Below are 115,343 nucleotides of genomic sequence, written 5' to 3'. Positions count from 1 at the left end.
GCAACGCCGTCTACTCCCATTCCCAGCTGGATCACAAAGAACAGATTTAACACTACATTTACTGCACCGGCCGCAAACAGAAAGTACAGAGGCCGTCTGGTATCCCCCACTGCCCTTAAAAGAGCTGCGCCAAAGTTATAGATCATAAGCACCGGCATTCCAAAAAAATAGATCCGCAGATACAGTGCCGCCTGATCCAGTACATCATCCGGTGTTCCCATGAGTGTGAGCATAGGCTTTGAAGCACTTTCTCCAAGAACTACCAGGAACAGACCGCTTAATATAGCCATCATGATCGCTGTGTGTACCGTATCCTGGATATCTTTTTCTTTCTGTGCGCCATAATATCTGGCTGCTAAAACGTTAACACCCACAGAAAGCCCTACAAACACATTGATCATCAGATTGATCAAAGATGCCGTAGAGCCAACTGCTGCTAACGCTGTACTTCCCGCAAATCTTCCTACTACAATGATATCCGCTGCATTAAAAAGCAGCTGAAGGATACCTGAAAGCATAAGGGGAATTGAAAAAACAAGGATCTTGCCCAGAAGAGGGCCGTTACACATGTCTATTTCATATGATTTTTTCATTCTCTGTATGCTCCGCTCCCATCTAGCCTGCGGCCATCTATGGTACAGTTTGTCATCATCACGCCGTCTGAAGGGTTCAGATAATACAAGGCTCCCATAGAGTCCTGCCAGCCTGTCAACATATATCCATCCATGCCAAAAAGATACCACTTATCATTGATCTTTGCCCAGGATGTAAGGTACTCTCCCTGATACTGGTAGCGCCATCCTTTTACATCTTTTTCCCATTTTCCCAGATGGATATTACGGTAAGCAGCCATATCTGTTTCCGGAGCCATGGTAAAATAATATTCTTTGCGCTCATCATCCTTGGAAAATTCCACCACGTAACAGCGTTCCAGGGAGTCGTAAACATCTCCTTTTTCGCTTTCACGGCTAAATGTTTCCGGGCGGACCACCGGATAATGTTCTCCTTCTTTCAGACCATATACACGGCATTCCAGATTTTTCTCTGTTCCGCCGTCATAAGTAACCAGGTAATAGCTTAAGGTCACATCATCCAGGTTTAAGGTGTCTGAATTTTTTGTAACGGTAAATGTATCTTTTTCAGATGCCCGGTTTCCCATTATATAGGAAGTATATCCATCATAAATAGGAGTCTGCCTGTTATTGATATCCATATGCAGGGTAAGGGGAACTTCTTTTTTAAAGGCAGAGCCAGCCTGAGAAGAGAAGGCGCTTCCGACAGCCAGAACTGCTGCCAGAAGCAATGTCACGCATTTTTTCACTTAACATCCTCCTCTCATCTGTCCTACTTTAAAATAACTTTCTTAAAGTTCTTCTTTCCGCGCTTAACTACAACGCCGTCACCTGCAAACTGGTCTTTTGCAAATACTGCCTTGATATCCTTGATCTGAGTTCCGTCAACAGATACACCGCCCTGCTCTACGTTTCTTCTTGCCTCAGAACGGGATGCAGCCAGGCCGGACTTTGTAAGAACGGTTAAAATGTCAATATTGTCATCTGCGAAATCTTCTTCACTTAACTCGCAGGTTGGCATATTATCTGTATTAGCGCCGCCTGCAAATAAAGCTCTTGCGCCTTCCTGTGCCTTTGTTGCCTCTTCTTCACCATGAACTAACTTGGTCAGCTCAAATGCAAGGATTTCTTTTGCCTTATTTAACTGGCTTCCTTCCCACTTGTCCATCTCATCGATCTGCTCTAATGGCAGGAAGGTAAGCATACGCAGGCACTTAAGAACGTCAGCATCACCAACATTTCTCCAGTACTGATAGAAGTCAAATGGAGATGTCTTTTCAGGATCCAGCCATACAGCGCCGGACTGGGTCTTGCCCATCTTCTTGCCTTCGGAGTTTAATAACAGGGTAATGGTCATAGCATGAGCGTCTTTGCCCAGTTTACGACGGATCAGCTCGGTACCGCCTAACATATTGCTCCACTGGTCATCACCACCAAACTGCATGTTGCAGCCGTAGCGCTGGAACAGCTCATAGAAGTCGTAGCTCTGCATCAGCATGTAGTTGAACTCTAAGAAGCTTAAACCTTTTTCCATTCTCTGCTTGTAGCACTCTGCACGGAGCATGTTATTTACAGAGAAATGAGGTCCTACTTCTCTTAAGAATTCGATGTAGTTTAAGTTCATCAGCCACTCAGCATTGTTTACCATCAGGGCTTTTCCATCGGAGAAGTCGATAAAACGGCTCATCTGCTTCTTGAAGCAGTCACAGTTGTGCTGGATGATCTCAGGAGTCATCATCTTACGCATATCTGTACGTCCGGATGGGTCACCTACCATACCGGTTCCGCCGCCGATCAGGGCGATCGGCTTATTTCCTGCCATCTGGAGACGTTTCATCAGGCACAGTGCCATGAAATGTCCTACATGAAGGCTGTCAGCGGTTGGGTCAAAACCGATGTAGAAAACTGCCTTTCCTTCGTTTACCATTTTACGGATTTCTTCTTCATTTGTTACCTGGGCGATCAGGCCTCTGGCAACTAACTCTTCGTAGATTTGCATTTTTTTCTTTCCTTTCGTCGCATTATATCTTAATTCTAAGTATAGCAATTTTTTCTTTCATGTACAAGGAACAGGGAATAAAAAAAGCCTCGTCCCCGCTAAAGGACGAAGCTGTAAGCCCGTGTTACCACCTTAATTCACAGACAGCTCACACTGCCTGCCTTAAAAGGTACGCTCTTTCGAGGATACCCGGGTACTATAACGTGTACCATCTCCGTTGCAGCCTACTAAACTTTTATGTTATTCGGTGCAAAGCTCAGGGATGTATTCATGTTCTGCTTTCCATGCGCCTCTCATCTGCCGGCTGCTTTCTGTATGCTTTTGCAGAAAATTACTTGTTCCCATCATTGCCAAGTCATGAAATTAAGGCTATTATAGGCAGTTATATCATTTTTGTCAATGGGATTTTTTTGCGTTGCAACTTCCACAAAGTTATACTATAATGAGTCCTAAAGAAAAAGAAGTGACTGCACCGGCAGACATTTGTTTTCATAAGTTGTTACATCGGGAGGATAAAGAAGACATGAGTTTCAAACTTGTAAATGAACTTCCAAGCCCGGCAGAGATCTTAGAACAGTTCCCTCTGCCTGAGAAGCTGGCAGTTTTAAAAGCTGAAAGAGATGAAGAGATCAAAAAAGTAATTACCGGAGAAAGCAACAAATTCCTTGTTATCATCGGACCTTGTTCCGCAGATAATGAAGATGCTGTCTGCGACTATGCAAACCGTCTTGCAAAGGTTCAGGAAAAGACAAAAGACAGACTTCTCATTGTACCAAGAGTTTATACCAATAAGCCAAGAACCACAGGCGAAGGCTATATGGGTATGCTCCATCAGCCGGACCCGGAAAAAAAGCCTGATATGCTTCAGGGAATTTTAGCGATCCGTCATATGCACATGAAGGTATTCCGTGAAACCGGAATGTCTACTGCTGACGAAATGCTGTATCCGGATAACCTTCAGTATCTGTCTGATATCATGTCTTATATTGCAGTTGGCGCGCGTTCTGTAGAGAACCAGTACCACCGTCTGGTAGCCAGCGGCTGTGATGTACCGGTTGGTATGAAAAACCCTACCAGCGGCGATCTCAGCGTTATGTTAAACTCTGTTGTAGCAGCCCAGCTGCCACATGACTTTATCTTCCGCGGTGATGAAGTTTCCTGCCCTGGAAATCCATTAGCCCATACCATCCTGCGCGGTGCTGTCAATAAACATGGACAGTGCATCCCGAACTACCATTATGAGGACCTGCACCTGCTCTTTGAGCTTTACTCCAAGAGAAACTTAAAGAACCCGGCCTGCATCGTAGATACCAACCACTCCAACTCCAACAAGAAGTATGCAGAACAGGTTCGTATCGCAAAAGAAGTGCTTCACAGCCGCCGCCATTCTGATGACATCCGTCATCTGGTAAAAGGCCTGATGATCGAAAGCTACATCGAGCCAGGAAACCACAAGATCGGCGAACACTGCTACGGACAGTCCATTACTGACCCATGTCTTGGATGGGATGAGTCTGAGAAGCTGCTGTATGATATTGCTGAGATGGCTGATTAAAAATTAAGATCGGTATTAAAAAACTCCGTTCCTGATATGATAACAGGACGGAGTTTTTTGTTTGCGATCTTTTATCTGCCTGCCATGTAGGCATTTGGGGATTTATATTTTTCAGGCAGCCAGTGCTGTAATTCCAAAATACGCAAGCACTACAACGCCTAAGATAATACGATAGTATCCAAAGAACTTAAAGTCGTGTCTGCGCACATATCCCATTAAGAACTGGATGGAATATACAGATACGCCAAAAGCAATAGCCATTCCCAGAATGGTGTAAAAGATCTGAGGACCAGTTAATACATTTCCTTTTACAAAAAACTTCACTAATTTTAAAAAACTTGCTCCAAACATGACTGGAATACCTAAGAAGAAGGAAAATTCTGCTGCCACGCCTCTGGAACAGCCAAGTACCATTGCTCCTAAAATGGTAGAACCGGAACGGGAAGTTCCCGGAACCAGGGAAAGAAGCTGGAACAGACCAATAAAAAGAGCTGTTTTAGTGGAAACATGACCAACTTTGGTAATGGATGGGTTAGCTGTAATAGAGCTGTTTTCCAGAACAATGAACAGCACACCATAAATGATCAGTGTAGCTGCTACTACATATGCGTTATACAGATGAGCTTCCATCCAGTCATCAAATAAAAGGCCCAATACAGCTGCCGGGATACATGCGATCACAATCTTGATCCACAATGCCCAGGTTGCCTGCTTCTGTCTGGCTGATTTAGATGGGCTGAATGGGTTTAATTTCTGGAAATACATGACCGCAACTGCAAGGATGGCACCTAACTGGATCACTACCAGAAACATGTCTTTAAATGCGTCCGGCTGGTTTAAATGGATGATCTCGTCTACCAGGATCATATGACCTGTGCTGCTGATAGGCAGCCATTCGGTGAAACCTTCCACAATTCCCAGAACGATCACCTTTAAAATTTCTACTATACTCATTATTACTCCTTATATTTTTATCTTTATTTTTATATTTATTTTTCTATGTTTTCAATCTGCCAGTCAATCGGCTCCAAACCATGTTCCCTGAGAAAATCATTGGTCTTGCTGAAAGGACGGCTGCCGAAAAATCCTCTGTAAGCAGATAACGGGCTTGGATGAGGCGCCTCTAAGATCATATGCTTTGGATTGTTTAACATAGCCTTTTCCGCCTGGGCCGGTCTGCCCCACAGGATAAATACCATCGGACGGTCCTGTTCATTTAAGACCCGGATGGCAGCGTCTGTAAACTGCTCCCAGCCAATATCATGATGGGAATTGGCCTGATGGGCACGTACTGTAAGAACAGTGTTCAAAAGCATAACGCCCTGGTCCGCCCATTTTTTCAGATAGCCGTTATTTGGTATGTAACAGCCAAGATCATCGTGAAGTTCCTGATAAATATTCACCAGGGACGGAGGGATATCTATATCCGGCTTTACGGAAAAACTCAGTCCATGTGCCTGGCCGTCGTTGTGGTATGGATCCTGGCCAAGGATCACGACTTTTACATTTGCCAATGGTGTAAAAGAAAATGCATTGAAAATATCATCCGGCGCAGGAAATATCTTGCGGGTCTGATATTCGTGAAGTACGGTATCATATAATTTTTTATAATATGGCTTTTTAAATTCACCCTGCAATGGTTCAAGCCAGTCATTGGATATTGCAGCCATTTTTGCTCCTTTTCTTCTGTGATGTTGTATTTTTCACAGTCTTTTATCTGTTAATGCCAATATTTTTATCTACACAACAGATAATCTTATCTGCGCACAGAAATACCTCTGCCAGCCAGATAATCCTTCAGATCACAGATCTCCAGTTCTTTATAGTGGAATAATGACGCTGCCAGCACTGCATCTGCCTTTCCCTTAGTCAGTGCATCATAAAAATGCTCTTTTGTTCCAGCTCCGCCGGAAGCGATCACAGGAATACTGACCAGATCTGCTACAGCTGCAGTCAGTTCATTGTCATAACCGGCTTTTGTTCCATCACAGTCCATACTGGTAAGAAGAATCTCTCCTGCTCCTAAAGAGTCTGCTTTTTTTACCCACTCCAGCACATCCAGACCTGTATCTAAGCGTCCACCGTGTTTGTATACATTCCAACCGGAACCGTCTGCCCTGCGCTTTGCGTCAACAGCAACCACGACGCACTGTCTGCCGAATTTCTGGGCTGCATCATGGATCAGCTGTGGATTGTCAATAGCAGATGAATTAATGGATATCTTATCTGCGCCTTCACGAAGAAGCAGTCTGAAATCTTCTACTGTACGGATACCGCCGCCTACTGTAAAAGGGATAAATACCTTTTCTGCTACCTGACGCACCATATCCACTACTGTTTTTCTATGGTCAGAAGACGCTGTAATATCCAGAAATACAAGTTCATCTGCACCGGCTCTGTCATAAGCAGCTGCAATCTCTACCGGATCACCGGCATCTTTCAGATTTACAAAATTAACACCTTTTACCACCCGGCCATTATTCACATCCAGGCAGGGAATGATCCTTTTTGTAAACATATTTTTTCTTCCTTTCTCTGCGTACTTTTAAAATCTTTATGGCAGGCTGATAAAATTCTCAAGGATCTTAAGTCCTGTCTGACTGCTCTTTTCCGGATGGAACTGGCAGGCATAAAGATTACCTTTTTCCACCGCTGCATGGATATGGGTTCCATACTCTGTTGTTGCTGCCACTATATCTTCAGATCCTGCTTTCAGATAATAGGAATGGACAAAATATACATAGTTTCCATCTGGAATTCCCTTAAACAGTCTGGAGTTGGGATCGATCTTTAAAGAATTCCATCCCATATGAGGAACTTTCATTCCCGGCGTCTCCGGTATCTTAAGGATCTTTCCCGGGAGAAGTCCAAGACCTTCTACTCCCGGACTTTCTTCACTGCTTTCAAACATCAGCTGCAGTCCCAGGCAGATGCCAAGAAAAGGAGTCCCTTTTTTTACAACCTCTTTTATCACATCCACCAGTCCATACTGATGCAGACGGTCCATGGCATCCCCAAAGGCACCTACGCCTGGAAGGATCACTTTGTCAGCAGCTAAAAGTTCTTCTCTGTCTCTGGTGATGACTGGTGTTTCTCCAAGAAAGATCAGCGCTTTTTCTACGCTTTTTAAATTTCCTGCGTCATAGTCTATTACAGCGATCATGGTCGTTCCTCTCTTTCGTCTTTTGTCTGTATATGCAGTTTATCTGCCATTTTCTGCTTTTTATTTTTCAAGCATCCAGCGAACTGAATTTTCATGGACAGAAACTCCTCTTTTCTCTGCCTCTTTTGGAAGCTGGTAAAAGTTTTCATTGATACGGTATAATTTTGATTTCTGATTAAAATAAATGATCTTCTCAAAAGGCCAGCGCATTACCGTAGGCGTAGAAAATCCCTCTCCCAGTTCCAGGATCACCAGAGAACGGTTAATGGTACCGGTCTGCCATTTCATATAATCTTTCCATCTTGGAAGATAGCCTTCTTCAATATATGTTTCTGCCTTTAAAGTATTTCCGGTAAGAGGCGCCTTGCAGTGTGGACAGATATCATCCGGTACTTCTCCTTCTTCCCAGATATCCTTTGTGCAGGCTTTGGAGCACTGTCTCCAGTGGATATTTCCACAGGGAGCTACGATCCTGTTTTTATCAAAAGGCATTTCGTAAATGGCTCCATCTGTTAAAGTAGTAACAATGTAATAATCTTTATCCTGGATCAGCTGATAAAGTTCCTCATAAGCTGCCTTCAGATCAGACTGGGCCGGATCGCTTAAATGACGGAAACGGATATCTTTTTCATCATCCCGCAGCGCCCATTCTTTCCCGATCCCGATCAGAACTTTCTGAGCCTCTTTTATCTTTTCTCTGACCTCTGCTTTTGTATTTTCCATGGATTTTTCTGCCTTCCTGCAAATTATGTCAATCAACATAATACCACAGACAGCCTTTCATTTCAATTAAACTGTTTATAAACACCGGCAAACGCCCGCATAAAAAAGATAATTTCAAAAAAGCAGGCAGAATTCCCCTCTGCCTGCTTCAAAACATTTATAATCTTTATTTAAACTGCTCTAAAATAGAAGTACCGATGGTTCCTTCCGGCATTTTCACTTCAAAGTTATCTGCAACTGTAGCGCCGATCACACCGAAGGTATCTGTTTCCGGCAATTTTCCGCCTTCTTTTAAAGACGGGGAATAAACCAGAAGCGGTACCTGCTCTCTTGTATGGTCTGTACCGGTCCAAGTCGGGTCATTTCCATGATCTGCAGTGATCATTAACAGGTCATCTTCTTTCAGATCCTGTAACAGTTCACCCAGCTTCACATCAAAGTTTTCCACTTCTTTTGCATAACCTTCCGGATTTCTTCTGTGGCCCCACAGCGCGTCAAAGTCAACCAGGTTGATAAAGCATAAACCTGTAAAGTCTTCATTTTTTGCAATATCAATGGTCTGCTCCATACCATGAACCGAGCTCTTTGACTTATACGCCTCTGTAATGCCTTCGCCGTCAAAGATATCACGGATCTTTCCTACAGAGATCACATCATATCCCTTTTCTTTTAATGCATCTAAGGCAGTCTTTCCTGTTGGCTTTAAAGCATAGTCATGACGGTTGCTGGTACGCTTAAACTCACCCTTTTTCTTTCCTACATAAGGTCTTGCAATAACGCGGCCTACTCTCCACTCATCTTTTAAGGTCAGTTCCCTTGCAATCTCACAGCAGCGGTAAAGTTCATCCAGTCCAAAAGTCTCTTCATTTCCGCAGATCTGAAGTACGGAGTCAGCGGATGTATACACGATCATGTGACCGGTTGCAATCTCTTCCTCTGCCAGCTCATCCAGGATCTCTGTACCGCTGGCGCTCTTATTTCCAATGATCTTATGTCCGGTGCGCTCTTCCAGCTCATGGATCAGTTCCGGCGGAAAACCATGATCCGTAAAGGTAACAAATGGCTTTGTGGTATAAATTCCCATCATTTCCCAGTGTCCTGTCATGGTATCTTTACCACAGCTTTTTTCGTTTAATACCAGCTGATAGCCCAGAGGATGTTCTGCCGGTGTTACTCCCTTTAAAGGATGGAGATTTGCAAGTCCCAGTCTGGTCAGATTTGGGATCTTCCAGTTATCATGTTTTTCTGCAATATGGCCCATGGTATCTGCCCCATCATCCCCATAGGCAGCACCGTCTTTTGCATGGCCTGCGCCAAAAGAATCCATTACGATCACAAAAATACGTTTGAACTTCTTCATCGTTTATACTTCCTCCCATTGATTTCCCATGTTTTATACATTTTCTGCTTTATTTCTGTCTCTAACATCAGTATACACAAAAAGGAAAAATAAAAAATGCCATATGGCACTTTTTACAGGAACAAATTTTCATAAAACCTTTGCCATTATTATCAAATTTCACTTGAAGCTTCTTTGTAATAATGTTACCATGTACGTATTGTATGTTTCTCCCATTTTCCGGGAGTACATAACATTTCTCAGGAGGAAAATACCAATGGAACTGATTATACCGGAACACTATGATCCCCGTCTGGATATACGTGAGACCCAGGATGCCATTAAATATATCCGCGATACCTTTCAGAAAGAAATGGGACGCGAAATGCATCTGGAGCGTATTTCCGCACCTCTGTTCGTAGAAAAGAGCAGCGGTTTAAACGACAACTTAAACGGCGTAGAACGCCCTGTGTCTTTTGATATGGCTGCTATCCCCGGTGAGACTATGGAAGTAGTACACTCCCTTGCAAAGTGGAAACGTATGGCATTAAAAGAATATGGTTTCCAGCCAGGTGAAGGTCTTTACACCAACATGAACGCGATCCGCAGAGATGAGGAACTGGACAATCTCCACTCCTGCTACGTAGACCAGTGGGACTGGGAGAAAGTCATCAACAAAGAAGACCGCAATGAAAAGACCTTAAAGGATACTGTACGCCTGATCTTTAAGATCATTAAGCACATGCAGCATGAAGTATGGTACAAATATCCACAGGCTGTAAACCAGCTTCCAGATGATATTTTCTTTATCACCACCAGCGAACTGGAAGCACTGTATCCGGACAAAACACCAAAGGAACGTGAAAACCTGATCACCAAAGAACACGGCTGCGTATTCTTAATGCAGATCGGTGACAAACTGGCAAGCGGAAAGCCGCATGACGGCCGCGCACCGGACTATGATGACTGGAAATTAAACGGTGATATTCTTTTCTGGTATCCAACCTTAAACTGCGCTCTTGAGATCTCCAGTATGGGTATCCGTGTTGATGAAGTTTCCTTAAGAGAACAGCTTGAAAAATCCGGCTGCATGGACCGTATGGAACTTCCATACCACAAAATGCTTTTAAACGGCGAGCTTCCATATACCATCGGCGGCGGTATCGGACAGTCCCGTCTGTGCATGCTTTTACTTGACAGAGCCCACATCGGAGAAGTACAGGCAAGTATCTGGCCTAAAGAAATGCGTGACACCTGCAAGAAGCACAAAATTTACTTACTGTAATCACAGGAGAGCCGATCATTTATGGGGAATTCTATTTCGATCTTCTTTCTCATCGAGGCTGTAGGTACCATTGCCTTTGCGTCCTCCGGCGCAATGGTGGCGATCCGGCAGAACCTTGATCTTTTGGGGATCATTGTATTAGGTGTTACAACGGCAGTTGGAGGCGGTATGATGAGGGACATCCTTTTAGGGATCGTTCCTCCCAGCCTCTTTACAAACCCGATCTACACGATCATGGCATTTATTACTGTCATGGTCCTTTTTATCGTCATCCGTATGAACCAGCATTTCCTGGAAGGTGACTGTATCGTCACCTATGAAAAGCTGATGAATATCTTCGATGCCATTGGACTGGCTGCTTTTACAGTAACCGGGATTGATACGGCTGTAATGGCAGGATACGGGGATTATCATTTTCTCTCCGTTTTCTTAGGTGTGCTTACCGGTGTAGGCGGCGGACTTTTAAGGGATATTATGGCAAGGCAGACCCCTTATATCCTGAAAAAACATGTTTATGCATGTGCTTCCATTGCAGGTGGGATCTGTTATTCCTTCCTGCTTTCCAGCCCTGTGAATAATGATATTGCCATGATCACAAGCGCTGCTTTGGTCATTGCCATCCGGCTTTTGGCTACTCATTATTGCTGGAACCTGCCAAGAGCGCTAAAGCAGTCCTGATCTCATTTTCCACAAAAATATGAAATTCCAGCTCCAAACTTAAATAGGGCTTCTGTGGAACACACATATCACAAAGGATTAGAAAAGCAAGGACGCATCTTTCCGCCCTTGCTCTATTTTATCAATATTTTTATAATCTTGCCAACAATTCGCCCGGTGTAAATGCAACAACCTTGCTTTTCACAAAATCTTTTATATTTCGCGTTACTATATAGTCAGCATGAATCGCTTCCGCAGTTGCACTTTGTACCGCATCTTCGAAGTCTGGCCATTTCATATTCACGGATTTTTCCAAAATAATCGGACTAAAATCTGCAAACTCAAAAATCAAATTCAGCTTATGAAATACTTCCTCAATCTTTTCTGGTGTTAACTGTTTTCTCATTATATACATTATATTTGCATAGGTCAGCACGGAAATATATCCTTTTGCCTGTTCAGTTTCACAGAGTTTCCAAATCATGGAAGAATCAGTTACAAATTCCTGGCGATTCATCAGAACATCCAGTAGTATATTGGCATCAATCAACAATACCATACTTTGCTTTCAAATCCTCCTCTTTAATCTTAGCCAGGTCATTTTTTTCTTTTAGAATTCCTGTAAGAGAATCTGTCAGGTAAGATACAGCAGCCTCTTTTGGAATAAACCTTCCAACTTCTTTTCCATTCTTTGTTACGATAATTTCCTGTCCAGACATCACAAGGTTCAGGTAACGACCAAAATTATTCTGCATTGCTGTTGCGGTAGCAGTAATCATAAAATCACCTCTCTTTATTAGCTAATTCTATTATATGTTAAATTAGCTAATATATCAAGCGTTATGCCAAAATTCATACGACCATCGATAAAGGCTGCCGCATCCGCATATTTTACAGGTATTGCGATAATTCCCGAATTGCATATTCATCAGCAAATCTTTCTGATGGCAAATGTCGATACTTTACGTTAAAGCGTGCAAGAGTTTCCATCCATATGAGATCCCTACCGGCTTCACGCGAAGCTGATCTGCGTACTTCATCAGTTTGTGAATATTTTTGTCTTTGGAGGCCGCATAGCGTTTCATAGCTTCAGAGACGGCGCATTGTAGCCTTTCGGAAAGGTCATCGTATATTTCGCCGGGGTACGGTCCGAATAACCCAGCAGGTACAGTGCGGTATCGTGGGAATAGATTCCACGTCCGTACTTACGCTGCAAAAGGTAAAAATCGTCCTCCCACACATTAAATTACAACAAAATAATGTGCGTTCGTCAAAAAAGTTGTTTAATGCTTCATTAAAATATTACAGGAATATATTACTATAAGTCGCGCCCTATATGATATCAACATCTGGTCATCACATTCCAGTAAATGTCACAATGCCGAAAAACAGACAGATCGCAGCACCGTAGAAATATAAGAATCCACCAAACACTGGCTTTCTTGGGCGGTTTTCCGTGATGAGATCCGGCCGGTCTGGCTTATAATATCCAACCACCTGCTTTCCCACATCTCGTTTACTGGAAACCGACTGAAAACTGAGGTACCGGTATGTTTTTCCATTCACCGAATATTCGTAAGTTGGAAGATATGCCTTTTCGCGGCGCAGCTTTGAACTTCCATCCGGCTGATCCTCCCACCTGTCATATTCAGACTCTTCCACATGCACCACTTTCATCATGGTACTGGCTGAATATAACCGCACATCACGTTTGTAACCATTTTTTGCTCCTCTCCTTTCCAGAATACCAAGCCAGGCAAAAAGCACTGCAGCAATGCTGAAGCCGAGGCCCGATGTGATATCGTCTATATACGGGAACGGCAACGCTACCAGTGCAATCGCAAGGCTAAACCCACACACCAGGATTTTAACTCTTTTCATACACACCTCCGACCATTTATATTCCGGCTGATTTATTTTTCTTTTCCATCCCATGCAAATTCGCATGGTGTTCCCCTGGTAGCGGGGGAATAGCCACATTCATCATCATGTTTATGGACGCACTTGAGCACTTCCGTATAGCAATCGTCTGTGTTCTCGTGACTGCAGGCTGTTCCTGTTGTTCCTTCAGAGTAGCCGCATTCATCGTCATGCTCCGGCTGATGTTCACACAAATTACTTGTGCTTACGATTATGCTGCTTCCTGTTTGTGTGCCGGCTGCGGCAGCTACCGATTGAGAGCAGAGCGAAAACAGCATGGTTCCGCAAAGCAGCGAAAGAAGCGTTCCACCAGCCCTGCCGCCATTGCGCTTATGCGGTTCCTGTGATAACTGCTCATCTGTCATTTTCTGTTCTGCCATATTCTTCCCTTTCCACCACGTCGGTTAAAGCGGGACCCTCGATCAGGCGGTCCAGCACGCTGCCCAGTTCCTTTAAAGATCGGATGTAGCTTCGACGCGCCGCATCCAGGTCACTCAGGTCTACGCTGCTCGCTATAGTTGCAATACCGAAATCCGTTTCCAATACCAGGGAAAAGATCTTTCCCTCCCAGCAAAAACTCAAGATCTGCCCTTCCACATCCCGATCAAACTTCGTCAAAAAATCGATGAACCGCGGGGTAAGACGACACGCGGCATCCTGCTTGCTGTTTGCCGTGACGCAGAATCTGCAGTCAAAGATATTATTGCCCGTCAATACACCGCATGGACTATCCTCCGTCCGCACATTAGCAAGAACGGGCGAGGGAACCGGAACCCATGTCCTGCAGCGAAGGACGATGCCCTTAAAGACCATTTTCCTGCAGGTTTCATAGCCATCGTGCGAACATCCTCTCTGGTACACATGATCCAGCTGTACATTAGCGGCAGAAAAATGTATGCCACCATGATCGCCCTCGTGGAAGTTCTCCACGGTGCACTCCTCCCATTTGCCGTCCAGCAGATGATGCGCCCTCATGAACGGTTCATCAATGCGCATTTCCTGGGTGTGGATATCCGGCCCAAAAGCCTTTTCCCACTCTGCGCGGAAAAAGTCTCCCATCTGCTCCTGCATCAGGACTTTCAGTTTTTTCTGTGCCCCACCGCTGAAAAAGTATGCGCAGAAAATGCCGCCAAAAAACAGCACTGCCACAAGGAGCGATTTGAGTGCCTTATTCTGCAACACAAAATAGAAAATGGCACCGCTCACTGCGCCAACCACTCCCACCCAGAACCAGATGACGGACATTGCCTGATAATGTCCCAGCTTTTTTGACAGCTCTGCATCTGTCATCTTTATCGGTTTGGAGGAAACGGAAGCTCTATTTTTTTTCTTCATAAAACTCCCCCCTTAATCACAAAGGCTGAAATACAGACTGCTGTACGGTTCTAAGGTATCAAGATCCAGAACACAGGCTTCCGGAAAAATGCTGTCCAGCTGCATCTTTCTGGCACTTTCCTGGTAAGTATCTGGTTCCGCCTGAGCCGCGAACACAAGGCCATCGTAGTCGGCCGGCATATAGACGGAATAACTCTTAGTCAGGACCGCACCCCAGTCACCTACCTGGAAATTCCAGTCTGTGGAATAGGTGAATTCGATCAGATAGCTGTTTCCTCTCCAGCTGACGGTGTGAAGATAATAGTTGTCGCCGCGACTGCTGTTGTTAAACGTTGATCCCGCTGTCAGCCACATGCCTGTATAGGCATCGTACAGTTCGCTGGACACAACGACCGTCCCATTCGCAGCAGTTGAAATTGCACTTTCCGGAATATAGCAGATCGCGTCAAAATGCAGATCACGGATGCCGTCATGGATATCATCCGCCTTTTTCGTAACTTCCCAATAGCAGTCACTCCGGCGGTAGCCATTGCCTTCCCCGGAATAGCTGCTTGCGCCATTTGCTAACAGGAATGTACCAAGTTCCACTTCGGCATTCATTTCCAGGCCATTTCTGGTAAAATAAGGCACGCTGGACTGGATCGCTTCTACCGGGAACAGACTTCCGCCATTGGTAAGATCCATCAGATCGCCACTGACCGTAAAATCAAGCTGTAAGGTGTCACCGCTTCCATCAAAGTGAAGCGTAATTCCGTTTTCTTCCACCCAAAGCGTACCCGATTCAATCACATCATCCTGGTCATTTACAAATTCCCAGGTGGAATCATCGTGGATGCGCAGCCAGCGGTTCTCCCCCTGATATTCCCAGAGACCCACATAGTCTTCCAGGTTCATAGCCGGATCCGTTTCCTCAGCAGTATCCTGGTCTTCCTCCCCGATCGTAATGGTGGAAAGATTATCTCCATATTCATCAATAAAGCTGACCAGAACATCACTTTGCCCATCGTGGGTAATCGTTCCGCTGCCGGCCACCACACCGCTGGTCCGCCAGTCATCACCCGCCACGTTGCCGGAAGCACCGCAGGCCACTAGGCTAAGACCAAGCACTACAGGCACAGTAAGGAAAAATCGCTTTATCTGTCGTTTCTTCATACTCTGCTCCTCCTTTCCATCACTCCATCCGGTAATAAGCGCCTTCATCTCCCCATATGAGCATATCGCTGTCAAAGTCGAATACCTTGTAGGATACGCCATCATATACGGTAGAATCCGCATAATAGGTACTTGTTTCATCCGTGGAATAAGTGAATATGCCATGATCCATTTCTGCAGCCTCAGCACCCGGAGTGCGCTGGTAATAACTCCAGTCTCCATTTCCATCAATCACGACATACATCTCTGCCGAGAGATCGCCGTCATAATACCAGACGCCCTCAAATTCAGAAACATTCCGCTGGCAAAGATCCGAATCCCAGCTCCAGTAGGAATCCGGATGTGCGTTCTGATTTCCACTTCCACCCGATCCGTTTTCCACATAGGCAACCGGCTCATCATCTTCCGTAAACTCTCCTCCATCTTTATACCAGAGATACTCCATACCCTCGCCCGGGTTAAAGTAACCATAGGCTGCGCTGTAAAGCTGCCCTTCTTCCATAGCGATCCGGCTGCCGGAGTCATCCCGGTTGCTGTAGGCATAAATAGCTTCCCACTCCGGCTCATAACGAAGATACCCTTCATCCATGACCTCTCCGCTTAAGTAAAGGGTCCAGTTCCCCTCGCTATCAAACTCCATGTAATCGTAATCGTTGTTCGCTTCTCCCAGCCAGATACCCTCAAAGCCGCTGAAATCATTTACTGTGTCCTCATTCAGATCACCGCCCAGGCCATCGTTCGGATCATTCTGCAGATCCTCATCTTCCTCATCCTGAATGCTTTCATTTGCGTCATCCGGTAATGCAGTTGCCTCCTGTGTGCTGCCGCAGGCCATACACATCAAACTGATCATCAATAATATTCCCGCCAGAACATACGGCATTTTTTTCTTCATGTGTCACCCCTCCCTAATTTTCATCACTCAGATACAGCTGCGAAAAAATACTTTGGTAAATCTCATCCATATCTTCTTCCGTATCCACCGCCTCACAGAACCCGTAAAGATAGGTATAACGGTCCGTATCCATAGCAAATACCGTCCATTTCCGGGTATCCTCATTCTCACCTGCGATATACGTTACGATATACACCGGGTATGTTAAGTTCTCGGTATATTCCTCATTTTCTTCTGCAGATAACAGTTCATAGGTATCCGTATCACTTAAGGCAAAAGCGCAGGCTGTCAGATAATCTTCCAGATCCTGGACCTCCGGAACGAACCGGGTCGGCTCTACCGTATTTACCACAAGGATCTGGCCATCCTGCGTGAAATCCTCATAGCGGTATGTTCCATCTTCATTATTTTCCGTGCGAAGGTTTTGCATGTTGGTAAAGGGCAGCGCTCCTCCCATCAAAACAGGAATGCGTTAACTCGGGATCAGATCGTCGCAGTATCAGGATCATAGTTCGGATTGACCGGCTTTTCATCCTCGCCGTAAAACTGAACCTGAAAACCTCTGCCCAGTTCTGCCATCGTATATTTTCCCAGATCGATCTTAGCGCTTTCGCCCTCAGCCAGTGCTGTTTTCAGACGGTTTTCTCCCCAGTCTTTCCCATCCGTTTCTCTAATACGGATGTCTTCTCCCGTTAAACTCGATCATGGGTCTGCCGTCCACTTCTGAAAACTCTCCGCGGCCGCCAAGGCCATTACATCCGCGATAGATATAATAGCCGCCGCTGCTGTCAAAATACAGCTTTGTGGTTCCGGCAATGCTCCAGGTACCATCAAGGGAAGCCATATCTGTGACCGGCTCCAAGCCGTCCGGTAAAGCGGAGCCGAAGGATCTTGTATCAACCAAGCTGCTTCAGGCTGCCAGATACAGACACAGGAGCAAGGCCGGAACAGGAAGCAAATATATTTTCTTTTTTAAGGCCATCTCTTTCTGCTGGTCATTCACTTCTTTCATAGTATTCATTTGTATATCCCCAGTACATAGCTCCCGGTTCCGCTAAGGTGATCGGATAAAACACATCGTCAAACTGCTCAGAAACGGCAAAGTACTGATCATCGCCCCGCTCATTTACCTGGAGTATTCCTGAATCCACTTCAGCCGGATCCCCGTCACCATCCGGGCGCTCTGAAAGGCTCCAACTGCCATCCTTTTCGATCTCGATCACACTGGCCGCATCTGCCTCTCCATCTAAAAACCAGACCCCGGCCAATTCCTCACAGTCACTTTCACTTACATCTCTCCCCAGAGGTTTCTTGGTAAACACACCGAAGGAGTCGATATGAAGTGCCCCATCCTCATCCCGCCAGACATGATGAGCCCAACCATCATGTTCATTGTAGAAATAGTCTGCTTCATACTCCGGCACAAGCTGGATATAACCGCTGGCCATCAGGTTGTCATCCTCGTCGTACCATTCAAAGCGGTCTTCCCCACTGCCGTTTAAACCCACGATCAGTTCGCTGTCATCTTCGCCGATCCAGGTACCCCAGTACATGTCATAAACTGCCGTGATATCCGGATCCTTCACCATTCCTTCAAAAGACTCCGGAGCACTGTTTTCAGTCTCTTCGTAGTCTTCCTGGTCATCGCTGCTGCCTTCGCTTTCAGCCCCTCCACCGCAGGCAGCAAGGCCCAGACACACTGCCAGTGTGATTACGGGAAATAACTTACTTTTCCATTTTTTCATCCTGCATTCCTCCCTTTTCGCAAAGCTGCGTTAGTGTTCCTGTTCTGCCATGGACAATATTTCATCGTGGCTCAGCTCCACATCTCCGAAGCGGACAAAGATACCGTTGGTCACAGCACTACTCCACACGTTCTTATCCGCAAGCGAAAGAAAACGGATCTTATCCAGATAAGGCTTCATGTCCAGCAAAAGCCGGCTTCCCGATACAAAATCGACCTGCAAAATATAATCGGGCAGCGTTGTAACATCCTTTAGATATCTCCGTTTCAAGAGTACCCTCCTTTCTGCCGTGTCATAAAGATATTAAAAAAGCCACCGTACTGATATTGTACGGTGGATCATATGGGATAACCATTAACTAAAGGTTAGGGATTTGGTAAGAACAGCTCTACAAGCTGACTCCTTTTTGTTCTGGTATCGCCCTCAATATGAAGTTTGGAATAAATCTGATTTATGTACTGCTGCTGATGGCAGGACGGCTCATCTGGCTGCTGGCACTGCGGGAGATGGGCCGCAGGCTCTCCTGCAGTCTTTCCGATATGTATATGGTATTCAGATTCCATTTTGTTTTTGGCATATGCACACCCCCATTTTTATTTCATCGTCTTATTTATTCTTTTTTACTGTGTCCAAAAACAACTGGTGGATACGGTCATCTTCATCCAGTTCCGGATGAAAGGACATTCCAATCTGATTTTTATACTGTACAGCTACAATATTTCCATCTGCTTTTGCAAGCACTTTTACGCCTTCCTCTGCTTTTTCCACAAAAGGCGCCCGGATAAAGGTCATAGGCACTTTTCTAATGCCTTCAAATTCTTCTGTTGTGTGAAAGCTGCCAAGCTGTCTTCCATAAGCATTTCTTCTTACGGAAACAGGAAGTGTAGCAAAATAACGGTGGTCATCATTGGTAAGGTCTTTTGCCAGAAGGATCAGTCCTGCACAGGTGGCAAGTACCGGCATCCCCGCTTCTATTTTTTCTTTTAAAGCATCAAACATGCCAAGTTCTTTTAACAGCTTTCCCTGAACCGTACTCTCACCGCCGGGAAGTACCAGACCGTCAAAATCCTCTTCCAGGTTTTCTTTTTTTCGCAGTTCGATACACTGGGCTCCCAGCTTTTCAAGCTTTTTCTCATGCTCAATGAAAGCGCCCTGAACTGCTAAAACGGCTATCTTCATCTCATTTTCCTCTTTCTGCCATTAAAAGCTTGATCTCCTGCTCATTGATGCCTACCATGGCTTCTCCTAAGTCCTCAGAAAGCTCTGCTAACATCTTCTGGTCTGTATAATTGGTAACTGCCTTTACAATGGCTGCTGCACGCTTCTTTGGATCTCCTGATTTAAAGATACCGGAACCTACAAATACGCCTTCTGCTCCTAACTGCATCATAAGAGCTGCGTCTGCAGGTGTTGCAACACCGCCTGCTGCAAAGTTTACAACTGGAAGACGGCCGTTTTTATGTACATATTCTACCAGGTCATAAGGCACTCTTAATACTTTTGCCTCTTCAAACAGTTCATCTTCTCTCATGGATACGATCTTTGCGATCTCCTGGTTCATCATGCGCATATGACGTACTGCCTGGACAACATCACCGGTTCCAGGTTCGCCCTTTGTACGGATCATGGAAGCGCCTTCATTAATTCTTCTTAATGCTTCTCCTAAGTCCTTTGCGCCGCATACAAACGGAACTTTGAATTTTCTCTTATCAATATGGAATACTTCATCTGCAGGGGATAATACTTCACTTTCATCAATGTAGTCGATCTCAATGGCTTCTAAAATCTGTGCCTCTACAAAATGTCCGATACGGCATTTTGCCATAACCGGAATGGAAACTGCCTCCTGAATGCCCTTGATCATCTTCGGGTCACTCATACGGGATACGCCGCCTGCTGCGCGGATATCTGCAGGAATACGCTCTAAAGCCATAACCGCACATGCGCCTGCTTCTTCTGCGATCTTTGCCTGCTCCGGTGTGGTAACGTCCATGATCACGCCGCCCTTTAGCATCTGTGCCAGCTGCTTATTTAATTCGTATCTCTCTGTATTTGTATTCATCTTTCAAACCTCCTGGTCTTATCTGATATATTTTTAAAATATTTTATTGATTGGCCCGAAACGTTTTGGATTGACTAGAGTATAACGTATATGTGGACTTTTTATAATAGCCAATTATCATATTTTTAACCAGTCCAGTTTGCGTATAAATTAAGCTGCATCTACCGGTTGTTCAGTAAATACAGCTTGGGATATTTGTTATTATTTTTCTTTATTGGATACGTTTATTCTTCTGCAAGAGCAGCCACTTTATCACTGTTCCACTGGATCACATCATATGCTTCACCAATGTTTAACATATGGTCACCAATACGCTCATAGTCTGTAAGCATTTCAGAATACAGGATAGAGGACTCTACATTACAGTGGCCTTCGCGCATACGGTCGATCTGGTTCTGACGGAAGTTGTCGGTGATATCATCGATCTTCTGCTCGATCGCCTGGATCTTCTCCAGGGTAAAGTCACTGTCTCCGGCTGCTGCCTTTCTCAGAAGCTCCATACCTAATGCACAGCTTTCGTCCATGACTTTAAATTCATTTTTTGCATAATCAGAGAAGTTCAGGTTCTTTTCCTGAATGGTCTGGGCATATTCTGCCAGGTTCATTGCATGATCGCCAATTCGCTCGATATTTCCTAAAATACTGTACATCTTATTTAATGCTTCAATATCCTGAGGTGTCTGGTCTAAAACAAGAACCTTGGAAATCTTCTTTGACAGACGTACATTGGAAAGATCGATCTCCTCTTCTCTGTCTGCGATCTCCTGGATACCATTTTCACCCGGTCCCTGTTCCATGGCCTTAAAGCTGTCAGAAACATTGGAAGCAGCTATAGCCAGCATATCCCGGATCTCTTCATGGATCTGGCTGATGGCAATGGTAGAAACACCCAGATGATGCTTGGAAGCCATCAGGCCTTCAAACCACTGGTCTGCATCCATCACATGCTTTACCTGGGTATCCGGAAGGATCTGCTTTGCAATATTTACTAACATCGGCCCAAATGGGAATAATATTACAGTTGTGGCAATATTAAAGATGGTATGCACATTTGCGATCTGTGCAGCAGGATTTGCCGGGTTAGTGGTAATCATCCAGTCTACGAATGGTGTTACCATACACAGTACCACAAAGATAACTGTACCGACTACGTTGAACATCAGATGGATGGCTGTAGTACGTTTTGCATTTCTGTTGGTTCCCACAGAAGCCAGAACAGCAGTGATACAAGTACCGATATTCTGACCGAACAGTACGAACACAGCGCTGTGAAGGCCTATCACGCCGCTTACAGCCAGTGCCTGTAAGATGCCGATAGAAGCTGCGGAAGACTGGATCACTGCAGTAAACAGCGCACCTGCCATAACACCTAACAGCGGGTTTTTAAAGCTGGTCATCAGCTGGATAAATTCCGGTTCATCACGAAGAGGAAGCATTGCATCGCTCATCATTCCCATACCGATGAAGATAACGCCTACTCCGGCAACAATGCCGCCGATGTGCTGCAGCTTTTTATTCTTTACAAAAACCACCAGTACAACACCGATAAATGCAATCAGCGGTGCTAAAGCGCCTACGTCCAAAGCGATCAGCTGTCCGGTAATGGTGGTACCGATATTAGCACCCATAATGATCCACACAGCCTGGTTAAGTGACATAAGACCTGAGTTTACAAAGCCTACGGTCATAACCGTTGTAGCTGAAGATGACTGGATCAGTGCTGTGATGCCTGCGCCTACCAGGATTCCCATAAAGCGGTTGGTGGTCAGCTTTTCCAGGATCTGCTTCATCTTGTTTCCGGCAGCTGCTTCCAGATTGTTGCTCATCATCTGCATTCCATACAGGAACAGCGCCAGACCTCCCAGAAGGCCCAAAAGCAATTCAACTCCCATTTTTTACTCCTTTTTCCTAAGGAACAGGGTATTTTAAATATTATCTATATATTGATAATATACGTTTTTTCCTGTTCTTTACTTGATTTTTACTTTGAGTTTACACTTGCTCATTATACGGGATATTTTCTCAGTCGTCAATACGGATTGTTGGACGGTTATGTAAAGTTCAGGTAAATTGTTTGTAAAATTACGCTATATTATCCATATATCGATAATATATTTTAACAGTTTTGAAGCAAAAAAAGACCGCCCCGAACAGGGCGGTGGGGTGCATATGGTCCACTCACAGTCACGCGCTGACGCGCTCCGCTGCCTGCTGGCGCAGGCGGGCCATTCGTTAAGGGCAGAAGAAAAACAAATGACCGCCCCGAAAACGGGACAGTCGCTTGTTTTTCTCTTCTGCCCTTACATCAGAGACAGATATAAGTTCTTAATATCCTCAAAGGTCGGATCCTTTGGATTGCCTGGACGGCACGCATCATCCATTGCGGACTGTGCAAGGAAGTCTACATCTTCTGCCTTAACGATAGCCTTTAAGTCAGCTGGGATACCAACATCAGCGGACAGCTTCTTAACTGCATCTACAGCTGCCTTGCGGTATTCTTCCTGGCTCATGTTCTCTACGCCTTCAACGCCCATTGCGATAGCGATATCTTTGTACTTGGTTCCTGTGCATGGTGCGTTGTATTCCATAACAGTTGGAAGCAGGATTGCATTTGCAACACCATGAGGAGTATCATAAACAGCACCTAAAGCATGTGCCATGGAATGAACAATTCCTAAACCTACGTTGGAGAAGCCCATACCTGCGATGTACTGTCCTAAAGCCATTCCTTCACGGCCTTCTTTTGTATTCTCGCAAGCGCCTCTTAAGTTCTTGGAGATCAGCTCGATTGCCTTTAAGTGGAACATATCGGTCATTTCCCATGCGCCCTTGGTGATGTATCCTTCGATTGCATGTGTTAAAGCGTCCATACCGGTAGATGCGGTCAGTCCCTTTGGCATAGAGGACATCATATCCGGGTCAACAACTGCGATTACAGGGATATCGTGTGTATCTACACAAACGAATTTACGTTTCTTTTCTACGTCAGTGATAACGTAGTTGATAGTAACTTCTGCTGCGGTTCCTGCTGTAGTTGGAACTGCGATGATCGGGATAGATGGCTTCTTGGTTGGAGCTACGCCTTCCAGGCTTCTTACATCTTCAAATTCTGGGTTAGCAATGATGATGCCGATTGCCTTTGCTGTATCCATAGAAGAACCACCGCCGATAGCGATCAGATAATCAGCACCAGATTTCTTAAATGCAGCTACACCGGTCTGTACGTTCTCGATGGTTGGGTTTGGTTTAATATTGGAGTAGATCTCATAAGCAAGACCTGCATTGTCCAGTACATCAGTCACTTTCTTTGTTACGCCAAATTTGATCAGATCTGGATCTGAACATACGAAAGCCTTCTTGAAAGCTCTTGTTTTTGCTTCGTTAGCGATCTCAGCGATAGCGCCTGCGCCATGATAAGAAGTTTCATTTAATACAATTCTGTTTGCCATGATACATTCTCCTTTTTTATGAAAATATACTCTCTGGATACAAAATCCGGAGCAGTTTTGTGTTTCATGTTGTTTTCCTTTGTTTCGTTAATATTATAACAACACTTTAACAAAAATAAAAGTGACAAACTTACTTGTCTGTCACTTTTTGAGAATGTTTTTTGTTTTATATAAGTTTTATTATAAAAATCACACATAAATGATCACGTATACATTCTTATATTGTCCGTATATCGATATTATCGTTTTGTGTTATATATAACAAAGTTTTCCGTTTTTACAGCAGTTTCAGCTCATCAAATACAGCAGCCAGTCTTGGAGGCATAGCTTCCACCAGCTTCTTTGACATTTTCGCCGGTGAGTCTTTCATTCCTGTAAGGACCCATTTTACTGTCATATACACAGAGCCCCTGCAGTACATTTCCAAAAGGAACTGCAGATCTTCTCCCAAGGGTCTGCTGGTCTTTCGTCCGATCAGATCCTGATAAAACTGTAAGATCAGTTCAAAATCATGTTCTTTTAAGGAGTTGCGGTCGTCACTGCGGAATGCCTCTGTAAAGAACACTTTTTCATCGACGATAAATTCAAATTTCTGTGTCAGGCTTTCTCCTACTGTATGTCCCATGCCGATCTGCTCAAAGGACTGGAGCACCAGTTTGTCAAAATACCAGTTGATCAGGTCATATTTATCTAAAAAATTCCGGTAAAAGGTCTGTCTGGCAACGCCGCAGCCTTCCACAATATTTTTTACAGTTATCTTATCCACCGGCATCTGCTTCATGCATTCTTTCATGGATGCTGCCAGTTTGTATTTCGTTTTTTCCTGCTTTCCTGCCGGTTCCATGTTTTCCTCCCACTATACAGCTATGTGATCTGCCCACGGACAGAATTTCATCACAAGGCCCCCGGCATGCCATTTCACATACCGAGGGTCTGTATTTTTTCCAACCCTTATTTCTATCATACCAGAAACATGGGGCTGTGACTATCTGTTTTTCAACTATCTGTTCTTGAAAATAGAGATGATGGCCTGCCACATCTGTACCAGAACATTCCACATTCTCTTTAACGGGCCTTCATTTGCCTTCTCTGTTTCTGCATCGGTTTCCTTATGGTTTTCATCATCCAGACTGATCTCATCTGTACGAAGGACTACCTGTAAGGTCTTAGGGGCCGGGTTCTTATCAGAAGTAAAGGAAACCTTATCTTCTGACGGATCAATGAACAGGAAGCGGTTATCGGTGTCGAATTTATCCAGCTGCTCATCCATAACATCTTTCATGGTACGGCCTGCTGTTCTCACACCTGTAGTACTGTCTAAGATGCTGAGGCTCTTATCAAGCAGTTCCATACTGCCTCTTAAACTGTTCTTTGCTGCCTCATCCATATCACCGCTGGTTGCCTTTAATGTGTTCTGCACAATGGTCATAGTGCTGACACCTTTGTTCATGGCATCTGTGGTGCGGTCTACCAGCTCAGAAAGATCATCCAGAGAGGCCTGCAGATCCGGATAATACATATCCAGGGAGTCATGAAGAGCTGTCAGATCTTCGATCATCATGTCCATGCTGTCTGTCAGGTCTGCACCATATTCTGCTGCATCTCCTACATTGTCCATCAGGTTAGATGCAACCTGGGTAAATTCACGGCTGTCCTTATCGATCTTTGTTAACATCTGATAAAGGGTCACAAGATCCACACTGGATGAAGCTGCTACCAGAGGCACATCATGTTTTTCAATATGCGCCCGGCTGAGTGTCTGTGTATCACTGGTATCTGCTGCATCTGCGCTGTCTGTATCATCTGTTGTGTCTGTGGCATCTGAACCACCTGCAACATCTGCTGTATCCGAACTGCTATTTGCCTCTGCTGTATTTTCCCCTGTATCAGAAACATTATCTGTGGCATCAGAAACAGCTTCGCTGCTCTTATCTTCTTTTGCTGCATCTGCGCTGCTGCCTGTCTTTGTACCGGCATCCTGATCATCCACTGTACTTCTTGTATCATTCAGAGCTTCGTCATACAGATCCAGTGCTTCTGCATCATAGTCCTGAAGGTCTTCGATCAGTCCCGGAAGCGCCTCCAAAATAGTAGTGGTCTGTACCTGGAACTGGGCATTGTTCTGGATCAGCCATGCCATATCTTCTCTTACATCATTTAACTGTTCCCCTAAAGACTGGGAAGTGGTGCTGATATTGCGCAGACGGTTATACATCTTGCGCAGAGGTTCCTGCATATCTCCCATGGTATTTACAATATCACCCATGCTGTTATGCACGGTCTCTGCCGCATCCTTAGCAGTCTGCAAATGTGGGACCAGAGTTTCCAGCTGCTGTGACAGCGCTGTCAGTGACTCCAGAGTCTGATCATTTCCAGCTAAAATACTGTCTTTATTGGCACTCCATTTCTGTCTTGCGCTTTCAGCAGAAGAAACGCCGGACTGTACCTGGTTGATGCCGTCACGCATGGACTCCACTGATTTAGCCATCTGCTCCAGACTGTCATATAAAGCATCTCCTGCGTCTTTCCATGTATCCTTTGCTTCTTTCAGGTCCTTAATATGGTTCAGGTCATCAATAGTGCCAGGTGCCATTGCCATGATCACACCGGTAGTTTCAAAACTGTCTGTACCAATACGGACAGTATAATCTCCTTCTTCCCCCGGAAGGGCGGAAAATACAGCTGCTGTTGTGGATCCAAGGCTCTGGATCTGGGCGCCATCTGCGTCTACACTGTAGCATTTAGACATATCTACAGGAACTGTCACCATTAACATCATGTTGTTACGGTAATACAGATCAGCATTATCATTTGGCGTAGCCTTCACATTGATCTCGATCAGGCCGTTTGCACCTGCCAGTTTGTCACCATCTGTTGGAACACCGTTTAACTTATAGGACACATCAAAATCCCATGGAAGTACCACCTGTTCATTGTCCATGGTACACTTATAATAAAAACGGCCCTTCTGACCTTCCGGCAGGTTCCAGGTTACACTTCCATCTCCTAAAACCGGAGCATCACTGGTACTCATATTTTCTACATTGATGTAATTTCCATAATCAGTGATCTCACCAAGGCCATTTAAATTTACCCCTTTTACTACGTTTACCTTTGTTGTTTTTCCGTAGTAATCCAGGTTCACATACATGGTCTCATCTATATCTGCACCTGCCGGTGCGCCATATACAGGAACGCTGCCTGCTGATGTGCAAAGCAATGCTGCCGTTAAAACAGAAGCTGTCACTCTTTTTCTAAATCTCATTTCCATCTACCTCCGCTGTCTGACTGCCTCTTCTTGCCAGGGCTGCTGACGCTTTTTTCTTAACTGCCCCAATTCCGGATTTTACTAAGGCTTTCCGCTTTTCATGTCTTCGTTTTAAATACTTCTTAAAGCGGTCCATTTCATTACTTGTGATTATACCGTCACAGAGGACTAGCAGTGCCGGCAAAATAGTAAGTACCAGACACACACTAAACAGTGCGCCTCTTCCGATCAGATGTCCCAGTCCGCCTATAGCCGCCGTACTGGAGATCATATATACAATGTAACCTGCCAGTATCAGGATAGTTCCCGAAGTAAATACTGAGGAACAGGACATGGCCAGTGCCTCCACCACAGCTTCCTTCTTCTTCATGGTCTTTCTGCAGGCCATATAGTTATTAGTAAGCAGGATCGAATAGTCTACTGTAGCCCCCAGCTGGATACTGCTTACGATAATATAGCCCATATAAACCAGCGTCTCGCCAACCAGATAAGGCACAGCCATATTGATATAAATAGCTGCCTCAATAGGGATCATAACAATGATGGGCACCAGTACAGACTGGAAACTGAACATGACTACCACAAATACACTGATCAGGGACAGCACATTAACTCTTGCATTATCCGCTGTGATCGTAGTCTTAATATCTTGCGTAGAAGGAGTTTCACCTGCCACATAAGAGTCTTCCGGGTAATATTTCTTCACAATATCACGGATATCATTGGTATACTCAAAAGCCTTGTCACTTTCTGACTTGGTCCTTATGTAGATCAGCATACGGCTTGTGGTATCTGTATGCAGCTGGCTGGTAATGGAATAAGGGAGAAAATCTTCCGGTACACCTTCCGGCAGTGTATTTGCCATGGATGTTACGCTTTTTACATATTCCAGATTTTCGATCTCATCAGACATTGCCTTTTCTGTAATAGCTGATGTATTTGGATAAATGGCAACCAGCATATTGCTGCGGCCAAATTTCTCATTGATGGCCTGCTCATCTGCATAGACCTGGGTTCCTTCGCTGACACCTACTGCACTGTTTCCGAATAAGAAACTGTTCATTCCCTGGGCAGTATAAGCAAAAGGAACTACCAGGATCATGATCACCAGTGCAATATTACGGATCTTGTAAATGCCTCTTCCCATTTTATGGAAATCCGGCAGGAACGGACGATGTGCCGTCTTTTCATTCCATTTCGCAAAGCGGAAGATCATGGCCGGCATGAAAAGTACAACTGTTAAAAGACTGAATACAATTCCTTTTGCCAGTACCAGACCCATATCAAAACCAATACTGAATTTCATGAACATCAGGGCCACGAAACCTGCTATAGTAGTAAGGCTGCTGGCGAAAATAGAATTAATGGCCGCATCTACCGCATCTACCATGGCTTCTTCATCAGAAAGCCCTTTTTTCTTTTCTCTGGTAAATGCATCTAACAGGAAAATGGAGTAGTCCATGGAAGTTGCCAGCTGCAGCACCATTGCCACATTGTTGGTCAAGAAGGACACTCTTCCTATGAAAATGTTAGTACCACGGTTTAACAGGATGGCTACACCCATGACAAGAAGAAACAGGAATGGCTCGGACCAGGCAGTAGTCGTAATACATAAGATCGTAAAAATCATAATAATTGCTACTGTTAAGATCAACTGCATCTCACTTGCCAGATTTTCCTGTAAAGACTTGTTCTGTACTGCCATTCCTGTAAAACAGCCTTTATCTCCTGCAATGGCTTTTAATTCATCAATGGCTGCGGAAGTGCTTTTTGCTGTATTTCCTTCTTTAAAGGTCACATCCATTACCGCATATCCATCTTTATAATAATCTTCGATGTCTTCTTTATGGATAAAATCTTCGCCAGAGTAAATATTAACAGTACTGTCACACCACAGGATCTGATCCACCCCGTCTACATCTTCCATTCTGTCTTTGTATTGCTTGGCTTCATACAATGTCACATCTTTTAGCATAATACGGGCTGTTCCTGGATAGCCAAACTCATCTTCCATCTTATTTAAACCGATACCTGACTGTGCGGTATCCGGAAGATATTCCGTCAGATCGTAATTAACTTCCACAAATAGCATGGCAACTGCACAGAATATGCAGGCTGCAATAAAAACTGATACGATCCAGTTCTGTTTTTCAATAATAAACCGGGCCAGCTTAATGGACGGCTTTTCACCGGAAGCTTTTTCCTTTTTCCCACGCTTCTTTAAGGGTTCTAACTTGAATTTCTTTTCCATGATCCTAACTCCTCACATAGATATGTGTTATTTAACGCATAAAAAGAACCATAAACCAGTGGTGTCCGTTCTTTTCCTCATGGGCCATACCCATATATCGATAATATTGTAATGTGTATTTTCTGTCTGACTTTGATGTATATTTACGTCCCGTTACATTCATTATCTTGTCATATGCCTCATCCGTATCCTCGCAGTCCCGCACATATACCTCCAGGCAGGAAGCATTTTTGCGGTAAGGAATGGATGCCAGTGTGTCTTCTATGGTTCCTTCTCCTGTGACCCGTCCGTCTGCATACCCTTTTTCCATAGCTGCCTCCAGACGGCTTTGTGCAATTTTATTTAACTTCATATCCATGATAAAACCTGCGTACCGGTCATAGCTGGTGTGGTTATCACCATCGTACTCCCGTTCTCTGTCCGGATATGCGTCAAAATACTGTTCTTTCTTTTCATCCCCTAACTGACCAAACAGATCCTGAGCCACATCATCATAGCAGCCTGCATTGTAAGCGCCGCCGCCCGTATTTTCCAGCCACTTTGCTGTTTTCAAAGCGCCTGAACTTTCAAATTCATACACAGCATTATCTAAAACCAGCTGTCCTTCGTTCATTCCCCCGTCTTCGTGGAAGTAATACCATTCATCTCCCACCTTTTCCCATCCGGTGGCCATGGTCCCGTCTTCCTTCATATAGTAGAAGCGGCCGCCGGTGTAGAGCCAGCCAATGTATGCCGTACCATCTGTTTTCTTCCAGTACCAGTTCCCGTCAAGATTTACCCAGCTGCCATTTGGCTCTGCTGCATACACTGCATTTGCCGGTCCCGCTGCCAGAAAAGCGGCCATCATAATTATAGAAATAGGATATAACCTGCTTCTGCCTTTCATCCTCTCATCTCCTGCTGTCTTTAAAACCTCTGTTTTCCATTATTGAACTCTATATTTGTTAATTGACATTTGTTCATTTATTAACTATAATGGATTATACTAACTAATGGTGAAAACAACAATGATTAATTTTAATTCTTTTGTTTATTAATCGACAACATTGTAGTATATGTTCATAAACAAAATATTAAAATACTGTAAACAAATCCGAGAGAACATCACATACAAAAAGGGGGAATTTCTTATCATGAGTACAGAAGCAGTAGATCGACGGGTACGGCGTACCAGAAAGCAGCTGCGGGAATGTCTTGTTACTTTATTAAAGCAGAAAAAGGTACAGGATATTACTGTCCGTGAGCTGACCGAACTGGCCGATCTGAACAGAGGAACTTTTTATCTTCATTATAAAGATGTATTTGATCTTCTGGAAAAAACAGAAAGCGAGCTTTTAGACGATTTTAATCAACTGGTCATGAAACATGATGCAGAAGATCTGAAGAAGCATCCTTACGGTATTTTCGTAGAAATTTACACACTGGCCTATGACAATGCAGACCTGGTAGAAATATTATTAGGTGAAAACGGTGATTTAAACTTTCTGAACCGCTTAAAACAGCTGATTCGTGATAAATGTCTTCACGACTGGATGGAAGTATTCCGCGCCGGAAATCCAGCTATTTTTGATGCCTACTTCTCTTTCATCGTATCCGGTTGTGTAGGACTGGTGCAGTACTGGTTAAAGACAGGCATGAAAGAGACACCGCAGCAACTGGCACGACTGACCGAGCAGGTGATCCGTAAAGGCATCGGTGTGCTGGATACAGATCCTTTTGCGGATATAGAAAATGTACGTTCCTGATCCAGTCTATATTATTATCAATATATTGATAATATACGATTGCTTATATTTTGTTGTATACTGATGATATTCTGAGAGTATATTACACCAAATGAGGAGAAAACAGATGAACTACGACGATTTATTCAGAGAAACTGCCTGTGTACGTATAAAAAAAGGAACCGGACGCACATTAAAGGCCGGCGGCGCCTGGATCTATGACAATGAGATCGACACTATTTCCGGTGATTTTGAAAATGGCGACCTGGTCACTGTGGAAGATTTTGACGGCTATCCTTTGGGACATGGCTTTATCAATACAAGCTCCAAGCTGACCGTACGCATGTTATCCCGCAAAAAAGATACTGTGGTCAATGAAGATTTCATCGAACAGAGAGTCCGCACTGCCTGGGAATACAGAAAAGCTACTACTGATATCTCCAGCTGCCGCGTGATCTTCGGCGAAGCAGATTTTCTGCCGGGTATTGTCATCGATAAGTTTGAAGATGTTTTAGTAGTAGAGTCCCTGGCACTGGGCATTGACCGCTTAAAGCCGGTGATCTTAGATAAATTAAAGAAAGTCCTGGCAGAAGACGGTATTTTAATCCGTGGCATTTATGAGCGAAGCGATGCAAAAGTCCGCCTTCAGGAAGGTATGGAGCGCTTTAAAGGCTTTATTGGAGAACCATTCGATACCAAGGTAGAAATCTGTGAAAACGGCGTTCACTACATTGTAGACGTAGAAGACGGCCAGAAGACCGGATTTTTCCTGGATCAGAAATATAACCGTCTTGCAGTACAGAACCTGTGCCGTAATCTGAAACCTGCAAAGGTATTAGACTGCTTCACCCATACCGGCTCTTTCGCTTTAAATGCTGGTATTGCAGGCTCTGAAAAAGTCCTTGGCGTAGACGCTTCCCAGCTGGCAGTAGACCAGGCAACAGAAAATGCCCGCTTAAATGGCTTGGAGGATCACGTCACTTTCCAGTGTGCCGATGTATTTGACCTGCTTCCAAAATTAGAACAGGAAGGTGAAAAATTTGATGTAGTCATCCTTGACCCGCCAGCCTTCACCAAATCCAGAAATTCCATTAAAAACGCAGTAAAAGGCTACCGTGAGATCAACCTCCGTGGCATGAAGTTAGTAAAAGACGGAGGCTACCTTGCCACCTGCTCCTGCTCCCATTTCATGGATCCGGAGCTGTTCACAAAAACCATACGTGAAGCCGCTTCCAACGTCCACAAGAGACTGCGCCAGGTAGAATACCGCACCCAGGCAGCGGATCATCCAATCCTTTGGGCGGCAGATGAGTCCTATTATTTAAAATTTATTATCTTCCAGGTTGTGGATGAAAAATAACATCCGCTCCAGAACAGATTTACCAACATCCAGCCAATGCCGGTAGCTACGGCTACTGCATTTAACTGGAACTGACTTACAAATATCCATGACAGGATCACCCGCAGAGTAATGTGTCCCACAGCTCCTATAAAGGGGATATTTACTCTGCCGATCCCGTCAAAATAGCCTGCAAATGTGTTTCCTGTAAAGCAGAACACATAGAATACCGCAACGATCTTTAAATATCCTGTGGCTGCCAGAAAGGCACCATCTGTTTTATTCCCGATCATAAATCCCATGGTAGCCCTTATTCCACCGGGACACCCATTAGCCAAAGAAAAATCCGTTCCCATGGAAGCCTTTGCTGTAGAGTCCTACATCCAGACTTATCCGGGACAGGACGTGGATAATGCCCGCATTTTCTCCCGCTGCCACATTACTCCTAACACCCAGTTTTCCACTATGGACATTAATGCAACCTATTCTATGGTAGAAGCAGGGCTTGGCATTGGCATCAACAATCAGGTCAACAGTTCTCTCTGGCAGGACCGGGTCGTGCATCTTCCCTTAAAACCGGCCCAGACCATGAATATTGGGCTGGCCTATGGAAAGAATATTTCCCCGGCTTCGGAAGGCTTCCTTCACTTTATAGAAGATAAGCTGCCGGAATAAACATTCCTGCAGCAACCGGCCATTTTTACCCCCATATTGCAAAAAAACTCATTTCCAAGTACACTAAGTAACAGGGGAACACAAAACAAATATGTCATCATAAATAAAAAACTGGAGGGATTACAACATGATCATTGATAATGTAAAAGTTTATACACCCGATCAGAAATTTGTAGAGGGCGGTCTGGTACTGGATCAGGACCGGATCGAAGCTGTCTACACCAATGAAACCAAACCGGATCTTTCGGGAAAAGAGGTTCTCGATGGAGAAGGCGCCTATGCCATTCCAGGACTGATCGACCTGCATTTTCACGGATGCAAGGGGGATGATTTCTGTGACAATTCCATGGAAGCTATTGAACGGATCGCAGAATATGAAGCTTCTGTGGGAGTAACTGCTATTGCACCTGCTACCATGACACTTCCGGTAGAGGAACTGGTAGATGTTTTAAAAACTGCCGCACAGTACAAACGTGAAAAACATGACTATAAAAAGGCAGACCTGGTAGGCATCAACATGGAAGGCCCCTTTATCAGCCCTGTAAAAAAAGGCGCACAGGATGACCGGAATATCCTTCCCTGTGATACTGCACTTTGCGAACGCTTCTTAGAAGCTTCTGAAGATCTGGTAAAATTTGTGGGCATTGCACCGGAAGAAAGCGAAAACTCACTGGAATTTATCCGCCAGATGAAAGAGAAAGTAGATATCTCACTGGCTCATACCAACGCCGATTACGATACAGCCATGGCTGCATTTAGCGCAGGGGCAAACCACGCTGTCCACTTATACAACGGTATGCCGGAAATCCTGCACCGTGCTCCCGGCGTTGTAGGTGCTGTATTTGACAGCAAACATGTAATGACTGAGATCATCTGTGATGGCATCCATATCCACCCGGCTTCTGTACGCGCTACCTTCCAGATGATGGGCGCTGACCGCATGATCCTGATCAGTGACAGTATGAGAGCTACCGGTATGCCGGACGGCCAGTATACCTTAGGCGGTCTGGATGTAAAAGTAGTAGGAAAACTGGCAACTTTAGTTTCTGACGGAGCTATTGCCGGTTCTGCCACCAATCTGGCTGATTGTATGCGTACCGTTGTTCAGAAAATGGACCTGCCATTAGAAACAGCCGTTGCCTGCGCTACCATCAATCCAGCCAGAAGCTTAAAGATCGATAAAGACTACGGCTCCCTTGAAAAGGGTAAAAAAGCCAATGTAGTACTTCTTGGAAAAGATCTTGAATTAAAATGTGTGATCAAAGACGGAAAGAGGATCTGAAAAAATGACAACCATAAGACCTATGCAGCCTGCTGACAAGGAGGCTGTTCTTGCAATGATGGAAGTTTTCTACGCTTCCCCGGCTGTTTTAAGCAACGGCTCCGCTGCTATTTTTTCCAGTGATTTTGAAGCCTGCATAAACGATAATCCTTATCTGGAAGGCTATATGTTTGAGGAAAATGGCCAGATCCAGGGATATGCCATGGCTGCAAAAAGCTTTTCCACAGAATTCGGCCGTCCCTGTATCTGGGTGGAAGACCTTTATATCAAAGAGGATTTTCGTGGAACCGGCATTGGAAGCTTATTTTTGGAATTTATTGAAAAAAAGTATCCTGAAGCCGTCCTTCGCCTGGAAGTAGAAGAAGAAAACGGCAGAGCCGTTAAAGTCTATGAGAAAAACGGCTTTAACGTCCTGCCGTATATGGAAATGAAAAAACTGTTATAACCAGCGGTCACCTAGAAGAATTTTACAATATCTTCTACATTCTTTCTTACCGGCATTTCAGGTTTAATTGCTCCGTATCCTACTGCGATCACGGAAACAACTTCCTGGGATGCCGGAATTTCTAAGTATTCACGAAGCTTTTCGCTGTTGCGAATTCCCATGATCAGAGTATCTAAGCCCATATCTTTTGCCTTTAACACCAGGTTTTCATTCTGCAGTCCCAGGTCATAGCAGCCCCAGCCTTCGCCAACTTCATTTTCAGCCACACCTTCTCTTGTAAAACCGGAACGTGTTTTTTCAAAAGCAGTGATGATCAGTGCAGGAGCATTTGCGCTGTTTTTCTGGTTAAATTCCGGAAGGCAGTCTTTTCTTACTTTTTCCAGCATTTCCGGTGACATTACAACATAATATCTGCCGGTCTGGGAATTTTTCCAGGACGGAGCCATCTGGGCAAAACGGATCAGTTCCTCGATCTGTGCCTTTTCTACTGTCTTTCCCTCTTCATAAGCTCTTAAGCTTCTGCGCGCCATAACGGTCTGATTAAATTCCATAGTAATTAGCCTCCTTGATAACTTTTTGCGTAACTATTCATTGCTTTCACAGTTACCTTTTTGCTTTCTAATCAGAAGTATAACATATCCGCAGCCACTTTGGAATATACATACACCAATCCCTTTTGTCTGGAGTTTTTCTATGGGTGCTTTTGTAAAAAAATGGTTCCATCTGGTTTTGATCTTTGTTTTTGCCTATCTGGCAGGAAGTCTGGCGGGGCAGGCTGCAAATCAGTTTTCTTCTGCTGAAGAGTCTACAAAAAATGCCGTTTATGAACCTTCCCAAAAGCCAGTGGCTTTAACTGAAAATGGTATCCCCATTTATTCTGCCTCTGCTGACGGCAACTGGGGCTTAAGCTTTCCCTCTCCCGGTCAGGCTCCCGTTGGAAATACAACAAATGACTACTTAAAGCAGTTTAATGCCTGCTATATGGGAGATCCTGGTGAAAAAGTAATCTATCTCACCTTTGATGCTGGTTATGAAAATGGGAATACCGCAAAGATATTAGATGCCTTAAAGAAACATGGCGTTCACGCTGCCTTTTTTGTAGTGGGAAATTATCTGGAAACCAGTCCGGAACTGGTAAAACGGATGGTAGAAGAAGGCCATATCGTTGGCAATCATACCTACCATCACCCGGATATGTCAAAGATCTCTGACAAACAGAGTTTTGAAAAAGAATTAAAGGATTTGGAAAACCTATATACACAGGTTACCGGGCAGACTATGAAGAAATACTACCGGCCGCCTCAGGGAAAATACAGCGAAAATAACTTAAAAATGGCCCAGGAGATGGGATACAAAACCTTTTTCTGGAGCCTTGCCTATGTGGACTGGTATCAGGATAAACAGCCCTCAAAAGAAGAGGCATTCAAAAAGTTATTAGGTCGTATCCATCCCGGAGCCATTGTACTGCTTCACAGCACCTCAGATACAAATGGTGCTATTTTGGATGAACTTCTTACTAAGTGGGAGGAAATGGGATATCATTTCGCCACTTTAGATGATATCTGATATTCCTGACTTTATGACTCTGGCACTGCAACTGCTGTAGCTCCGATCAACTCCAGCTTATCACTGTTGCTGCCTTCTCTTTTTACATGAGCCGTTTTAACAGCAGCACCGGATGTAGATGTAGCCGTAATCGTCCCCTGGGCGCCTGCCAGTTCTACTGTCTCATCCACAATACCAGATCCTGCCCCTGTAAAAGTAAGATTTCCGGCTTCCAGACGGACAGCGGAGGGGTGATCTGCATCCAGCTCTTCCCCATTCCAGTCACTGCTGATTGCTTCCGCATCTGCTGACTCCAGTTCCAGACTTCCTTCTCCCCGGATGGTCAGTGTACCTGTGCCCTTTTTGATCACCGGTCCCTGGCTTTCCAGGTGGCTTATGGTATCTTTTTTAAGCTGAAGGATCAGATCTCCTTCTACTTCGATCACCGGTTCTGCTGTATCCAGACTTCCGGCTTCCAGTTCGTCCAAGGTCAAAATATACTGGCCTCTGCTGTTGCGCAGCGTCCAGCCTGCTTCCCTGGTGGTCTTTCCATTTTCAGGGATCAGCACCTTTTCGCCTTCGATCTTAACAGAAGTAAGAGGCACCTGATTTCTGGAGGTAGTCAGATTAAATTTGGATGCCACAAACATTCCAAATGTAGCTACTCCCGCGCAACAGGCTGCCACCAGACCGATAAACAGAACAGTACGGACCATTCTTCCAACAAATTCTTTAGGCAGCTGCTGCATGTTTTGCTTCCTCCAGTCTCTTGTTAAACTGTTCATAAAAATCCACGGAAGCATCAAATGGCTCCATGTAGAACTTTTTCAGAACATACAGGCACAAAGCCTTTGACTTATCCTGGCCTTCACTTCCAAGGCTTTTTATCTTCTGTCCCATTTCTTTTGCAAAATAATGCCAGTCAGAAACGAATTTTTCATATTTGCCAAAATCCGGGATATCGATCCATTTACGCACCTTTACCTTGGTCCTGTTTTCCTTCTTACATTCATGGGTCTGTAAAAAATACTGGAAAGAACCATTTTCATAAAGTCTCCCTAAAGGGAACAGACGGCAAAATCCCGGTCTGAATGGATGAACGGAGCATCTGCCTTCTCCATTTAAGAAAGAACAGGCTTCTTTTTCTCCTGCCATTTTCAGGTTTGGCAGGATCAGACCATCTGACATATTCAGTTCGATCCGACCCTTTAACAGATCTTCAAAAGTCAGCCCTGTTCCTGTACTTAAACGGTAAATGTCATAGGGATCCAGTAAAATAGAGGATCCCATTCCCTGACAACAGGCAGAGCAGCCTTTACAATCTCCGCAGTCTGCTTTTACCATATCCGAGGAACTGTACAATCTTCCATCGGATATTTCTTTTAAATCTATTTCGCGTTCCATTATTTCTTTTGTTTCCTTTCACACGCCGAAATCTTTGACGATACCGGCAAGATTTCCGGCTACTGTAAGTGTTACGGGCTTACGGACCGATGGTTACCGGCACACCCACTGCACAATAACTCCACAGAATATCCATTACATCATTGGTCATGGCAATACAGCCTGCCGTTCCACGATCTCCCTGATTTCCATGGATCTCAATAGCTCCGCCTAAAGGAGTATCCCATGGTGGGGTCACGCCTGCTTTGTTTGCATCTACAATCGCCTGGTACTGTTCCTGGGTAATAAGACCGGTGGACAGACCTCTTTCTGCATCCTCAATATTTGGATAGGACAGTCCAAGTGCCAGATAATACTTGCTCTTGTCATTTCTGGTACATACATAGAAACTGCCGGAAGGGGTGATCTCATCCCCCTCCTGCACTTTATCACCGGTAGCTGACTGGCGTCCCAGTTTTGCATCCCAGACGCCAATGGCCTGTTTATTCTGCATCAGGGTCAGCTTGCTCTGACGTTTGCTGATATAAATGCTGATACCGGTAGCGGTCGGGGTGATGGATGCCGGATCTGGTTTTGCAGCAGAAGCCTCTGTATTCTGGGCAGTATCTGTCTGGGTGTTGCCTGCTGCACTCTGGGTCGTATCTGTATTGACTGAAGAGTTGACTGTTGCCTGAGAGGTATCTGCTGCATTCTGACCTGCATCTGTCACCTTGGTTGCCTGACCGCCTACAGACTCAACCGGGCTGTTTACAGCAACGATCTGCTCTGCAAGCGCACCGGAAGCGGTTGTCACAGCCAGTCCCATTGCCAGAAAACCTCCAAGCAGTAATCTTCTATATTTCATCTATTACATCTCCTTTGGGAAAACATATATATTTGCATTAAATTTTCTATCTGCTCCCCATTTTACCAGAACACAGCTTTTGGAGCAACCGCACTTTTTTTAAGATTTTCTGTCATTTTTCCAATATATGTCATCTATTTCTAACCATATTCCCTTACTCTCCTACCACCTGCACCTGGCTTCCAACGCCAGTACTGCTGCGCTTTTTGGTAACAATGATCTTACGTTCGATCCTGTCTTTCAGCTCTCCTACATGGGAGATAATACCTACCAGTCTCTGTCCCTGCGCCAAATCATTTAAGGAACGGATCGCCTGGTTTAAAGAGTCCTCATCTAAGGAACCAAAGCCCTCATCTACAAACATGGCATCCAGACGGATCCCCCCTGCTCCCGCCTGGATCTCATCAGAAAGCCCTAATGCAAGGGACAGGGATGCCTGGAAAGACTCACCGCCGGAAAGTGTTTTTACACTTCGCTCTGTTCCGTTGTAATGATCGATGACATTTAAGTCCAGACCTGCTTTTTCTTTCTTACTCTCCCCTTTTTCCTGGCGTTTTAACTCATACTGACCGCTGCTCATAGTCATAAGCCGCAGATTAGCCCTGCGCAGGATCCGGTCAAAATAAGCCATCTGTACATAGGTTTCCAGCTCGATCTTGCGCTTTCCGCTGAGAGTTCCCCCTGCTGTATCAGAAAGTGACCGCATCCACACATATTCCTGCTCTGCTGCTGCCATTTTTCCCTGATTTTTCTGAACATTGTTGTAAATACAACGATTATTTTCCAGATCTGCATATTGTCTGGAATATTTCTCATTCCATTCCTTCTTTTCTTCTGAAAGAACAGTTATCTTTTCCTGGATCTCCCCTTCGGAAGTTTCCTGCATGGACCCGATCTGGGACTTTAAAGTTTCTATGGCAGATCTCAGACTTTCAGACTGGGCATTTAAAACATTTAATGTTTCCACTGCCTGAGCCAGTGCTGCTTCCAGTTTCAGTTTATTCTGCATTTTTCCTTTCAGCCGGTCTTCTATTTCTTCTGCTGTAACAGAACCATAGATCTTATTTTCTTCTTCCAGCTGCTTCTTTAATTCTTCCAGCTGAGTTGCCAGCTTCTGGATCAGCAGGGCCTTTTCGGAAATATTTTCAGAAAGTTTTTTCTGTTGGTCTTCCATCGTTTCAGCCTGGGCCTGTAAACGGTTTAAGTATTCCGCCTTTTTTCCATTTTCTTCCAGATCAGCTTTTATCTGTTCTAAAACAGCGTTGTTTTGGGCTTTTAGCTCTGCGAAAAACATTTTTATCCTAGATACAACGTTTTCTATATCATTTGTGCTCTGTATCCCCGGTACCTGCTGCATTTCCTGTATCTTCGGCTCGTCCTGCAAATTTTTTATGCACTGTCTGATCAACAGATCCATCTGCCCTTCTGCCGCTGAATGGATATTTCGGGCCTGCAGCAGTTTATCCTGAAGAATCTTCTCATTGGTCTCCAATGCCTCTTTCGTTTCCTGGCATTTTTTAAGACTTTCCGCTGCCTTTTGGGCATCCTTTAATTTCTGATCACAGTTATTAATTGCTTCTGACAGACGCCGTTTCACCTCAGGTAGACTCTCTGCCCCTGCATCCCCAAAGATCTGCTCCGCCTTATTCCGGTACTGTTCCCACAGTTCTTCCGACTGTTCCTTAAACTGCCCCGCCAATGCACTTAGCTTCTGGACATTTTCTTCTTTCTGATCCAATACCTCTTTCTTCTCATCTAAAAATTCCTTATCCGGCACCTTATCTGTAAGTACTGCCGGTTTTGGATGATGATCGGAACCGCAGACCGGGCATCTCTCCCCCTCTTTTAAATGCTTTGCCAGAAGCCCTGCCTGGGCATCTAAAAATGTCTGTTCCAGATGACCATAAATTTCTCTTTCCCTGTTTCTTACAACAACGGCATTTTCATATTCTTTCTGGGTTTCTGCCAGCTTTTTCTGGACCAGTTCCAATTGACCTGCCTGAAGCAAAAACTCCTGTAACTGTTGTGACTTCATCTGTAAAAGAGGCTCATTTCCTGCTGCCTGCGCCAAAGCATTTTCCTGCTTTATCATTTCTTCCTTCTGCAGCTTCCAGTTATTTCCAGTCATTTCCAGTTTCAGCACATTTTCCTCTGCCGCCTTTTTCTCCTTTACAGCCTGATCCAGAGCTTTTTCATCCCCAGTCAGTTTCTCCCCTTTTCCCATGGCTTCCTTAAGCCTGTTTTGCAGCCGCTCTTTCTCTGCTTCTACACCTTTCAGACCTTCCTGGGCTTCTTTATTTTCAAGCAGTGCCTGTTCCAGAGAAACTTTCTCCTGTTTTAACTTCTCTTCCGTAAACTTCTCTTCTCCTATTGCCCTTTCTTTTCCTTTGGCTTCCTGTACTTTTCCCAGAAATGCCTCCAAGCCGGCTTTTTTCTCTCTCAGCTCTCTTATCTCTTCTGCCAGTACTTCACAGCCCTTTGCCTCTTCTTCTGCCGCCGTCTTTTGAGAAACAGCCTTTTCTACCTCAGGTTTTAGTTCTTCAAACAGCTTCTGCTTTGCCTCCAGATCTGTTTTCATCTTCTGTCTCTGCTTTGCTTCCCCAAGAACCTTATTTTCTTTCTGTATCTCTTCCTCGATCCCATGGATCTGATCTTTCAGACCTGCAAGTTTTTCCTCCTGCCGTCCTATAACCTCAGCCAGAAGTTCAATTCCCCGAATGGTCTTTCCCTCAAATTTCGCCTTTTTCAGCTCTTTCCATTCACTTTCTGCTTCCGGGTCATCACTGATGCTGACGCCATCCAGATACTGGCTGATGCTGCGGCGCATCTCATCATATTCTTTCCATTTTCCCTTCACTGCCTCCCGCAGCCTGTTCTCAATATCCTGATAGATCCCTGTATGGAAGATCTGGCGGAAGATCTCCCCTCTCTCTGCAGTTCCGGCTAAAAGCAGTTTCTGGAAATCTCCCTGGGCGATCATGGCGATCTGGGTAAACTGTCGGTAGTCCAGTCCCATTAACTCTGTAATGGCTTTTGTCACTTCTCTGGTCTTGGTCACAGGCTGCCGGCTGTCTGGAAAAACAAGTTCTGCCTCTGCTTTTTGCAGGGTAAATCCTGTTCCTCTGCCCTTTGGACGGAGATATTCCGGATTTCTGGTGACTTTATAATCTTTTCCCTGATAAATAAAGGTCAGCTCCACATAAGTAGGCACATCATCCGGTGCATACTTGCTGCGAAACATCCCCGTTTCCCTGACATTTCCGCTGGCTTCCCCATAAAGAGCAAAAGTAATGGCATCAAAAAGAGTGGTCTTTCCCGCACCTGTATCACCGGTGATCAGATAAAGCCCTTTTTCTCCCAGCTTTTCAAAATCGACCACTGTCTTTTCCCCATAAGGCCCAAAGGCGCTTATAACCAGTTTTTTCGGCTTCATTCTTTCACCTCCCGGATGATATTTCGCACAAACTCTTCCTGGATCTGGCTCATGGGCTGGTTGTTCTGCAGCTCATAAAACTCCATGAACAGCTCCATTTCTGACTTCTGTTCTACTGCCTGGGCTGCCGTAAGCTCCGGATTTTCCCTGGTCCTGCGGTTGTCATATTCCAGCTGCATAATATTGGGGTAAATGACCCGCAGCTTCTGCAGACCGTCTAAAATATCCTCTTCATCGGTCAGTGTCACATGAAGGTAATCCTCGCAGTTTCCATTTTCATAAAATGACTTTGCAGTCACTTCCATATAGCTGCCCCGGATCTTTCGCATATCCCGCAGGGGATGCAATGGAACAGCTGAGATCTCCACATTTCCTTTTTCTTTTAATTCCACCACAGTAATGGATTTTTCCTGACCCGCCTCTGAAAAAGAATATTTAAGAGGTGTGCCACAGTATCGCACCTGGTCTCTTCCCACTGCCTGGGGACTGTGGATATGCCCCAGGGCCACATAATCAAACCCATCAAATACAGAAGCGTCCACATTGTCAAGGCCTCCTACGGACACTTCCTCTGACTCACAGCGCATGGCGCCGGTGACAAACTGGTGGGCGATCAACACATTTCGCACATCTGTATCCACAGTCATATGGGAAACAGCCATTTTCACTGCGCTCTGGTAATCACACACTGCCTCTGCTTCTTTTTCAAATTCTCCCTCTTCAAAAGCATGACGGACTACAGCCGGTTTTACAAAAGGAAGCAGATGGATGCACACTTTTCCATATGCATCGGTAAATTCCACATTTTCTGTCTTTCCCTCATACACAGGCGCCACGTAAATACCGCTTTTCTTCATCAGCCGTCCGCCGTAGGAAACACGCTCCGGTGAATCATGGTTTCCGCTGATCATAAACACGATTAGTCCCATTTCATTTAAACTTGTAAGAAAATCATCAAATACCTGCACTGCCTCTGCCGCCGGAACCGGCTTATCATAAATATCACCTGCTAAAATGATCCCATCTGGCTGATGCTCCTTTGCAGCTTTTAAGATCTGCATCAGGATATATTTCTGGTCCTCCAGCATGGAAAACTCATTGACCCGCTTTCCAATATGCAGGTCCGATAAATGAAACAACTTCATAGTAACCTCCCGACCATAATATGTTCTCTCGGAATCTTTCTGTGCCTGATTTTGTGAGAAGATTTTTTGTCAGTTGTGCCCAAATTTCTGAGGCGTACGCGGTGCGTACGTTGATGAAATTCGGGTGCGGCTGGCGGAAAATCAGCCACAAAGGCAGGTACAAGAAAGACTCCGAGAGGACATTAATAAATCCGTGAACGCGCCGCCGGCGCATTCTCAATATGTATAGCAAAAAGGTGCCGCAAAACATCTCCTCTTTTGCGGCACCTCTCATTCCACCTAGTATCTTTCCACTCAGTATCTATTTCCAGTTTATTATGTTTATTACTTACTGCTCTAACTGCTTCTTATAGATCTCAATTACTTTCTTCATCATTTCCGGACCTGGTGCGCCGATGGTCATACGCTTTTCAACGCAGGTCTTCATGCTGATGGCTTCGTATACATCTTCCTCAAATACAGGACTGATCTTCTTGTATTCCTCTAATGGAAGATCATCTAAAGCAATGCCCTTGTCGATGCAAAGCAGTACCAGCTGTCCTACGATACCATGGGCATCACGGAATGGTACGCCATGGTTTACCAGATAATCAGCTGCATCCGTTGCATTGGTAAAGCCATTCTTTGCGCTGGCTTCCATTACATCCTTGCGGAACTTCATGGAAGAGATCATACCGGTAAATAAGGACAGGCAGCCCTTCACTGTATCAATAGCGTCAAAGGTCAGTTCCTTATCTTCCTGCATATCCTTATCATATGCCAGAGGAAGTCCCTTCATGGTAGTAAGCATGGAAACCAGGGCGCCGTAAACGCGGCCGCTCTTTCCACGGATCAGCTCTGCAATATCCGGGTTCTTCTTCTGAGGCATAATACTGCTTCCGGTGCTGTAGGAGTCATCGATCTCTACAAAACGATATTCATTGGTGTTCCAGATAATGATCTCCTCGCTGAAACGGCTTAAATGCATGGCAATAGTAGATAATGCACTTAACAGCTCGATCAGATAGTCGCGGTCAGAAACGGAGTCCATGGAGTTTAAGGTAGGACCGTCAAAATCCAGAAGTTTTGCAGTGTATTCTCTGTCCAGCGGATAAGTAGTTCCAGCCAGAGCGCCGGAGCCTAACGGGCAGTAATTCATTCTCTTGCGGATGTCCTGTAAACGGGAACGGTCTCTGGAGAACATTTCAAAATATGCGCCCATGTGATGAGCCAGTGTTACAGGCTGTGCCTTCTGTAAATGGGTAAAACCAGGCATAAATGTCTCGGTGTTTGCTTCCATGATCACCAGAAGTTCTTTTAAAAGATCCTTTACAAGAACGTCCATCTCATCAATCTCGTCTCTTGTATACAGCTTCATATCCAGAGCTACCTGATCGTTACGGCTGCGTCCTGTATGCAGGCGCTTTCCTGCTTCGCCGATACGCTCTGTTAAGGTTCCTTCTACGAAAGAGTGGATATCTTCGTATTCGGAGTCAGCCGGGATCACCAGCTTACCGCTGTCAAGATCTTCTCTAATGCCTTCCAGACCTGCCACAATGGCATCTCTGTCTGCTTCTGTAAGAATTCCCTGTTTCGCTAACATCTTTACATGTGCGATGCTGCCTCTGATGTCCTGACGATAAAATTTCTGATCAAATGAAAGTGATTCATTAAAATTCTGTACCAGCTGGTCTGTTTCTTTTGTGAAACGTCCGCCCCAAAGCTTCATAATTGATGTCTCCTTTTGTCCTTTAATTTATAATCTGCATGTCCTTTCGGAACATTTCTGCATGTATGATACCAGATTGCTACGTGCTTTGCACTCTCGCAATCTTTAAAACATTCGTAATCCGCTCATTTTTCTTTGAAAAATGGCTACTTACTCATGTTTTACGTGCCCCAAGTTCCAAAATCCTCCTGCAAGCAAGCTTGCGTTGGATTTTAGACCTTTTGACACTTGGTATCATTATACCTTATAAATTCACATTTTGCGGCTATTTTTTATATTTTTGTCTTTTTTTTCTTATTTTTATTATTTACAGTAGTAATGATCGCTGCTCCTGCAAACACTACAAGGCTCACACCTGTAATAATAGCACCTGTTTTTAAACCTTCCGGCTCATAGGTAAAGGAAATTTCATGGTCTCCTTCTGCCAGGTCTGCTGCAATAAATGTATCAAAAACAGGTCTTGTTTCCGTTTCCACACCATCCACAAAAAGCTTCCAGCCCTTGTCATATGGAATACTTGTAAACATGGTCTTATATCCATCAGAATGAATGGTTCCGGAAAGTTCTGTATCCGTCCATTTAGTCAGGTTGATGGGATTTTCATTCATTTTATCATAAAATTCTTTAAAGGCTTCCGGATCAAACCGCCATACTTCTCCCTGAAGGGAAGGATTTCCCTCATCCTCTGAGCGAAGTTCTACATCCGTTCCCTTTACAAGATATCCCAGTTCCAGGAAATAACCTCTGTCTACATTGTCAAAGGACCTGCTCTTTTCTCCCATGGTTGCTGTGACCTTTTCCACTTTCTTGTTGGTCACATACACATAATAATCACCGGAAGTTTCCACTGTAAAGGTAAGTTTCTTGCCTTCTGTAACACTTTCATTGGACACCAGCACATCTTTGGTCCCCAGCACATTGCAAAGGTCATTCTGTACTACCGCAGGATTGCCTGAGTCTAACAGCCAGTTATTCTCCACATCTGCGGGAAGCATAAATGCTACCGGCAGCGTATTCTGATTTTCATAAAGCCACATAGAGCCTTTTCTGCTGATCTGATCCTTTAAACCAGTTACCGGCTGCTGATCCGGATAAATGCCATATCGGATAGAAAACAGGCTGTCTACCAGGGGAGTACTTCCTTTAATACTGTAAGCATTGGTGGAACTTTCGCAGCCCAGCTTTCTCACAAAATCAGTTAAAGAAGCATTTGCTACCGATGAAAACAGGGACGCAGATGGAAAATTCATCCACGCACCATCATTTTTCGTCTTGCTGTCTCCCTTTTCCACTCTGTAGAAGGTATCACATTTAATGCTTTCCGCTAACCTTCTGGTATCCTGATTGTCCTTTACATACGCAGTCCTGCTGGTAGTTGGAAGGCTGCTGACACCAAGGTTTAACGCAGTTTCCACTGCTACTAAAAGCAGGGTCAGCATCATGATCACATCTTCATTCCAGTTTTTCCGCTTATACAGATAAATAAGCCCCATATACAGTGCCAGGAAAATGATGGCTGCATAAAACACAGAAAAATGAAATTGTGCAGAGTTATCCACAAGTTTCTCTGCCATGAGCACAAAGATAATGGCACCCCAGAACGCCCACACCACCTGTTTCCAGGAAGTTTCTTTCAATTCCAGGCAGACCTGATAACACATAGTCAGCACCAAGGCGATATAGATAAAGGACTGTCTGCATGGAAGGCTGTTTGGATAATGGAACCCATGCCAGATGAAATTTAACACATTGATGGAAAAGCTGGCATAAAACATTAACAGCAGGCCGCAGTAAACTGCCTTTTCCCGCACTGTGATCTTCTTTGCCCCCAGATAAAGAAGAAGGAACATAAGCACTGCCACACCGCAGTAAATATTGGGCCAGTGGTCCAGGCCGATCTCTGTTCCCACATTTCCAATGTGACGGGCGATCATATCAAAAATGGAGAAATAACAGCTGATGGTCTTTGGAAAATCAAAGTCGCCGGAAGCAGTCGCCTGCAAAGCATAGATCTCAGGCAAAAGCACAACGGCTGCCAGTCCTCCTGCAAGAAGAGAATAAAAGCCAAAGCGCACTCCTGTTGCCACCAGGTCTTTTATCTTCTTTGGCGGGTATAAGATCACCTGCACGATCACATACATGACCATGAAAATACAGATCATGATAGAGATATAGTAGTTGGACAGAATAGAAAGACCCAGAGTCACACAGTAAAACAGGCCCTTTTTCTCCTGCACCAGCTGCTCTAACCCATAAAGGATCAGCGGCAGCAGGAAAATGCAGTCCAGCCACATGATATTCCAGCTGTAAGCTGCCATATAACCGCTTAAAGCATAGAAAATGCCGAAAACACCGGCTACAAAATGCTTCTTCTCAAAATGATGATCCAGATACCAGGTAAACGTCACTCCGCAGAGACCTGTTTTTACCATAATAAGGATGGTCATAAATTCAATGATGAATTTCTTCGGACATAAGATGATCAGCCAGTTCACCGGACTTGCCAGATAATAAGCATAAAGAGCCGAGAAATTCACTCCCATACCAATATCCCAGCTGTATAGCAAGCTTCCTCCCTGTTTTAGCTTGTACTGAAACTCAGAAAAGAAGGGCGCGTACTGGTGATACATGTCCGTTCTTAAAAAGCACTCTTCACCAAAAGGGAAGATGCCTCTCTGGGCAAACAGGATGATCAGGACAGCTACCGGCACGAAAAAGGCTGCGATCAGGCCATCACTTGGACGCAGGAAATGGAAGTAACCATTTTCTATATCATCCTCCAGATCCAGTTCTTCTTCTGAAACTGCCGTCTGCTCCTTCGCTGCGCTTTCAGGGCTGTCTTCTTTTTCTTCTTTCTCTTCCTTCTCTGTTTCTATTTGCATTTCTTCCTGTAAGGGATCATTTTCCTGTAAATTTTCCTGCAAAGATACTGTTTCCTCCCTGCCTGTATTTTTCACCGGAACCGGTCTCTGGACTATTTCAAGGACCTCATCCAGTTCTTTTTCTACCTGTTCTATTTCTTCACGACTCACTGCATTCACCTTTCTTTATAGCCGCTTTTATATATTATTTCCAGTTATTTCTTTTTAAAGATCCAAAGTTTGCTGAATACATAATTTGCGACCATATTGATAACAGAAGCTGTCAATTTACAGAACATCTCATAAACAAAACCTCTGTCTCCCCCCAGTTTTACCATCACTACCATTAATATCCAGGTAGCCACTCCTGAAATAGCCCTTGCCGCAAAAAAGGCACCGCCTTCTTTTAATAAGTACGCCGGCCCCATGTTAAAATTCCGGAATACGATGATCTTATTTACAATATAAGCAAATAAGACTGCTGCCACCCAGGAAAGAGCCTGGGACACCCCTACACCCATGGACATTTTCCGAAATGCTGTATAGGAAACAAAATCCACTGCTGTAGTCAGCACACCACATACCAGATAACTGATGGTTTCATAGTTTACGCATTTTTTCCATAATTTTCCAAACACGATTTTTCTCCTGTTTCTGATCTTACCATTTTTTCTCTGACCAGTTTTTTCTATTATATGGTAGCCGTTCTTAATTGTAAAGTTAATTAGCGTTTAATCTGTTCACCAAACTATAAATGTTTTGAAAAGAATGGTTATCTACGTTATAATGTTCACATAGAAAATAACCAGAATATCTGGAGGAATTATATGAATCTTTCCTATTTAAAGTATGCCGTAGAAGTAGAAAAAACCGGCTCTATTACAAAAGCAGCCCAGAACTATTATATGAACCAGCCCCATTTAAGCAAGATCATCCGTGAACTGGAGCGTGATCTTGGATGTCCCATCTTTGACCGTACCAGCAGGGGAATGATCCCTACTGTCCGTGGAGAAGAATTCCTGCGCTACGCAAAAGGGATCATGGAACAGGAAGCCCAGTTAGACAAGCTCTGCTCCAGAAATAAGGAATGTCCCCGTGAAATTCGTCTTTGCGGTCCCCGCGCTTCTTATATATCCAGCACTTTAAAGAATTTTTTAAAAGAAGATGACCGGCTTTTTACAACCAATGTGCGCTATAAAGAAACGAACTCCAAGGACGTGGTCCGTCTGGTCTCTTCCAAAGAATTTGACTTAGGCATTGTCCGCTGTCAGGTACTTTACGAACCATTTTTCCTTAAAATGATACAGGATGAGCATTTGGACAGCAAGGTCTTATGGCAGTTCTCTCCCAAGGTACTTATGTCCCCCTCGCATCCTCTTGCAGGAAAGGAGCCTTTAGACCACCTTGATTTTTCCCAGTCCGTAGAACTGCTTCAGGGAGATATCCAGTATCCTTCTTTTACCCCGGAAAATACTGACTGTGTCCTTCCGGACAGTGATCCCCGCCATACCATTTATATTTATGACCGGGGCAGCCAGTATGAATTTCTCCGCCATCTTCCAGGTGCCTATATGTGGACTTCTCCTGTTCCGTACAGCACCCTTACAGAAGCAAAACTGATCCAGAGAGAATGTACCCGCCCGGATAATGTATTCAAGGACCTTTTAGTCTGTCGCAGCAACTACCGCCTGTCCAAAGCAGAAACAGAACTGACCCAGTGGCTGGGCCGCACTATCAGCCAGCTGTCTGACTAACTGGCTGCTCTGTTTTGTAAGACCATTTTTATCAGGTCTTAAAATATCGTCTTGAAAATAACAATATTCTCAGTAACAGAGCTGGCCATTTTTTCGTTTATTTTTCTGTTACTGAGTATTTTTTTCTTTCTGCTTTATATTTTTATTCACATTTCACAATTTTCTTCTCATTAACCAGTGATATACTTACAGGAATACCATTATTCCATTTTTGCATCTAGTCAAGCTTTTATCAATGTGCTACTATATAGCTGTTAAAGAAATAACGAACAGATACATATAGTCAATCACACAACTATATTTTTAGGAGGTCATAATTATGAGATTCACATTACCAAGAGATTTATACCATGGAAAAGATGCACTGGAGTCCTTAAAGACACTGCCTGGCAAGAAAGCCATTGTTGTTGTAGGCGGCGGCTCCATGAAGCGTTTCGGTTTCCTGGATAAAGTAGAAGCTTACTTAAAAGAAGCAGGAATGGAAGTTCAGTTATTTGAAGGCGTTGAGCCAGATCCTTCTGTAGAGACCGTTATGAAGGGTGCAAAAGCTATGCAGGAATTCAAACCTGACTGGATCGTAGCTGTAGGTGGTGGTTCACCAATCGATGCTGCAAAGGCTATGTGGGTATTCTATGAGTATCCTGATACCAAGTTTGAAGACCTGATCACACCATTCAGCTTCCCAACACTGCGTACAAAAGCTAAATTCTGTGCTATCTCCTCTACCTCCGGTACAGCTACCGAAGTTACTGCATTCTCTGTAATCACAGATTATGCTAAGGGAATCAAATATCCTCTGGCTGACTTCAACATCACACCAGATGTTGCTATCGTTGACCCGGCTTTAGCAGCTACTATGCCTAAGAAGCTGACCGCACATACTGGTATGGATGCTATGACTCATGCGATCGAGGCTTATGTTTCCACACTGCACTGCGAATACACCGATCCGTTAGCACTGCATGCTATCGAAATGATCAACGAATACCTGGTTGCTTCCTACAATGGTGATCTGGATGCCCGCGCTAAGATGCATGACGCACAGTGCTTAGCTGGTATGGCATTCTCCAACGCATTATTAGGTATCGTTCACTCTATGGCACATAAGACCGGTGCTGCTTACTCCGGCGGACATATCGTTCATGGATGTGCTAACGCAATGTACCTGCCAAAGGTTATTAAATACAACGCAAAAGAACCTGAAGCAGCTGCAAGATACGCTAAGATTGCTAAATTCATCAACCTGCCGGGAAATACTGATGAAGAACTGGTAGATGCTCTGATCGCAAGGATCCGCGAGATGAACAAGGATCTGGATATTCCTACCTGCATCAAGTACTATGAAGGCGGAATCATCGATGAGAAAGAATTCATGGAGAAACTGCCTAATGTTGCAGAACTGGCAGTAGGCGATGCCTGCACCGGCTCCAACCCAAGAAGCATCAACCCAGATCAGATGGCTAAGCTGCTTAAGTGCTGCTACTATGATGAGGAAGTTGATTTCTAATCCATAGAAATTCATAAAAGATCTGAAGATCCAGAATTAAATAAGGAACTTTTTAAGGGCTGCGGAAAGTTGATCTGCAGCCCTTATTTGATCAAAGGATAGTCTTATGATTCTTTTAAAATAATATTCAACAAAACATTTAACCCCACACCACTTAATACAGCAATAAATACCGGTGAAGTGCAAAGCATATTTAAAAATGGGGAAAGTCCATCTGCCCACTCTTTATAGGTAGACGTACACTGGTAAGGAAGCATAACTGCTAAAGTAAGGGTAATTCCGGCTACCAGCGTATTTCTCAATGTTCTTGGAGATGATACAATGGAATCGATCCCAGAAAACATGATGGAAGCTGCTGAAATAAGGAAAACCGCTCCGATCACTGACTTTGGGATACCAGCCAGGATGTATGCCATTTTAGGGCAGAAACCATAAAGCAGGAAAAGTCCTCCTGCAAACTGGGTCACACGTCTGGAAGCTACACCGGTAGCTGCTACGATACCTATATTCTGTGTATAAGAAGTACAAGGCAGACCTCCAAAAAGAGCCGTAATCATACATCCCAGACCGCTGGCCATGATCCCCTTATCAATATGCTTTACTCTGTAAACTTCATCACAGGCTGCACAAGTTGCCGCATAATCTCCAACAGACTCAAAAATTGCTCCCATATATCCGCTGAAACCACCGATCACAGCTGCCGCTGTAATGGTAATAGCCGCATCTGGCTGCCCCTGCATACCTGTAAACGGGAAAAGCCGTGGAATCCTGACCCACGGAGCTGCGTGAACAGCTTCCCAGTCAAAAATGCCCAGAAAAGAAGATATCACTACTCCTACGATCACAACCGTGGTAAGGATAAATCCCTGGGAGATCATTCCCTTTGTTTTAAACTTAAGCACAAGAGCCAGTAAAAATGAGATCAGTGCCAGAACCAGATATAAAGGTTCCTGTCTGGAAAAAGTCCATTGAACTGCGATCCTTGCTGCCACAAAACCTATGGCAGTTACCACAGATCCCACAACTACCGGCGGAAGGAATTTTCTTACCCTGCTGACCGTTTTCGTAACTCCAAGTACTGTCTGGATCAGACCTCCTATAAGGGATGCGCCCCATACAGCAGGAAGGCCATAAACACCTGCTATATTACCCATGGAAGACATCAAAGCAGAAGATGAACCTTGCACAATAGGAAGCCTGTTTCCTACCGTTGTCTGAAGAAAAGTGCATATACCCATGCAGAAAAAGCAGGCACAAAGCAAAGTAGGTACAAAATCAGGTTGATCGATCCCGGCTAAAGAAGCAAAACCAGCTGCCCACATAAAAGGTGTGAAATCCACTAATGTGATCTGAAGTGCAAAAAGGATCGCTTTCCACAATGGTTTTGGAACATCTTCTATTCCGTATGCAATTTCAATGTTAGATTCTGGCTGTTCTTCAAAAACCGGCTGGTCTGGATTATACATAAACATTCCTCCTGTTTTTATTTTAGGTCAATTCTATTTCTGTTCCAGTTTTTCCTTCAATTCCATCTTCCGCTTTTTCAAGCAACGTGATCAGTGCTTTTCTTCCTTTGCCAGATTTTGCAAAAGCAACTGCTGCCTCTACCTTTGGAAGCATGGAACCTGGAGCAAACTGTCCTTCTTCTATATAAAATTCCGCTTCTTTCACACTCATATGATCCAACCACTTTTCTCTTGGTGTACCATAGCCGATCGCCACTTTTTCTACTGCTGTAAGAATGATCAGATAATCTGCCTCCAGCTCTTCTGCCAGTTTTTCAGATGCAAAATCTTTATCTATGATCGCTTCCGTGCCAATATAGTCTCCGTTTTCGTTCTTTACTACAGGAACACCGCCGCCTCCGCAAGCGATCACGATCTGGCCTTCTTCCACCATTCCACGGATAGACTCCATTTCAAGGATAGCCACAGGCTTTGGTGAAGGAACTACGCGGCGGATTCCTCTGCCAGCGTCCTGTGCAAACACAAAACCTCTTTCTTTTCTCAGAATCTCTGCTTCCGCCTCTGTTACATAGGCTCCGATGGGTTTAGAAGGCTTTTTATATGCCTCATCTTCCGGATCCACCTGAACCTGGGTAAGAATGGTAGTAATAGGTTTACGGATCCCGGATCTTTCCAGTTCATTTCTTAAAGCTCTCTGAAGATCCAGTCCAATATATCCCTGACTCATTGCTGTACACACAGATAAGGGGCAAAGTTCATAATGTTCGGGATCCTGCTTATGCAAAGCTGTCATAGACTTCTGGATCATACCCACCTGAGGTCCATTTCCATGTGAAATAACAACCTGATGACCTGCAAGGATCAGGCCTGCGATCGCCTTTGCAGTTCCTTTTACAACTTCTGCCTGCTCTGAGATCGTTTTTCCAAGAGCGTTTCCGCCCAGTGCAATTACAATTCGTTTTCCCATAATTATTTTCTCCTCTATTTGTATGGTAGTGTCAAAAACTACCTCTTTTTAATTCATTATAAAAACAGCAGACCGGCTGATATGATCACCAAAAGGGCGATCAGACAGATCACACAATATCCCATTACATCTCTTACCTTTAACTTCGCTACTTCCAGCACCGGAATCAGCCAGAACGGCTGCAACAGGTTGCAGCAGGAATTTCCCCAGGAAAGAGCCATTGCCGCTTTTCCTTCCGACACTGCAGGCATAAAACTCTGCACTGCCTGCATTACAATGGGACCCTGGACCGCCCACTGTGCCCCGCCGCTTGGCACAAACAGCTTTACGATCACTGCACTGAGGCAGGTAAACAGTGGAAATGTCTGTGCATTGGAAATATGTACAAAAAATCCAGCGATCACCTGTGCAATAGAAACACCTGTAGAACCACCGTTATAACTGATCAGTCCTGCAATACCCGCATAAAAGGGCATCTGCAGAACCACTCCTACTGCTCCGCCAAGAGATTTTTTCACTGCTTCTACTGTACGTACAGGTGTTTTATACATCGCAATGGAGGCAAACAAGAAGATCATATTAACCTGATTAATAGAAAGTGAAAAAGACTGCTTTTTAATATAAAGAGAGTCTACAAAACTCCAGATCACACAGAAAAATCCAATACATGTAATGGCTCCGTTTAAAAGTACGGATGTTTCCAGCTTTTCTGCAGGAGTCATTTCACTGGGGGATTTATAAACTTTTGCTGCAGATACTTCATTAAATATAGACGGATCCACTGTTTTCGTCTTTTCAGGAGATGGATGCATGGCAGTGATCAGCAGGCATAGAACAATGGCACCAACCACATAGATAAACAGATTATAAGGTGCAAATACCGTTTCCCTGAAAGGAATACCTGTTGTACTCCATACGCCTTCAAAATTCCAGCCACCGGCTACATTTAAGGCGATGGTGCCGGATATTCCCACCAGGCAGAACGCATTTCCTACATAGGCAGCTGCCACAAGCAATGGATAATGGATCCCTTTTACCTTTTTTGCCACTTCCTGGGCCAGCACTGCACATACGATCAATGCTGCGCCCCACTGAAGAAAATATGCCACCATACCTACTGCTGATACCAGGATAAGAGCCTGCTTTGGTGTTTTAGGTACAGATGCGATCTTTACAATGATCTTATGCACTGGCTCTGTATTGGCAAACATGGTTCCTGTCACTACGATCAGCACCATCTGCATTCCAAATCCTAAAAGATTCCAGAAACCACCATACCAGCCTTTATATACAAGATCTATCAGACGGTCGAGCACTGTGATCCCTTCTGCAGGAGCAATACCGGTAACAGGAATGGCTGCTATGAACAGTATTACCGTTAAAAGCAGGACCAGAATGTATGCATCCGGTAAAAAGCGGCTGATCAGAGCTACACTTCCATCTACCAGTGTATCAAACAACTTTTTCAATTTTTTCACCTCAAAACTTTTCTTCCACTGCTTTATAAGCAGAGCTGCCACCAATATGGGGCAGCTCTTTTGGATTTAATTCATAATACTCTGGAACTTTTCATAGAATTGTGGAAATGAAGAATCAAAACTTCCGGCACGATCCAGTATTTTTCCAAAAATACCAATCAGCGGAGCATTTACGATGGTTGCAAGAACTGTATTAAAACCTACCATATCAAAAGCAAAACGGCGGAATAATACAAGCATAAGAATCACTGCAATACAAAGAGCTGTAAAATCAAATATCCATTTAACCTTTGTTGTATCTTTATGAAATGTATCTGAAATATCTTTTACAAACATTTCATAGGCTTCCTGTGGGAGATAGGTCCTCAGGAAAAATGCGATCGCCAGCGAAGTGATCACTGTTCCTAAAACGCAGGACATTCCCCTCTGCCAGAACACTGTATACTGTTCTGCTCCCAAAACATCATACCAGAGATCCAGGATATTTCCGTAAAGAAACGCTGTAACAAATGATAACAGATATTTCCATTTAAACCGTCTTACTGCAATACCTAACAGGATCAGCAGCAGACCCTGAAATATGTACTCCGATTTTCCGAAAGTAAACCATGGCAGTGTTTCTGAAATTCGGAGATACAGTACATACGCAGGGGCAACTACCATTGATACACCAAAACCACTTTTTGCTGACAGGCAGACACCTAAAGGGCACAAGATCATTCCCATTACATAAGCAAGTTCAGCAAAATTTCCTTTTTTACTGTTCATCTGCGTCCCCTTTCTGTGAAATCTACTTTACAGTAATGTCCACACCGCTCTTAATTACATAAGCAGGGGCTGTATGATGCCAGATGGCATGATATACATCTTCCTCTTCCAGTACTACCAGATCTGCATTTCCGCCTACTTTCAGCTCGTGATCCTTGATGCCAAGAACTTTTGCAGCAGTAGTGGTGATCATATCATAAAGCAGTTCCATGTCATCAAAGCTGACCATATGGAGCAGGTGGCTGGCAAGAAAGGCCACCTGAAGCATATTGCACTCACCGTATGGATAATAAGCATCTGCAATATCATCCTGTCCCAGTGCCACCGGTACGCCTGCTTTTAACAGATCTTTTACTCTTGCATGGAGCGGGCCTGTATGAGGATCTGATACAACGCCGATCTGTGCTTTCTTTAAAAGAGAAACCAGCTTTCTGAAATAGTTTTCAGGATACAGTTCCATTGCACGGCAATGCTGTGCCGTAGCTCTTCCCTGCCATCCCATTTCAATCACCTTATTGCATAACATTTCAAGGGTTCTCTCTTCTGCATCGCCTACATCATCTAATAGCATGGAAATGTCTTTATTGTATTCCTTTGCATAATCACACATGGAATTTACATGATCCAGTTCTTCTTCCTCTGTAAACTCGATCCACGGGATGCCGCCTACTACATCTGCGCCAAGATCCAGGGCATCTTTGATCAGTTCCTTTGCTCCTGGTTCTCTTGCAACACCATCCTGTGGGAATGCAACTACCTGGATATCCAGACGGTCCTTATATTCCTCTCTTCCGCGGATAACAGCTTTCACGCCTTCCAGTCTTGCTTTGCTGTCTACATCAGCAAATGCACGGATATGGGTATTGCCATATTTAACAGCCAGATCGCAGGCCTTGCGGACATTTTCAATGATCCATTTTTCATCATAGCAGGCCTTAAAATCTGCTGCTCTTTCAATGGAAGTCATTGCTCCGCCCATGTTGTTGTCATTATATTCCTTCAAAGCGTCCTGACCTGCCATTTCCAGTGTATATACCTTGCACAGATGAAGATGGCCGTTTACAAAGGATTCTGTTACCAGTTTTCCTTTTGCATCAATGACCTGCTTTGCTTCACCTTCTACAGATGGCGCAATGGCTGTGATCTTTCCATTTTCAATTCCGATCTCTACCAGTTCTTTTCCTGTTTTTCTTGTTTTCGCATTTGTGATCTTAATATCCAGCATATGTAACCCTCCTGATCGTTCTAATGTTCTCTCAATCTTTTTAGTTAATATCTTCTTTTAAACTGTCGATCCGGGCAGATGCCCTTGTAAGCAGGTCTTTGCCTACCTGGTTTACATAATCTCGCTTTTCTTCTTCATTTACTTTCGTAAGTTTTCCGGATGATACAACTAATTCCCCATTTACTACTACATCTTTTACAAGACGTGGATCTCCACTTTCTACAATACATGCCACCGGATCATAGCAGCCGCCTGCATAGGTAAGCTGGTTCCAATCCATAACTGTAAAATCAGCAGCCATTCCTGGTGCAAGATAACCAATATCATCTCTTCCAAGGACTTTTGCACCTCCAGCTGTTGCCATATACAGATAATCATCTGGTGTTGCCGCCTGATCTCCCCAGGTCAGACGGTTTAGCAGATATGCACATCGGATTTCTTCTAACATATTGGAAGAATTGCTGCTTGCAGCTCCGTCCACTCCCAGTCCGATCCTTGTAAGACCATGTTTTAAATAAGAAGGTACCGGGCATGCACCTGAGCTTAAAAGCATGTTGGAGATCGGGCAGTGTGCTACGCCTGTTTCTGTTTCAGCCATCTGTTCAATCTCTTCTTCATTTAAGTGGATACAATGTGCAAAATAGAATCTCTTTCCAAGAAGTCTGTGTCTCTTAAACCATTCAAAAGGACGACAGCCCCATGTCTTAAGTGTATATTCTACTTCATGCTGACTTTCTGCAAGATGACCATGGACCATAATGTCATATTCTTCTGCAAGATCTACAACAGCCTCTATGATATCTTCTGTCTCATACTGTGCGATACTTGGCGCAATTCCCACCTGACACATAGAAAAGCGGGAACGGTCATGATACTTTTTCACCAGCCTGATGGTATCTTCTGTGACACTTTCCTTGGTATCTACCACTTCCGGCGGTACAATATCGCTTGGTACAGAGTGGAATCCTCTGGTAGGATGGAAACGGATGCCGATCTCTGCAGCTGCCTGGATCTCTGCATCAACCAGATACTTTACTCCCACAGGATGTGGATACCACAGGTCATTGGAGGTGGTACAGCCTGTTTTCAGCATATCGCCCAGTCCGGAATAAACACCTGCACGGGCTACATCTGTATTCAGATCTTTGTAGATCTCATACATAACAGTAAGCCATGGTTCCAGTTTCAGACCTCTTGTTGCCTGTATATTGCGGATCAGTGACTGCCAGGTATGATGATGGATATTTACAAATCCAGGAAGGATCACAGTTCCCTTAGCATCTATGGTTTTATCAATCTGTAATTTACCTGCATATTTTTTCTCCAGATCATTTCCTACGTCCAGGATCTCTTTTCCGGAGATCAGCAGATCTCCATGACGGAATTTTTCCCGTTTTTCATTTACAGTAAGGATCCAGTCGGCATTCTTATAAAGTGTTATCCCCATATAGCTTCTCCTTTTCTTCAGAGGGCTTTAAACTTCAAAGCCCTCTGCCTGCTGCCTGATTTACTTTTTATACATCCTCAAAACCATCAAATGCCACAATACGGCTGATACAGCTTTCACCGTCCTGGAACTTCCATGGGAAGCAGCCAATTACAACTCGCTTGTTAGACAGCTTATCAATCTCACCGCCCATACATTCTGCATGGATAGCCTCATAAGGCTGGCCAAACAGCTCTAAATGCATTGCCTGATAATGCTCTGGCCATGGATAGACCTCATTTAAGGACTTTCCATACTTCTCACGGAAGATAGCATCGCACTTCTCAGCTTCCATTGGCTCCCAGTCACGAATCTTTGTATTCATTGGATGGTCAGCAGAACCGCAGTCTACACCCAGCCATTTGATCTTCTTTTCACGTACCCACTTGATAAAATCAAGAGATGGTCCCGGATGACGCAGCATGTAGCGGCGCTCATCTGCTGTCGGCTGGTCAAATCCATACTTATGATAACCTGTATTGATGATCAGGATATCTCCTTCACGTACTTCTACTCTCTTTTCAATGTCTTCTGGTGTATAAATACCAAAATCTTCTGCCATATCAGAAAGGTCTACTACTACGCCAGGAGCACAAAGCTTGGTAAGCTCTAAGGCTGCAATATCTCTTCCGGCTGTATCAAAGTGGCGTGGACCATCCAGATGGGTTCCCACATGGTTGGAATGTGTTACCAGCTGTCCGTTAGCACCATTTGGAGCCAGACGCTTAAAATATTTTACCTGCAGTGGTTCATAAGTTGGCCACGGTGGTGTGCTGATTCCGATCGGGATACTTAAATCGTACATTTTGATGTCAGACCATTTACTCATAATTATAAATCCTCCTTGATTATATATAAATATTTTTATTTAATTGTTGATTTTTACTGTTCCCATGCTTTCGCACAAGCTTCAATTGCCTTAGTAAAGCAGCCTTCCGGCGGATTTACAAGACCGGCTCCGATCTGTCCTACACCATAATCCTTGTGAGCGATACCTGTGTTGATGATAGGACGGATACCTGTTTCCAGAACCTTTACAATATCGATTCCTGTTGCACTTCCCCTGAAATCCAGTACCGGGATCTTATAAGCATTTCCTTCTCCCTCTGTGATCTCATACATCTGGGATGAATAATTAATAGCATCCTGTACCTGGCCGCCGACGAACTGTACAATGGCCGGTGATGCTGCCATACAGAAACCGCCGATACCCGTTGTTTCCGTAATACAGCTGTCGCCGATATCCGGGTTTGCATCTGCCTCAGAATATCCTGGGAAATATAAGCCCCGGATATACTCAGAAGGAGCGGTAAACCACTGATCTGCTCCCAGTCCTGAAATACGGATACCAAATTCAACACCATTTCTACACATAGTTGAAACAATGGTGCTGTACGGGATACCCAGTGTAGGATCCATAGTTGCCTTACAGGACGGCATGGACAGATTCAGGAATGCATGGTCATTTCCATTGATAAATCCAATGGCTTCCTGCTGCTGTTCCAGTGAAAAATGGGTCTTGTACACATCAGCAAGGATCTCACGGATAAATAAAGAGGTTCCTGCTTTGTTACGGTTATGTCCCTCATCTCCCATCTGAAGAGCCTGTGCGATCATAACCTTCATATCGATCTCTCCATGGATCTCCAATGCTTCTTTCAGAACCGGATAATAAACCTTTTCCATTTTTCTTAAACGGTCAAATACTTCCTCATCGCAGGCACCAAAACGCAGTACCTTTCCAAGACCTTCATTCATGGTGCAGTACGCATCATTTCCAAAGGTTTTGTTGACCACATGCCATACCGGCATAGAATATGTAATAATACCAGCCATAGGGCCAACTGCATTGTGATGGTGGCAGGAATCAAAGGTGATCTTTCCGCTAGCTGCCAGTTCTTCTGCTTCTTTTAAGTCTTTTGCCAGTCCTTCATAGATCAGGCCGCCCATAACAGCGCCTTTCATAGGACCGCACATATTTTCCCACTTTACAGGAGGTCCTGCATGGAGAATGGTGGTTTTTGTCATGCCCGGGATCGCTTCTCCGGCAGTAGACATTCCAACTAAAGCAGGCTGTGCTGCAAGAATCCTTCTTAATGCCTCTTTATTGGCAGCTTCGATCTTTTCTGCCAGCTTTGGATCCTTTAACTGTTTTAAGTAACCGGCGATCTTTTTATCTCCTCCTGCTACCGGCTTCCATGCTACATGGACTGCCTTTACATTCTGCTTTTTCAGGTCCTGATAAAAAGATTCAATTCCGAAATTTACCACACATAATTCTTTTTCAAATAATTCATTTACTTTGCTCATTTTCTTCCACCTCCTCTTTACAGATTTTCTGTGATCAGCTGTACAAATCTTGCTGCCTGTGCATTAGAAGGAAGTACGATCGCACCTGCTCCTGCTAACTGAAGGGAAGTAGCGGTACGGCTCTGTGGATCGCCTTCTGTACCACATACAGTGGCTACTACTGACAGATAACGTCCTTCTTTGGCTGCCAGATCTTTCGCTTTACGGATGGCATCAGACAGATCCTTTGCCGGATCTTCATGAGATCCATATCCGATCACACAGTCAACTAAGATCACCGCTGTTTCAGGATCTTTTGCTTCCTCAACTACACGTTCTGCTCTTAAAGATGGATCGATCATTGGATGAGGACGTCCTACTGTAAACTCATCATCTCCAAAATCAAGGAAAGTATTTTCCTTTGAACGGCCATTTCTTGCATTTTCCAGCTTGTCCTCAGGGCTTAAAGGAATATTGGAATAAATATGCTTCATGCTTCCGATCAGAAGCTTCATTGCCTCATCGCAGATGGTTCCGCCTGTATAAAGGCCTCTTACATATTTCTGTCCCTGGATCATTCCAGCACGTTCTTCCGCTGCCAGCTTTTCAGCCTGATCCTTTCCCATGGAAAATTCTTCAAAATCGGTAACTTCTCCTCCTTTAGCCAGTGCCACAGCCTTGTGGGCTGCATCTTCCAGGGAAACGGCTGCATAAAGACCTGCTTTTCTGATCTTTTCATTGTCACCGCCAATGAAACATACAACGACCGGTTTTCCGGCTTCTGCTGCGATCTTTAAGATCTGGTCCTCTACCTCTTTTGCCGGAGGTTTGGATACCAGTACAATGATCTCTGTTTTTGGATCTTCGATCAGGGCGTTCAGACACTGCTTCATCATGATACCGCCAATCTCTGCCTTTAAGTCTCTTCCGCCTGTACCAAGCAGCTGGGAAACACCTTCTCCTAACTGATCAATAATGGTTGAAACTTCCTGTGCGCCTGTACCGGAAGCACATACAAGACCGATCTTTCCTGGCTTGATCACATTTGCAAATGCAAGAGGCACATGATTGATCACTGCTGTGCCACAGTCAGGTCCCATCATCAGAAGTTCTTTTGAAACTGCATATTCTTTCAGTGCTTTTTCTTCCTCGATGGTCACATTATCACTGAAAAGCATTACGTTGATATCACGATCCAGACAATCCTTTGCCACATCTGCTGCAAAACGTCCCGGAACAGAGATCACTGCCATATTCAGATTTTTTTCTACTTTTACTGCTCCATCCAGTGTAGGCGGGAAATATTCTGCCTTACTCTTTTCTGCTTTCTTATTCAGCAGTTCATCTACCTTCTCTACTGCCTTTTTAAAGCAATCTTCATCATCGCATTTTGCTGCCACAAAGAAATCATTGGCTGTTACTTCTTCAAATCCTTCCGTATCCAGTCCCAGGTTTCCTGCGATCTCCCTGTTCAGATCGGTTCCCATACCTACAAGAGCTTCTGTAATACCTGGCAGATTTTTCACATCCTTGGATATGATCATCAGTGTTACAGAATCATAATAGGTATTTTTTCTGACTTCAAGCTTTACCACATCTGTTTCCTCCCATCTTATTACTGTCGATTACACCATAATACATGCCGGTGAGAAAATCACAGCCTGAGCTGCTTCCAAAACTGGATACCCGCTTTAATGCTGTACGTATCAGTGCCGGATCACAGCTTTCAAATCCTTTTAAAAGCTGTAAAATATCTTCTGAAAACATATTTTCTCCTGCATGTTTCAACAAAGATCCGCTGATATCATTGGTTTTTAACGCTGCTGCATTTGTAATCTCTTTTAAAAAGCCCTTCCATGGTTTTTCATCCGGCCAGGATGCCACATATCCGCAAAGGAAATCATCAGACGAAGGCGTAAGTCCCGGCCCGCATCCGGCCATCTGTTCTGCTGTGAGCACCGCAGATCCCATGTTTCCTTCCTGGACTGCCTGGCGGAAAGCCTCAATCCTTGGAGCCAGAAATGAGGAAAACACTTCCTCTTTTCTGCCTTCGATCAGCCTATGGATTCCTTTATCTTCCTGATGTTCCAGGAAACTGCGGATAAAGTTTGCTGCTCCGGGCTTTAAGGTTTCTGTCTGACTTTTTTTTAGATCCAGAATCTGTGTTATTTCAAATTCAAATAACTGAAAATTCCCGATCCAGAGTCCCTGATCACTTAACTGCAGCTCTGTTCCTCTCAAACGGAGCATTTCTTCTATTAATTTAAAATCTCCGTTCCATTCAAGACAGATAGAAAAAGGCTGAAGGCTTTTTCCTTTTGCAAGAAATGTGATCATTCCATACTGGCACACCATATTCATGGAACTGCGAAAACAGGAATGTAACATTCCCTTTACAGGTGCTTCTTTCAGCATGTTATACAGATGTCTGCATATCCTGATCTGTACCTTCACCTTGATCTCTTCCTTTCCATCATTTAATGAATATCAACAAAGCCGTTTTCATTGTTTGCGTTTATCTTTGTTATGTTTTATATTATAATCACCGTTTTTCTCATTTTCTATGTTGACTGTTCACAATAAAAACTCTATAATTTTGGTAAGCGTTGCAGATCATATTTTTCGGGGGTGTACGTTATGATAAATTATATTGAAGAATCCTATTACCCAACTGTAGAGGAACTTTTAAAACTTCCTATTTTTTCCACCAGCTACGTTGCTGCCGGCAAAGGGGGACTTGACCGTATTGTTTCCGGTATCAACCTCAGCGACAATCCGGACTATGCACAGTGGATTTCTCCTGGTGAACTGATGATCTCCACCTGCTTTTCCGTTTACAAAGATCCGGCTGCCCTGGCTGCGTATATCCCAAACCTGGTACGCAATCAGATGGCTGCATTCTGTATCAAACCTTCCCAGTATTTAAACAATGTGGTTCCTGCTTTTATGATAGAACAGGCAGATAAAGCAGATTTTCCTCTTATCGTCCTTCCACCTGATATGCAGTTTTCCCATATTACCAAGGTACTTTCCAATGAGCTTACAAGGCGAAGGACTGCTCTTTTGCAGAATACCCTTTCTGTAAACCAGATGCTGACACAGACTATTACAGAAGGTGCTGATCTGGATGAAATAGCTTCTATGATCTCAAAACTGACTGGCGGCAGTATCCTGATTGTAGACAGCGTAAACAGCCGTCACAGTATCTGTCTGAAGGAAGAAGACCGTTCCATTTTTAAGGCTGACTCTGAGACCCAGATGATCAATCAGTTTATCCACATGTCCGTTTCTCATGATCTGACTCTGGGTGAACATTCCTATGGCTGTCTCTATATTTATGATCCGGCTCAGTCACCGGCCCTTTCACCAGAGCTTTTATCCCAGGTTCTGTCTGCGATCCCCTTAGAGATCACACGGGAGCAGAGCATCCGGGAACGGGGTGATTCTCTTTTTGCCAGCTTCCTGCTCCATCTTCTGTCAGATCCGATCGTAGACCACCAGTTAGAACAGACCCGGGCAGATGAATTCCATCTGAACCTTTCTGATGACCACCTGATCCTGCGTTTAAAGACCCAGAATCCGGAAGAGAAAAACCAGTACAGGAAAAACTTCCAGCATACCCTTCTTATGGGCAATATACGGTCTGTTTTTTCCAAATTGGGACTGGACGTACGGATCGTTCCCGCTTCTGATGATTATCTGATCCTGTTAAATGCCCCTGCCACCAGTTCTGAGTTAGAACAGCTGGCCCGCCATGTTCCAAAGCTTATATCCTCTCTGTCCCTTGAATATCCGGATCTGCATCTGTGTGCAGGATGCGGCCGTCCTCATCCCGGCATCCGCGGGATCATCCAAAGTGACACGGAGGCCCGTACTGCCCTGCGTACCGCAATGATCAATGAACAGACTGTCTTTGGTTTTGAAGATCTTGGTCTTCTGCGCCTTCTCTATGCTGCTGACCCGGAAAAAGAAACCAGCCAGTTTGTACAGGAAATACTGGGGCCATTGATTGAAAATGACCATCAAAAGCATTCGGATCTTATAAAAACACTGGATTATTATTTTGAATACGCCGGAAATGTAAAAAGAATATCAGAAGAAATGTTTACACATTATAACACCATCGCCTACCGGATCAAAAATATCCAGGAGATCACAAAAAAAGACCTCCATGACAGGAAAGATCATTTCCTGCTGGAGGCGGCAATATATCTGTATAAAGTGAAAGTCAGATTTTAATAGTCATCAGGTCAGGCTGATTAAATTTCCAGGATATAATCCTCTTTGCGGGGAGCTGCCTGGGGCTCCTCGCCTGTACTATATCCAAGAGCAACCGCACCTACACCTTTTAAATTTTCAGAAAGTCCCCACTGTTTTAAAAGTTTCTTTCCTTCTTCACTTTCAAAAATCTCTTTTTCTCTGTGTACCCAGACACTGGAAACACCACAGGCTTTTGCTGCAAGCATCAGATAACAGAGCACATTGGTCCCATCTTCTACCCAGGTGCTGCGGCTGCCATCTGCTAAAACAAGGGCGATCACAGGAGCTCCATAAAATGGATCTGCGTCTTTGTCTCCCATGATCTGGGCATTCAGCTTTGAAATATGATCCCGCATTTCTTTATCCTTGATCGCAATGATCACCGGGGACTGTCTTCCTCCACCTGTAGGCGCATAGGTAGCAGTCTTTAATATCTCCTGAAGTACATCTTCCTGTATCATAAGATCTTTTCTGTAACTGCGGATGGATCTTCTGTTTTTCATTGCTTCTAACATTTCTTTATTCATAATGGTCTGCCTCTCTTCCATCTCTTATTTTATTTAAGATTATTATAGCAAATGAACGCGGGAAATGTTCCCAAAATAGAGAGACAGAAATTGTGGAGTTTTTCATTCTGGAATACTGCCCTTATTTTGACCGATATTCTTCTAAACTTATCTTATTTTTTAAGTTTTCTGGAAAATTAAATTTATTTAGCGGAACTTTTTTAGCCACATATTCATATGTTTATCATTCCCCCACCATAAAAGAAAAAATAAAGAAGAGGGCCGATACACCGCAGCGTAAATGTACTCTCTTCTTTATGGCTAATTTTTTCGTTGTCCGCCAACCATCAGCTCATTCGTCTGATCTATATTTCGGATTGAATCATTCTCCCAGTATCTCTACCTGAATGATCAGGTGTTAGCCCACCCGATATAGTATACTATATCTCTAGTAAAACTAGACCAAAATACTGATTAAAAATCAATAGATAACTAGTACATCGTTTCGTAAATAACTGTACTAATCACGTAGGATGCGGATTTGAGTGTGCAGGTCTAAAAACGCAGGCGTAGCGGGCTACGCTGAGGCTTTTAGGCCTGTGCAATCAGATCCGCAGACAAGTGAGTGGTATAGTTATTTTGAAAACGATGTACTAGGTTTACTCCATTCCCTTTAACAGCTTCTCAACACTGGAAAGCTTTACGCACAGTGCAAACAGCTCTGTAGCCACAATCAAATCGCCCAGAGGAGGATAGGTTGGTGCAATACGGATATTGCTATCATGAGGATCTTTTCCGTATGGATAGGTTGCTCCGGCAGAGGTCATAACAACACCTGCTTTCTTGCATTTTGCTACAATATCTTTTGCACAGCCATCTAAGGAATCAAAAGCAATAAAGTAACCGCCCTTTGGCTTAGTCCACTCGCCGATACCAAGACCGCCCAGCTCTCTTTCCAGAATCTCTTCTACAGCTTCAAACTTCGGACGGATGATATCGGCATGTTTTCTCATATGCTCTACCATTCCGTGAATATCCTTGAAGAAACGTACATGACGCAGCTGGTTTACTTTGTCATGGCCGATGGTCTGGTGCTTTAACTGAGCCTTGATGTCTTCCAGGTTGTTGTGGGAAGTAGCAATGGCTGCAATACCGGAACCTGGGAAACTGATCTTGGAAGTAGATGCAAATTTGTAAACCAGGTCTGGATTTCCGGCTCTCTTGCACTCTGCAAGGATCTCGATCAGATGATCCTGGTCATGGTCATACAGGTGATGGATGCCGTATGCATTATCCCAGAAAATACGGAAATCAGGTGCAGCCGGTTCCAGTCTTGCAAAACGGCGTACTGTTTCATCAGAGTAGGAATATCCCTGTGGGTTGGAATACTTCGGAACGCACCAGATACCTTTGATGGCAGGATCAGTGGAAACCAGTTCCTCTACCATATCCATATCAGGACCTTCTGGAGTCATAGGAACATTGATCATCTCAATGCCAAAATACTCGGTAATTCCAAAGTGGCGGTCATAGCCAGGAACCGGGCAGAGGAATTTGATCTTATCCTGCTTGCACCATGGAGTATTTCCCATAATTCCGTGGGTCATGGCTCTTGAAACCGTATCATACATAACGTTTAAGCTGGAGTTTCCATAAATGATAATGGTAGAAGGATTAACCTCCATCATATCTGCCAGAAGTTCCTTTGCTTCATCAATACCGGTAAGCACTCCGTAGTTACGGCAGTCTGTACCATCTTCACAGGTCAGGTCATCATCACTGCTGAGCACGTCCATCATGCCCATGGACAGATCCAGCTGATCTGCGCTTGGCTTACCTCTGGACATATCCAGTCTCAGATCTTTTGTCTGAAAATCGTGATACTTTGCCTTCAGGTCTTTGCGAAGGGCTACCAGTTCTTCTTTGGTCATCTCTGCATACGGCTTCATAATTTCCTCCTCTATATGTGTTCTTAAGGCAGACATATGTCAGTGCCATAAACACATTTTCTTTCATTGCTATAAAATATACACCAAAGTATTTATTCCGTCAACACAAAATTTCCTTATGAAGTCAAAAGCTTTGCTTATGTTTAAATACACCGCATATATTTTTACTTATAGCTCAGTAAATTTCCCGGTAAACCGGGGAATTTGACTGTGCAAACTGATTTTCAGTTTTTACTGCGCTAACAGCTCCTTTAACAGCTTATTTACCATTCCAGGGTCTGCCTTGCCCTTCATAGCCTTCATAGTCTGTCCTACCAAAAAGCCTATAGCTTTTTCTTTTCCGCCCTTATAATCGGCTACGGACTGCGGATTTGCCGCCAGAATGCCTTCAATGGTGGTCTTTAAGGCGCCTTCATCATTTACTACCTTTAAGCCCTTTTCTTCAACATAAACAGCCGGATCCACATTATGCTCAAAGATCTCTTCAAATACGGTCTTTGCTACTGTACGGTTGATCTCGCCTGCTGCTACCATCTGGATCAGCTTTGCCAGGTTTGCAGGTGAAAAGCCCATATCATCCGGATCCATTTCATGTTCCTTCAGTAAACGCATGGCTTCTACCATCAGCCAGTTAGATGCATCTTTTGGCTTTCCGCAAAGCTTTACGGTCTCCTCAAATACATCTGCCATATGCTTGGAGTTTGTAAGGATCTCCGCGTCATACTGAGGCAGGCCGAATTCGCTGATATAACGAGCCATTTTCTCGGTACGAAGCTCTGGCTGTGCCGCCTTGATCCGGGCGATCCACTCATCACTGATCACAACGGGTGTCAGGTCCGGATCCGGGAAGTAACGGTAATCCTGTGCATCTTCCTTGGAACGCATAGCCTTGGAACTTTCCTTGTTGTCATCCCAACGTCTTGTTTCCTGAATGACCTTCTTGCCATCTTCGATCAGCTCGATCTGGCGTCTTGTTTCTCCTTCAATGGCATGTGCAATAGCCTTAAAGGAGTTAATGTTCTTCATCTCTGTTCTAGTGCCGAATTCCGGTGCGCCCACTTCACGGACGGATAAGTTTACATCAGCTCGCATGGAACCTTCCTGAAGTTTGCAGTCAGAAGCTCCCAGATACTGGATGATCAGACGAAGCTTTTCCAGATATGCGATGACTTCCTCTGCGCTTCTCATATCCGGCTCAGAAACGATCTCGATCAGCGGAACACCGCTTCGGTTGTAGTCAACTAAAGAGCAGTCTTCCCACTCGTCATGGACCAGCTTGCCGGCATCCTCTTCCATATGGATCTCATGGATACCGATCTTTTTCTTTACGCCGGACTCTGTTTCGATCTCTACCCAGCCATCGTGGCAGATAGGCAGGTACAGCTGTGAGATCTGGTAGTTCTGTGGGTTATCAGGATAAAAATAGTTTTTACGGTCAAATTTGCAGTACTGGTTGATCTGGCAGTTTGCAGCCAGACCTACTGCCATGGCATATTCTACCACCTGTTTATTTAATACAGGCAGAGAACCGGGCATACCGGTACACACCGGGCATGTATGGGTATTTGGCGCTCCTCCGAAAGCGGTAGAGCAGCCGCAGAATATTTTCGTCTTTGTTGCCAGTTCTACATGGACTTCCAGACCGATGACGGTCTCATACTGTTTACTCATGGCTTACTCCTCCTCAGTCAGATACTTTTGCCAGCTTAGGCATTTCATATTTTCTGGTACACTCAAATGCATAACCTGCGCGGATAATGTTCTTTTCCTTAAAGCAGTCACCGATCAGCTGCATTCCAATCGGAAGACCCTTAGAGTCCATGCCGCATGGAACGGTCATTCCAGGAAGACCAGCCAGATTAACGGAAATCGTATAAATATCACCCAGATACATTTTTAATGGATCACTTAAGGAAGCTCCCAGCTTTGGTGCTGTATCAGGAGATGCAGGAGCCAGAATCAGGTCATATTTTGCAAAAGCTTTATCAAATTCTTTCTTGATCAGAGCCTTGGTGCGCAGGGCCTTTAAATAATAAGCGTCATAATAACCGGAGCTTAATACGAAAGAGCCAAGCATGATACGGCGCTTTACTTCCGGCCCGAAGCCTTCAGAACGTGTCTTTTTATACATGTTGTGAAGACCTTCGTATTCTTTGGTGCGGTAGCCATATTTTACACCGTCAAAACGTGAAAGGTTGGAGCTTGCTTCTGCAGAAGCAATGACGTAATAAGCAGGAATAGCGTAATCTACCAAACCTAAATCAAAGTTTTCTACAATAGCGCCTTTTTCCTTTAAAATATCTGCTGCCTTTAAAATGGCTGCCTTTACTTCCTCATCCAGCCCTTCACCAAAATAGCTTGACGGGATACCGATCTTCATTCCCTTTACATCATCCTTTAATGCAGAGGTAAAATCACAGTCTGTACGGGCCATGGAAGTGCTGTCTTTTAAATCATGGGAAGAAATCGCTTCCAGAATCGCTGCACAATCGGAAACGTCCTTTGCAACCGGTCCGATCTGGTCCAGGGAAGAACCATAGGCGATGAGGCCGTAACGGGATACAGTTCCGTAGGTGGGTTTAATGCCGGTAACGCCACAGAAGGAACTTGGCTGACGGATAGAACCGCCTGTATCAGAACCTAATGCATAAAAGCACTCATTAGCTGCTACAGCTGCACAGGAGCCGCCTGAAGAGCCTCCAGGTACATGTTCTGTATTCCATGGATTGCGGGTCACGCCATAAGCGGAAGTCTCTGTGGTACTTCCCATAGCAAATTCATCCATGTTTGTCTTTCCAAGAATAACGGCTCCTGCTTTTTCCAGGTTTAAAACAGCCTCTGCTGTATAAGTTGGCACAAAATTTTCAAGGATCTTTGAGCTGCAGGTAGTGCGCATGCCCTTAGTACACATGTTATCCTTAATAGCAGCCGGTACACCTGCCAGTGGACCTGTCAGTGTTCCTGCCTCGATCTGGGCCTGAACCTCTTTTGCACGCTTCATGGCTCCTTCTTCGTCTAAAGTCACATAAGAATGAACCTGTTCTTCCACTGCCTTGATCTGCTTGATCACTGCTTCTGTGGCCTGTGGAGAAGTGATCTCTCCGGCCTTTATCTTCTTTCCCAGTTCCAGGGCTGTTAAATCTAATATACTCATCTGGCCGCCTCCTATTCTACTGTCTTAGGCACCATGAAGGCTCCGTCCTTCTTTGCAGGTGCATTGGCAAGTATCTCATCTCTGTCATCCCCGTTGGTCACCACATCTTCACGGAACACATTATTGACAGGAAATACATGGGACATAGGCTCTACGCCAGTTGTATCCAGTTCATTTAATTTATCGATATAGTCAAGCATTCTTCCCATATCCTTTTTTGCTTCTTCTTTTTCTTCCGGTGAAAGCTCCAGCTTTGCCAGAATGCCTACATACTCTATGGTCTCGTCACTGATCACATTTGCCATGGTTTCGTTTCCTTTCTGAACCTGTTTCTTCTATATAAATGCAACTATATATAAGAAGTTTTTGGAATTTTTTATAAGTTTTTCTTATGATCTATGGTTCCAGTCTTGTTACATCTCTTGGGAAGAGCGCTGTCTCTCTTACGTTCTGCTCATCTAAAAGACGCATGGTCAGTCTCTCTAAGCCGATTCCCAGTCCGCCATGTGGCGGCATTCCATATTTAAAAATCATCAGATAAGAGGCAATGTCTTCCGGATCCATGCCACGTTTTTCCATTTTTTTAAGGATCTCGCCATAATCATGAATACGCTGTCCGCCTGTGGTCACTTCCAGACCCTTAAATAACAGGTCAAAGCTTAATGTAAATTTCGGATCTGCCGGGTCATCCATAGCATAAAATGGACGTTTCTTAGATGGATAATGGGTAACAAATACGAAATCACTGCCGTATTCTTCTTTAAAATAACGGCCAATGAGAAGTTCTTCTTCCGGCTCTAAGTCATATGGGTTTCTGATCCGCCTGTTGTATTTTTCAGCTACCAGCTCTTTTGCTTTGTCAAAACGGACTGCGGGGATCTTACTTACATCCGGAAGTGTGACACCTAACATATCCAGTTCCTTCTTGTACTCTTTTTCAAGAAGAGCCATAGTGTACTGTAAAAATCCGGTCTCCATTGCCATAATGTCCTCGAAACCGTCAATATATCCCATTTCAAAATCCAGGCTGGTATATTCGTTTAAATGACGGGTAGTGTTGTGCTTTTCTGCACGGAACACAGGAGCTGCTTCAAATACACGGTCATAAACGCCTACCATGGTCTGTTTGTAAAACTGGGGGCTCTGGCCTAATTCTGCTTTTTTGTTGAAATAGTTTAATTTGAATACGTTAGATCCGCCTTCAGCACCTCTTGCTACGATCTTTGGTGTGTGGATCTCTGTAAAGCCCTGGGTAAATAAATAATCCCTGAAGCCTCTTACAATGCCTTCCTGGATCTTAAATTTTGCACGTTCTCTTACATTTCTAAGTGATACCGGACGCAGGGCCAGCTTTGTTTCAAGGGATGTGTTCATTTTCCATTTGCTGATGGGGATCGGCATTGGCTCTGCGGGCTGGGATAATACTTTGATCTCTTCTAAGCGCAGCTCAAAACCATGAGGAGCTCTTTCTTCTGCCTTAACAGTACCAAGAACTTCTACTGCTGATTCTTCTTTCAGATCATGGATATCAAAATTTGTGACGCCTTCTTCGTATACGCACTGCACCAGTCCTTCTGCCTTCCGCAGGATCACAAAAGCCACCTCGCCCATGTCACGGACATTGTGTACAGCACCGTTCATACGGATCTTTTTTCCTTCATAGGATCCTTCTAAGATTTGTGCGATTCCAAGAGTTTCTTTTTCTTTGACGCCTTCTACAAATTCCATCATATTTATTCTCCTTCCCAAGGGTGTACATTAAACATTAAATGTACATCTTACGGTTCCGGAGATTTTTATATAAATTTATATAAAAAAACGCCCCGGAACACATTTGCTGTATTCCGGGACGGGATCTTCTTTTCCCGCGGTACCACCCGCATTGAGAAATCTTCAGGATGCTCTTAAGACTTCTCCTCTTTTTCGCATGTAACGTATGCCACGGATATACCTACTATCAGTCCTGCCAGCCGGTTGCATCCCCTTCTGGCAAAGCCGCTTCGATATACCAGCTCCAGAGTGTTCCCTTCGCCCAGTCCTGCGCGGCGGCGCTCTCAGTCGGTGACGCCCCCTTCCTGTTACATTTCTCAGACAAGAGTCTCTTTCATTGCTGTTTTTTATTTGTTTTATAAATTAATACTCAGAAAGCAGAAAGTCAAGATGTTTTTTCATATTTGTCTGATTTTTGTTGGTTTTTAAAAATACAGTCCTTTCATTGACGATATAATTGACAAATGATACAATCTCATACGTGAAGAAAAAATAAGCGGCTGCGAAGCAGACAGGAGGCCCTCTTTTATGAATTCTCTTGACAAAAAACTACAGATGTCAGGCTTCATTGCCTTTTTCCTAAGCGGCATCTGCTCCATCAGCAGCGGTATTATAGTAAGCCTGCTGCAGGAACGTTATGGATTTGACTACAATGTAACCGGCACACTTTTGTCTATTATGAGTATTGGAAATCTGATGGCAGGTTTTGCCACCGGAGTCCTTCCTGCAAAGATCGGACTTAAAGCCACTATTATTACACTAAGCGCAGGTTATGAACTGGGATATCTGTGGCTAGGGATTTCCGGCTGGATGAGCATTCTGGTGCTTTCTTTCCTTCTGATCGGCTTTGCCAAGGGAAGCGTTATCAATATGTGTACCATCCTGGTAAGCAACCATTCTGAAAACCGTGCAAAAGGCATGAACATCATGCATTCCTGTTATGCCTTAGGAGCTCTGATCTGCCCCTTTGTAATTGCCGGGGCCGGACTGATCGGACCTGTAGTTCCCATGTTTACTTTAGGCTTTTTAGGACTTATCATGTGGATCATTTTCCATCTGACACCATTTGAAAAGAAAACAGCTGGAAAAAAAGAAAAAACAGACTGGGGATTTTTAAAAAGCAAACGTTTCTGGCTCCTTACAGGACTTATCTTCTGCCAGAACGCAGCAGAGACCAGCGTAAACGGCTGGCTGGTAACTTACTTTAAGGGAAGCGGCATTTTATCCGGTACTTTAAGCGCCTACACCGTGACTGTTATGTGGACTGCCACACTGATCGGAAGACTTCTGATTGCCTTTGTATTCCCTCTTAAAAATCCATACACAGCCATGATCAAAATGGGCATTGGCTGTACCGTATTTTACATTGGACTGATGATGGCAAACAACCAGGTAGCTGCTATTCTCCTGCTTTTCGCCTTTGCTTTTTCCATGGCCGGCATGAACCCAACTGCCGTTGCCTGTGCCGGAAAGATGACCAGCGTAGCCAGCATCGGTGTTTTACTCCCGGCTGCCAGCTTTGGCGGCATCCTGATGCCATGGATCATTGGTATTGTCTCCAACATTGCGGGACTGAAAATGGGTATGGCAATGAATATTATTTCCTGTGTGGGAATGCTGATATTCTGTATCGCTGTAAAAAACTTAAACGAAGAATAATAAATATTTTCCCCGTCTTTGACCGGCGGGGATTTTTTGAACTTTCATAACGTCCTCATTTTCCTGTGTTTCTTTGGTATTTCAAGACACGAAAAAGACCGGTCGGGGAACCGGTCTTTCTCAGGAGAAGGTATTTCGTTTCTTATGGGGTGTAGCAAAAACTATATAATGTATTGGGGGGTTACGCCTATTATAATAGCATAGGATCCTCAAAAAGTGTGCACAAAGTTTCGATTTTTGTCTTTTTTCTTTTATGCATTTTATCCAACAACTGTTTCTGACTTTTCTTCTTTCTGGCGTTTAGGCCACTTTTCCTCCGGCTGCTGGCTTTTTTTATAAAAGTACTGGATAATGTCTTTTCGTGTAATAATACCGATAAAACATTTCTGGTCATCTAATACAGGCACAAAATTCTGGTTTAACGCTTTTCCGATCAGGTCTTCCATATCTGCGTCTGCCTTTACCGGACGGTTGTCCAGTCTGCGCTTGATGGCTGTAATGGGGATCTTCTCCGCACCTTTCAGATCCAGATGGTACTGATTTTTGATGCCCCAAAGCAGATCTCCTTCTGTCAGAGTTCCGATATAGCGGCCTGTTCTGCTGATAATGGGGATGGCAGAATATTTGTGGTACTCCATCTTTTCCAAAGCCTGTCTTAAGGTATCTTCCTCACTAATATAAGCTACTTCGCTTTTAGGAGTCAGGAAAAATAAAATGTTCATCTCGATGCTCCTTTTGTTATTATTCTAAAAGGATTATACCTTAAGGCTCTGAAGCTTCAGTGAATAATTTCTAACATTTTTCTTAAATTGTTGATCTGATCTCTTTTATCTGATCTTTACTCCATCTGATCCAGTGGATCCAGTGTTTTTTCCTGATGTTTTAATTCAAAAAATACATTCACACCTTCTACGGAATAATATTTTGTAGGTTCTGCCACGTATCCTAAGATCTGCCCTGCTTCCAGATACTCACCTGGAACAGCGGAAATTTCCTTTAGCTGCCCACAGGTAGCAGTGTACTCATTTCCCAGATCCAGCACAACAAAGTTGCCGATCTCTTCATTGGAACCTACTTCCAGCACCTTTGCATTTGCGGGGGCTGCCACCGGATCACTGACCTCTGCCTGGATCACAATGCCCGGATTGCATTTAAACTGGTCCAGAGTGGGGAAATAAATCGTCTGGTCCATACTGTAATCCAGGATCACATTCCCCCGCACCGGCCAGGTAAGGACACTGGTATCTGAAAAATTTAATACCAGAGCTTTGGCTGCCTGTTTTCCTGCACCTGCTTCTGCTGCAAGATCATCCTTGGTGTTTGGATTTTTCTCTTCTTTTTGTGCGTAACTTTCCTGTGGTACCTTTGACGCTTCGATCTCAGAAATTTTTTCTTCTGCCTTTTCTTCCTTCTGTGCAGTTTCAGGAACACCGTCCTGTGCGATAATTTCTCCTCCCGGCACTTCCAGATAAGGGCTCTGTCCCTTTTCATCTGTGTTGCTGACCGTAAGTACACCTACTGCTGCTACCGCCGTAAGCAGGCCGATCACCATCATCACCAGAAAAAGCTTATCTTTGAACATCTGATTTACTTTATCTTTCACCTTTTATCACCTCGGTAGTATTCTTACCATTTCAGGGTGCTTTATTCAGTGAAAAATGCAATACCGCTGTAAAAATATTCCAGTATTTCTTTAAAATCCCAGCCATCTTCTGCTTTTGCCTCTGCTTCATTCTGGCTCAGTCCATAGCCATGTCCCTTTCCTTTTACTGTAATGCCGATCCCGTTTTCCTGGGGTTCTGTAAAAAAGCAGGAGGAGGAAAGTCCAAATGCACCGGCTGCTTCCTCTCCAGTAAAGGAACATTCATCAATCTGGATCTCCTGTACATACCCGGCTGTATCTCGTTTTACAGTCTGCACTTTCCCTGGAAATGCTTCCGGGCGGACCTGTCTCACTTCCCCTTCTTTTCCCGGGATTTCATTCAGGGCTGCTGCCGCCTGTTTGGCAGATAAAGATACAAAACTGATAAAATCCGCTGCTTTTTCATCATCGGGACAGGAAACTGACTTCAGATACGGATATCCCTCATCCCCATCCCTGGTAGAACCGGCGGTGACGGCGCAAAAAAGAGGAGCGATCATCTCCCCATCATATGTCATCACAATTCTATTGGTCTGGATCACTGCCTCTTCCAGACGGCTGTATTTTTCCGGAAATTCCGTTTTTCCCCATATTTTTTTCAGCTCTTCCCTCGGTTTCCGGTCCAGATCCAGACTTAATTCCGAAATTTCTTTTTCTTCTCCCATCTGCCTGCGGATATAAGTCCTTGCGATCACTGCCTGGGCTTTGAGCGCTTCCATTTCACTGTCCGGCGAGATCTGAGCTGCCAGTACCGATGGCAGGTATTCTTCCAACGACAGGTAATCGCCATTTTCCTCCCGGTCCAGAAGGATCCTGTATTTTCCCGCAGCTTCTTTTTCCTGCTGCCTTACATATTCTGCCCCGTGTATATTTCCCGTTACTGCCAGTACCGTCCCATAGGGGATCAGGAAACCGGCTGCAACCAGTACGACCATCCATTTTTCCATAAAAAATCCCTGCCTCCCATATATTTATCATCATCATAAATATATGGAGACAGGGCACTAAACTATCCTTTTTTATCAGCCAATATAAGCCTGGATCAGGCGGAAGGTGTTTTCTGCCCCATCTCTGTGGCTTCGTTCATAGCCATGGGAAGCATACACACCAGGACCAATGAGAGCATGGCGGATATCATTTCCTGCGCGAAGTGTAGTTTCCACATCTGAACCATAATGAGGATATACGTCCACTGCAAAGCCAATGTTATTCTCCTTTGCCAGCTGGACCAGATGGCTTACGATCTCATAATTATAAGGTCCGCCGCTGTCTTTTGCGCAGATAGAAACTTCCCGCTCTGTACACATCAGGCCTTCTCCTACACAGCCCATATCCACAGACCAGGCTTCTGTCACGCCATCCGGCACAGAAGCACTGCCTCCATGTCCCACTTCCTCATAAATGGTAAAATGAGCATAAACAGCACGCTGCGGCTCTATCTTCTCGTCTTTTAAATATTTTCCATATGCAAGTAAAATGGCAGCTGAAAGTTTATCATCCAGAAAACGGCTTTTTATATAACCGGAGGATGTAACTCTTGTCCTTGGTTCAAAGCACACATAATCTCCTGGCATAATCCCCAGTTTTAAAGCATCTTCTTTAGAGCTTACCGGCTCGTCTATTAGAACCTCTACTGTATCCCAGTTTCGTTCAGTTTTTTCATAATCTCCGTTTACATGAACGGACGCATTCACTAACTGGCATACACCTTCGTAAATACCGTCTGCCTTTGTTATGATACGCACATTTTCCGCCTCTGCATTAGCCGGTTTCATACCTCCGATATTGGTAAGACGGAGACGGCCATTTGCCTTAATTTCCGCTACCATGCCTCCCAGTGTATCGCAATGTGCCTCCAACAGAATACCATCTTCTTTGTTCTTTCCGCCAAAAGAAGCTACAACACCACCTTTTACGGTGCGTTTCGCCTGGATCCCCAGACGATCTAATTCCTCTAACAGATAATCTGTTACCTGGCGGCAATAGCCGGAAGGACTGTCAATGGACAATAATTTTTCTGCCTGTTCTATGATGTAATCTGTATATTTTCTGTAGTCTGTCATGTATTATTTTTCCTCTGTTTTCTGTTTATGTCCTCTCGGAGTCTTTCATGCACCTGCCTTTGTGGCTGATTTTCCGATCATACGCTCCGCTCCGGACATCTTCTGTCTCTTCCTCTTAACTTATAATAAGCATTTTTTTCTGCATACATCCTCTGTTCTGCCGCTTTTAACATAGACTCAAGCATGCCTTCTTTTTTCCATTCCAGTCCCATGGAATAACTGATATGTGCCTGCTTTAAATCTTCCTGTACCTGCTCCATCTGTTCCTCAAATTCTGCCTTTCCTGACTCTGGAAGAATGATCACAAATTCATCTCCTCCAATGCGGTAGGAATTTTCCGGAAATGTTCTTAAGATTTCTTTTGCAGCATCACAGAGCAGCCGGTCCCCTGCTTCATGGCCCAGATTATCATTGATCTGTTTTAAACCATTTAAGTCAATATAAGCAACACCTGTGTCGCATACAGGATATTTTTCAAAAGTTTCCAGTACTTTCATGTACTTATTGCGGTTATAGAGCCCTGTAAGCATATCACGAAAACTTAAAAACTGCAAACGTTCCTGCTGTCTCTGGGAAGACTGGCTGTTTACAATAAAATACTGGAGAGATAATAATAAGGTCGCATCATCAAAATGAACCTTTGGATTGTCCACACCAATAAAACCTGTGACTTTACCGTTTTTCTTTAAAGGAACCGTTAAAAGGCGCTTGATATTCTGTTCCACTAACATTTCGTAGGTGGGATATCCCTTTTCCTGTTCTGCATCTGCAATATAATAAACCTGACCATTTTCAAACTTATCCATCCACACTGCAATTACACTGAGAGGAACCGACTGGAGATTGTCGATCTGACGGGTCACGCCTTCTGCTGTATATTCGTATGTATTGATCACGATCTGTTTTTCATGATCAATATCAAAAATATAACTTCTGTCTGCCTGGAAATACTGGTTGATGATCCCTAAAAGATTATAGATGGCTGTATGGATATCACGGTCCGCAGATAATTCCACCGCACACTTGTTTAAAGTAGTAGCTACTTCCAACTGATGGATCCTCTCTTTATTTGACTTCTCCATCCGTGCTTTTAAACTGCCAACGATCAGGATATTGGCAATGATCCCAAAAATGACTACCATTATCTTATCACGATTGGAAGCATCAAAATAGAAAAAACTGTGGTCCGTTGAAAAGAAATACATAGAATAAATGTATGTGATAAACCCACAGAGCATACCGGCTCCGTATCCAAACTGTACCAGAACCGCGGACAGGATCACAAACAGAATAATATTGGGATTGGAAATGTCAAATTTATTCATGATCACACAGGCCAGTACCTGCAAAATCCCCGTAATTAAGATCCATTTATTTTTTTCATCCTGTACGACGGTTTCCAGCTCTTTCATAATCGGTCTCCTCTCTGTATCGGTTTGTAGTGTATTGCTCTACACGTATAGTATAACTATATTTTACAAAAACAAAGAGGATTTTTCAATATTTTATTCGTTTTGTAACGTAAATATATTGTGAAAACTTATTGTAAGATCAGACATACAAGCGGCAGTGTGACCAGAGAACAGATCGTGGTGATAAAGATCCCTCCCATGGCATATTCACTGTCAGAGGACGTTACCATCATCGCTATAGACGCCATAACAGGCATTCCTGCGATCAGTGCGATCGTCAGTCTTACATCCCCTGCTATTCCAAAAGCCCCCATCATACCATACATGATCATAGGGACAAGCAGCATTTTTGCAAATACGATCCCGTACAGTTCGCCCCTGCGCAGCCCGTTTTTCATAGGAACACAGGCAAAGATTCCGCCCAGATAGATCATTGCAAGAGGCGTTGCTGTAGAACCGATCTTTTGAAGTCCTGTATTTAACAATGTAGGCAATTTAAGCCCTGTAAGGATCATAAAGAGCGCCACTATAATTCCAATGGATGCCGGATTGACCAGTTTCTTCAGATCAAATTTTCCTTCTCCTTCCGGAGCTGTCAGTTTTACTCCCAGGGTCCATAAAAACAGCTGGTCAACAATGGAAAATACCGACACGTACAAAATGCCGTTTTCCGGATAAATACTGGTGATAATGGGGATCCCCATAAATCCGATATTTCCAAACATGCTCATGGTCTGATAGATCTGCGCCGTTTTTCCTTTTACGTGAAATATCCGTGCGATCCCCATACTGATAAAAAACATGGCAACATAAAACAGAAATGCTGACATCAGAACAGAACCGGAACTCAACAGAACATTTCTCTCTACCCCATTAATAATATTCGTAAAGATAAGCAATGGAAGTCCCATTCTTAAGACAAATTTTGATATAGGCTGTAAGGTCTCCCTGTTAAACAACCTGCTTTTTACCAGTATCACACCTGCCAGAATGTAAATTACAAATAGTTCCATCTGTTCTAACAGAATCCAAAATGTACTCATGTTATACTCCTTCTTTTCCCCCGCATATTCGGGACATATTTATAAGTATACCACGATTTTCCAGATCCTGTCTGCCAGATTTTCCTTATGCTTCCATGATCCCATAGCCAAACTGATACCATTTATGATGCTCCGGGATAAAGAATGCCACATCCGGACAGTTTTCTTTGATATTCTGGCGGATCACATCCAGAACACCTTCTGCATTGACTTTATCTGCCGGAAGTTTCATATCTGCTAATAACTCTGGCTTTGCTGCAAACAAGGTTTCCCAGATATCATAGTGATGTGGAATAACTGCCTTGGGATTAATAGCCTGCACCAGTCTTGCAAACATCTGGTGATCCTGTTTTGGGCTGACATGCATAAATGCGATCTCATTTCCTCTATATTTTTCCATGCGGTGGATCTGCTCCTCTGTGGTCATTCCGCCCCAGACAACGGCTCTGTATCCATTAACATCGGTAATGCGGAAGTTGTACATTTCCAGGGAACCATACCACATAGTTTCTCTTCTGCTTCCGTCCTTCTGAATGCAGTAACCTCTATCCCAGTAATTTCCGCCTTTGGACTCTGTATGTCTGGCAGAGATCACTTCGATCTTCACATCATCAAATTCATATTCTTCCCTGCCACGGATACGGAACAGACGCTCTACATTCAGGTCATATTCCTTACACAATGCTTCCGCAGACAGATCCCCCACAAAAATAGCTGCCTGTGGGAAGCGCTTCTGGATCCGTCCGATACTGTCTGAATGGTCATCATGTGTATGGGTGAGAAGAACATAATCCGCCCGTTCAATCTCATTAATGCTGATAGGATAAACCTGTGCCTCGTCTAACCATGGATCTACTAAAAGATGTTTTCCGCTGGATAACTCCATTTCAAAGCCTGCATTGTTCAGCCATCTGAATTTCATACCTTTTCCTGTGATGTTCATGTGTCTGGTTCCTCTCTGTTATGATTTATATGATAGATATACTTCTTGTACTTCAGTATAAAACTTTTGAGGCTCAAGTGCAACGTTAAACTTAACATTAGAACCAGAAATAAAACAAAACTTTATCTGTAATCACACTTCTTACACTGGATCATTTCGTTCTCGCTATCTTCTTTATAGAACACACCGGCCCAGTGGCATATGCTTTGCAAAATAGGGACTACTGACTGTCCTTTTTCTGTAAGGCTGTATTCCACTCTTGGAGGAATCTCATCATAGGACTGGCGTTTTACAATACCATTTGCGATCAGCTCTTTTAATGCTGATGCCAGAACTGCATCTGTAATATTCCCCATCTCCTTGCGCAATTCACTGTAACGCAGGATCTTCATAGCAGCCAGTACACAGATGATCCGCGAATTCCATTTTCCGCCAAATACTTCCAGACCGTATTCTAACGGACAGCGGATGTCTTTTTCTATTTTTCTCTTATACATATGTTTTTCCCCTCTCCCTGCTCTTACCGGATCTTTTTTTACAGCTTTATCACATTATAATATAGCGTCATTAATACGCAGAAGGCAATAGAAACAGGCAGTGTTTTCTTTACAATATCTCCTAACGTCACATGAAAATAGTCGGCTGCCACCACCAGACATACATGGGTAGGTGAGATCTGGCTGGCTGCATGGGCCATGCACATAAGGTATGCCATTAAGGGGGCGCCTCCCGGAATAGCTGCAAAAGCCAGCGGTGTTCCCATAGCAATGGCACCTGTAGAACCACTGATGACAGTTGCTGTAAAAAATAGCAGACCAAAAATCAGATAGGTAGGCAGAGGCAGTTTTGCCATAGCATCCGGCAGCAGCAATAACACACCTGTATGAGCGATCAGTTCTTTCAGACATAATACAAGAAAGGTATTTCCCAACATCTTCTTTTCAAAAGCAGCGAAAATAAATTTCCTGATTTCATCCAGTGTTACCCGATAAATGATAATACAAAGTGCAATGGATACAAGAACAGACGTTACTACCTGAAAATGAAAAACTAATATCAATATAAGGATAAGAAGCAGTGACCACAAATGCTGGATCAAATGGGCAAAGTCTGCCAGTCGGTTGGTGCTTGCCGGTGTCCCTGTATCATTGGGAATACGGTGCAGATAAACAGCATATCCCAGTCCTGCCAGCGCAAGGACCGGAACGATCATATACAGAATGAACTCTGATATCTCCACTCCAGAAAGATTTGACATAAGAAGTACTGCTGTATAAGTAGGCAGCACACTTTCCGGTATGTGCCTGAACCAGCTGGCTGTAAAAGCCTGCTCTTTTGGATCTAAATATCCCTCTGTCGCATCCTTTACAATATCTGCACAAAGGATCATGGAAGCCGCAGATGGCAGAAGTCCAATGAAAAAAGCTGCTCCTGCTGTATTGATACGGCGGTTATGAAAAATGCCATTCAGATCCTGTTGTGCCAGACGGATCTGACTGCGTGACTCCAGGATCTTCTGCAAAAACGTAATGAGATACAGAGATAATAACACAGATAAAGATGACCAGTTTGTAATAACACTGACTATCTTAGTTCCAATTATTGTTACCGGAATATGAAACAGCACTGCTGTTACGACCATTCCGCCTGCAATCGCCTGATACAGCGGTCTGCCTATGGCTAAAAGAACTATAATAACCGCAAATACCACGCCTAAAAAAGTAATTTCCATGATGTGTGTTCCTCCTGTGTATACGATATCCTCCCGGATTCCTTCATGTACTCAAGTTTACATGCATTTCTCCTCTATTACAAGTTAGCGATTATTTTATTAGTCACTATTAATTTTCATAGTTACTGTCAATATAAAAAGGGCTGCCACAGCAGCCCCCGGAAAATATTCTTTTATTCGATCGTAACTACCTGGCTGCGCTTAAATGCTTCTGGTGCGATCTCATTTCCGATTCCCGGAAGTTCCGGTACTGTAAAAGATCCATTTACCGGTTCGTAATGATGCAGCGCAAGTGAGGTCATCTGCGGCATTTCTGTATTTACGTTATATTCATGGATTACAAAATTAGGAAGTGCTGCTTCCATATGTAAAGAAGCAGCTGTTACGATCGGTGTTCCACATACATGGATCTGGACACCGGCTTCATATACATAGGACATATCACAGATTTTTTTCACCTCTGTAACACCACCGCTGTTTCCAAGATCCGGCTGGATCACCTGAATGGCTTGTTTATCCAACATTTTCTTAAACTGCCATCTGCTGTAAATCCGCTCACCGCTGGCTACTGGAATTCCCGTCTGCTGATGCACATAAGCAAGTGTATCCTCGTGAGGGACTACCGGCTCCTCATAATAGAGAATGCCATATTTCTTTGCCATATTTCCAAACTGGACTGCTGACTGGGCATCTGTATAACAATGGTTTTCCAAAATAATATCTACCTTAGAACCTACCGCTTCTCTTACAGCTGCGATCCTCGCTTCTGCCAAATCCAAATATTCTGGATCCAGATAAGCTGTCTGCTCTGTTCTTGGATATCTTCCTTCATCTTCTCTAAAAGTAAGGAAATTGTATTTTACTGCTTTAAATCCCTTTTCTACTGCAATTTCTGCCTGACGCGCGTAATCTGCTGGTGTTCTTGCTGTTTTTCTTCCAACACCCCAGCCATTTTGCAGCTGGCTTGCATAAGCTTTCAGGGTATCTCTGTGTTTTCCACCTAAAAGACGGTACAGCGGCTGTCCATACACCTTTCCTTTAATATCCCACAAGGCAATATCAAAGGCACTGATACCGCCAAATACAATAGGACCTCCATTGTAACTCCAGAAACACCCCTGATACAGTTTCTGCCAGATTACTTCATGATCCAAAGGATTCATTCCAATCAGCCGGTTGGCCATGTCTTTTAACATGGCAAATGCAGCCTGTGAAGCGCCTCCATAAGATAATGCCACTTCTCCATCTCCATAAATTCCCTCGTCTGTGTATATACGGCATAAAGATGGTCTCCAGCCTCCTTCTACCGGATCGCAATATAAAAGATCGATTTTTGTAATTTTCATTCCCAGTCTCCTTCATCTATGTATTTTTATTACAGTAAACAGCTTATTACATTTGCTAACAGCAGACACCCGGCGGAACAAAGTACCGTTGAAATAAAAATATATTTATAACATTGTCCGGCTGTATATCCGCATGTATCCATGATCGTGATCTGCATTCCGTTGTGGGGCAGACAGCTGAACCCGGCAGTTGCTACCGCTCCCAGGCGGTGGATCAGCTCCGGCTCAAGCCCAGCTGCCAGATATTGTCCGGAAAGCAGGTTCATGGCCACATCCATTCCGCCTCCGCCATTTCCAGTCATTGCTCCTGCGAAAGATGCAGCAATACTAAAGGAAAGATTAGGCGGTACAGGCAAAGCTGATATTGCTTCTAACACAGTCTCCGCTCCATTACATGCAAGAACTGCACCGCCAAATCCAACAGATACAGCTGTTGTAATAACAGCAGGTCCTACTAATTTTGCGCTTTCATTGATAATACGCAGTTTATCCGGAATATTTTTCCAGCCAATAAAAAGAGCCACACCAGTTCCTGCCAGCACTGCATAAGAAAGATCTAATTGTGCAATATTGATCAGTAAAATTATCATTACAAGAGGCAGGACTGATAATGGTCCCGGAATCCCGGCATCCATTTCAAACTTTGTGATCCGTTCTTTAATAGACGGATTTATTTCAAAATGCTCCCCTCTTTGCCTTGCTTTTTTAAATTCCCAAGAAAAATATACGAATATAAATGCCATAGCCGCAGCAGAGCAGAGCAGACCGATCCCGGCAGCTGCAGCCGGTGTTGTGCCCAAATACTGTACAGGAATAATATTGTTTAACTGGGCTCCTCCAGGAAGCAGCGAAAGGGCAAATGTACAGGAGCTGCTCATAATGCAGGCTGGAATATATTTTCCCGGAAGATCTGCCTTGCGAAATGTTGCAAGAAAAATGGGATATACGGTAAATACAATAACAAATACACTGACGCCTCCATAAGAAAGGATCGCAGTTGCTAACATTGCCCCAAAAACAGCATTTTTATCTCCAAAAAGTTTTCCGATCATTTTTGAAAATACAGATGCTAACAGCGTTTCTTCCATTACTTTTCCAAACAAAGCATTTGTAACAAACACCAGAAAATATTTTCCCACAAATCCGGCAAGTGAAACGCCGTAATGATTTATAAACAGATCCATATAAGAAAAGCCATTGGTTAATGCCAGTACCGCCACACAGATCAGTGTTGCCGGGATCAAGCTCAGTCTTTTATAGATCAAAAAAATCAGCAGCAGTACCGCGATCAATACACCTGCCAGTTCCACCTGTATCACCTCCTACTAACCATGCTTTTTTCTTTGTTTCATTATAGAAAAGACGTTTATTTTCTACAATTTTCTATATATTTTATAAGTTACTAAGAAATTTATAAGCACCAGTCAAATCTGTTTTAATGCAGTTTCCAGCTGATAAAGAGCACTATCAAGGATCTTCCTTGGGCATGCCAGATTAAACCGCAGATAACCTTCTCCGCCCGGCCCAAACCAGGATCCTTTATCTACTCCAATATGTGCTTTCTGGTCAATAAATGATTCAATTTCTTCTGTACTCATCCCAGTTCCGCGAAAATCTACCCATACCATATAAGTTGCCTCAGATTTTTTCATGTGAAGCATAGGCAGTCTTTCCTGAACATACCGAACCATATAATCCATGTTGTCATTTACATAGTCGCATAGCGCATCCACATAATTGCCGCTTTTATCATAAGCTGCTTCCAGAGCTGCCGAACCAAACCAATTCATATTAAAAATACGGTTTGCATTTAAGCCTTTTATGTATTTTTCGCGCAACTCATTATTTGGAATAACCGCATAGGCAGTCTGAAGGCCAGCCAGGTTAAAGGTTTTGCTTGGGGCATAATGGACAATTGTATTCTTTTTTATTTTTTCTGAAAGGGTACCAACAGATGTATGTTTAACTCCCTTCATCATAAGATCTGCATGGATCTCATCAGAGATCAGTAGGACACCGTTTTCTGCACAGAGGTCTCCCAGTCTTGTTAATTCTTCTGCTGTCCATGCACGTCCTACAGGATTATGAGGATTAGATAAGATCAGAAGTTTATTATCCGGATCTTTTACTTTTCTTTCCAGATCTTCAAAATCCATGAACCAGTCTCCCTCTTTTTCTATCAGAGGATTATAAACCAGCTTACGCCCATTATTAACAACACCATCCATAAATGGATAATAAACCGGTGTCTGTACGATAATGCCGTCCCCGGGCTTTGTAAAATTCTGGATCGTAATGGTGTATCCCGGAATCACACCTGGAGTAAAAATGATCCATTCTTTTTTTATCTTCCAGTGATAACGGCGATCTACCCAGTTAATGATCCTTTCATAAAAACAGTCTGGTTTTGTTGTATAACCATAACATCCAAGACTGGCGCGGTCTATTACTGCGTCGATCACTTCTTTTGGGGATCTGAAATCCATATCTGCGATCCACATTGGGATCATCGCTGTAGATTCATCTACGCCGAATTTTGAATTGCAGTCATCCCATTTCATACTCCGGGTATTTTTACGATCCAGATCAAAATCAAAATATTCCTTTGTGTAATTCATAATTACATCTCTCCTTGAATACCTTATTATATATATCTGCGGCGCCTGCAGTTATAGACTTTTATTGACTTATTTCCCCGTCTTGTTTAAAATTATAGCAATAGGAAAAGTCCCCGTCAAAAAAGCAAAATATTCCTGTGGATAATAATTTCAACATTTTCTTTCCGTGACACGATTAATTTCGGACAATAAAAGCTGAAAAACTGCACATCATTTGTGTCCGCGATCCTAAATCGTTAAAAAATATTATTTTAGGGAATAAAAAAGGAAACCATATGTCAGAAATAAGCAAAGAAATCGGACAGAATATCCGCCGTACACGTAAAATGCGGAAAATAACCCACCAACAGCTGGCTCAGGCTATTGGCAAAAGCCAGTCCGCTATATCAAAATATGAATCAGGTGAAATAGCCGTGGATATAGACACTCTGTATGCCATTGCCGACGCACTGCAGGTGCATATTGAAACCCTTCTGTATTTTCCCAATACTGCCACATCCTCTTCCACTTTAAAAGAATGCCCCGCTTTTTTCAGAAATGTTAAAAACTTGTATGGTTATGTTTACGATGGAAGGATCAACCGGATCGGGCGACGCCTTTTTGAACTCCATCCGGAAGAAAATGGCCTTACGAAGGTCATGATGTATATGAACTTTGAAGATTATGATCATTACCAGAACTGTGAAAATACTTATAAAGGCTACATGGAACATTTTGATGCAGTTACAAATATCACTCTGCAAAATCGAGATGTGGAAATGGAAACTGCCTATATACAAATACTGGCTCCTACATTAAACGCAGAAACCAAATGGGCTTTATTTACAGGCCTGTCTACAAGACCGATCATGCCTATTGCACGAAAACTTCTACTCTCAAAAAACAGATTATGTGAAAACAAAGAATTGGAAAATCAGCTGAAAGTATCCAAAGAAGATATTAAACAGCTTAAGTTGTACCATATGTATACTGTTACCTGACATTTGAATATACAAAATAAAAAAGACATATTTTCTTCTCTCAAAATCAATTCAGAGAATGAAAATATGCCTTTTATTATCTGTACTTTTAAATTATTACTGTGGGCTTACGATCTTACCTGCGATCGCACAGCTGGCCGCAGTCCTTGGGGAAGCCAGATAGATCTGTACCTTGGATGTTCCCATACGGCCTAAGAAGTTGCGGTTATTGGTTGCAACTACTCTTTCACCATCTGTTAAGATGCCGCCGGTTCTTCCGCAGCACAGACCACAGCCCGGATGGGTGATGATAGCACCGGCCTCTGCCAGTGTATCCAGGATACCCATTTCATCTGCCTGTCTGTAGATCTTGCGGCTGGCTGGTGTAACGATCAGTTTTACAAAATCTGCTACCTTCTTGCCCTTTAAAACCTCTGCAGCTGCTGCCAGATCCTCTAAACGGCCGTTGGTGCAGGAGCCGATAAATACCTGGTCGATCTCTGTTCCTTCCAGTTCGCTGACATTGCGGATCTTGTCTACCTGGGATGGACATGCCATAACCGGTACAAAATCCTCTGCCTTGTATTCCATTACCTTGCAGTAGTTAGCGTCTGCATCTCCTGCCAGGCTCTTCTGGTAATCATTTAAGGTAATATCACAATATTCTGCTGTCTTTTCATCTGGTGTAAACAGCGCACATTTAGCACCTGCTTCAATGGCCATGTTGGAAATGGTCATACGGCTGGCAACTGTCATGTTCTCTACTGCGCTTCCAGAAAATTCCAGTGCCTTGTAGGTAGCGCCATCCGCACCCAGATCACCGATCAGACGTAAAATAACATCCTTTGACATTACATTTTCAGGCAGCTTGCCATTGATCACAACTTTAATGGTCTCCGGCACCTTGATCCACATGGTTCCGGTTCCTAAGATACTTGCCATTTCTGTATAGCCGATACCGGAAGAGAATGCGCCTACACAGCCGTAGGTAGTTGTATGGCTGTCTGTACCAAATGCAATATTACCTGGCTTTACATAACCTGCTTCTGTCATCAGCTGGTGGCAGATACCATCGCTTCTGTGTACATGGGTCATGCCGTATTTTTCAGCAAAGGCATCACCTGTATGGAAATGTCTGGTATCATCTAACTGGCTTGCAGGTACCAGGTGGTCGTAGATCAGGACCACTTTATCCGGGTCCCAAAGCTTCTCAAAGCCCATTTCCTTGAATTTTTCCGCTACAAAAGGGATAAATATATCATGGATCATGACACGGTCCACATTTACAGTCACAATATCTCCCGGCTTTACTTCTTTGCCGGTATTATGCTCTATGATCTTTTCAATTACTGTCTTTCCCATTTCTTACACACCTCACTTCTCTTTCTTAATCCAGACCATTCAGTTTGCGCATAGCCTTTACCAGACCGCCTGCGCGGATAATGCTCATCAGGTTCTCTGGAAGAGAGGCGATTGGGTATGTTTTTCCATTGTAATCCACATGTTCGTTCATTACAACAGAGATGGTATCTCCCTCTTTGATGTCATCATAGAGAGTTGGCTGCTCGATCAGAAGCAGACCATTGTTGATGGAGTTGCGGAAGAAGATCCTTGCAAAGGATTTTGCGATCACGCACTGAACTCCCAGTGCCTTAATGATCTCCGGCGCCTGCTCTCTGGAGGAGCCACAGCCAAAGTTCTTTCCTGCAACAATAATATCTCCCGGTTTGATCTGCGCTGCCAGTTCCGGGCGCAGTGGAGAAAATCCGTACTGTTTCATATCATCTATGGTTTTTAATGCAAGGTACTCTGTTGGGATAATGATATCCGTATCAATATCATCTCCTAAAACCCATACCTTTCCTATCATTTTATCCATTTTTCTATATCCTCATATCTTTGATTTATTTCGTAAACTCACGAACCACGCATTACATCACATCCTCAGCCAGAGCGATCTCTCCTGCAATGGCAGAAGCGGTAACCGTAGCTGCAGAACCTAAATATACCTTAGAGCTTGGATGTCCTGCACGGCCCTTGAAGTTTCTGGTGCCTGTACTGATCAGGACTTCATTTTCACCGATCACGCCCTGACAGCTTCCCCAGCATACGCTGCAGTTCGGATTCATGACAATAGCGCCTGCTTCCATGAAGATATCGATCAGGCCTTCCTTTAATGCCTGACGGTAAACGGTCTGGCTTGCAGGGACTACCAGGAAACGTACCTTTTCTGCCACTTTCTTGCCCTTGATAATAGAAGCACCCACTCTTAAATCTTCAATACGTCCATTGTTGCAGGAGCCTAAGAACGCTTCGTCGATCTTAATTCCACGAACTTCTTCTGCAGGAACTACATTATCCACAAAATCCGGTTTTGCAGCTACAGGACGTACCTTGGATAAGTCAAAGGTATATTCTCTTGCATATACTGCATCTGGATCACTCTTGTATACAGCCTTTGGCTTTCTGCCATGTGCTTCCAGATATTCTAATGCCTTTTCATCCGCCTCAAAAATACCTGTTTTTGCACCTGCCTCTACTGCCATATTGCAAAGTACCATACGCTCACTGATGCTTAAGGATTTTGCGCCTTCTCCGGTAAACTCCATTACCTGGTAATTACATCCGTTTGCACCGATCTCACCAATGATTGTTAAAATCAGGTCTCTTGCATAAACACCTTCCGGCAGTTTTCCTACTAAGTTAAATTTTACAGTCTCAGGAACCAATACCCAGGATTTTCCAGTTACCATTCCATAAAGGAAATCCGTACATCCAACGCCGGTACCAAAAGCACCTAAAGCACCATAGGAACAGGTATGGCTGTCTGCACCGAAGATCAGTTCGCCGGAACATACATAATTTTCCATCATCACCTGGTGGCATACACCTTTGCCTTCCCAGAAATCAATGTTATTTTCCTTTGCGAAATCACGCATCTTCTTCTGGGATGCTGCTGTTTTCGGGCAGTCAGAAGGTACGTTGTGGTCTACGATGAATACCACTTTTTTTGCATCAGCAATATGTGGATTTTTTAATTTATTGCGGTACATATCTACAGTCAGATGTGTAGTACCGTCATTACTCATTAAACGGTCTAATGTTACTGTATGGATATCTCCCGGTTTTACGCTTTCTACGCCGGCTGCTGCCGCTATGATCTTTTCTGCAATCGTCATTCCCATTTTCCTATTCCTCCTCACGGTTTAATGAGGCGATCAGTCCGCCCTGGTTTAAAATATTCTGCATGTATTCCGGCAGCTTGGTGCAGGAATAGGTCTTGCCATTTGCCTGGGCAGTTCCATCTGACATGGAAAGTTCCATGGTATCGCCGGTCTTTACCTCATCCGGCAGCTCCTTACAGACAATAACAGGAAGGCCGATGTTAATGGCGTTTCTGTAGAAAATTCTTGCAAAGGACTTTGCAACGATAGCCTGTACACCTAATGCTTTTAAAACACCTGGTGCCTGCTCTCTGGAAGAACCACAGCCAAAGTTTTCGCCGCCTACAACGAAATCTCCCGGTTTTACTTTTTTAGGGAAATCCGGGTCTAAAGACTCAAAAGCATGCTCTTTCATCTCTTCTAAGTTCGGTAAAAGCAGATACTGTGATGCGATGATCTGATCTGTATCAAGGTCATTATGAAATTTAAAAATGGTTCCTTTTGCCATGATATATGTATTCCTTTCTTAAAGCCGCCCTGCCTGGGTTTTGTTTTTTCTGTGTTTTGTACTGATATGTAGTATACCATAGGATGGGCCGTAATGGAAATGGTGGTTATTGATACATTTAATAACTGTAAGTTATAGAATGCGCCCCACAGATAACCTGTATCATAGAAAAGAGATTGAGATCAAAAGTATTTTTCCCCGCTGATACCGAATTGCTGCGTGCTTTTCTCTCTCACACTTCTTTTACTGTAATTTCATGTACATCCGAGTTATAATGACTTTATATCGAATCCTTAAGGAGGTAGACTTACATGATATGCATAAAAAACGGAACGATCCACACAGCAGTTGATCCGCAGCCATTCACAGGAGATATCCTTATAGGCGGCGGAAAGATCTTAAAGATCGCCAGTCACATTGATGATGATTATGAACAGTTGATCGAAGCTGCCGGACTTAATATTTATCCTGGTTTTGTTGAGGCACACTGCCATACAGGTCTTGATGGCTACGGCAACGGCGTACCAGGACAAGATACCAACGAATGGAATGACCCAGTAGTGCCACAACTGCGGGCTATTGACGGCATCAATCCTATGGATCCCTGCTTTGAAATGGCTGCCAAAGCCGGGATCACCTGCTTTGCCACAGGTCCAGGAAGTTCTGATGCCATTGGAGGCACTTTCGCAGCTGTGAAACCCATGGGAAAACGTATTGATAATATGATCCTTAAATACCCTATTGCCATGAAATGTGCTTTTGGTGAAAATCCAAAACGACGCTATATGACCAGCCGCATGTCCACCCGTATGACCAATGCAGCTTTGATCCGGGAAGCACTGCAGAAAGCTGCATTATACATGGTAAAAAAAGAGGCCGCCGGTGATGACGTCTCCAAGCTGCCTGCTTTTGATCAAAAATCAGAATCCCTGATTCCTGTTTTAAAAGGGGAACTTCCTTTAAAAGCCCATGCACATCAGGCAAATGATATTTTCACTGCCATCCGCATTGCAAAGGAATTTCACGCCAAACTGACTCTGGAACATGTAACAGAAGGCCACCTGATCGTAGATGAACTGGTGAAAGAAAACCTTCCTCTGGCTGTAGGACCTACTTTCAGCCATGCCACCAAAGTAGAACTGCTAAATAAAAGCTGGACCACTCCAGGCATCCTGGCAAAAGCTGGCTGCCATGTTTCCATTATTTCCGATGCACCTGTTACCCCGCTGCATGATCTGCCCCTTTACGCAGGCATGGCTATGAAAGCTGGTATGGATCCGTATGATGCCCTGCGCGCCATCACCATCAACGCCGCCGAACACATCGGTGTTGCTGACCGGGTAGGTTCCCTGGAAACCGGAAAAGACGCCGACCTTGTGATCTGCAAAGGCTCTCCTATGGAAATTTCAGGAGTGGTGAAGTATGTGTTTATTAATGGGGAATTGGTGGAATAACATTATATACCAAAAACTGCTGTATACAGTTTTATCACTCCCGTATACAGCAGTTTTTATTTTCTTCTTATTCTGTTTTTAAAAATACTTCTTGCTTCCCCAAAGATTACTTCTTTTAAGGTCCAGATATTCATTATAAGCCTTTTCAAGGATCTGCTTTTCATTGGAAAACTTCAGCAGATGATATGCTTCGTAAAATTTGTAATACCCGGAATCCAGAAAGTATTCTTCCCGCTGTGGTTTACTGTAGTAGCTGTCAGCCATCATCAGATACCAGTGTACATCTTTTTCTACCACATCCTGGGGCGTATTAAAGGTGTACTGGCTCTTTCCAATGTACTTGATGATAGAAGCGCTTACTCCGGTCTCTTCTTTTACTTCCCTAAGAGCCGTTTCTTTGTATTCTTCGCCAGCTTCTACTGTTCCCTTAGGCAGGACCCAGCCCTCATATTTGTTCTTGTAATTCTTATACAGGACCAGGATCTTCCCTCGAAATATAACCACACCGCCGCAGCTCGTTGCCTCAATCATTGCAATTCCTCCCGGTTTTGGTGTGAATCTGAATAACTGGTTTTAGTATACAACGTTTGAGGGTTATATGCAAGAAGGAAATCTGAGTCGCTAGATGCTTATAATGGTTTTATTATTGGATGTGATAATGCTTTTTCATTCCTTCTAAAAACTCTGGTTCTGATGACAGACGGGTGATATCGCTGGTGCGGCCATCTAGTTGCATGGCGGTGATTAATTTTAAGATGGTCAGTTCACCGGCAGATTTTCCCTCTATTTTGCTCTCTTCCACCCAATCAAGAAGTCCTTTGCACATATTGATTCCTCCTTCTTCACTACGATACTTATCTTTGACCATCTGCAGCTGTTTGGTGTCTGTCATGGCTGCGATCAGGTCGTAGGCATCTTCATCTATGTTTGTAAACTGCTCTTCTCTTTCTTTCAGATATTGTTTTACTGCTTCTTTGTCTAATGAACGGCGGATAAATCCAAATACCTCTCTCACATCTGTTTGAAAACATTCCTCGTTTGTAAATCTGCGGACATCTAAAACATGGATCGGATAGTGGTTGATAAATGTTTTTATCTCTTCCGGAAGATCTTTGTGGGCTAAAATATCATAAATATCTTTGCTGTTGTTCCACGGCTCTTCACCATAATAGATCACAATGGTTACAACTGGTGTTAAAACGTCTGTGTCTGTCAGACTGCTGATATAATCTTTTTTGTTTAAAACACCTTTCTCCCGGTTTTGTTTCTGCAGCTTTTTCATCTGCCGGTCATAAGACAAAGCATCTTCTACCATCACTCGCACCGGCATTCCCCTGTGGATCTTATCCTGGTGTTCCAGGGCAATGATCGTAAATGATGTACCAAACGCAACTCTCTTTACTCCATCACGGAAACGCTGTATCTTTTTCCTTTTTTGTACACCCCAACTGTCTTTTTGTGATTTTCCTGTTTCTCTTGTATCCTGGCTATAAAGCTGTTTTTCCATTATAACCTGCTTTCCATCAAAGATATATCCATTTAACAGATCCGCATACCGCCTGTCGTCATCGAAAAATATCGCTGTTTCTATGTCCTTTGTCCCCATTTATTCTCCCCTTTCTTGCTGTTGCAAGGCAAAGGGGCAGTTTCTAATATTTATTATACAAAATCCAGTTATAAATTTCAATATTCCCCACCCCCGTGCCTGTTTTTAAACAGAATTTCCTGAGACCATTTCCACTTCTTTTAAATTTTTGCTTTTGATCCATGATTTTTAGCTGAAGCTGCCTGAATACAGATATGCAACGCATTAAACATTACATAGTTTTGAAATATTATTCTTTATGATTAAGAAATGTAACCATAGTATATCATAGCGGGATCCAAAAATCCACCACAATTTTCCCCCTGCATAAAAATAGCCTCACAGACCGCATTTATGCATCTTTGTGCACTCATGCGTTATCTGCAAGGCTGGTTTTATTATTGCTCTCACGAGCCGTCCACTCAGGTCCCCGCACTAACGTGCTCTACTGCCTGCTTACGCAGGCTGGACCTTCGTTAATGGCTTTGGAAAAACAAATGCCGCCTTCGGCGTCGCTTGTTCTTCCCTGCGCTCATCGGCCACCCATGATCCCAATAAAGATCTTCTCATCTGTAATAGGCAGTTCCCTGATCCTTACGCCTACTGCATTATACACTGCATTTGCAATAGCCGGAGATGGGGTGTTGATAACGATCTCACCGATGGATTTTGCGCCAAATGGGCCGGTTGGCTCGTAGCTGCATTCAAATTCTACCTGGACTTTTCCAATATCCAGACGGCTTGGTACTTTGTACTGCATGAAGGAATTTTCATGGACACGGCCATGGTCGGAATAGGTTACATCCTCGTACATTGCCATACCGATTCCCTGTGCCAGGCCACCTTCTGTCTGTACTCTTGCCAGGTTCTCGTTTAATGGGGTTCCACAGTCTACAGCTGCTGCAAACTGAAGCAGCTCAATATGACCGGTTTCCTTGTCGATCTCCACTTCTGCGGCGCCTGCCATAAATGGTGGCGGAGAAACAGGTGAAGAATGGGATTCTGTAGCCTGGAGGGCTTCTTCATTAAAGCACATGGCTCTGTTTCCAATGTCCTTTAATGTGATCTCTGCCGGTTCGCCTTCAGGGGCATTTAATCTGCGCACTGTCTTTCCTGCAAACTCCAGTTCATCCTCAGAGCAATTCAGATATTCTGCCGCCTTCTTTAATATCTTCTTTTTCAGTGACTCACAGGTCTTTACTACTGCCATACCTGTTAAATATGCAGTACTGGAAGCATAGGAACCGGAGTCATATGGGGAAATATCCGTATCAACACCGTAAACTACGATATCATCCAGCTCACAGTCCAGACACTCTGCTGCTACCTGGGCCAGTGTGGTGTCACAGCCGGTACCCATATCAGCCGCACCAATGGTCATGCTGTAAAAGCCGTCATCATTTACCTTAATGGTAACGCTTCCCACGTCTACACCGGAAATTGCGGAGCCCTGCATAGCCATTGCAAGACCAACTGCTCTTACCTTTCCATTTCCCATATCTTTTCTCGGATATTTTTCATCCCAGCCGATCATCTCCATAACCTTGTCCACGCAGCGGTCAAGGGCACAGCTATTGGCAGTCTCGCCGTAGTAAGCAGGCATCACCTGTCCCTGGCGGACCATATTTTTCTTTCTAAGCTCGATCGGGTTCATTCCCATCTGGGCTGCCAGCTCATCCATAGCAGACTCTACAGCAAAAATACCCTGCGTTGCGCCATATCCACGGTAAGCGCCTGCAGACATGCGGTTGGTATAAACGACATCATAAGCAAAGCGGAATGCTTTTGGTGTGCCGTACATAGGAATGGACTTATGGCCGGAAAGACCTACAGTGGTCGGTCCATGTTCACCAAATGCACCTGTATTGGACAATGTATACACATCCATTGCCTGTAAAATACCGTTGTCATCGCAGCCGATCTTTACCTTTACTTCCATTTCGTGACGTGGAGAAGAGGCGATCTGGGACTCATAACGGCTGTAAATGATCTTAGCCGGTTTTCCCGTCTTCATGGTAACGATAGCCGGATAAACCTCTGCTACAACAGTCTGCTTTGCGCCAAAACCGCCACCGATTCTTGGCTTGATCACGCGGATCTTTGACTTTGGCACATCCAGTGCATGAGCCAGAATACGGCGCACATGGAATGTAACCTGGGTGGAGTCTACTACATTTAAACGTCCGTATACATCCATATAAGTAAAGGCACGGAAAGTCTCCATCATAGCCTGCTGGTTCGCCTTGGTGTGGTATGTTTTTTCCACAATGTGGCTGCAGCCTGCAAATGCCGCCTCCAGATCCCCATGAGTCTCTCCGCCACTGGCACATAAGTTTCTCTTATTATCAGCGCCTACATTACACAGGGCTTTCCAGCTGTCCTCCGGATGTACAAGGATCTTGCCGTCCTTGGAGTCATGCATATCTAAAACAGGCTCTAACACCTGATATTTCACTTTAATAAGACGCATTGCATGGTCTACTGCAGCTTCTGTCTCACCTGCAATGATCGCCACTGCATCACCTACAAAACGGACTCTCTGGTCCAGGATCAGACGGTCATAAGGACTTGGCTCAGGATACGTCTGTCCGGCCATGGTAAAACGCTTCTGCGGAACATCCTTCCATGTAAGGATACATTCGATCCCTGGTACTCTGGAAGCTACCTTGCAGTCGATCTCTTCGATCAGTGCATGGGCATGTGGGCTTCTAAGCACTTTTACGATCAGGCAGTCCTTTAATGCCAGGTCATCAGTATACACCGGCTTACCTGTTACCAGTGCCTTTGCGTCTTTCTTTACAACAGGAGCGCCGATCAGACGGAATTTCTTTCCTGTAGCAGGATTAATCTGTGTATATGCCATTTCCTTATGCCTCCTTTCCGCTCTGCTTCATATCCAGATATTTTTTTACAGCACGCAGCTGGGACATATATCCGCTGCAGCGGCATAAATTTCCGGAAAGATATTCCTTAATATCCTCTTCATCTGGATCTTTTAACTCTTTTTCCATAGCAAGAACGTTCATAATAAATCCTGGATTGCAGAAACCGCACTGCTCTCCGCCTTCTCTTGCTAAAAACATACCAAATTCTTCTGCCTCTTTCTGCAGACCTTCCAGTGTAGTCACATGGCGGCCATCTGCCCGGATCGCAAGTGTAGAACATGACAGAACCGGCTTTCCGTCCAGCCATACAGTACAAAGGCCGCAGTTTGCTGTCTCACAGCCTCTTTTTACGCTGTAGCAACCCAGATCACGTACCAGATCCAATAACAGCATATCCGGTCTTACATCTGTCTCTACCTGTTTTCCATTTAAGCGAAATGAAAGTCTCATACTATGCCCACGCTCCTTCCTTTGATCTGCTCCATAAGACGGCGGGTGTAAACAGTTGCCAGAGTCTTTCTGTAAGCACCGCTGGCGCGTGTATTATCGCCATAAGTAAATGCTTCTGCCGCTTCCTTTGCCATCTCTTTTAAGGTATCAAAATCATCCTCTGTAATGATCACTGCCTTTGCTTTTGCAGGTCTTGCCCCAACGGACACAAACCATTTGTTTCCAAGGTTGGAAACACAACAGGCGATCACCGGAAAATCGGTACGGGAATTGCGCTGACTGGTATAAGCAGCCTTTCTTCCGTCTTTCTTTATAATAATACGAACCAGGATATCCTTCTGATCCCTTCTTACAGGTCTGGCTGCAAATTCAGAAAGAGGAATGGTTCCCTCATGATACAGCTCCACATAAGTATCCAGTGCCAGAAAGCAGGTCAGTATATCGGAAAATCCGAAACGGGCAAAAATACTGCCTCCTACCGTAGCGCAGTTTCTCATCTGCACGCCAACGATATTTCTGGTACATTCCCTGAAAATACCATCAAAATACCGGTTCAGCCCCTCATGGGTCTCTAACTGGCGTAAACTGCACATACAGCCAATGGAAAACTCTCCTTCTTTTTCTTCGATTGCATCCAGTCCAAGCCCGGACAAATCTACAATAGTACGCTTGGTAATATGAGTCATTTTCATCCATACCATTCCGCCTACTACCAGACTGCTTCGCTTCTGACAAAGCTCATATGCCTCTGCCAGATCGCTTACCTTAACATAATCATCTGCTCGGAACACCTGTTTTTCCCCCTTCGTATGTTTGTGCTAATAAATATTGATAAGTTTTTCTAATAAATAGTTCGTCTTTTAGTAGAATTCAAAACAAAACAGGCAGATTATAACACGAAATCTGCCTGTTTTCCATAGAAAACGTTATTCTTTTTAAAGATTATCTCCCCATATATATATCAAACAACTGTCTTGCAATAGGTCCTGCGATTTTTCCACCGCTTCCGGACTCTTCTACCAGGACCGTAACAACGATCTTTGGTGACTCAGCCGGTGCAAAACCGGTGAACCATGCATGTGTCTCTTTTCCTGTTTCAAACTCCGCAGTTCCCGTTTTTGCAGCTACTGTATAGGCATCGGTGCGCACAGAAGAACCCGTTCCTTCCACCACTACATCACGCATCAGCTCTGTCAGATTTGCTGCCTCTGTGGCTGTCATAAGAGTTCCCCCTGAAGTCGGAAGGAATTTTTTCACTTCTTCCCCGCCGGCACTGACTACTCGGTCCAGCAAATATGGTTTCATCAGGGTTCCACCATTTGCAACAGCCGCAGTGATCAGCGCATTGTGAAGAGGCGTGATCAGTGTAGTTCCCTGGCCAATGGAAGTCTGTAAAACTTCCCAGGTTCCGGCGCCTCCTTTCATATTAAAAGAACTTTCCTTATAGGAGTAGCCGGATAATGGCAACGGATTATTAAATAGCAATTCCTCCGCCGTAGCATGGAACCGGTCCAGATCCATGGTCAGACCCAGGCTGGAAAATGCCCCGTTACAGGAATTAGCAAAAGCCTTCATAAAATCCTGGCTTCCATGGGCTTCACTGTGGAAACATTTAATGGAGTAGTCTCCATTATGATAAACGCCATTACAGTCAAAATGAAAATCCTTGTAATCGTCAGGATGCTCCCTCATATACTCAAGAGCCGTCACGATCTTAAAGGTCGATCCAGGAGGATATAGTCCGGCAGTTGCACGGTTTACCAGCTGCCCCTGGTTATTGGAACTGTCAGTAAGAGACGCCCAGTCCTGAAGAAGGGTATTTGGATCGTAACCCGGCTTGGAAACCATTGCCAGGATCTTTCCTGTATCCGGTTCCATGGCGATCACCGCTCCTCTCCTGTCTCCTAAAGCTGCATACGCTGCCTGCTGCAGTTCCATATCCAGAGTGGTAACCACGCTGTCTCCCAGATTTTTCGCACCTGCCAGCTCATTTCCCGCCTGCTCTACCAGATTGACATGAGAACTTAAAAGATAGAAGTTTGCCATGGCTTCAATGCCAGTTTTTCCTTTAGAGGAATAGCCTACCGCATGGTCAAACACACCTCCATAATTGTAAACCCTTGTTTCATTTCCCGCATCATCAGTGGTAGTCTCTGCCAGCACCGTTCCATCTGATGCCAGGATACTGCCTCTTACAATGCGGTCTGAAAAGCTGTCCAGTCTGGCATTGTAAGGATTGTTGATCACATCTTCGCTTTTCATCTGCAGAAAATATCCCATGTATACAGCCAGTGCTAAAAACAGGACCACACATGCATAAGTGATCACCAGCACTTTCCCATTGGGATCATATACCCGCTCTTTTGTCACTGACTTCCAGGTACCTTTTTCTGTATCTTTTTTGTTTTCTTTCTTTATCTCTTTACCTGTATTTTTTTTTGTACTCTTCTTTGCTGTCTGTTCCTTCTTTTCAGCCGTATTTTTCTTTCTGGAGACAGGTTCTCTTCGCGTACTTTTTTTCAGTTCTTTCATTCTTCCTGCGCCTCCATTTCTTCCATCTCTTCTTCATCATTCCGCTTGATGATATAAAGCCCCTGGATAATACTGAATAACAGGAATGTTGTCACAATGGAACTTCCTCCGTAACTTACAAACGGAAGTGTCACACCTGTAGATGGGATAAATTTAGTCACACCTCCCACTGTGAGAAAGACCTGTACCACATATTCCATTCCAAGACCCACTGCAATGATCTTGTAAAACATGGCCTGCATCTGGGTTGCGATCATCATAAACTGGATAAAACAGCCCAGACAGATCAGAAGGACGCAGATAGCAAAGATTGCTCCCATTTCTTCGGAGATAGCAGCAAAAATAAAATCCTTTTCCACTACCGGGATCCTGTTTGGCATTCCCTGGCACAGTCCCATGCCAAACCAGCCACCTGTTCCAATAGCAAACAGGGACTGGGTGATCTGATATCCTGTATTATCAATATCTGCCCATGGATTTTTCCATGCTGTAAATCTTCGTCTTACATGGTCAAAAAGTGTATATGCAATGGATGTAGCACCTTTTCCAAGAACACCTGCCGCGATCAGATACAGCCAGTTTCCTGTAGCAATAAACAGCATGATCACATAGCTGATAAAAAAGATCAGGGCGCTTCCCAGGTCTTTTGACAACACCAGGATCACTACATGAAGAGCTGCCACCACTGTGGTAATGCATATGTTCTTAAAATCCAGTGACTGATAAAACATGGACGCTACAAAAAATACAAAACTGATCTTTACAAACTCTGATGGCTGGATGGAGATTCCGCCAACAGTCAGTGATAACTGAGCGCCGAAACTTTCATTTCCTGCTACCCATACAACTAAAAGCGCAGCCAGCCCGATCCCTGCATACACCCACTGGAATTTATAAAGCTGCCAGAACCGTTCCATGATAAAAGGCACCAGCCAGGAAAGGATCGCAGCCGCTGCTACGATCACAAACTGCTTAAAAGCCTTATCCAGTCCCTTATCTAAAGACAGTCTGGTAAGCATGATAAAACCACAGGCCAGGAGCATACAACAGTTATTTACCAGAAGTCTTGACACATTCCTGTAAATAAACCGGTAGATATAAATGTAAAACAGGAAAAACACCACCTGTCCCATATAAAATACCAGCAGCATCCGCCTTAACGTTTCATCTTCTGTTTTCAGATACATCACCACATATGCCAGAAAATGCAGTAAAAACATGGCCCGGTTCTGCCTTGCACACACTTTTCTCTTCCGTTCCAGATCCGGGAAAGAAAAGAAACGGAAATTGGCATAGGTATAAATGGCCATCAGCAATATCATCAGATATTTGGATACTTCCACGATCAGATTTGTCATAGGCTATTCTACTCCCCGTCTGAAATGTCCTCTTGTAAAATCTTTCACTGGTTCGACAATTTCTCTTCCTTCTATAAAAGAAGCAGCAAAAGCTTCCAGTATCTTTTGTGTTTCTTCTTTTCCTTCTCTTGTAAAAGAAAGACGCAGGGAAGCCATGTTCAGCTCTCTTACTGCCTCTTCATTGCCAAATAAAGATAACGGAAGAGGATTTAAAATGGTATTGTAGCAGAAGTTGCAATGTGCCTTTAATGGAAGCCCGGCACCGGTGCGGTCCTTCATTATAAGGTGTTCCCTTTTGGCTGTACATCCCTTTAATGTTTTTACCACACACTGGGCAGAAACCATCATAGGAGCATGCCCATAAATGACCAGTTCTCCCGGTATTCCGTCCCTCTCACAGGCTTTTGCCACTGCCTTTAACTCTCTGCTGTTTAATTCCCACGGCATGGTAATAAATTCCGGTCCCATTTCCTTTAATGTGTGCACTGCTTCCCGGTTCCATGCATAAACAGAGGCATCCAGAGCAAATGGAAGCTCTATTTTTTCTTCCTTTAACCAGGAAACTTCCTCCAAAGTACGGGCCAGAACACCGGTAAAACCTGCATTTTCCAGATTTTTCCTGTTTTTAGAGAAGAACTTCATGGCATGGGTGCGGAAAATATGTGGAAGTGTAAGGAAGCATTCCTTTCCCTTTGCTTCACACTGCTTTACGATCTTTCCCCACTGATCCGGTTTAAATCCATCTGCATCGATATAAATGCGTTTTACAGCATCACAGGAAAGAGCTGGTTCCAACTGACATTCTTCTTCCAGAGATGCAGTAAGGAAAGCAAAGCTGTGAATGTTTTTGGAAGCAGACTGTACATCAGCAGGAAGTTCCTGTTCTGTCTGCACCAGAGACTCTGCCTTTCTCTCCCACTGAGCCAGTATTTTTTCCGTCAGCTTCTCAAAGCCTTCTCTTCGCAGTTCATTTAATGCCTGTACCGGCAGGAAAATATTTCCCTTTAACTCAATATCCAGCTGCTCAAAGTAAAAGGAAGTGGCACCTGTCTTATTTAACTGCTTACGCACTTTTTCCTCTGTTGCAGGCTGGTTCTGGGCACTCTGGCAGATCTGTCCTTCCACTTTTACAGTTACATTTCCCTGTGTCAGTTCCAGGACAGCCGGTTTTCCTTCCTCAAAAACAGCCTTTCCAACAACCGGTTCCTTTTTCTCTTTTTCCACATAGTTTGCATCCAGAAAATCAAACAGTTTCTGATTTCCTTCACGAAATTCCGGCTTTTCTTTTAAAGCGACCATGTCTTTTCCATTGTGCTTCTCATAATAACCGGAGGTAAAACCTCCCCTGTCAAACAGATCCAGCAGTTCTTTTTTATCTTCCGGATCCACATAATAACCGTCTTTCCCATAGGTTTCATACAGATCCAGATATTTTCTGTAAATGCGGACTACACCTGCTGTATATCGCGGGCTCTTCATTCTTCCTTCGATCTTTAAAGAATATACTCCTGCCTCTAAGATCTCCGGTAAAATATCCAGCGTACACAGATCTTTTAAACTTAATACAAACTTCTGGTTCTCTTTGTTTAAGCTCTTTCCCTCTGCCTTGTCTCCCTCCCATACACGGTAAGGCAGGCGGCATGGCTGGGCACAGCGGCCTCTGTTGCCACTGCGGCCGCCGATCAGGCTGCTCATGAGACACTGACCGGAATAACAGTAACATAAAGCACCATGGACAAAGGTTTCAATATCCATTCCCGTTTCTTTGTAAATACGGGAAATCTCTTCTAAAGACAGTTCTCTGGCCGGAACGACGCGGCAGCAGCCCATTTCTTTTAACATTTTTGCGCTGTATACACTGGTAACCGTCATCTGGGTGCTTGCATGAAGCTCCATTCCCGGAAAAGCCCGTTTCATTACCTGAAGGGCTCCCAGATCCTGGACGATCACGCCGTCTAACCCTGCTTCATAGTAAGGCTTCATGTAATCACAAAGCTCGTCCAGTTCTTTTTCCTTAAATAATGTATTGACCGTCATGTACAGACGGCAGCCGTGAAGATGGGCATACCGGATGGCTTCCACCATTTCTTCTCCTGCTGCATTCTGTGCATAAGCTCTGGCACCAAAACGGCTGCCTCCCATATAGATCGCATCCGCTCCTGCTGCCACAGCTGCCTTTAAACTGTCAAAAGAACCTGCCGGCGCCAAAAGCTCTGCTTTTCTTGTATTTATCATGATCTTACCTTTCCTGATCCTATGCAAAAAAGGGGCCACTGCAAACTGTAGCGCGCCCCCTTTAGTCTATCTGTGTTTTATCTGCGTCCGTTTCTGTGGGAACCGGCTTTTCTGGCTGCCTGAAGAGCCTTTCTTGCAAGTTCCTGATCAGAAAGTCCTGTCTTTGTCTGGAAAGAAGGATTTTGCATTGGCATATCCGCCTGTACAAAACCGCTTTCTGTTGCCTGTGCAGCTGCAGTCTCATCTAAAGCTGGTACAGACTCACTGACCGGTTCATCTCCTTCGATCACAGTGTCTACCACTTCATCCTCAACTACTTCCTCTTCCCCATTTTCAGATGTTGCTGCCAGTGCTGCCTGCTTCTTTGCAGCTCTTAATTCCCGTTCGGATTTTGAAAGCTTTGCAGATAATTCCTGAAGCTGACGCTGGCGTTCCTCCAAGTCCTTTAAAACGCCGTCTAACTTCATCTGGGTGCTTACTAACTCATGTTTTAAGCTGTAAGTCTCTTTTTCCATTCTGTCTCTCTGCTCTTCCATCTGATCCGCAGTTTCTTTTGTCTTAAAATAATCATCTGCAATGTTCAGTAAAAGCATAAGCTGCTGGTAATCAGCACTCTGTTTACTGAAACCAGGAAGCGCGTGCATGGTGGTTATCTTTTCATTTACATAGCTGGCTGCCTTCTGAAGATATGCTTCATCTTCGCTTCCGCCTAACGTATATATTTTTCCATCAATCAAAACCTGTGTATAATTCTTTGTATCCATTCTGATCTTCCATCTCCTGTCTGTGAGGCATTTTCGTTAAAAGGATACCACATTTTTACTTCATTTCCAAGCCCAAATGACGATATGCGTTTTCTGTAGCCATTCTTCCCCTGGGTGTTCTGTTAATCAGACCGTTCATTAAAAGATATGGCTCATATACATCTTCCAAAGTTCCCGCATCTTCTCCCAAAGCTGCTGCCAGGGTATCAAGTCCTACCGGACCGCCGGAAAACTTTTCAATGATCATCAAAAGGATATTTCTGTCATTCTGATCCAGTCCCATTTTATCCACATCCATGATATCCAGAGCAAAATCTGCCACTTCTTTTGTGATCACACCATCATATTTAACCTGGGCGAAATCTCTTACTCTCTTTAAAAGGCGGTTTGCCAGTCGCGGGGTTCCCCTGGAACGTTTTGCCAGTTCAATGGCACCTTCCGGTTCTATTTCCACACCTAAGATCGTAGCAGAATGCTGGATGATCGTGCGCAGCTCCTCCGGCGTATAAAATTCCATTCTCTGGACCACTCCAAAACGGTCTCTTAAAGGAGCGGACAACAGTCCTGCCCTGGTAGTCGCTCCTACTAAGGTAAAGTGAGGCAGTTCCAGACGGATGGATCTGGCACTGGACTCTTTTCCCAGCATAATATCAATGGCAAAATCTTCCATCGCCGGATAGAGAACTTCTTCTACCTGACGGTTTAAACGGTGGATCTCATCTACGAAGAGAACATCCCCCTCCTGAAGATTATTTAAAATAGCAGCCATCTCTCCCGGCTTTTCAATGGCCGGCCCGCTGGTCACTTTCAGCCTGCTTCCCATCTCGTTGGCAATGATACCGGAAAGGGTGGTCTTTCCAAGTCCTGGGGGGCCGTAAAATAATACATGATCTAAGGCTTCCCCTCTGCTTTTTGCCGCTTCTATGTATATTTTCAGGGTGGATTTGATCTTTTCCTGGCCCACGTAATCACTGAGGCACTGGGGACGCAGGGTGGTTTCTATCCGCACATCCTCTTCTGTTGCCTCTGTTGTTATAATTCTCCGTTCCATATATACCTCAAATTAATCACAGAAAACTTAAATACTTCAGCGAAGCCTTTAAAATGTCTTCTACACTCATATTTTCTGTGATCTCCACTTTCTTTACTGCTTTGGAAGCTTCCATATTCGTATACCCAAGAGCTGTTAAAGCTGCCACTGCCTCTTTTGCAGCTGCTGCCATACCTGCCACAGATGCGCCTGTACCAGCACCGGAAGTATCTTCCTTTCCGCCTCCAAAGGAAGCCATCATCACTTCCTCTAAATCTACTTTATCCTTAAGATCTAAGATCAGTCTCTGGGCCGTCTTTGCGCCGATGCCCGGTGCCTTGGAAATAGCTTTTGCATCCCCGCTGACAATGGCGATCCGCAGATCATCCGGCCGCATAATAGAAAGGATACCAAGAGCTCCTTTGGGACCAATTCCATTGACCCCGATCAGCTGCTTGAACATTTCCCTGTCCTGTCTGTGAAGAAAACCATATAAAGTCATAGCATCTTCCCGCACCTGGAAATACGTATAAACGGTCACTTCTTCCCCTAATGCCGGAAGTTCCTCTAAAAGTGAAAGGGGTACATGGACTGCCAGTCCGATGCCTCCGGTCTCCACTACGATCACATCATCTTCTACTGCCCCAAGGGCTCCTTTTATATATGAAATCATCTGTTCTATATTCCTTTTATCTGGTTTCGCACCTACATGCGATACTTCGTCATCTATCAATCATAACATACACACCGCCTCAATGCAAGCAGGACACCGAACAAATATTCGATACTCTTTCCTTGCATTTTACTTAAAAATCAGCTAAACTAAGGGCGGTTTGCGTTCTGGTCTTTCAGGATCAGATATGCCGGGCAGACCAGAAAGGATTTTTATGATCACCATTAAACATCCCATTGAATTTCCAAACACATATCCTTTAGACCGCATTGGTCCTTTAAAGGATCTTTTATTTTTTGATATAGAGACCACCGGCTTTTCCGGTGAAACTTCCCAGCTGTATCTCATTGGCTGTACTTATTTTGACGGATTTGGCTGGAAGCTGATCCAGTGGTTTGCAGATACAAGACAGGCGGAAAAAGAGCTTTTAGATGCCTTTTTTGAATTTTTAAAACGTTTTAAGATCCTGATCCATTTTAACGGAGACCGTTTTGATATCCCCTATCTTTTAAAATGCTGCGAACGTCTGGGCCTTGACTACCATTTTGATGACCTTATAAGCATTGATATTTTCAAGAAAATAAAGCCCTACAGAAAACTTTTAAAACTGGAAAACATGAAACAGAAATCCATTGAACAGTTTTTAGGGGTACATAGAGAGGACAAATACAATGGCGGGCAGCTGATCGATGTGTACCGTGAATACCTGCACACCCATGAGAAATTCCTCTTTGACCTGCTGATACTGCACAATGCAGATGACCTGCGGGGAATGCCTTCCATCCTGCCCATTTTAAATTATGCAGATCTGTTTGAGTCGGATTTTACCCTTTGCAGTCATAAGTTGTATTCCTACACGGACGAAGCCGGATATTCCCATCCATTTGTCAATCTTTTGTGGGAAAGTCCTTACAGCGTCCCCATTCCTTTAGAATATACCTTAAATCCTTTAAGCCTGGAGCTTCATGACAACTGCCTGGCCTGCAATTTAACTCTGTATGAAGGCACTTTAAAATATTTCTACCCGGATTACCAGAATTATTATTACCTGCCTTTAGAAGATACAGCGATCCATAAAAGCATTGGAGAATATGTGGACCGTTCTGCCCGGAAAAAAGCCACTGCAAAAAACTGCTACAGCAAAAAAGAGGGCTTATTCCTGCCTCAGTTCGGTTCTTTGTGGGAACCTTCTTTTAAGGAAGAATACAAGTCCTCTCTCACTTACACGCTTTATGATGATAAAACCCTGTGGAATGATACCGTGAAAAATTCTCACTATGCCCATGAGATCTTTAACTATCTGACCGGGCAGCTGTAGCTGCCGCATACACAGCATACATCTGGGAAGCGCCGGTATCCCCATGTCCTAACATAGCCTGGACTGCATGGATATCCGCGCCATCCCCGATCAGGTGGGCTGCAAAAGAATGGCGCAGAGTATGAGGCGTAATATCCTCTTTGATCCCCGCTTTTTCCCCATAATATTTGATCAGCTTCCAAAAGCCCTGACGGCTCATAGGCTGGCCACTGCAATTGGTAAACAGCCACTCACAGGCACGCCCCTTTAAAAGAGAACTTCTTGCCTTGTCCAGGTAAGTACGCAGCGCCTGTTTCGCCCCTTTTCCAAAGGGGATCATCCGGTCTTTACTGCCATCATGACAGGTGATATAACCGATCTGCATGTTCACATCCTCTAATTTCAGACTGATCAGTTCTGATACCCGGATCCCTGTTGCATATAGTAATTCCAGCATGGCCTTATCCCGCAGTTCTTTCGCTGTTGTATTTCCCGGCTGTGCCAAAAGGGCATGTATTTCCTCTATGGTCAGTATCACCGGTATTTTGCGTTCAATTTTGGGAGCACGCAGAAATTCCGCCGGATCCCTGTTTATCTTTCTTTCCTTAACAAGATAGCTGAAAAATGCCTTGATGGACGCCAGTTCCCTGGAAATGGTAGCTGCCGCTTTTCCTTCTTTTTCCAGATACAGGATATAAGAATTCAAACTGGTCTTCGTCACCTTCTCCACCTGTGTGATCCCCATTTCTTCCATAAATCCTGCCATCTGGAGCAGATCCCGGTGGTAGGATACTTCTGTATTTTTTGCCGTGTGCTTCACTTCCTGAAGATATGCGGTGAAGCTGTTTATCTCTGATATCATTTTGTTCCCCCGGTACACAGTGCAGTTTTTACTCTATTTTTACAGTATAATTTATTTTTTTATACTTTTAAATAGTTTTCGTTCACTCATCGTTTCAAAATGAAAAAAGGTATGCCTCAAAGGCTGCTCCACAGGCCGTAAGGAGCATTAAAAAAGCCAATGCTGGCAATCGCAGCCTTTTTCTTGTACTAAAAGACCATCTGGAAAGAACGTACCAGACCATGAGATAAAATATCCCCTGAGGAAGAAGGGAACGCAAAAACAGAGGCAGTCCCCAGAGTCCCTTTTCCAATGTAAAATAAATAACTCCCATTCCCAGGCTGAAAGACCAGAAACAGGTCAGTATCCCAAACAGCCATACACTGTAAACCGTAAGCCCGCAGAGCCACCCTGCACCCAGCTGGAAAAAACGCTGTTTTATGACGATCAGAAACGCTTCTGTAAAGTTTTTGTTTCCTGTTATTCCATAACTGTAAAATAAATAAGAAGGAAATACAGGATAACGCCACCAGAAAAATAACGCTGCCCCTATCATTCCCAGAAAAAAACTAAACAACAGCAGATAACTGTCTGCCAAGAATTTGAAGCGAAATCGGAACATGGACTGCCTTTCCTGCTTTTTCAAGCGCCTTTCCTGTGCTCTTATACCAGTTGTATGCCCTTTGCAGCCTGTGCATGATTATTTTTGTACACGGTTAGGGAAATATGATATAATCATTAACGAACGAACCGCCTGCAATAGCAGGCAGATAAGCACGCCAGTGCGGGGTTCGTGAGCTTACCCTTGGAGGATTTTACCATGAGTCAATATCAGTTGATCGCCTTTGATATGGATGGAACTCTTTTAAATTCAAATAAACAGATCTCCCCTGAAACTTTAAACGCCATTAAACGGGCAACCGATGCAGGAAAAACTGTTATCCTGTGTACCGGCCGCAACCTGGCTGAACTGAATGCGTTTACAGAGATCATACCGGGACTGCACTATTTAGACTGTGTCAGCGGTGCCTGTGTTTATGACCTAAAAGAAAAGAAAACACTGTATTCCCAGGCTCTTGACCCTGGGATCGTAAAAAAGCTGATGGAATTTGGCATGGAAGAAGGAGCCATGATCCATGTACTTTCAGAGCGTTCCATTATCCAGAAGGATCAGCAGTCCCATATGGCTGATTTTCATATGGGCATTTACCAGACCATGTTTGATCAGATCACTGACAAACTGGAAAATATTTACAATTCTTTCTGTGAAGAGCCATTTCCTGTGCTGAAGCTGAACCTTTACCACAGAGACGAAGCCTCACGGGCGCGCACCGTGGAACGCATTAAAGCAGCCGGTCTTGAAACTGCACTGGCTCTGGCAGAGTCTACCTCTTTAGAGTGTTCTGCCAAAGGGATCGACAAAGGTGTAGGACTTAAAAAGCTGTGTGAACATCTGGGACTGCCATTAGAACAGACTATTGCTGTAGGTGATGCAGATAACGATACCATGGCATTAAAAACTGCCGGTCTGGCCGTTGCCATGGGAAATGCAACCGAACCCATCAAAGCCCTGGCTGATGTGATCGTAGCTGACTGCGACCATAACGGATGCGCAGAAGCCATTGATAAGTATCTGCTGGCAGATTAAACATAACAGCCTGCGCCTCTGGCGCATTGTTTGCATGAACATTTATACAATATGGAGGATTTAAATACTATTATGAAAATCAGAACTGCAACATTAAATGACTTAGACGCATTAACTGCTGTAGAAGCAGAGTGTTTCCCGGCTGCTGAAGCAGCCACAAAAAAGGACTTTGAAAACCGCCTGGCTTATTATGCAGACCATTTCTGGCTGATGTTTGATGAAAATGACAAACTGATCGCCTTTGTAGACGGTATGGTCACAGATGAAGCCGACCTGACAGATGAAATGTATGAAAAAGGAGAAATGCATAATGAAAATGGTGCATGGCAGATGATCTTCGGGGTCAATACCATTCCTTCCTGCCGCAAAAAAGGCTATGCAGGTGAACTGATCAAAGCTGCTATTGAAGACGCCAGAAAACAGGGGCGCAAAGGCCTGGTACTTACCTGCAAGGACAAACTGATCCATTACTATGCAAAATTCGGTTTCGTAAACGAAGGCGTTTCCCCGTCTGTCCACGGAAATGTGGTATGGTATCAGATGAGACTGACTTTTTAAATAAATGATATGATACCAGGGTCAAAAGGTCTAAAATCCGACACAAGCTTGCTTGCAGGAGGATTTTTGAACTTGGGACCCGCAAAAAACATGAGTAAGTAGCCATTTTTTGAAGAAAAATGAGCGGATTACGAATGTTTTTAGAATTGCGAGAGTGCAAAGCACGTAGCAATTCGGTATCAGAGGGGGCAAAATACCTTTTGACCCCAACATCATGATATATATTTAATAACAGGAGGTTTTCTGCCTATGTGTGTATACAATGATACCGGTAAAAATACAACCTCTGCCTCTGAAACTCTTTTGAATAAAAGGATCGCTATAGTAGGCATCGGCGGCGTAGGCGGCTATTTAGGTGCCATGCTGGCTCATGCCTATCCCCATGTTACACTGGCAGCCAGAGGAAAACGGCTGGAACATATAAAAGAACATGGACTTACTCTTCACAGTGTTTACAGCGGAGAGATCACAGCCTTTCCTGAACATGTAACAACAGCCGATGCCATTGGTCCCCAGGATTATATTTTTGTATGCGTAAAAAACTATTCCTTAGAGGATGTCTGCCGCCAGATCACGCCTTTTGTGGATGATCACACCGTTCTCATACCGGTAATGAATGGCGTAGATACAGGAGAGCGGATGAGAAATCTTCTGAAAAAAGGCACTGTTATCGACTCCCTTATTTATATCGTTGCCTACGCATCCCCGGACTTTTCCATTACCCAGATCGGCAACCTGGCTTCCCTGCGGATCGGCATAAAAAATGCCTCAAAGGAGCAGTCAGAGAACGTCCTTGAGGCATCCGCCCTTTTAAGCGGGGCACATATCCATCATAAAATTGCCGATAACATTATCGCAGCCATCTGGCGCAAATACATTTTAAACTGCGCCTATAATATCACTACCGCCCGGTATAACCGGACCATTGGACAGCTTCGGGAAGATCCTGAGACAGCCGCCCAGTATGAGACCTTAGTCCGTGAGTCCTGGCTTGTATCTGAGGCAGCCGGTGCAGGCGTGCCGGAAACTTCCATTAACGAGATCATCGATCAGTTCTACCATAAACTGGATCCGGCATCCACCAGTTCCCTTCAAAGAGATATCTGGGCCGGACGCCCCAGTGAGCTGGAGACCTTCAGCGGCTATCTGGTACGAAAAGCAAAGGAACTTTCCGTACCGGTGCTATTGTCAGAAACTATGTATTCTGACCTGCAGAAAATTGTTTCAAAACAAAGCTGACATACGCCTGACAACGGCATTATCACAGATATTTAAGCCAGTTCATCTTTCTTGTCTACAGAGCGGTACTTGCGGCCATAAGCCATCAGTGCCGCTATTGTTTTGCCGTCAGTGATCTTTCCTGTGTAGATCATCTCTTCCAGATCTTTTAATTCCCATGCTTCCACTTCGATCACTTCATCTTCATCCAGATGCTGATGGGACGGGATCAGGTTGTGGGCTACGAAAATATCAATGGCTTCATCACAAAATGCAACTGTAGTATTTATACTCATGAGATATTCCAGTTTTTCGGTGCGGAAACCAGTTTCCTCCTCCAGTTCTCTGTAAGCACACTCGATCTTTGGCTCATCCGGTGCGTCCAGCTTTCCTGCCGGGATCTCCAGTGTATAGCGGTTTAAAGCATTGCGGTACTGGCGCACCATTAAGATCTTTCCTTCTGAAGTTACAGGCAGAACAGCCGCTGCACCATCGTGGTGGATGTAATCCCAGTGTGCCTCATGGCCATTTGCAAGAACTGTATCCTCATATATTTTCAGGATATTTCCCTGATATTTTAACTGACGGTCTAAACGTACTACCGGCATTCCTTCATTTTCTACTTTTCCCATGTTTCTTCTCCTTTTATATGTTATGTACTCCCGAACTCTTCTTGCAAAATCAGACATAAAAAATTCCAGGAGTATTGATCTTTCACACCTCCGCCTGCAGTGCAGGCGATGTGCCACATACATTTACATTTTCCTGCCCTTTTCATAGCTGGCATCTTCTGCCTTGATCACAGCATTTCTGAAGCCCCACTCTTCCAGTGCAGATACACCGGCAATGGTGGTTCCGCCAGGTGAGCAAACCTCATCCTTTAACTGTCCCGGATGCTTTCCTGTTTCCAGTACCATTTTAGCACTTCCAAGAACGGTCTGGGCTGCCATCTGGTATGCCTTGGCCCTTGGAAGGCCGTATTTTACAGCTCCGTCTGCCAGCGCTTCAATAAACATGTATACATAAGCCGGTGAACAGCCGCTGACACAGCCAACTGCATCCATCATACGTTCATCTACTACTTCCAGACGTCCGCAGGCCTCAAAAATACCACGAAGCACTGCCTTTTCCTCTTCACTGTAGTTGGACTCCTCATATGCCATACCGGTCATGCCTTCACCCAGTAACGCCGGTGTATTTGGCATGGTACGGACTACGCGCACCTTTCCGCCCAGACGTTCTGTAAGGCTTGCAATGGTCTGGCCAGGTGCCAGTGAGATCACGATCTGATCTTCCTTTAATACCGGACGGATTTCCTCAAACACTGTCTCAAAATACTGTGGCTTTACTGCCAGGATCACATACTCAGACTGCTTTACACACTCTGCATTGGATGCTGCATGAGCCACTCCTGTCTTTGCTGTTACAGCTTCCATCTTTTCTTTGTGGGCTGCTGTAAATAATAAGTCCTCCGGCTTATAGACCCGTAAAAGTCCGTTTAAAATAGCAGAACCCATATTTCCCATTCCAATAAAACCGATCTTTGCCATATTTTTCGCCTCCTGTTATAATTTTTAAAACATTCACGAATATTCGTCCATTTTAACGCACACACCCGCCCGCATACGCGGACGGGCAAACGTTCTTTCTATATGCGATTTTTATTTATCATACCCATCCATGATACCACAAAAATCAAAGGTTGCAAAGTAATCCTTTGGAGTTTCTGCGCGGCGGATCATCTGGACAGAGCCGTCTTCCTTTAATAAAAGTTCTGCGGATTTTAACTTACCGTTGTAGTTATAACCCATTGCAAAGCCATGGGCACCTGCATCATGGATCACTAAAAAGTCACCCATTTTGATCTCAGGAAGCATACGGTCAATCGCAAATTTATCATTGTTCTCGCAAAGGGAACCGGTAATATCGTACTTGTGGTCACAAGGCACATCTTCTTTTCCAAGAACGGTAATGTGATGATAAGCACCATACATAGCCGGACGCATCAGGTTTACTGCGCAGGCATCTACACCGATGTACTCTTTATGAGTATGTTTTTCATGGATCGCTTTGGTAACCAGGCATCCATAAGGCCCTAACATAAAACGGCCAAGCTCTGTGCAAAGAGCCACGTCATCCATTCCTGCAGGAACCAGAACTTCCTCATAAACTTTGCGCACGCCTTCGCCAATAGCCATAATGTCATTTGGTTCCTGATCTGGACGATAAGGGATACCAATACCACCGGACAGGTTGATGAAACTGATATGTGCACCTGTCTCTTCTTTTAACTTAACAGCCAGCTCAAAGAGGATCTTTGCAAGCATCGGATAATATTCATTGGTAACTGTATTGCTTGCCAGGAAAGCATGGATACCGAAATTCTTTGCCCCCTTGGACTTTAAAATCTTAAATGCCTCAAAGATCTGCTCAGTAGTCATACCATACTTTGCATCTCCCGGGTTGTCCATAATGTCATTGCTGATCTTAAACACACCGCCTGGATTGAAACGGCAGCTGATGGTCTCCGGAATGAAGCCTAATGTATCTTCCAGGCACTGGATATGGGTAATATCATCCAGGTTGATGATGGCACCCATTTCATTTGCGTAAGCAAATTCCTCAGGCGGAGTATCATTGGAAGAAAACATTACATTGGAACCGGAAAAACCGCAGGCCTTTGACATCATTAACTCTGTTAAAGAAGAGCAGTCTGTACCACAGCCATATTCCTGTAAGATCTTTAAGATAAATGGATTTGGGGTTGCTTTTACTGCAAAATATTCTTTATATCCTTTATTCCAGGAAAATGCCTGTTTCAGACGTTTTACATTTTCGCGGATACCTTTTTCATCATACAGATAAAATGGGGTTGGATAGGTCTTGGCGATCTCTTCTGCCTGCGCCAGTGTAACAAATGGTTTCTTTTCCATAATCTTATCTCCTTTCCCTGTGGGGGATCTTTGCTTTACGCAATGGTATTTTTATGCATTATCTATGCATATATATCAGTTCCTTTTAATTTTACAGGATAACCTCCGTAAAAGAAAAGAAGCCTGTAAGGGAGTACCATTTCCTTTGCGGATAATTGTACTCCCAGACAGACTTCTTTGTCTAGTATTATTTTTAATGAATGTTTTGAAGATTGCGAAGCAATCTGGTGGCATTCAGCTAGTCCACACTTACCACACGCATGATATTGGTAGCTGTTGCTGCCTCGTGACGTCTTGCATAGGTAACGATACCTGCGGTAATAACGGCCAGATCACCAGATTTGATCACACCGCTGCTCTTTAACTCTTCTAAAGAGTTTTCGATCAGCTCATCTGTACTCTCTGCACGACGGGACCATACAGGTGTTACACCCCACTG

Annotated in this window: 107 protein-coding genes (2 of these 107 cut by a window edge); 19 read left to right on the top strand and 88 right to left on the bottom strand. The window is 44.1% G+C overall.

What is annotated here, in order from left to right; translation table 11 throughout:
- The 3 genes in view from DW251_RS07575 to tyrS are tightly spaced (at most 23 nt apart) and all read right to left on the bottom strand, a layout consistent with a single transcriptional unit that may run on beyond the window.
- Positions 1-593, bottom strand: partial view of an MATE family efflux transporter gene (locus tag DW251_RS07575; protein ID WP_021870918.1) — the 5' portion only. Its footprint begins 760 nt before the window's first position; 593 of the gene's 1,353 nt are visible here — the first part of the coding sequence; its start codon is at positions 591-593; the stop codon falls past the left edge of the window.
- Positions 590-1,321, bottom strand: coding sequence for a hypothetical protein (locus tag DW251_RS07570; RefSeq protein ID WP_021870919.1), 732 nt, complete (start codon positions 1,319-1,321; stop codon positions 590-592). Before DW251_RS07570 ends, DW251_RS07575 begins: the two co-directional genes overlap by 4 nt.
- A 23-nt stretch (positions 1,322-1,344) precedes the next feature.
- Positions 1,345-2,571: a tyrosine--tRNA ligase gene (tyrS, locus tag DW251_RS07565; RefSeq protein ID WP_021870920.1), complete on the bottom strand. Its 1,227-nt coding sequence runs from the start codon at positions 2,569-2,571 to the stop codon at positions 1,345-1,347.
- Positions 2,572-3,094: 523 nt separating this feature from the next.
- On the opposite strand from tyrS, the gene DW251_RS07560 reads away from it, so the two are divergent.
- On the top strand, positions 3,095-4,126 hold the full coding sequence (locus DW251_RS07560; RefSeq protein WP_021870921.1) for a 3-deoxy-7-phosphoheptulonate synthase: 1,032 nt from the start codon (positions 3,095-3,097) through the stop codon (positions 4,124-4,126).
- 111 nt (positions 4,127-4,237) lie between these two features.
- Here the strand turns inward: DW251_RS07560 and DW251_RS07555 are convergent, their stop codons facing one another.
- The 6 genes from DW251_RS07555 to DW251_RS07530 all read right to left on the bottom strand — a co-directional run bounded on the left by DW251_RS07555 (position 4,238) and on the right by DW251_RS07530 (position 9,372).
- Positions 4,238-5,080, bottom strand: coding sequence for an undecaprenyl-diphosphate phosphatase (locus tag DW251_RS07555; protein WP_118300624.1), 843 nt, complete (start codon positions 5,078-5,080; stop codon positions 4,238-4,240).
- A gap of 35 nt (positions 5,081-5,115) precedes the next feature.
- Positions 5,116-5,796: a uracil-DNA glycosylase gene (locus DW251_RS07550; protein WP_118300623.1), complete on the bottom strand. Its 681-nt coding sequence runs from the start codon at positions 5,794-5,796 to the stop codon at positions 5,116-5,118.
- A gap of 86 nt (positions 5,797-5,882) precedes the next feature.
- Entirely contained in the window at positions 5,883-6,644 is a 762-nt protein-coding gene (gene hisF, locus DW251_RS07545) for an imidazole glycerol phosphate synthase subunit HisF (protein WP_021870924.1), read from the bottom strand.
- Between the two features lie 36 nt (positions 6,645-6,680).
- Entirely contained in the window at positions 6,681-7,289 is a 609-nt protein-coding gene (gene hisH, locus DW251_RS07540) for an imidazole glycerol phosphate synthase subunit HisH (protein WP_021870925.1), read from the bottom strand.
- 60 nt (positions 7,290-7,349) lie between these two features.
- On the bottom strand, positions 7,350-8,012 hold the full coding sequence (locus DW251_RS07535; RefSeq protein WP_118300622.1) for a hypothetical protein: 663 nt from the start codon (positions 8,010-8,012) through the stop codon (positions 7,350-7,352).
- 166 nt (positions 8,013-8,178) lie between these two features.
- Positions 8,179-9,372 (bottom strand): phosphopentomutase, encoded by a 1,194-nt coding sequence (locus tag DW251_RS07530; RefSeq protein WP_021870928.1) that lies wholly within the window; start codon positions 9,370-9,372, stop codon positions 8,179-8,181.
- A gap of 256 nt (positions 9,373-9,628) precedes the next feature.
- Between DW251_RS07530 and asnA the strand changes: the two genes are divergently transcribed.
- Together asnA and DW251_RS07520 are read left to right on the top strand one after the other, a co-directional pair.
- Entirely contained in the window at positions 9,629-10,636 is a 1,008-nt protein-coding gene (gene asnA / locus DW251_RS07525) for an aspartate--ammonia ligase (protein WP_118300621.1), read from the top strand.
- A gap of 21 nt (positions 10,637-10,657) precedes the next feature.
- Positions 10,658-11,314: a trimeric intracellular cation channel family protein gene (locus DW251_RS07520; protein ID WP_021870930.1), complete on the top strand. Its 657-nt coding sequence runs from the start codon at positions 10,658-10,660 to the stop codon at positions 11,312-11,314.
- Between the two features lie 130 nt (positions 11,315-11,444).
- On the opposite strand, the gene DW251_RS07515 is transcribed toward DW251_RS07520, so the two are convergent.
- From DW251_RS07515 to DW251_RS07425, 20 genes are all read right to left on the bottom strand, one after another.
- A complete protein-coding gene (locus DW251_RS07515) occupies positions 11,445-11,810 on the bottom strand; it encodes a PIN domain-containing protein (protein WP_243034899.1) in 366 nt (121 codons plus the stop codon).
- A gap of 25 nt (positions 11,811-11,835) precedes the next feature.
- The gene (locus DW251_RS07510) at positions 11,836-12,072 is read right to left on the bottom strand and encodes a type II toxin-antitoxin system prevent-host-death family antitoxin (RefSeq protein ID WP_118300619.1); all 237 of its coding nucleotides are present in this window, start codon (positions 12,070-12,072) and stop codon (positions 11,836-11,838) included.
- A 577-nt stretch (positions 12,073-12,649) separates the two neighbouring features.
- The gene (locus DW251_RS07500) at positions 12,650-13,174 is read right to left on the bottom strand and encodes a DUF3592 domain-containing protein (protein ID WP_118300618.1); all 525 of its coding nucleotides are present in this window, start codon (positions 13,172-13,174) and stop codon (positions 12,650-12,652) included.
- A gap of 32 nt (positions 13,175-13,206) precedes the next feature.
- Positions 13,207-13,593 (bottom strand): hypothetical protein, encoded by a 387-nt coding sequence (locus DW251_RS07495; RefSeq protein ID WP_118300617.1) that lies wholly within the window; start codon positions 13,591-13,593, stop codon positions 13,207-13,209.
- Entirely contained in the window at positions 13,568-14,548 is a 981-nt protein-coding gene (locus tag DW251_RS07490) for a DUF3137 domain-containing protein (RefSeq protein WP_118300616.1), read from the bottom strand. The genes DW251_RS07495 and DW251_RS07490 overlap by 26 nt, the downstream gene beginning before the upstream one ends.
- Before the next feature lie 12 nt (positions 14,549-14,560).
- Positions 14,561-15,700, bottom strand: coding sequence for a hypothetical protein (locus DW251_RS07485; protein ID WP_118300615.1), 1,140 nt, complete (start codon positions 15,698-15,700; stop codon positions 14,561-14,563).
- Between the two features lie 19 nt (positions 15,701-15,719).
- Positions 15,720-16,595: a hypothetical protein gene (locus DW251_RS07480; RefSeq protein ID WP_118300614.1), complete on the bottom strand. Its 876-nt coding sequence runs from the start codon at positions 16,593-16,595 to the stop codon at positions 15,720-15,722.
- Between the two features lie 13 nt (positions 16,596-16,608).
- Entirely contained in the window at positions 16,609-17,052 is a 444-nt protein-coding gene (locus DW251_RS07475) for a hypothetical protein (RefSeq protein ID WP_147352221.1), read from the bottom strand.
- Positions 17,053-17,265: 213 nt separating this feature from the next.
- The gene (locus tag DW251_RS17795; RefSeq protein ID WP_147352220.1) at positions 17,266-17,499 is read right to left on the bottom strand and encodes a hypothetical protein; all 234 of its coding nucleotides are present in this window, start codon (positions 17,497-17,499) and stop codon (positions 17,266-17,268) included.
- Positions 17,500-17,590: 91 nt separating this feature from the next.
- The gene (locus DW251_RS07470) at positions 17,591-18,340 is read right to left on the bottom strand and encodes a hypothetical protein (RefSeq protein ID WP_118300612.1); all 750 of its coding nucleotides are present in this window, start codon (positions 18,338-18,340) and stop codon (positions 17,591-17,593) included.
- A gap of 30 nt (positions 18,341-18,370) precedes the next feature.
- Positions 18,371-18,610, bottom strand: a complete 240-nt coding sequence (locus DW251_RS07465; protein WP_021870864.1) for a DUF2442 domain-containing protein — start codon at positions 18,608-18,610, stop codon at positions 18,371-18,373.
- A 181-nt stretch (positions 18,611-18,791) separates the two neighbouring features.
- Positions 18,792-18,917 carry a hypothetical protein gene (locus tag DW251_RS18480; RefSeq protein WP_279217524.1) on the bottom strand — a complete coding sequence of 42 codons (126 nt, stop codon included), beginning with the start codon at positions 18,915-18,917 and terminating at the stop codon, positions 18,792-18,794.
- A gap of 29 nt (positions 18,918-18,946) precedes the next feature.
- Positions 18,947-19,519: a pyridoxal 5'-phosphate synthase glutaminase subunit PdxT gene (pdxT, locus tag DW251_RS07460; RefSeq protein WP_118300611.1), complete on the bottom strand. Its 573-nt coding sequence runs from the start codon at positions 19,517-19,519 to the stop codon at positions 18,947-18,949.
- A 1-nt stretch (position 19,520) separates the two neighbouring features.
- Complete coding sequence (gene pdxS / locus DW251_RS07455; RefSeq protein WP_021870862.1) at positions 19,521-20,402, bottom strand: pyridoxal 5'-phosphate synthase lyase subunit PdxS; 882 nt, start codon at positions 20,400-20,402, stop codon at positions 19,521-19,523.
- Positions 20,403-20,626: 224 nt separating this feature from the next.
- Positions 20,627-22,294: a Na/Pi cotransporter family protein gene (locus DW251_RS07450; RefSeq protein WP_118300610.1), complete on the bottom strand. Its 1,668-nt coding sequence runs from the start codon at positions 22,292-22,294 to the stop codon at positions 20,627-20,629.
- Positions 22,295-22,702: 408 nt separating this feature from the next.
- Positions 22,703-23,851, bottom strand: a complete 1,149-nt coding sequence (gene fucO / locus DW251_RS07445; protein WP_118300609.1) for a lactaldehyde reductase — start codon at positions 23,849-23,851, stop codon at positions 22,703-22,705.
- 277 nt (positions 23,852-24,128) lie between these two features.
- Positions 24,129-24,695 (bottom strand): TetR/AcrR family transcriptional regulator C-terminal domain-containing protein, encoded by a 567-nt coding sequence (locus tag DW251_RS07440; protein WP_021870859.1) that lies wholly within the window; start codon positions 24,693-24,695, stop codon positions 24,129-24,131.
- 156 nt (positions 24,696-24,851) lie between these two features.
- Positions 24,852-27,116, bottom strand: coding sequence for a methyl-accepting chemotaxis protein (locus DW251_RS07435; RefSeq protein WP_347474629.1), 2,265 nt, complete (start codon positions 27,114-27,116; stop codon positions 24,852-24,854).
- Positions 27,106-29,370, bottom strand: a complete 2,265-nt coding sequence (locus DW251_RS07430) for an MMPL family transporter (protein ID WP_118300607.1) — start codon at positions 29,368-29,370, stop codon at positions 27,106-27,108. The genes DW251_RS07435 and DW251_RS07430 overlap by 11 nt, the downstream gene beginning before the upstream one ends.
- A gap of 31 nt (positions 29,371-29,401) precedes the next feature.
- Positions 29,402-30,256 carry a hypothetical protein gene (locus DW251_RS07425; RefSeq protein ID WP_118300606.1) on the bottom strand — a complete coding sequence of 285 codons (855 nt, stop codon included), beginning with the start codon at positions 30,254-30,256 and terminating at the stop codon, positions 29,402-29,404.
- Positions 30,257-30,503: 247 nt separating this feature from the next.
- Between DW251_RS07425 and DW251_RS07420 the strand changes: the two genes are divergently transcribed.
- Together DW251_RS07420 and DW251_RS07415 are read left to right on the top strand one after the other, a co-directional pair.
- Entirely contained in the window at positions 30,504-31,115 is a 612-nt protein-coding gene (locus DW251_RS07420) for a TetR-like C-terminal domain-containing protein (RefSeq protein ID WP_021870855.1), read from the top strand.
- A gap of 106 nt (positions 31,116-31,221) precedes the next feature.
- Positions 31,222-32,454, top strand: coding sequence for a class I SAM-dependent rRNA methyltransferase (locus DW251_RS07415; RefSeq protein WP_021870854.1), 1,233 nt, complete (start codon positions 31,222-31,224; stop codon positions 32,452-32,454).
- Here the strand turns inward: DW251_RS07415 and DW251_RS07410 are convergent.
- Positions 32,412-32,789, bottom strand: a complete 378-nt coding sequence (locus DW251_RS07410) for a polysaccharide biosynthesis C-terminal domain-containing protein (protein WP_118300655.1) — start codon at positions 32,787-32,789, stop codon at positions 32,412-32,414. The two genes, DW251_RS07415 and DW251_RS07410, sit on opposite strands and share 43 nt — an antisense overlap.
- On the opposite strand from DW251_RS07410, the gene DW251_RS07405 reads away from it, so the two are divergent.
- The 3 genes from DW251_RS07405 (at position 32,788) to DW251_RS07395 (ending at position 34,835) form a co-directional block, all read left to right on the top strand.
- Positions 32,788-33,108 carry a LysR substrate-binding domain-containing protein gene (locus tag DW251_RS07405; RefSeq protein WP_021870852.1) on the top strand — a complete coding sequence of 107 codons (321 nt, stop codon included), beginning with the start codon at positions 32,788-32,790 and terminating at the stop codon, positions 33,106-33,108. The genes DW251_RS07410 and DW251_RS07405 overlap by 2 nt on opposite strands.
- A gap of 127 nt (positions 33,109-33,235) precedes the next feature.
- Entirely contained in the window at positions 33,236-34,390 is a 1,155-nt protein-coding gene (gene nagA, locus DW251_RS07400) for an N-acetylglucosamine-6-phosphate deacetylase (RefSeq protein ID WP_118300604.1), read from the top strand.
- A 4-nt stretch (positions 34,391-34,394) separates the two neighbouring features.
- Positions 34,395-34,835 (top strand): GNAT family N-acetyltransferase, encoded by a 441-nt coding sequence (locus DW251_RS07395; protein ID WP_021870850.1) that lies wholly within the window; start codon positions 34,395-34,397, stop codon positions 34,833-34,835.
- Between the two features lie 11 nt (positions 34,836-34,846).
- Here DW251_RS07395 and DW251_RS07390 read toward each other — a convergent pair whose 3' ends face one another.
- Positions 34,847-35,386, bottom strand: coding sequence for a nitroreductase family protein (locus DW251_RS07390; protein ID WP_021870849.1), 540 nt, complete (start codon positions 35,384-35,386; stop codon positions 34,847-34,849).
- A 142-nt stretch (positions 35,387-35,528) separates the two neighbouring features.
- Between DW251_RS07390 and pdaA the strand changes: the two genes are divergently transcribed.
- Positions 35,529-36,401: a delta-lactam-biosynthetic de-N-acetylase gene (gene pdaA, locus DW251_RS07385; protein ID WP_021870848.1), complete on the top strand. Its 873-nt coding sequence runs from the start codon at positions 35,529-35,531 to the stop codon at positions 36,399-36,401.
- Positions 36,402-36,412: 11 nt separating this feature from the next.
- Here the strand turns inward: pdaA and DW251_RS07380 are convergent, their stop codons facing one another.
- From DW251_RS07380 to DW251_RS07340, 8 genes are all read right to left on the bottom strand, one after another.
- Positions 36,413-37,129, bottom strand: coding sequence for a hypothetical protein (locus DW251_RS07380; RefSeq protein WP_021870847.1), 717 nt, complete (start codon positions 37,127-37,129; stop codon positions 36,413-36,415).
- On the bottom strand, positions 37,113-37,784 hold the full coding sequence (locus DW251_RS07375) for a YkgJ family cysteine cluster protein (RefSeq protein ID WP_021870846.1): 672 nt from the start codon (positions 37,782-37,784) through the stop codon (positions 37,113-37,115). The genes DW251_RS07380 and DW251_RS07375 overlap by 17 nt, the downstream gene beginning before the upstream one ends.
- 79 nt (positions 37,785-37,863) lie before the next feature.
- On the bottom strand, positions 37,864-38,628 hold the full coding sequence (locus DW251_RS07370; RefSeq protein WP_243034898.1) for a L,D-transpeptidase: 765 nt from the start codon (positions 38,626-38,628) through the stop codon (positions 37,864-37,866).
- A 154-nt stretch (positions 38,629-38,782) separates the two neighbouring features.
- A complete protein-coding gene (locus tag DW251_RS07365) occupies positions 38,783-42,061 on the bottom strand; it encodes an SMC family ATPase (protein ID WP_118300603.1) in 3,279 nt (1,092 codons plus the stop codon).
- A complete protein-coding gene (locus DW251_RS07360) occupies positions 42,058-43,206 on the bottom strand; it encodes an exonuclease SbcCD subunit D (protein WP_118300602.1) in 1,149 nt (382 codons plus the stop codon). The genes DW251_RS07365 and DW251_RS07360 overlap by 4 nt, the downstream gene beginning before the upstream one ends.
- Positions 43,207-43,534: 328 nt before the next feature.
- Positions 43,535-44,914 carry an argininosuccinate lyase gene (gene argH, locus DW251_RS07350; protein WP_021870842.1) on the bottom strand — a complete coding sequence of 460 codons (1,380 nt, stop codon included), beginning with the start codon at positions 44,912-44,914 and terminating at the stop codon, positions 43,535-43,537.
- A 272-nt stretch (positions 44,915-45,186) separates the two neighbouring features.
- Positions 45,187-47,946, bottom strand: a complete 2,760-nt coding sequence (locus tag DW251_RS07345; protein ID WP_118300600.1) for a YfhO family protein — start codon at positions 47,944-47,946, stop codon at positions 45,187-45,189.
- Between the two features lie 44 nt (positions 47,947-47,990).
- The gene (locus DW251_RS07340; RefSeq protein ID WP_118300599.1) at positions 47,991-48,413 is read right to left on the bottom strand and encodes a GtrA family protein; all 423 of its coding nucleotides are present in this window, start codon (positions 48,411-48,413) and stop codon (positions 47,991-47,993) included.
- 189 nt (positions 48,414-48,602) lie between these two features.
- Here DW251_RS07340 and DW251_RS07335 point away from each other — a divergent pair, with 189 nt between their 5' ends.
- Entirely contained in the window at positions 48,603-49,529 is a 927-nt protein-coding gene (locus DW251_RS07335) for a LysR family transcriptional regulator (RefSeq protein ID WP_021870839.1), read from the top strand.
- A 316-nt stretch (positions 49,530-49,845) separates the two neighbouring features.
- Entirely contained in the window at positions 49,846-51,036 is a 1,191-nt protein-coding gene (locus tag DW251_RS07330; RefSeq protein ID WP_182433827.1) for an iron-containing alcohol dehydrogenase, read from the top strand.
- A 104-nt stretch (positions 51,037-51,140) separates the two neighbouring features.
- Here the strand turns inward: DW251_RS07330 and DW251_RS07325 are convergent, their stop codons facing one another.
- From DW251_RS07325 to DW251_RS07280, 10 genes are all read right to left on the bottom strand, one after another.
- The gene (locus DW251_RS07325; RefSeq protein ID WP_118300598.1) at positions 51,141-52,502 is read right to left on the bottom strand and encodes a solute carrier family 23 protein; all 1,362 of its coding nucleotides are present in this window, start codon (positions 52,500-52,502) and stop codon (positions 51,141-51,143) included.
- A 22-nt stretch (positions 52,503-52,524) separates the two neighbouring features.
- Positions 52,525-53,469 carry a carbamate kinase gene (arcC, locus tag DW251_RS07320; protein WP_118300597.1) on the bottom strand — a complete coding sequence of 315 codons (945 nt, stop codon included), beginning with the start codon at positions 53,467-53,469 and terminating at the stop codon, positions 52,525-52,527.
- Positions 53,470-53,525: 56 nt separating this feature from the next.
- Positions 53,526-54,947 carry a TIGR00366 family protein gene (locus DW251_RS07315; RefSeq protein WP_207663356.1) on the bottom strand — a complete coding sequence of 474 codons (1,422 nt, stop codon included), beginning with the start codon at positions 54,945-54,947 and terminating at the stop codon, positions 53,526-53,528.
- Between the two features lie 66 nt (positions 54,948-55,013).
- Complete coding sequence (locus DW251_RS07310; protein ID WP_118300595.1) at positions 55,014-55,715, bottom strand: DUF6198 family protein; 702 nt, start codon at positions 55,713-55,715, stop codon at positions 55,014-55,016.
- Positions 55,716-55,737: 22 nt separating this feature from the next.
- Positions 55,738-56,940 carry an amidohydrolase family protein gene (locus tag DW251_RS07305; RefSeq protein WP_118300594.1) on the bottom strand — a complete coding sequence of 401 codons (1,203 nt, stop codon included), beginning with the start codon at positions 56,938-56,940 and terminating at the stop codon, positions 55,738-55,740.
- A 40-nt stretch (positions 56,941-56,980) separates the two neighbouring features.
- Positions 56,981-58,387, bottom strand: coding sequence for an amidohydrolase family protein (locus tag DW251_RS07300; RefSeq protein ID WP_118300593.1), 1,407 nt, complete (start codon positions 58,385-58,387; stop codon positions 56,981-56,983).
- Between the two features lie 67 nt (positions 58,388-58,454).
- Positions 58,455-59,255, bottom strand: coding sequence for a cyclase family protein (locus tag DW251_RS07295; RefSeq protein WP_118300592.1), 801 nt, complete (start codon positions 59,253-59,255; stop codon positions 58,455-58,457).
- A gap of 53 nt (positions 59,256-59,308) precedes the next feature.
- Positions 59,309-60,736, bottom strand: coding sequence for a DUF1116 domain-containing protein (locus DW251_RS07290; protein WP_118300591.1), 1,428 nt, complete (start codon positions 60,734-60,736; stop codon positions 59,309-59,311).
- Positions 60,737-60,753: 17 nt separating this feature from the next.
- The gene (gene fdrA, locus DW251_RS07285) at positions 60,754-62,310 is read right to left on the bottom strand and encodes an acyl-CoA synthetase FdrA (RefSeq protein WP_243034897.1); all 1,557 of its coding nucleotides are present in this window, start codon (positions 62,308-62,310) and stop codon (positions 60,754-60,756) included.
- Positions 62,297-63,169, bottom strand: a complete 873-nt coding sequence (locus DW251_RS07280) for a DUF2877 domain-containing protein (RefSeq protein WP_118300590.1) — start codon at positions 63,167-63,169, stop codon at positions 62,297-62,299. Before DW251_RS07280 ends, fdrA begins: the two co-directional genes overlap by 14 nt.
- Positions 63,170-63,352: 183 nt before the next feature.
- On the opposite strand from DW251_RS07280, the gene DW251_RS07275 reads away from it, so the two are divergent.
- Positions 63,353-64,954 carry a PucR family transcriptional regulator gene (locus DW251_RS07275; protein WP_118300589.1) on the top strand — a complete coding sequence of 534 codons (1,602 nt, stop codon included), beginning with the start codon at positions 63,353-63,355 and terminating at the stop codon, positions 64,952-64,954.
- A gap of 20 nt (positions 64,955-64,974) precedes the next feature.
- Here the strand turns inward: DW251_RS07275 and DW251_RS07270 are convergent, their stop codons facing one another.
- The 6 genes from DW251_RS07270 to aspS all read right to left on the bottom strand — a co-directional run bounded on the left by DW251_RS07270 (position 64,975) and on the right by aspS (position 72,312).
- A complete protein-coding gene (locus DW251_RS07270) occupies positions 64,975-65,502 on the bottom strand; it encodes a nitroreductase family protein (RefSeq protein ID WP_118300588.1) in 528 nt (175 codons plus the stop codon).
- Positions 65,503-66,140: 638 nt separating this feature from the next.
- On the bottom strand, positions 66,141-67,430 hold the full coding sequence (locus DW251_RS07265; RefSeq protein ID WP_118300587.1) for an aminotransferase: 1,290 nt from the start codon (positions 67,428-67,430) through the stop codon (positions 66,141-66,143).
- 231 nt (positions 67,431-67,661) lie between these two features.
- On the bottom strand, positions 67,662-69,101 hold the full coding sequence (gene gatB, locus DW251_RS07260; protein WP_118300586.1) for an Asp-tRNA(Asn)/Glu-tRNA(Gln) amidotransferase subunit GatB: 1,440 nt from the start codon (positions 69,099-69,101) through the stop codon (positions 67,662-67,664).
- Between the two features lie 13 nt (positions 69,102-69,114).
- Entirely contained in the window at positions 69,115-70,584 is a 1,470-nt protein-coding gene (gene gatA / locus DW251_RS07255) for an Asp-tRNA(Asn)/Glu-tRNA(Gln) amidotransferase subunit GatA (RefSeq protein ID WP_118300585.1), read from the bottom strand.
- An 11-nt stretch (positions 70,585-70,595) separates the two neighbouring features.
- Positions 70,596-70,889 (bottom strand): Asp-tRNA(Asn)/Glu-tRNA(Gln) amidotransferase subunit GatC, encoded by a 294-nt coding sequence (gatC, locus tag DW251_RS07250; protein ID WP_118300584.1) that lies wholly within the window; start codon positions 70,887-70,889, stop codon positions 70,596-70,598.
- Positions 70,890-70,980: 91 nt separating this feature from the next.
- A complete protein-coding gene (aspS, locus tag DW251_RS07245; RefSeq protein ID WP_118300651.1) occupies positions 70,981-72,312 on the bottom strand; it encodes an aspartate--tRNA(Asn) ligase in 1,332 nt (443 codons plus the stop codon).
- A gap of 570 nt (positions 72,313-72,882) precedes the next feature.
- On the opposite strand from aspS, the gene DW251_RS07240 reads away from it, so the two are divergent.
- Complete coding sequence (locus DW251_RS07240; RefSeq protein ID WP_118300583.1) at positions 72,883-74,013, top strand: MFS transporter; 1,131 nt, start codon at positions 72,883-72,885, stop codon at positions 74,011-74,013.
- A 260-nt stretch (positions 74,014-74,273) separates the two neighbouring features.
- Here the strand turns inward: DW251_RS07240 and DW251_RS07235 are convergent, their stop codons facing one another.
- From DW251_RS07235 to DW251_RS07180, 12 genes are all read right to left on the bottom strand, one after another.
- On the bottom strand, positions 74,274-74,735 hold the full coding sequence (locus DW251_RS07235) for a CBS domain-containing protein (protein ID WP_021870831.1): 462 nt from the start codon (positions 74,733-74,735) through the stop codon (positions 74,274-74,276).
- Between the two features lie 116 nt (positions 74,736-74,851).
- Positions 74,852-75,616: a M23 family metallopeptidase gene (locus tag DW251_RS07230; protein ID WP_021870830.1), complete on the bottom strand. Its 765-nt coding sequence runs from the start codon at positions 75,614-75,616 to the stop codon at positions 74,852-74,854.
- Positions 75,617-75,657: 41 nt separating this feature from the next.
- Entirely contained in the window at positions 75,658-76,602 is a 945-nt protein-coding gene (locus DW251_RS07225; protein WP_118300582.1) for a SpoIID/LytB domain-containing protein, read from the bottom strand.
- A gap of 75 nt (positions 76,603-76,677) precedes the next feature.
- Positions 76,678-77,718, bottom strand: coding sequence for a M42 family metallopeptidase (locus DW251_RS07220; protein WP_118300581.1), 1,041 nt, complete (start codon positions 77,716-77,718; stop codon positions 76,678-76,680).
- A gap of 77 nt (positions 77,719-77,795) precedes the next feature.
- Positions 77,796-79,130 (bottom strand): sensor domain-containing diguanylate cyclase, encoded by a 1,335-nt coding sequence (locus tag DW251_RS07215; RefSeq protein WP_021870827.1) that lies wholly within the window; start codon positions 79,128-79,130, stop codon positions 77,796-77,798.
- A 128-nt stretch (positions 79,131-79,258) separates the two neighbouring features.
- Positions 79,259-80,173, bottom strand: coding sequence for an AEC family transporter (locus DW251_RS07210; protein ID WP_118300580.1), 915 nt, complete (start codon positions 80,171-80,173; stop codon positions 79,259-79,261).
- 85 nt (positions 80,174-80,258) lie between these two features.
- Positions 80,259-81,116: an MBL fold metallo-hydrolase gene (locus DW251_RS07205; protein ID WP_118300579.1), complete on the bottom strand. Its 858-nt coding sequence runs from the start codon at positions 81,114-81,116 to the stop codon at positions 80,259-80,261.
- Between the two features lie 122 nt (positions 81,117-81,238).
- Positions 81,239-81,613, bottom strand: a complete 375-nt coding sequence (locus DW251_RS07200; RefSeq protein ID WP_118300578.1) for a helix-turn-helix domain-containing protein — start codon at positions 81,611-81,613, stop codon at positions 81,239-81,241.
- 38 nt (positions 81,614-81,651) lie between these two features.
- Positions 81,652-82,848, bottom strand: coding sequence for a DUF401 family protein (locus DW251_RS07195; protein WP_118300577.1), 1,197 nt, complete (start codon positions 82,846-82,848; stop codon positions 81,652-81,654).
- Positions 82,849-83,021: 173 nt separating this feature from the next.
- Complete coding sequence (locus DW251_RS07190; protein WP_021870822.1) at positions 83,022-84,194, bottom strand: mandelate racemase/muconate lactonizing enzyme family protein; 1,173 nt, start codon at positions 84,192-84,194, stop codon at positions 83,022-83,024.
- Between the two features lie 29 nt (positions 84,195-84,223).
- The gene (locus tag DW251_RS07185) at positions 84,224-85,504 is read right to left on the bottom strand and encodes a GntP family permease (protein ID WP_021870821.1); all 1,281 of its coding nucleotides are present in this window, start codon (positions 85,502-85,504) and stop codon (positions 84,224-84,226) included.
- Between the two features lie 114 nt (positions 85,505-85,618).
- On the bottom strand, positions 85,619-86,812 hold the full coding sequence (locus DW251_RS07180; protein WP_118300576.1) for a MalY/PatB family protein: 1,194 nt from the start codon (positions 86,810-86,812) through the stop codon (positions 85,619-85,621).
- Positions 86,813-87,087: 275 nt separating this feature from the next.
- On the opposite strand from DW251_RS07180, the gene DW251_RS07175 reads away from it, so the two are divergent.
- A complete protein-coding gene (locus DW251_RS07175) occupies positions 87,088-87,792 on the top strand; it encodes a helix-turn-helix transcriptional regulator (protein WP_021870819.1) in 705 nt (234 codons plus the stop codon).
- A gap of 96 nt (positions 87,793-87,888) precedes the next feature.
- Here the strand turns inward: DW251_RS07175 and DW251_RS07170 are convergent, their stop codons facing one another.
- The 4 genes from DW251_RS07170 to leuD are packed head-to-tail and all read right to left on the bottom strand — an operon-like array spanning position 87,889 to position 91,443.
- Entirely contained in the window at positions 87,889-89,133 is a 1,245-nt protein-coding gene (locus tag DW251_RS07170) for a 3-isopropylmalate dehydratase large subunit (RefSeq protein ID WP_118300575.1), read from the bottom strand.
- 25 nt (positions 89,134-89,158) lie between these two features.
- The gene (locus DW251_RS07165; protein WP_021870817.1) at positions 89,159-89,650 is read right to left on the bottom strand and encodes a 3-isopropylmalate dehydratase small subunit 1; all 492 of its coding nucleotides are present in this window, start codon (positions 89,648-89,650) and stop codon (positions 89,159-89,161) included.
- A 52-nt stretch (positions 89,651-89,702) separates the two neighbouring features.
- Positions 89,703-90,956 carry a 3-isopropylmalate dehydratase large subunit gene (locus DW251_RS07160; RefSeq protein WP_118300574.1) on the bottom strand — a complete coding sequence of 418 codons (1,254 nt, stop codon included), beginning with the start codon at positions 90,954-90,956 and terminating at the stop codon, positions 89,703-89,705.
- A 4-nt stretch (positions 90,957-90,960) separates the two neighbouring features.
- On the bottom strand, positions 90,961-91,443 hold the full coding sequence (leuD, locus tag DW251_RS07155; RefSeq protein ID WP_021870815.1) for a 3-isopropylmalate dehydratase small subunit: 483 nt from the start codon (positions 91,441-91,443) through the stop codon (positions 90,961-90,963).
- 314 nt (positions 91,444-91,757) lie between these two features.
- Between leuD and DW251_RS07150 the strand changes: the two genes are divergently transcribed.
- Complete coding sequence (locus tag DW251_RS07150; RefSeq protein WP_347474633.1) at positions 91,758-92,897, top strand: amidohydrolase; 1,140 nt, start codon at positions 91,758-91,760, stop codon at positions 92,895-92,897.
- A gap of 78 nt (positions 92,898-92,975) precedes the next feature.
- On the opposite strand, the gene DW251_RS07145 is transcribed toward DW251_RS07150, so the two are convergent.
- From DW251_RS07145 to ruvA, 11 genes are all read right to left on the bottom strand, one after another.
- The gene (locus DW251_RS07145; RefSeq protein WP_021870813.1) at positions 92,976-93,428 is read right to left on the bottom strand and encodes an NUDIX domain-containing protein; all 453 of its coding nucleotides are present in this window, start codon (positions 93,426-93,428) and stop codon (positions 92,976-92,978) included.
- Between the two features lie 112 nt (positions 93,429-93,540).
- Positions 93,541-94,503: an Rpn family recombination-promoting nuclease/putative transposase gene (locus DW251_RS07140; protein WP_021870812.1), complete on the bottom strand. Its 963-nt coding sequence runs from the start codon at positions 94,501-94,503 to the stop codon at positions 93,541-93,543.
- Between the two features lie 511 nt (positions 94,504-95,014).
- Entirely contained in the window at positions 95,015-97,345 is a 2,331-nt protein-coding gene (locus DW251_RS07135) for a molybdopterin cofactor-binding domain-containing protein (RefSeq protein WP_021870811.1), read from the bottom strand.
- Positions 97,346-97,349: 4 nt separating this feature from the next.
- The gene (locus tag DW251_RS07130) at positions 97,350-97,817 is read right to left on the bottom strand and encodes a (2Fe-2S)-binding protein (protein WP_021870810.1); all 468 of its coding nucleotides are present in this window, start codon (positions 97,815-97,817) and stop codon (positions 97,350-97,352) included.
- Positions 97,814-98,608 (bottom strand): FAD binding domain-containing protein, encoded by a 795-nt coding sequence (locus DW251_RS07125; RefSeq protein WP_118300573.1) that lies wholly within the window; start codon positions 98,606-98,608, stop codon positions 97,814-97,816. The genes DW251_RS07130 and DW251_RS07125 overlap by 4 nt, the downstream gene beginning before the upstream one ends.
- A 151-nt stretch (positions 98,609-98,759) precedes the next feature.
- Positions 98,760-100,349, bottom strand: coding sequence for a penicillin-binding transpeptidase domain-containing protein (locus DW251_RS07120; RefSeq protein WP_021870808.1), 1,590 nt, complete (start codon positions 100,347-100,349; stop codon positions 98,760-98,762).
- Complete coding sequence (locus DW251_RS07115; protein ID WP_021870807.1) at positions 100,346-101,707, bottom strand: FtsW/RodA/SpoVE family cell cycle protein; 1,362 nt, start codon at positions 101,705-101,707, stop codon at positions 100,346-100,348. The genes DW251_RS07120 and DW251_RS07115 overlap by 4 nt, the downstream gene beginning before the upstream one ends.
- Before the next feature lie 3 nt (positions 101,708-101,710).
- On the bottom strand, positions 101,711-103,942 hold the full coding sequence (locus tag DW251_RS07110; RefSeq protein WP_347474628.1) for a DUF3656 domain-containing protein: 2,232 nt from the start codon (positions 103,940-103,942) through the stop codon (positions 101,711-101,713).
- A gap of 77 nt (positions 103,943-104,019) precedes the next feature.
- Positions 104,020-104,706, bottom strand: a complete 687-nt coding sequence (locus DW251_RS07105; protein ID WP_118300572.1) for a cell division protein ZapA — start codon at positions 104,704-104,706, stop codon at positions 104,020-104,022.
- 55 nt (positions 104,707-104,761) lie between these two features.
- Positions 104,762-105,757 (bottom strand): Holliday junction branch migration DNA helicase RuvB, encoded by a 996-nt coding sequence (gene ruvB / locus DW251_RS07100; protein ID WP_021870804.1) that lies wholly within the window; start codon positions 105,755-105,757, stop codon positions 104,762-104,764.
- Positions 105,758-105,773: 16 nt separating this feature from the next.
- Positions 105,774-106,409 carry a Holliday junction branch migration protein RuvA gene (gene ruvA / locus DW251_RS07095; RefSeq protein ID WP_021870803.1) on the bottom strand — a complete coding sequence of 212 codons (636 nt, stop codon included), beginning with the start codon at positions 106,407-106,409 and terminating at the stop codon, positions 105,774-105,776.
- A gap of 214 nt (positions 106,410-106,623) precedes the next feature.
- Between ruvA and DW251_RS07090 the strand changes: the two genes are divergently transcribed.
- The gene (locus DW251_RS07090) at positions 106,624-107,727 is read left to right on the top strand and encodes a ribonuclease H-like domain-containing protein (RefSeq protein ID WP_021870802.1); all 1,104 of its coding nucleotides are present in this window, start codon (positions 106,624-106,626) and stop codon (positions 107,725-107,727) included.
- On the opposite strand, the gene DW251_RS07085 is transcribed toward DW251_RS07090, so the two are convergent.
- Together DW251_RS07085 and DW251_RS07080 are read right to left on the bottom strand one after the other, a co-directional pair.
- Positions 107,702-108,568, bottom strand: coding sequence for a tyrosine recombinase (locus tag DW251_RS07085; protein WP_118300571.1), 867 nt, complete (start codon positions 108,566-108,568; stop codon positions 107,702-107,704). The two genes, DW251_RS07090 and DW251_RS07085, sit on opposite strands and share 26 nt — an antisense overlap.
- A gap of 94 nt (positions 108,569-108,662) precedes the next feature.
- Entirely contained in the window at positions 108,663-109,193 is a 531-nt protein-coding gene (locus DW251_RS07080; protein ID WP_118584951.1) for a hypothetical protein, read from the bottom strand.
- A gap of 174 nt (positions 109,194-109,367) precedes the next feature.
- Between DW251_RS07080 and DW251_RS07075 the strand changes: the two genes are divergently transcribed.
- The 3 genes from DW251_RS07075 to DW251_RS07065 all read left to right on the top strand — a co-directional run bounded on the left by DW251_RS07075 (position 109,368) and on the right by DW251_RS07065 (position 111,992).
- A complete protein-coding gene (locus DW251_RS07075) occupies positions 109,368-110,195 on the top strand; it encodes a Cof-type HAD-IIB family hydrolase (RefSeq protein WP_118300569.1) in 828 nt (275 codons plus the stop codon).
- A 72-nt stretch (positions 110,196-110,267) separates the two neighbouring features.
- Complete coding sequence (locus DW251_RS07070) at positions 110,268-110,753, top strand: GNAT family N-acetyltransferase (RefSeq protein ID WP_118300568.1); 486 nt, start codon at positions 110,268-110,270, stop codon at positions 110,751-110,753.
- 249 nt (positions 110,754-111,002) lie between these two features.
- On the top strand, positions 111,003-111,992 hold the full coding sequence (locus DW251_RS07065) for a 2-dehydropantoate 2-reductase (RefSeq protein ID WP_118300567.1): 990 nt from the start codon (positions 111,003-111,005) through the stop codon (positions 111,990-111,992).
- A 32-nt stretch (positions 111,993-112,024) separates the two neighbouring features.
- On the opposite strand, the gene DW251_RS07060 is transcribed toward DW251_RS07065, so the two are convergent.
- The 4 genes from DW251_RS07060 to pyk all read right to left on the bottom strand — a co-directional run.
- Positions 112,025-112,603 (bottom strand): NUDIX hydrolase, encoded by a 579-nt coding sequence (locus DW251_RS07060; RefSeq protein WP_021869588.1) that lies wholly within the window; start codon positions 112,601-112,603, stop codon positions 112,025-112,027.
- 123 nt (positions 112,604-112,726) lie between these two features.
- Positions 112,727-113,521 carry a pyrroline-5-carboxylate reductase gene (proC, locus tag DW251_RS07055; protein ID WP_118300566.1) on the bottom strand — a complete coding sequence of 265 codons (795 nt, stop codon included), beginning with the start codon at positions 113,519-113,521 and terminating at the stop codon, positions 112,727-112,729.
- Between the two features lie 111 nt (positions 113,522-113,632).
- The gene (locus tag DW251_RS07050; protein WP_118300565.1) at positions 113,633-114,904 is read right to left on the bottom strand and encodes a diaminopimelate decarboxylase; all 1,272 of its coding nucleotides are present in this window, start codon (positions 114,902-114,904) and stop codon (positions 113,633-113,635) included.
- Positions 114,905-115,142: 238 nt separating this feature from the next.
- Positions 115,143-115,343, bottom strand: partial view of a pyruvate kinase gene (gene pyk, locus DW251_RS07045; protein ID WP_118300564.1) — the final stretch only. The gene runs 1,254 nt beyond the window's last position; 201 of the gene's 1,455 nt are visible here — the last part of the coding sequence; the start codon falls outside the window, past its right edge; its stop codon occupies positions 115,143-115,145.

It is taken from the genome of Clostridium sp. AM22-11AC, from assembly GCF_003473545.1.
Classification (GTDB): domain Bacteria; phylum Bacillota; class Clostridia; order Lachnospirales; family Lachnospiraceae; genus Enterocloster.
Note: the sequence above shows the minus strand (reverse complement) of the source record. Positions and strands in the feature narration are given on the sequence as shown.

Excerpts from the sequence above, each read along its gene's own strand:
- hisH (WP_021870925.1), bottom strand. The coding sequence starts at position 7,289 with ATGATCGCTGTAATAGACTATGACGCAGGAAATTTAAAAAGCGTAGAA.
- DW251_RS07390 (WP_021870849.1), bottom strand. The coding sequence starts at position 35,386 with ATGGAATTTAATCAGACCGTTATGGCGCGCAGAAGCTTAAGAGCTTAT.
- nagA (WP_118300604.1), top strand. The coding sequence starts at position 33,236 with ATGATCATTGATAATGTAAAAGTTTATACACCCGATCAGAAATTTGTA.
- DW251_RS07215 (WP_021870827.1), bottom strand. The coding sequence starts at position 79,130 with ATGAAAGAGCTGGAAACCGTCGTACAGGATGAAAAAAATAAATGGATC.
- DW251_RS07495 (WP_118300617.1), bottom strand. The coding sequence starts at position 13,593 with ATGGCAGAACAGAAAATGACAGATGAGCAGTTATCACAGGAACCGCAT.
- DW251_RS07120 (WP_021870808.1), bottom strand. The coding sequence starts at position 100,349 with ATGAAAGAACTGAAAAAAAGTACGCGAAGAGAACCTGTCTCCAGAAAG.
- DW251_RS07420 (WP_021870855.1), top strand. The coding sequence starts at position 30,504 with ATGAGTACAGAAGCAGTAGATCGACGGGTACGGCGTACCAGAAAGCAG.
- fucO (WP_118300609.1), bottom strand. The coding sequence starts at position 23,851 with ATGGCAAACAGAATTGTATTAAATGAAACTTCTTATCATGGCGCAGGC.
- DW251_RS07205 (WP_118300579.1), bottom strand. The coding sequence starts at position 81,116 with ATGAACATCACAGGAAAAGGTATGAAATTCAGATGGCTGAACAATGCA.
- DW251_RS07075 (WP_118300569.1), top strand. The coding sequence starts at position 109,368 with ATGAGTCAATATCAGTTGATCGCCTTTGATATGGATGGAACTCTTTTA.
- DW251_RS07240 (WP_118300583.1), top strand. The coding sequence starts at position 72,883 with ATGAATTCTCTTGACAAAAAACTACAGATGTCAGGCTTCATTGCCTTT.
- gatA (WP_118300585.1), bottom strand. The coding sequence starts at position 70,584 with ATGAGTATATTAGATTTAACAGCCCTGGAACTGGGAAAGAAGATAAAG.
- DW251_RS07500 (WP_118300618.1), bottom strand. The coding sequence starts at position 13,174 with ATGAAAAGAGTTAAAATCCTGGTGTGTGGGTTTAGCCTTGCGATTGCA.
- DW251_RS07395 (WP_021870850.1), top strand. The coding sequence starts at position 34,395 with ATGACAACCATAAGACCTATGCAGCCTGCTGACAAGGAGGCTGTTCTT.
- DW251_RS07555 (WP_118300624.1), bottom strand. The coding sequence starts at position 5,080 with ATGAGTATAGTAGAAATTTTAAAGGTGATCGTTCTGGGAATTGTGGAA.
- DW251_RS07450 (WP_118300610.1), bottom strand. The coding sequence starts at position 22,294 with ATGGGAGTTGAATTGCTTTTGGGCCTTCTGGGAGGTCTGGCGCTGTTC.
- hisF (WP_021870924.1), bottom strand. The coding sequence starts at position 6,644 with ATGTTTACAAAAAGGATCATTCCCTGCCTGGATGTGAATAATGGCCGG.
- DW251_RS07485 (WP_118300615.1), bottom strand. The coding sequence starts at position 15,700 with ATGAAGAAACGACAGATAAAGCGATTTTTCCTTACTGTGCCTGTAGTG.
- DW251_RS07415 (WP_021870854.1), top strand. The coding sequence starts at position 31,222 with ATGAACTACGACGATTTATTCAGAGAAACTGCCTGTGTACGTATAAAA.
- pdxT (WP_118300611.1), bottom strand. The coding sequence starts at position 19,519 with ATGAAGATAGCCGTTTTAGCAGTTCAGGGCGCTTTCATTGAGCATGAG.
- DW251_RS07090 (WP_021870802.1), top strand. The coding sequence starts at position 106,624 with ATGATCACCATTAAACATCCCATTGAATTTCCAAACACATATCCTTTA.
- DW251_RS07430 (WP_118300607.1), bottom strand. The coding sequence starts at position 29,370 with ATGGAAAAGAAATTCAAGTTAGAACCCTTAAAGAAGCGTGGGAAAAAG.
- DW251_RS07145 (WP_021870813.1), bottom strand. The coding sequence starts at position 93,428 with ATGATTGAGGCAACGAGCTGCGGCGGTGTGGTTATATTTCGAGGGAAG.
- DW251_RS07165 (WP_021870817.1), bottom strand. The coding sequence starts at position 89,650 with ATGGATAAAATGATAGGAAAGGTATGGGTTTTAGGAGATGATATTGAT.
- DW251_RS07225 (WP_118300582.1), bottom strand. The coding sequence starts at position 76,602 with ATGGAAAAATGGATGGTCGTACTGGTTGCAGCCGGTTTCCTGATCCCC.
- DW251_RS07270 (WP_118300588.1), bottom strand. The coding sequence starts at position 65,502 with ATGAATAAAGAAATGTTAGAAGCAATGAAAAACAGAAGATCCATCCGC.
- leuD (WP_021870815.1), bottom strand. The coding sequence starts at position 91,443 with ATGGCAAAAGGAACCATTTTTAAATTTCATAATGACCTTGATACAGAT.
- tyrS (WP_021870920.1), bottom strand. The coding sequence starts at position 2,571 with ATGCAAATCTACGAAGAGTTAGTTGCCAGAGGCCTGATCGCCCAGGTA.
- DW251_RS07130 (WP_021870810.1), bottom strand. The coding sequence starts at position 97,817 with ATGAGACTTTCATTTCGCTTAAATGGAAAACAGGTAGAGACAGATGTA.
- DW251_RS07310 (WP_118300595.1), bottom strand. The coding sequence starts at position 55,715 with ATGAACAGTAAAAAAGGAAATTTTGCTGAACTTGCTTATGTAATGGGA.
- gatB (WP_118300586.1), bottom strand. The coding sequence starts at position 69,101 with ATGAGTAAACAGTATGAGACCGTCATCGGTCTGGAAGTCCATGTAGAA.
- DW251_RS07550 (WP_118300623.1), bottom strand. The coding sequence starts at position 5,796 with ATGGCTGCAATATCCAATGACTGGCTTGAACCATTGCAGGGTGAATTT.
- DW251_RS07170 (WP_118300575.1), bottom strand. The coding sequence starts at position 89,133 with ATGGGAAAGACAGTAATTGAAAAGATCATAGAGCATAATACCGGCAAA.
- DW251_RS07065 (WP_118300567.1), top strand. The coding sequence starts at position 111,003 with ATGTGTGTATACAATGATACCGGTAAAAATACAACCTCTGCCTCTGAA.
- DW251_RS07220 (WP_118300581.1), bottom strand. The coding sequence starts at position 77,718 with ATGACAGACTACAGAAAATATACAGATTACATCATAGAACAGGCAGAA.
- pdxS (WP_021870862.1), bottom strand. The coding sequence starts at position 20,402 with ATGAATACAAATACAGAGAGATACGAATTAAATAAGCAGCTGGCACAG.
- DW251_RS07410 (WP_118300655.1), bottom strand. The coding sequence starts at position 32,789 with ATGGGAACGGATTTTTCTTTGGCTAATGGGTGTCCCGGTGGAATAAGG.
- DW251_RS07360 (WP_118300602.1), bottom strand. The coding sequence starts at position 43,206 with ATGAAGTTGTTTCATTTATCGGACCTGCATATTGGAAAGCGGGTCAAT.
- DW251_RS07210 (WP_118300580.1), bottom strand. The coding sequence starts at position 80,173 with ATGAGTACATTTTGGATTCTGTTAGAACAGATGGAACTATTTGTAATT.
- DW251_RS07265 (WP_118300587.1), bottom strand. The coding sequence starts at position 67,430 with ATGAAGCCGTATGCAGAGATGACCAAAGAAGAACTGGTAGCCCTTCGC.
- argH (WP_021870842.1), bottom strand. The coding sequence starts at position 44,914 with ATGAAGCTTTGGGGCGGACGTTTCACAAAAGAAACAGACCAGCTGGTA.
- asnA (WP_118300621.1), top strand. The coding sequence starts at position 9,629 with ATGGAACTGATTATACCGGAACACTATGATCCCCGTCTGGATATACGT.
- DW251_RS07535 (WP_118300622.1), bottom strand. The coding sequence starts at position 8,012 with ATGGAAAATACAAAAGCAGAGGTCAGAGAAAAGATAAAAGAGGCTCAG.
- DW251_RS07060 (WP_021869588.1), bottom strand. The coding sequence starts at position 112,603 with ATGGGAAAAGTAGAAAATGAAGGAATGCCGGTAGTACGTTTAGACCGT.
- DW251_RS07140 (WP_021870812.1), bottom strand. The coding sequence starts at position 94,503 with ATGGGGACAAAGGACATAGAAACAGCGATATTTTTCGATGACGACAGG.
- DW251_RS07305 (WP_118300594.1), bottom strand. The coding sequence starts at position 56,940 with ATGCTGGATATTAAGATCACAAATGCGAAAACAAGAAAAACAGGAAAA.
- DW251_RS07405 (WP_021870852.1), top strand. The coding sequence starts at position 32,788 with ATGGAAGCCTTTGCTGTAGAGTCCTACATCCAGACTTATCCGGGACAG.
- DW251_RS07300 (WP_118300593.1), bottom strand. The coding sequence starts at position 58,387 with ATGGGGATAACACTTTATAAGAATGCCGACTGGATCCTTACTGTAAAT.
- DW251_RS07290 (WP_118300591.1), bottom strand. The coding sequence starts at position 60,736 with ATGAGCAAAGTAAATGAATTATTTGAAAAAGAATTATGTGTGGTAAAT.
- DW251_RS07515 (WP_243034899.1), bottom strand. The coding sequence starts at position 11,810 with ATGAATCGCCAGGAATTTGTAACTGATTCTTCCATGATTTGGAAACTC.
- ruvB (WP_021870804.1), bottom strand. The coding sequence starts at position 105,757 with ATGGAACGGAGAATTATAACAACAGAGGCAACAGAAGAGGATGTGCGG.
- DW251_RS07115 (WP_021870807.1), bottom strand. The coding sequence starts at position 101,707 with ATGACAAATCTGATCGTGGAAGTATCCAAATATCTGATGATATTGCTG.
- DW251_RS07200 (WP_118300578.1), bottom strand. The coding sequence starts at position 81,613 with ATGTATAAGAGAAAAATAGAAAAAGACATCCGCTGTCCGTTAGAATAC.
- DW251_RS07425 (WP_118300606.1), bottom strand. The coding sequence starts at position 30,256 with ATGAAAGGCAGAAGCAGGTTATATCCTATTTCTATAATTATGATGGCC.
- DW251_RS07480 (WP_118300614.1), bottom strand. The coding sequence starts at position 16,595 with ATGAAGAAAAAAATGCCGTATGTTCTGGCGGGAATATTATTGATGATC.
- DW251_RS07435 (WP_347474629.1), bottom strand. The coding sequence starts at position 27,116 with ATGAGATTTAGAAAAAGAGTGACAGCTTCTGTTTTAACGGCAGCATTG.
- DW251_RS07050 (WP_118300565.1), bottom strand. The coding sequence starts at position 114,904 with ATGGAAAAGAAACCATTTGTTACACTGGCGCAGGCAGAAGAGATCGCC.
- DW251_RS07135 (WP_021870811.1), bottom strand. The coding sequence starts at position 97,345 with ATGGCATATACACAGATTAATCCTGCTACAGGAAAGAAATTCCGTCTG.
- arcC (WP_118300597.1), bottom strand. The coding sequence starts at position 53,469 with ATGGGAAAACGAATTGTAATTGCACTGGGCGGAAACGCTCTTGGAAAA.
- DW251_RS07235 (WP_021870831.1), bottom strand. The coding sequence starts at position 74,735 with ATGAACATTTTATTTTTCCTGACTCCTAAAAGCGAAGTAGCTTATATT.
- DW251_RS07560 (WP_021870921.1), top strand. The coding sequence starts at position 3,095 with ATGAGTTTCAAACTTGTAAATGAACTTCCAAGCCCGGCAGAGATCTTA.
- ruvA (WP_021870803.1), bottom strand. The coding sequence starts at position 106,409 with ATGATTTCATATATAAAAGGAGCCCTTGGGGCAGTAGAAGATGATGTG.
- gatC (WP_118300584.1), bottom strand. The coding sequence starts at position 70,889 with ATGGCAAATGTGATCAGTGACGAGACCATAGAGTATGTAGGCATTCTG.
- proC (WP_118300566.1), bottom strand. The coding sequence starts at position 113,521 with ATGGCAAAGATCGGTTTTATTGGAATGGGAAATATGGGTTCTGCTATT.
- DW251_RS07335 (WP_021870839.1), top strand. The coding sequence starts at position 48,603 with ATGAATCTTTCCTATTTAAAGTATGCCGTAGAAGTAGAAAAAACCGGC.
- DW251_RS07530 (WP_021870928.1), bottom strand. The coding sequence starts at position 9,372 with ATGAAGAAGTTCAAACGTATTTTTGTGATCGTAATGGATTCTTTTGGC.
- DW251_RS07375 (WP_021870846.1), bottom strand. The coding sequence starts at position 37,784 with ATGGAACGCGAAATAGATTTAAAAGAAATATCCGATGGAAGATTGTAC.
- DW251_RS07160 (WP_118300574.1), bottom strand. The coding sequence starts at position 90,956 with ATGGGAATGACGATTGCAGAAAAGATCATAGCGGCAGCAGCCGGCGTA.
- DW251_RS07490 (WP_118300616.1), bottom strand. The coding sequence starts at position 14,548 with ATGAAGAAAAAAAATAGAGCTTCCGTTTCCTCCAAACCGATAAAGATG.
- aspS (WP_118300651.1), bottom strand. The coding sequence starts at position 72,312 with ATGGAATTTGTAGAAGGCGTCAAAGAAAAAGAAACTCTTGGAATCGCA.
- DW251_RS07365 (WP_118300603.1), bottom strand. The coding sequence starts at position 42,061 with ATGAAGCCGAAAAAACTGGTTATAAGCGCCTTTGGGCCTTATGGGGAA.
- DW251_RS07380 (WP_021870847.1), bottom strand. The coding sequence starts at position 37,129 with ATGCAGCAGCTGCCTAAAGAATTTGTTGGAAGAATGGTCCGTACTGTT.
- DW251_RS07520 (WP_021870930.1), top strand. The coding sequence starts at position 10,658 with ATGGGGAATTCTATTTCGATCTTCTTTCTCATCGAGGCTGTAGGTACC.
- DW251_RS07175 (WP_021870819.1), top strand. The coding sequence starts at position 87,088 with ATGTCAGAAATAAGCAAAGAAATCGGACAGAATATCCGCCGTACACGT.
- DW251_RS07295 (WP_118300592.1), bottom strand. The coding sequence starts at position 59,255 with ATGAGTAAATGGTCTGACATCAAAATGTACGATTTAAGTATCCCGATC.
- DW251_RS07180 (WP_118300576.1), bottom strand. The coding sequence starts at position 86,812 with ATGAATTACACAAAGGAATATTTTGATTTTGATCTGGATCGTAAAAAT.
- DW251_RS07070 (WP_118300568.1), top strand. The coding sequence starts at position 110,268 with ATGAAAATCAGAACTGCAACATTAAATGACTTAGACGCATTAACTGCT.
- DW251_RS07370 (WP_243034898.1), bottom strand. The coding sequence starts at position 38,628 with ATGAAATATAGAAGATTACTGCTTGGAGGTTTTCTGGCAATGGGACTG.
- pdaA (WP_021870848.1), top strand. The coding sequence starts at position 35,529 with ATGGGTGCTTTTGTAAAAAAATGGTTCCATCTGGTTTTGATCTTTGTT.
- DW251_RS07470 (WP_118300612.1), bottom strand. The coding sequence starts at position 18,340 with ATGAAAAAATGGAAAAGTAAGTTATTTCCCGTAATCACACTGGCAGTG.
- DW251_RS07440 (WP_021870859.1), bottom strand. The coding sequence starts at position 24,695 with ATGGAACCGGCAGGAAAGCAGGAAAAAACGAAATACAAACTGGCAGCA.
- DW251_RS18480 (WP_279217524.1), bottom strand. The coding sequence starts at position 18,917 with ATGCCAAAAACAAAATGGAATCTGAATACCATATACATATCGGAAAGA.
- DW251_RS07195 (WP_118300577.1), bottom strand. The coding sequence starts at position 82,848 with ATGGAAATTACTTTTTTAGGCGTGGTATTTGCGGTTATTATAGTTCTT.
- DW251_RS07105 (WP_118300572.1), bottom strand. The coding sequence starts at position 104,706 with ATGGATACAAAGAATTATACACAGGTTTTGATTGATGGAAAAATATAT.
- DW251_RS07190 (WP_021870822.1), bottom strand. The coding sequence starts at position 84,194 with ATGAAAATTACAAAAATCGATCTTTTATATTGCGATCCGGTAGAAGGA.
- DW251_RS07085 (WP_118300571.1), bottom strand. The coding sequence starts at position 108,568 with ATGATATCAGAGATAAACAGCTTCACCGCATATCTTCAGGAAGTGAAG.
- DW251_RS07325 (WP_118300598.1), bottom strand. The coding sequence starts at position 52,502 with ATGTATAATCCAGACCAGCCGGTTTTTGAAGAACAGCCAGAATCTAAC.
- DW251_RS07275 (WP_118300589.1), top strand. The coding sequence starts at position 63,353 with ATGATAAATTATATTGAAGAATCCTATTACCCAACTGTAGAGGAACTT.
- DW251_RS07510 (WP_118300619.1), bottom strand. The coding sequence starts at position 12,072 with ATGATTACTGCTACCGCAACAGCAATGCAGAATAATTTTGGTCGTTAC.
- DW251_RS07110 (WP_347474628.1), bottom strand. The coding sequence starts at position 103,942 with ATGATAAATACAAGAAAAGCAGAGCTTTTGGCGCCGGCAGGTTCTTTT.
- DW251_RS07475 (WP_147352221.1), bottom strand. The coding sequence starts at position 17,052 with ATGGGAGGAGCGCTGCCCTTTACCAACATGCAAAACCTTCGCACGGAA.